This is a genomic window from Grimontia kaedaensis, from assembly GCF_023746615.1.
In the GTDB taxonomy this organism is placed as follows: Bacteria; Pseudomonadota; Gammaproteobacteria; order Enterobacterales; family Vibrionaceae; genus Enterovibrio; species Enterovibrio kaedaensis.
Genome location: NZ_CP082276.1, coordinates 1,441,788 through 1,555,431 on the forward strand (window position 1 = coordinate 1,441,788; position 113,644 = coordinate 1,555,431).

Annotated in this window: 113 protein-coding genes and 5 pseudogenes (1 of these 118 running past the window's edge); 62 read left to right on the top strand and 56 right to left on the bottom strand. The window is 47.2% G+C overall.

The window, feature by feature from the left end; translation table 11 throughout:
- Nucleotides 1-801, top strand: partial view of a LysR family transcriptional regulator gene (locus tag K6Q96_RS23345; RefSeq protein ID WP_251880596.1) — the 3' portion only. It extends 84 nt beyond the left edge of the window; 801 of the gene's 885 nt are visible here — the last part of the coding sequence; the start codon falls outside the window, past its left edge; it ends in the stop codon at nt 799-801.
- Nucleotides 802-845: 44 nt separating this feature from the next.
- Here K6Q96_RS23345 and K6Q96_RS23350 read toward each other — a convergent pair whose 3' ends face one another.
- Entirely contained in the window at nt 846-2,468 is a 1,623-nt protein-coding gene (locus K6Q96_RS23350) for a methyl-accepting chemotaxis protein (RefSeq protein WP_251880598.1), read from the bottom strand.
- Nucleotides 2,469-2,700: 232 nt separating this feature from the next.
- On the opposite strand from K6Q96_RS23350, the gene K6Q96_RS23355 reads away from it, so the two are divergent.
- On the top strand, nt 2,701-3,561 hold the full coding sequence (locus K6Q96_RS23355; protein WP_251880600.1) for an AraC family transcriptional regulator: 861 nt from the start codon (nt 2,701-2,703) through the stop codon (nt 3,559-3,561).
- A 54-nt stretch (nt 3,562-3,615) separates the two neighbouring features.
- On the opposite strand, the gene gcvA is transcribed toward K6Q96_RS23355, so the two are convergent.
- Nucleotides 3,616-4,536, bottom strand: a complete 921-nt coding sequence (gene gcvA, locus K6Q96_RS23360; RefSeq protein ID WP_251880602.1) for a transcriptional regulator GcvA — start codon at nt 4,534-4,536, stop codon at nt 3,616-3,618.
- A gap of 123 nt (nt 4,537-4,659) precedes the next feature.
- Here gcvA and K6Q96_RS23365 point away from each other — a divergent pair, with 123 nt between their 5' ends.
- The gene (locus tag K6Q96_RS23365) at nt 4,660-4,953 is read left to right on the top strand and encodes a hypothetical protein (protein WP_251880603.1); all 294 of its coding nucleotides are present in this window, start codon (nt 4,660-4,662) and stop codon (nt 4,951-4,953) included.
- Nucleotides 4,954-4,984: 31 nt separating this feature from the next.
- Here K6Q96_RS23365 and K6Q96_RS23370 read toward each other — a convergent pair whose 3' ends face one another.
- On the bottom strand, nt 4,985-6,202 hold the full coding sequence (locus K6Q96_RS23370; RefSeq protein ID WP_251880605.1) for an EAL domain-containing response regulator: 1,218 nt from the start codon (nt 6,200-6,202) through the stop codon (nt 4,985-4,987).
- A gap of 1,280 nt (nt 6,203-7,482) precedes the next feature.
- Between K6Q96_RS23370 and K6Q96_RS23375 the strand changes: the two genes are divergently transcribed.
- Together K6Q96_RS23375 and K6Q96_RS23380 are read left to right on the top strand one after the other, a co-directional pair.
- Complete coding sequence (locus K6Q96_RS23375) at nt 7,483-7,713, top strand: hypothetical protein (protein WP_251880655.1); 231 nt, start codon at nt 7,483-7,485, stop codon at nt 7,711-7,713.
- A gap of 133 nt (nt 7,714-7,846) precedes the next feature.
- Nucleotides 7,847-8,305, top strand: coding sequence for an exoribonuclease R (locus K6Q96_RS23380; RefSeq protein ID WP_251880658.1), 459 nt, complete (start codon nt 7,847-7,849; stop codon nt 8,303-8,305).
- 16 nt (nt 8,306-8,321) lie between these two features.
- On the opposite strand, the gene K6Q96_RS23385 is transcribed toward K6Q96_RS23380, so the two are convergent.
- Nucleotides 8,322-8,615, bottom strand: coding sequence for a DUF6506 family protein (locus K6Q96_RS23385; protein ID WP_251880663.1), 294 nt, complete (start codon nt 8,613-8,615; stop codon nt 8,322-8,324).
- A gap of 147 nt (nt 8,616-8,762) precedes the next feature.
- Here K6Q96_RS23385 and K6Q96_RS23390 point away from each other — a divergent pair, with 147 nt between their 5' ends.
- The 10 genes from K6Q96_RS23390 (at nt 8,763) to K6Q96_RS23435 (ending at nt 17,153) form a co-directional block, all read left to right on the top strand.
- Nucleotides 8,763-9,650 carry a LysR family transcriptional regulator gene (locus K6Q96_RS23390; protein ID WP_251880667.1) on the top strand — a complete coding sequence of 296 codons (888 nt, stop codon included), beginning with the start codon at nt 8,763-8,765 and terminating at the stop codon, nt 9,648-9,650.
- A gap of 102 nt (nt 9,651-9,752) precedes the next feature.
- A complete protein-coding gene (locus K6Q96_RS23395; protein ID WP_251880671.1) occupies nt 9,753-10,586 on the top strand; it encodes a putative hydro-lyase in 834 nt (277 codons plus the stop codon).
- Between the two features lie 35 nt (nt 10,587-10,621).
- Nucleotides 10,622-11,599: a TRAP transporter substrate-binding protein gene (locus K6Q96_RS23400; protein ID WP_251880674.1), complete on the top strand. Its 978-nt coding sequence runs from the start codon at nt 10,622-10,624 to the stop codon at nt 11,597-11,599.
- Between the two features lie 93 nt (nt 11,600-11,692).
- On the top strand, nt 11,693-12,259 hold the full coding sequence (locus tag K6Q96_RS23405; RefSeq protein ID WP_251880677.1) for a TRAP transporter small permease: 567 nt from the start codon (nt 11,693-11,695) through the stop codon (nt 12,257-12,259).
- Complete coding sequence (locus K6Q96_RS23410) at nt 12,256-13,566, top strand: TRAP transporter large permease (protein WP_046303681.1); 1,311 nt, start codon at nt 12,256-12,258, stop codon at nt 13,564-13,566. Before K6Q96_RS23405 ends, K6Q96_RS23410 begins: the two co-directional genes overlap by 4 nt.
- Nucleotides 13,567-13,615: 49 nt before the next feature.
- Nucleotides 13,616-14,356 carry a 5-oxoprolinase subunit PxpA gene (locus K6Q96_RS23415; protein WP_251880680.1) on the top strand — a complete coding sequence of 247 codons (741 nt, stop codon included), beginning with the start codon at nt 13,616-13,618 and terminating at the stop codon, nt 14,354-14,356.
- A complete protein-coding gene (gene pxpB, locus K6Q96_RS23420; RefSeq protein ID WP_251880684.1) occupies nt 14,343-15,029 on the top strand; it encodes a 5-oxoprolinase subunit PxpB in 687 nt (228 codons plus the stop codon). Before K6Q96_RS23415 ends, pxpB begins: the two co-directional genes overlap by 14 nt.
- Nucleotides 15,026-15,946, top strand: a complete 921-nt coding sequence (locus K6Q96_RS23425; protein ID WP_251880687.1) for a 5-oxoprolinase subunit C family protein — start codon at nt 15,026-15,028, stop codon at nt 15,944-15,946. The genes pxpB and K6Q96_RS23425 overlap by 4 nt, the downstream gene beginning before the upstream one ends.
- The gene (locus tag K6Q96_RS23430) at nt 15,943-16,557 is read left to right on the top strand and encodes a hypothetical protein (protein WP_251880690.1); all 615 of its coding nucleotides are present in this window, start codon (nt 15,943-15,945) and stop codon (nt 16,555-16,557) included. Before K6Q96_RS23425 ends, K6Q96_RS23430 begins: the two co-directional genes overlap by 4 nt.
- A 95-nt stretch (nt 16,558-16,652) precedes the next feature.
- Nucleotides 16,653-17,153 carry a GNAT family N-acetyltransferase gene (locus K6Q96_RS23435; protein ID WP_251880692.1) on the top strand — a complete coding sequence of 167 codons (501 nt, stop codon included), beginning with the start codon at nt 16,653-16,655 and terminating at the stop codon, nt 17,151-17,153.
- Between the two features lie 83 nt (nt 17,154-17,236).
- Here the strand turns inward: K6Q96_RS23435 and K6Q96_RS23440 are convergent, their stop codons facing one another.
- Together K6Q96_RS23440 and K6Q96_RS23445 are read right to left on the bottom strand one after the other, a co-directional pair.
- Nucleotides 17,237-17,779, bottom strand: a complete 543-nt coding sequence (locus tag K6Q96_RS23440) for a hypothetical protein (protein ID WP_251880694.1) — start codon at nt 17,777-17,779, stop codon at nt 17,237-17,239.
- 5 nt (nt 17,780-17,784) lie between these two features.
- Nucleotides 17,785-19,986 carry an LruC domain-containing protein gene (locus tag K6Q96_RS23445; protein WP_251880697.1) on the bottom strand — a complete coding sequence of 734 codons (2,202 nt, stop codon included), beginning with the start codon at nt 19,984-19,986 and terminating at the stop codon, nt 17,785-17,787.
- Nucleotides 19,987-20,253: 267 nt separating this feature from the next.
- On the opposite strand from K6Q96_RS23445, the gene K6Q96_RS23450 reads away from it, so the two are divergent.
- Nucleotides 20,254-21,105: an SDR family oxidoreductase gene (locus K6Q96_RS23450; RefSeq protein WP_251880700.1), complete on the top strand. Its 852-nt coding sequence runs from the start codon at nt 20,254-20,256 to the stop codon at nt 21,103-21,105.
- Nucleotides 21,106-21,162: 57 nt separating this feature from the next.
- Here K6Q96_RS23450 and K6Q96_RS23455 read toward each other — a convergent pair whose 3' ends face one another.
- On the bottom strand, nt 21,163-21,729 hold the full coding sequence (locus tag K6Q96_RS23455; RefSeq protein WP_251880703.1) for a TetR/AcrR family transcriptional regulator: 567 nt from the start codon (nt 21,727-21,729) through the stop codon (nt 21,163-21,165).
- Between the two features lie 135 nt (nt 21,730-21,864).
- On the opposite strand from K6Q96_RS23455, the gene K6Q96_RS23460 reads away from it, so the two are divergent.
- Both K6Q96_RS23460 and K6Q96_RS23465 read left to right on the top strand, forming a co-directional pair.
- A complete protein-coding gene (locus K6Q96_RS23460) occupies nt 21,865-22,320 on the top strand; it encodes a cupin domain-containing protein (RefSeq protein ID WP_251880706.1) in 456 nt (151 codons plus the stop codon).
- Between the two features lie 217 nt (nt 22,321-22,537).
- A complete protein-coding gene (locus K6Q96_RS23465) occupies nt 22,538-22,696 on the top strand; it encodes a hypothetical protein (protein ID WP_251880709.1) in 159 nt (52 codons plus the stop codon).
- 160 nt (nt 22,697-22,856) lie between these two features.
- Here the strand turns inward: K6Q96_RS23465 and K6Q96_RS23470 are convergent, their stop codons facing one another.
- From K6Q96_RS23470 to K6Q96_RS23490, 4 genes and pseudogenes are all read right to left on the bottom strand, one after another.
- Entirely contained in the window at nt 22,857-23,078 is a 222-nt protein-coding gene (locus tag K6Q96_RS23470; RefSeq protein WP_251880712.1) for a serine protease, read from the bottom strand.
- Nucleotides 23,079-23,210: 132 nt separating this feature from the next.
- Nucleotides 23,211-23,453: an HP1242/YdcH family protein gene (locus K6Q96_RS23475; protein ID WP_251880713.1), complete on the bottom strand. Its 243-nt coding sequence runs from the start codon at nt 23,451-23,453 to the stop codon at nt 23,211-23,213.
- A gap of 136 nt (nt 23,454-23,589) precedes the next feature.
- Nucleotides 23,590-24,187, bottom strand: a pseudogene (locus K6Q96_RS23480) (enoyl-CoA hydratase/isomerase family protein).
- Nucleotides 24,188-24,845: 658 nt separating this feature from the next.
- Nucleotides 24,846-26,894 carry a prolyl oligopeptidase family serine peptidase gene (locus K6Q96_RS23490; RefSeq protein WP_251880718.1) on the bottom strand — a complete coding sequence of 683 codons (2,049 nt, stop codon included), beginning with the start codon at nt 26,892-26,894 and terminating at the stop codon, nt 24,846-24,848.
- A 299-nt stretch (nt 26,895-27,193) separates the two neighbouring features.
- Between K6Q96_RS23490 and K6Q96_RS23495 the strand changes: the two genes are divergently transcribed.
- From K6Q96_RS23495 to K6Q96_RS23505, 3 genes are read left to right on the top strand one after another with little or no spacing between them, the layout of a single operon-like run.
- Nucleotides 27,194-27,610, top strand: a complete 417-nt coding sequence (locus tag K6Q96_RS23495) for a DUF350 domain-containing protein (protein ID WP_251880721.1) — start codon at nt 27,194-27,196, stop codon at nt 27,608-27,610.
- 11 nt (nt 27,611-27,621) lie between these two features.
- A complete protein-coding gene (locus K6Q96_RS23500) occupies nt 27,622-28,194 on the top strand; it encodes a DUF1190 domain-containing protein (RefSeq protein ID WP_251880723.1) in 573 nt (190 codons plus the stop codon).
- A gap of 3 nt (nt 28,195-28,197) precedes the next feature.
- On the top strand, nt 28,198-29,361 hold the full coding sequence (locus K6Q96_RS23505; protein ID WP_251880726.1) for a glutathionylspermidine synthase family protein: 1,164 nt from the start codon (nt 28,198-28,200) through the stop codon (nt 29,359-29,361).
- Nucleotides 29,362-29,435: 74 nt separating this feature from the next.
- Here K6Q96_RS23505 and K6Q96_RS23510 read toward each other — a convergent pair whose 3' ends face one another.
- The gene (locus tag K6Q96_RS23510; protein ID WP_251880729.1) at nt 29,436-30,881 is read right to left on the bottom strand and encodes a glyceraldehyde-3-phosphate dehydrogenase; all 1,446 of its coding nucleotides are present in this window, start codon (nt 30,879-30,881) and stop codon (nt 29,436-29,438) included.
- A gap of 570 nt (nt 30,882-31,451) precedes the next feature.
- Here K6Q96_RS23510 and ectA point away from each other — a divergent pair.
- From ectA to K6Q96_RS23535, 5 genes are all read left to right on the top strand, one after another.
- The gene (ectA, locus tag K6Q96_RS23515; protein WP_251880733.1) at nt 31,452-31,988 is read left to right on the top strand and encodes a diaminobutyrate acetyltransferase; all 537 of its coding nucleotides are present in this window, start codon (nt 31,452-31,454) and stop codon (nt 31,986-31,988) included.
- A gap of 32 nt (nt 31,989-32,020) precedes the next feature.
- On the top strand, nt 32,021-33,286 hold the full coding sequence (gene ectB / locus K6Q96_RS23520) for a diaminobutyrate--2-oxoglutarate transaminase (RefSeq protein WP_251880736.1): 1,266 nt from the start codon (nt 32,021-32,023) through the stop codon (nt 33,284-33,286).
- A gap of 14 nt (nt 33,287-33,300) precedes the next feature.
- Complete coding sequence (locus K6Q96_RS23525; RefSeq protein WP_002538224.1) at nt 33,301-33,687, top strand: ectoine synthase; 387 nt, start codon at nt 33,301-33,303, stop codon at nt 33,685-33,687.
- A gap of 69 nt (nt 33,688-33,756) precedes the next feature.
- Complete coding sequence (locus K6Q96_RS23530; RefSeq protein WP_251880739.1) at nt 33,757-35,175, top strand: aspartate kinase; 1,419 nt, start codon at nt 33,757-33,759, stop codon at nt 35,173-35,175.
- Between the two features lie 641 nt (nt 35,176-35,816).
- Nucleotides 35,817-38,138 carry a PKD domain-containing protein gene (locus K6Q96_RS23535; RefSeq protein ID WP_251880742.1) on the top strand — a complete coding sequence of 774 codons (2,322 nt, stop codon included), beginning with the start codon at nt 35,817-35,819 and terminating at the stop codon, nt 38,136-38,138.
- Between the two features lie 65 nt (nt 38,139-38,203).
- On the opposite strand, the gene K6Q96_RS23540 is transcribed toward K6Q96_RS23535, so the two are convergent.
- Nucleotides 38,204-39,070 (bottom strand): NAD(P)-dependent oxidoreductase, encoded by an 867-nt coding sequence (locus K6Q96_RS23540; RefSeq protein ID WP_251880746.1) that lies wholly within the window; start codon nt 39,068-39,070, stop codon nt 38,204-38,206.
- A 186-nt stretch (nt 39,071-39,256) separates the two neighbouring features.
- Here K6Q96_RS23540 and K6Q96_RS25015 point away from each other — a divergent pair.
- From K6Q96_RS25015 to K6Q96_RS23550, 3 genes and pseudogenes are all read left to right on the top strand, one after another.
- A pseudogene (locus K6Q96_RS25015) lies at nt 39,257-39,682 on the top strand (GntR family transcriptional regulator); the annotation flags it as partial.
- 98 nt (nt 39,683-39,780) lie between these two features.
- A complete protein-coding gene (locus K6Q96_RS25020; RefSeq protein WP_434802177.1) occupies nt 39,781-39,972 on the top strand; it encodes a hypothetical protein in 192 nt (63 codons plus the stop codon).
- 72 nt (nt 39,973-40,044) lie between these two features.
- On the top strand, nt 40,045-40,398 hold the full coding sequence (locus K6Q96_RS23550; protein ID WP_002538220.1) for a DUF2750 domain-containing protein: 354 nt from the start codon (nt 40,045-40,047) through the stop codon (nt 40,396-40,398).
- A gap of 48 nt (nt 40,399-40,446) precedes the next feature.
- On the opposite strand, the gene K6Q96_RS23555 is transcribed toward K6Q96_RS23550, so the two are convergent.
- The 5 genes from K6Q96_RS23555 to K6Q96_RS23575 form a co-directional block, all read right to left on the bottom strand.
- Nucleotides 40,447-41,133 carry an MOSC domain-containing protein gene (locus K6Q96_RS23555; protein ID WP_251880748.1) on the bottom strand — a complete coding sequence of 229 codons (687 nt, stop codon included), beginning with the start codon at nt 41,131-41,133 and terminating at the stop codon, nt 40,447-40,449.
- A 12-nt stretch (nt 41,134-41,145) separates the two neighbouring features.
- The gene (locus K6Q96_RS23560; RefSeq protein WP_251880750.1) at nt 41,146-42,147 is read right to left on the bottom strand and encodes a cytochrome-c peroxidase; all 1,002 of its coding nucleotides are present in this window, start codon (nt 42,145-42,147) and stop codon (nt 41,146-41,148) included.
- Nucleotides 42,148-42,382: 235 nt separating this feature from the next.
- Entirely contained in the window at nt 42,383-43,054 is a 672-nt protein-coding gene (gene grxB, locus K6Q96_RS23565) for a glutaredoxin 2 (protein ID WP_251880752.1), read from the bottom strand.
- A gap of 178 nt (nt 43,055-43,232) precedes the next feature.
- The gene (locus K6Q96_RS23570) at nt 43,233-43,382 is read right to left on the bottom strand and encodes a hypothetical protein (protein ID WP_197475382.1); all 150 of its coding nucleotides are present in this window, start codon (nt 43,380-43,382) and stop codon (nt 43,233-43,235) included.
- Between the two features lie 144 nt (nt 43,383-43,526).
- Complete coding sequence (locus K6Q96_RS23575; protein ID WP_251880754.1) at nt 43,527-44,696, bottom strand: MFS transporter; 1,170 nt, start codon at nt 44,694-44,696, stop codon at nt 43,527-43,529.
- Between the two features lie 277 nt (nt 44,697-44,973).
- Between K6Q96_RS23575 and K6Q96_RS23580 the strand changes: the two genes are divergently transcribed.
- The 5 genes from K6Q96_RS23580 (at nt 44,974) to K6Q96_RS23600 (ending at nt 50,304) form a co-directional block, all read left to right on the top strand.
- On the top strand, nt 44,974-45,723 hold the full coding sequence (locus K6Q96_RS23580; RefSeq protein ID WP_251880757.1) for a calcium-binding protein: 750 nt from the start codon (nt 44,974-44,976) through the stop codon (nt 45,721-45,723).
- 452 nt (nt 45,724-46,175) lie between these two features.
- Nucleotides 46,176-47,255 (top strand): ROK family transcriptional regulator, encoded by a 1,080-nt coding sequence (locus K6Q96_RS23585; protein WP_251880759.1) that lies wholly within the window; start codon nt 46,176-46,178, stop codon nt 47,253-47,255.
- Between the two features lie 21 nt (nt 47,256-47,276).
- Nucleotides 47,277-49,058: a beta-N-acetylhexosaminidase gene (locus tag K6Q96_RS23590; RefSeq protein WP_251880762.1), complete on the top strand. Its 1,782-nt coding sequence runs from the start codon at nt 47,277-47,279 to the stop codon at nt 49,056-49,058.
- A gap of 10 nt (nt 49,059-49,068) precedes the next feature.
- The gene (locus tag K6Q96_RS23595; protein ID WP_251880764.1) at nt 49,069-49,872 is read left to right on the top strand and encodes an AAC(3) family N-acetyltransferase; all 804 of its coding nucleotides are present in this window, start codon (nt 49,069-49,071) and stop codon (nt 49,870-49,872) included.
- Between the two features lie 192 nt (nt 49,873-50,064).
- Nucleotides 50,065-50,304 (top strand): hypothetical protein, encoded by a 240-nt coding sequence (locus K6Q96_RS23600; protein ID WP_062665410.1) that lies wholly within the window; start codon nt 50,065-50,067, stop codon nt 50,302-50,304.
- 137 nt (nt 50,305-50,441) lie between these two features.
- Here K6Q96_RS23600 and K6Q96_RS23605 read toward each other — a convergent pair whose 3' ends face one another.
- From K6Q96_RS23605 to K6Q96_RS23645, 9 genes are all read right to left on the bottom strand, one after another.
- A complete protein-coding gene (locus tag K6Q96_RS23605; protein WP_251880766.1) occupies nt 50,442-50,753 on the bottom strand; it encodes a GFA family protein in 312 nt (103 codons plus the stop codon).
- Nucleotides 50,754-50,896: 143 nt separating this feature from the next.
- A complete protein-coding gene (locus K6Q96_RS23610) occupies nt 50,897-51,445 on the bottom strand; it encodes a hypothetical protein (protein WP_251880769.1) in 549 nt (182 codons plus the stop codon).
- Nucleotides 51,446-51,665: 220 nt separating this feature from the next.
- Nucleotides 51,666-52,850 (bottom strand): tetratricopeptide repeat protein, encoded by a 1,185-nt coding sequence (locus K6Q96_RS23615; RefSeq protein WP_251880770.1) that lies wholly within the window; start codon nt 52,848-52,850, stop codon nt 51,666-51,668.
- Complete coding sequence (locus tag K6Q96_RS23620) at nt 52,847-53,506, bottom strand: energy transducer TonB (RefSeq protein WP_251880772.1); 660 nt, start codon at nt 53,504-53,506, stop codon at nt 52,847-52,849. Before K6Q96_RS23620 ends, K6Q96_RS23615 begins: the two co-directional genes overlap by 4 nt.
- Nucleotides 53,506-53,910: an ExbD/TolR family protein gene (locus K6Q96_RS23625; RefSeq protein ID WP_062665418.1), complete on the bottom strand. Its 405-nt coding sequence runs from the start codon at nt 53,908-53,910 to the stop codon at nt 53,506-53,508. The genes K6Q96_RS23620 and K6Q96_RS23625 overlap by 1 nt, the downstream gene beginning before the upstream one ends.
- Nucleotides 53,907-54,458 carry a MotA/TolQ/ExbB proton channel family protein gene (locus K6Q96_RS23630; protein ID WP_251880774.1) on the bottom strand — a complete coding sequence of 184 codons (552 nt, stop codon included), beginning with the start codon at nt 54,456-54,458 and terminating at the stop codon, nt 53,907-53,909. Before K6Q96_RS23630 ends, K6Q96_RS23625 begins: the two co-directional genes overlap by 4 nt.
- Nucleotides 54,455-55,789 carry a MotA/TolQ/ExbB proton channel family protein gene (locus K6Q96_RS23635; RefSeq protein WP_251880776.1) on the bottom strand — a complete coding sequence of 445 codons (1,335 nt, stop codon included), beginning with the start codon at nt 55,787-55,789 and terminating at the stop codon, nt 54,455-54,457. The genes K6Q96_RS23630 and K6Q96_RS23635 overlap by 4 nt, the downstream gene beginning before the upstream one ends.
- On the bottom strand, nt 55,786-56,556 hold the full coding sequence (locus tag K6Q96_RS23640) for a DUF3450 domain-containing protein (protein ID WP_251880779.1): 771 nt from the start codon (nt 56,554-56,556) through the stop codon (nt 55,786-55,788). Before K6Q96_RS23640 ends, K6Q96_RS23635 begins: the two co-directional genes overlap by 4 nt.
- 106 nt (nt 56,557-56,662) lie before the next feature.
- Complete coding sequence (locus K6Q96_RS23645) at nt 56,663-57,061, bottom strand: PleD family two-component system response regulator (RefSeq protein WP_062665432.1); 399 nt, start codon at nt 57,059-57,061, stop codon at nt 56,663-56,665.
- A gap of 334 nt (nt 57,062-57,395) precedes the next feature.
- Between K6Q96_RS23645 and K6Q96_RS23650 the strand changes: the two genes are divergently transcribed.
- The 3 genes and pseudogenes from K6Q96_RS23650 (at nt 57,396) to K6Q96_RS23660 (ending at nt 59,101) form a co-directional block, all read left to right on the top strand.
- Complete coding sequence (locus tag K6Q96_RS23650; RefSeq protein ID WP_197475383.1) at nt 57,396-57,725, top strand: hypothetical protein; 330 nt, start codon at nt 57,396-57,398, stop codon at nt 57,723-57,725.
- 118 nt (nt 57,726-57,843) lie between these two features.
- Nucleotides 57,844-58,053, top strand: a pseudogene (locus tag K6Q96_RS23655) (VF530 family protein); the annotation flags it as partial.
- Between the two features lie 190 nt (nt 58,054-58,243).
- Nucleotides 58,244-59,101 (top strand): sterol desaturase family protein, encoded by an 858-nt coding sequence (locus K6Q96_RS23660; RefSeq protein WP_251880781.1) that lies wholly within the window; start codon nt 58,244-58,246, stop codon nt 59,099-59,101.
- Nucleotides 59,102-59,255: 154 nt separating this feature from the next.
- On the opposite strand, the gene K6Q96_RS23665 is transcribed toward K6Q96_RS23660, so the two are convergent.
- Both K6Q96_RS23665 and K6Q96_RS23670 read right to left on the bottom strand, forming a co-directional pair.
- Nucleotides 59,256-59,648, bottom strand: a complete 393-nt coding sequence (locus tag K6Q96_RS23665) for a RidA family protein (RefSeq protein WP_062665438.1) — start codon at nt 59,646-59,648, stop codon at nt 59,256-59,258.
- A complete protein-coding gene (locus K6Q96_RS23670; protein ID WP_251880783.1) occupies nt 59,645-61,090 on the bottom strand; it encodes an N-acyl-D-amino-acid deacylase family protein in 1,446 nt (481 codons plus the stop codon). Before K6Q96_RS23670 ends, K6Q96_RS23665 begins: the two co-directional genes overlap by 4 nt.
- Before the next feature lie 127 nt (nt 61,091-61,217).
- On the opposite strand from K6Q96_RS23670, the gene K6Q96_RS23675 reads away from it, so the two are divergent.
- The 4 genes from K6Q96_RS23675 (at nt 61,218) to K6Q96_RS23690 (ending at nt 65,063) form a co-directional block, all read left to right on the top strand.
- Complete coding sequence (locus K6Q96_RS23675) at nt 61,218-62,492, top strand: amino acid deaminase (protein ID WP_251880785.1); 1,275 nt, start codon at nt 61,218-61,220, stop codon at nt 62,490-62,492.
- A gap of 220 nt (nt 62,493-62,712) precedes the next feature.
- Complete coding sequence (locus K6Q96_RS23680; protein ID WP_251880787.1) at nt 62,713-64,026, top strand: molybdopterin-dependent oxidoreductase; 1,314 nt, start codon at nt 62,713-62,715, stop codon at nt 64,024-64,026.
- Nucleotides 64,027-64,030: 4 nt separating this feature from the next.
- Nucleotides 64,031-64,690 (top strand): c-type cytochrome, encoded by a 660-nt coding sequence (locus K6Q96_RS23685; protein ID WP_251880789.1) that lies wholly within the window; start codon nt 64,031-64,033, stop codon nt 64,688-64,690.
- A gap of 193 nt (nt 64,691-64,883) precedes the next feature.
- Entirely contained in the window at nt 64,884-65,063 is a 180-nt protein-coding gene (locus K6Q96_RS23690; RefSeq protein ID WP_251880791.1) for a hypothetical protein, read from the top strand.
- Between the two features lie 284 nt (nt 65,064-65,347).
- Here K6Q96_RS23690 and K6Q96_RS23695 read toward each other — a convergent pair whose 3' ends face one another.
- Nucleotides 65,348-66,880: a cytochrome-c peroxidase gene (locus tag K6Q96_RS23695; protein ID WP_251880793.1), complete on the bottom strand. Its 1,533-nt coding sequence runs from the start codon at nt 66,878-66,880 to the stop codon at nt 65,348-65,350.
- A 159-nt stretch (nt 66,881-67,039) separates the two neighbouring features.
- Between K6Q96_RS23695 and K6Q96_RS23700 the strand changes: the two genes are divergently transcribed.
- The 3 genes from K6Q96_RS23700 (at nt 67,040) to K6Q96_RS23710 (ending at nt 70,087) form a co-directional block, all read left to right on the top strand.
- On the top strand, nt 67,040-68,536 hold the full coding sequence (locus K6Q96_RS23700; protein WP_251880796.1) for an ATP-binding protein: 1,497 nt from the start codon (nt 67,040-67,042) through the stop codon (nt 68,534-68,536).
- Nucleotides 68,529-69,200, top strand: coding sequence for a response regulator (locus K6Q96_RS23705; protein WP_251880798.1), 672 nt, complete (start codon nt 68,529-68,531; stop codon nt 69,198-69,200). The genes K6Q96_RS23700 and K6Q96_RS23705 overlap by 8 nt, the downstream gene beginning before the upstream one ends.
- Before the next feature lie 419 nt (nt 69,201-69,619).
- The gene (locus K6Q96_RS23710) at nt 69,620-70,087 is read left to right on the top strand and encodes a DUF302 domain-containing protein (protein ID WP_251880800.1); all 468 of its coding nucleotides are present in this window, start codon (nt 69,620-69,622) and stop codon (nt 70,085-70,087) included.
- Between the two features lie 73 nt (nt 70,088-70,160).
- On the opposite strand, the gene fusA is transcribed toward K6Q96_RS23710, so the two are convergent.
- Nucleotides 70,161-72,248 carry an elongation factor G gene (gene fusA / locus K6Q96_RS23715; RefSeq protein ID WP_251880803.1) on the bottom strand — a complete coding sequence of 696 codons (2,088 nt, stop codon included), beginning with the start codon at nt 72,246-72,248 and terminating at the stop codon, nt 70,161-70,163.
- Between the two features lie 465 nt (nt 72,249-72,713).
- Between fusA and K6Q96_RS23720 the strand changes: the two genes are divergently transcribed.
- A complete protein-coding gene (locus K6Q96_RS23720; protein WP_251880806.1) occupies nt 72,714-73,784 on the top strand; it encodes an acyltransferase in 1,071 nt (356 codons plus the stop codon).
- A 27-nt stretch (nt 73,785-73,811) separates the two neighbouring features.
- On the opposite strand, the gene K6Q96_RS23725 is transcribed toward K6Q96_RS23720, so the two are convergent.
- From K6Q96_RS23725 to K6Q96_RS23750, 6 genes are all read right to left on the bottom strand, one after another.
- On the bottom strand, nt 73,812-74,087 hold the full coding sequence (locus tag K6Q96_RS23725; protein WP_062665459.1) for a DUF3081 domain-containing protein: 276 nt from the start codon (nt 74,085-74,087) through the stop codon (nt 73,812-73,814).
- Between the two features lie 155 nt (nt 74,088-74,242).
- Nucleotides 74,243-75,022, bottom strand: a complete 780-nt coding sequence (locus K6Q96_RS23730) for a FadR/GntR family transcriptional regulator (protein WP_251880807.1) — start codon at nt 75,020-75,022, stop codon at nt 74,243-74,245.
- Complete coding sequence (locus tag K6Q96_RS23735) at nt 74,994-75,947, bottom strand: ABC transporter ATP-binding protein (protein WP_251880808.1); 954 nt, start codon at nt 75,945-75,947, stop codon at nt 74,994-74,996. The genes K6Q96_RS23730 and K6Q96_RS23735 overlap by 29 nt, the downstream gene beginning before the upstream one ends.
- Nucleotides 75,944-77,821 (bottom strand): dipeptide/oligopeptide/nickel ABC transporter permease/ATP-binding protein, encoded by a 1,878-nt coding sequence (locus K6Q96_RS23740; RefSeq protein ID WP_251880809.1) that lies wholly within the window; start codon nt 77,819-77,821, stop codon nt 75,944-75,946. Before K6Q96_RS23740 ends, K6Q96_RS23735 begins: the two co-directional genes overlap by 4 nt.
- A complete protein-coding gene (locus tag K6Q96_RS23745) occupies nt 77,818-78,765 on the bottom strand; it encodes an ABC transporter permease (RefSeq protein ID WP_251880810.1) in 948 nt (315 codons plus the stop codon). Before K6Q96_RS23745 ends, K6Q96_RS23740 begins: the two co-directional genes overlap by 4 nt.
- Nucleotides 78,766-78,883: 118 nt before the next feature.
- Nucleotides 78,884-80,467: an ABC transporter substrate-binding protein gene (locus K6Q96_RS23750; protein ID WP_251880811.1), complete on the bottom strand. Its 1,584-nt coding sequence runs from the start codon at nt 80,465-80,467 to the stop codon at nt 78,884-78,886.
- A 160-nt stretch (nt 80,468-80,627) separates the two neighbouring features.
- Between K6Q96_RS23750 and K6Q96_RS23755 the strand changes: the two genes are divergently transcribed.
- From K6Q96_RS23755 to K6Q96_RS23765, 3 genes are all read left to right on the top strand, one after another.
- Nucleotides 80,628-81,281 (top strand): DUF1028 domain-containing protein, encoded by a 654-nt coding sequence (locus tag K6Q96_RS23755; RefSeq protein ID WP_251880813.1) that lies wholly within the window; start codon nt 80,628-80,630, stop codon nt 81,279-81,281.
- A gap of 3 nt (nt 81,282-81,284) precedes the next feature.
- Entirely contained in the window at nt 81,285-82,508 is a 1,224-nt protein-coding gene (locus tag K6Q96_RS23760) for an allantoate amidohydrolase (RefSeq protein WP_251880815.1), read from the top strand.
- Nucleotides 82,509-82,941: 433 nt separating this feature from the next.
- On the top strand, nt 82,942-83,481 hold the full coding sequence (locus K6Q96_RS23765; protein ID WP_251880817.1) for a hypothetical protein: 540 nt from the start codon (nt 82,942-82,944) through the stop codon (nt 83,479-83,481).
- A gap of 100 nt (nt 83,482-83,581) precedes the next feature.
- On the opposite strand, the gene K6Q96_RS23770 is transcribed toward K6Q96_RS23765, so the two are convergent.
- The 8 genes from K6Q96_RS23770 to K6Q96_RS23805 form a co-directional block, all read right to left on the bottom strand.
- Nucleotides 83,582-84,118 carry a DUF924 family protein gene (locus K6Q96_RS23770; protein WP_251880819.1) on the bottom strand — a complete coding sequence of 179 codons (537 nt, stop codon included), beginning with the start codon at nt 84,116-84,118 and terminating at the stop codon, nt 83,582-83,584.
- A gap of 466 nt (nt 84,119-84,584) precedes the next feature.
- The gene (locus K6Q96_RS23775; RefSeq protein ID WP_251880821.1) at nt 84,585-84,788 is read right to left on the bottom strand and encodes a hypothetical protein; all 204 of its coding nucleotides are present in this window, start codon (nt 84,786-84,788) and stop codon (nt 84,585-84,587) included.
- 364 nt (nt 84,789-85,152) lie between these two features.
- Nucleotides 85,153-86,007 (bottom strand): DMT family transporter, encoded by an 855-nt coding sequence (locus tag K6Q96_RS23780; RefSeq protein ID WP_251880823.1) that lies wholly within the window; start codon nt 86,005-86,007, stop codon nt 85,153-85,155.
- A gap of 238 nt (nt 86,008-86,245) precedes the next feature.
- A complete protein-coding gene (locus tag K6Q96_RS23785; protein WP_251880825.1) occupies nt 86,246-87,703 on the bottom strand; it encodes an OmpA family protein in 1,458 nt (485 codons plus the stop codon).
- A gap of 13 nt (nt 87,704-87,716) precedes the next feature.
- Complete coding sequence (locus tag K6Q96_RS23790; protein ID WP_251880827.1) at nt 87,717-89,030, bottom strand: hypothetical protein; 1,314 nt, start codon at nt 89,028-89,030, stop codon at nt 87,717-87,719.
- A gap of 38 nt (nt 89,031-89,068) precedes the next feature.
- On the bottom strand, nt 89,069-89,551 hold the full coding sequence (locus K6Q96_RS23795; RefSeq protein ID WP_251880829.1) for a hypothetical protein: 483 nt from the start codon (nt 89,549-89,551) through the stop codon (nt 89,069-89,071).
- Between the two features lie 4 nt (nt 89,552-89,555).
- Nucleotides 89,556-90,251 (bottom strand): hypothetical protein, encoded by a 696-nt coding sequence (locus K6Q96_RS23800; protein WP_251880830.1) that lies wholly within the window; start codon nt 90,249-90,251, stop codon nt 89,556-89,558.
- Between the two features lie 164 nt (nt 90,252-90,415).
- A complete protein-coding gene (locus K6Q96_RS23805) occupies nt 90,416-91,072 on the bottom strand; it encodes a LysE family translocator (protein WP_251880831.1) in 657 nt (218 codons plus the stop codon).
- A 179-nt stretch (nt 91,073-91,251) separates the two neighbouring features.
- On the opposite strand from K6Q96_RS23805, the gene K6Q96_RS23810 reads away from it, so the two are divergent.
- From K6Q96_RS23810 to K6Q96_RS23855, 10 genes and pseudogenes are all read left to right on the top strand, one after another.
- Nucleotides 91,252-92,157, top strand: coding sequence for a LysR family transcriptional regulator (locus tag K6Q96_RS23810; protein WP_251880832.1), 906 nt, complete (start codon nt 91,252-91,254; stop codon nt 92,155-92,157).
- A gap of 464 nt (nt 92,158-92,621) precedes the next feature.
- Nucleotides 92,622-93,158, top strand: a complete 537-nt coding sequence (locus K6Q96_RS23815; RefSeq protein ID WP_251880833.1) for a hypothetical protein — start codon at nt 92,622-92,624, stop codon at nt 93,156-93,158.
- Nucleotides 93,159-93,295: 137 nt separating this feature from the next.
- The gene (locus K6Q96_RS23820) at nt 93,296-93,673 is read left to right on the top strand and encodes a hypothetical protein (RefSeq protein WP_251880834.1); all 378 of its coding nucleotides are present in this window, start codon (nt 93,296-93,298) and stop codon (nt 93,671-93,673) included.
- A gap of 592 nt (nt 93,674-94,265) precedes the next feature.
- Nucleotides 94,266-94,985, top strand: coding sequence for a winged helix-turn-helix domain-containing protein (locus K6Q96_RS23825; RefSeq protein ID WP_251880835.1), 720 nt, complete (start codon nt 94,266-94,268; stop codon nt 94,983-94,985).
- Nucleotides 94,982-96,592 (top strand): ATP-binding protein, encoded by a 1,611-nt coding sequence (locus K6Q96_RS23830; protein ID WP_251880836.1) that lies wholly within the window; start codon nt 94,982-94,984, stop codon nt 96,590-96,592. The genes K6Q96_RS23825 and K6Q96_RS23830 overlap by 4 nt, the downstream gene beginning before the upstream one ends.
- A 101-nt stretch (nt 96,593-96,693) precedes the next feature.
- Nucleotides 96,694-97,695 (top strand): DUF2860 family protein, encoded by a 1,002-nt coding sequence (locus K6Q96_RS23835; RefSeq protein WP_251880837.1) that lies wholly within the window; start codon nt 96,694-96,696, stop codon nt 97,693-97,695.
- 17 nt (nt 97,696-97,712) lie between these two features.
- Nucleotides 97,713-98,807 carry a PKD domain-containing protein gene (locus K6Q96_RS23840; RefSeq protein ID WP_251880839.1) on the top strand — a complete coding sequence of 365 codons (1,095 nt, stop codon included), beginning with the start codon at nt 97,713-97,715 and terminating at the stop codon, nt 98,805-98,807.
- A 253-nt stretch (nt 98,808-99,060) separates the two neighbouring features.
- The gene (opgC, locus tag K6Q96_RS25025) at nt 99,061-99,630 is read left to right on the top strand and encodes an OpgC domain-containing protein (RefSeq protein WP_251880841.1); all 570 of its coding nucleotides are present in this window, start codon (nt 99,061-99,063) and stop codon (nt 99,628-99,630) included.
- Nucleotides 99,631-99,963: 333 nt separating this feature from the next.
- Nucleotides 99,964-100,533 carry a YadA C-terminal domain-containing protein gene (locus tag K6Q96_RS23850; RefSeq protein WP_251880843.1) on the top strand — a complete coding sequence of 190 codons (570 nt, stop codon included), beginning with the start codon at nt 99,964-99,966 and terminating at the stop codon, nt 100,531-100,533.
- A gap of 158 nt (nt 100,534-100,691) precedes the next feature.
- Nucleotides 100,692-100,919 (top strand): annotated as a pseudogene (locus K6Q96_RS23855) (MerR family transcriptional regulator); the annotation flags it as partial.
- An 11-nt stretch (nt 100,920-100,930) separates the two neighbouring features.
- Here K6Q96_RS23855 and K6Q96_RS23860 read toward each other — a convergent pair.
- The 7 genes from K6Q96_RS23860 to K6Q96_RS23890 form a co-directional block, all read right to left on the bottom strand.
- Nucleotides 100,931-101,170: a glutathione S-transferase N-terminal domain-containing protein gene (locus tag K6Q96_RS23860; protein ID WP_353621792.1), complete on the bottom strand. Its 240-nt coding sequence runs from the start codon at nt 101,168-101,170 to the stop codon at nt 100,931-100,933.
- Between the two features lie 111 nt (nt 101,171-101,281).
- Nucleotides 101,282-101,419, bottom strand: coding sequence for a hypothetical protein (locus K6Q96_RS23865; RefSeq protein ID WP_251880845.1), 138 nt, complete (start codon nt 101,417-101,419; stop codon nt 101,282-101,284).
- Between the two features lie 82 nt (nt 101,420-101,501).
- On the bottom strand, nt 101,502-102,431 hold the full coding sequence (locus tag K6Q96_RS23870; protein WP_251880849.1) for an alpha/beta fold hydrolase: 930 nt from the start codon (nt 102,429-102,431) through the stop codon (nt 101,502-101,504).
- Between the two features lie 110 nt (nt 102,432-102,541).
- Nucleotides 102,542-102,982 (bottom strand): peptide-methionine (R)-S-oxide reductase MsrB, encoded by a 441-nt coding sequence (gene msrB / locus K6Q96_RS23875; RefSeq protein WP_251880850.1) that lies wholly within the window; start codon nt 102,980-102,982, stop codon nt 102,542-102,544.
- A 416-nt stretch (nt 102,983-103,398) separates the two neighbouring features.
- Entirely contained in the window at nt 103,399-103,851 is a 453-nt protein-coding gene (locus K6Q96_RS23880; protein ID WP_251880852.1) for a pyridoxamine 5'-phosphate oxidase family protein, read from the bottom strand.
- Nucleotides 103,848-104,039, bottom strand: a complete 192-nt coding sequence (locus tag K6Q96_RS23885) for a hypothetical protein (protein ID WP_251880853.1) — start codon at nt 104,037-104,039, stop codon at nt 103,848-103,850. The genes K6Q96_RS23880 and K6Q96_RS23885 overlap by 4 nt, the downstream gene beginning before the upstream one ends.
- A gap of 136 nt (nt 104,040-104,175) precedes the next feature.
- Nucleotides 104,176-105,024, bottom strand: coding sequence for an AraC family transcriptional regulator (locus tag K6Q96_RS23890; RefSeq protein ID WP_353621793.1), 849 nt, complete (start codon nt 105,022-105,024; stop codon nt 104,176-104,178).
- Between the two features lie 109 nt (nt 105,025-105,133).
- Between K6Q96_RS23890 and grxC the strand changes: the two genes are divergently transcribed.
- Together grxC and K6Q96_RS23900 are read left to right on the top strand one after the other, a co-directional pair.
- Complete coding sequence (gene grxC / locus K6Q96_RS23895) at nt 105,134-105,403, top strand: glutaredoxin 3 (protein ID WP_251880857.1); 270 nt, start codon at nt 105,134-105,136, stop codon at nt 105,401-105,403.
- A gap of 42 nt (nt 105,404-105,445) precedes the next feature.
- Nucleotides 105,446-105,943, top strand: coding sequence for a YkgB family protein (locus K6Q96_RS23900; RefSeq protein ID WP_251880859.1), 498 nt, complete (start codon nt 105,446-105,448; stop codon nt 105,941-105,943).
- Nucleotides 105,944-105,990: 47 nt separating this feature from the next.
- Here the strand turns inward: K6Q96_RS23900 and K6Q96_RS23905 are convergent, their stop codons facing one another.
- Nucleotides 105,991-106,764, bottom strand: coding sequence for a hypothetical protein (locus tag K6Q96_RS23905; protein ID WP_251880862.1), 774 nt, complete (start codon nt 106,762-106,764; stop codon nt 105,991-105,993).
- A gap of 294 nt (nt 106,765-107,058) precedes the next feature.
- On the opposite strand from K6Q96_RS23905, the gene creD reads away from it, so the two are divergent.
- The gene (creD, locus tag K6Q96_RS23910) at nt 107,059-108,510 is read left to right on the top strand and encodes a cell envelope integrity protein CreD (protein WP_251880864.1); all 1,452 of its coding nucleotides are present in this window, start codon (nt 107,059-107,061) and stop codon (nt 108,508-108,510) included.
- Nucleotides 108,511-108,539: 29 nt separating this feature from the next.
- Here creD and K6Q96_RS23915 read toward each other — a convergent pair whose 3' ends face one another.
- Entirely contained in the window at nt 108,540-109,289 is a 750-nt protein-coding gene (locus tag K6Q96_RS23915; RefSeq protein ID WP_251880866.1) for a phosphoglycolate phosphatase, read from the bottom strand.
- 493 nt (nt 109,290-109,782) lie between these two features.
- Entirely contained in the window at nt 109,783-110,124 is a 342-nt protein-coding gene (locus K6Q96_RS23920; protein WP_251880868.1) for a hypothetical protein, read from the bottom strand.
- Between the two features lie 246 nt (nt 110,125-110,370).
- Here K6Q96_RS23920 and yegD point away from each other — a divergent pair, with 246 nt between their 5' ends.
- Nucleotides 110,371-111,723, top strand: coding sequence for a molecular chaperone (gene yegD / locus K6Q96_RS23925; RefSeq protein WP_251880870.1), 1,353 nt, complete (start codon nt 110,371-110,373; stop codon nt 111,721-111,723).
- 74 nt (nt 111,724-111,797) lie between these two features.
- On the opposite strand, the pseudogene K6Q96_RS23935 reads toward yegD, so the two are convergent.
- A pseudogene (locus K6Q96_RS23935) lies at nt 111,798-112,841 on the bottom strand (DUF3541 domain-containing protein).
- Nucleotides 112,842-113,644: the final 803 nt, after the last annotated feature.

Genomic DNA, 113,644 nt, shown 5'->3' on the forward strand with positions numbered 1-113,644 from the left:
ACGCAACCCGGCGTCAGTCAGCATGTGAAGAAGCTAGAAGACGAATTGAGGGAAACCCTGATATTCCGTGAAGGAAAGCAATTTGAACTGACACGTGAAGGTATCATGCTGAATGCCTTTATCGCCGAGCAAAAGCAGCAGCAGGCAGACTTTCTGGCAAGAATGAAAGATGATGATCCGCATCAAGGGGCGATCCGCATTGCCTGTTCTGGCGCAATGGCAATGAAGCTATATCCATCTTTGTTGAACCTGCAAGCCTCATACGCCGGCTTATCGGTGCAGCTTGAGGCCGCGCCCGCCGACAGAATTCGTCAGATGCTGATGGATAACCAAACCGACATTGGCATCACTACCCAAGAGTTCAATCACCCTGCCTTTGAAGAAACCTTACTCGGTGAAGAAGCACTTTTTTTGATCGCGCCGTCCGGCGCTGATATCCCCCAAGGCAATTTCCAAGCGCTTGCTTCGTTGGGCTATATTCATCACCCCGATGGAAAACACTATGCCGATTTGGTGCTTGGAAGTAACTTCCCCGAAGAATACCGTGGCGTCGAATCCTTGGATCATCGCGGTTACGTCAACCAACTGGCGCAGATCCTGTTGCCCGTATCAAAAGGCATTGGTTTCACCGTGTTACCGGAAAGTGTTATGAGTCGATTTGAGCAAAAAGAACAGCTTAGGTCACTTCCGCTTGAATCACCGGTTTCACAATCCCTCTTTCTTTCGAAGAAGAAACATCGCGATTTGCCCAAGCGATTCGAAGCGGTGATGGAAATCATTCACCAATCAACAAGCAAATAAAAAAGCCGCCCAAACAGGCGGCCAATGCCTTCAAGCGTGAAGACTTAACACACTTTAAATTTACCAATCAGTGCATCAAGCTCATCCACTTTTCTGTCGAGCGAGGCAATGCGGGATGCACTTTGCTGGGCACTCTCCAGAGACTTGGAAGAAATATCGCTGATGGCGGTAATATCTGAGGCGATTTCTCGGGTTACGGATGTTTGCTCATCCGCTGCTGTCGCTATAGAGCTGATCATGCTTTGCACCGATGCCGCGCCATTGAAGATATCATCCAGCGCTTTTACGGCGCTCTCGCTATGGTTCACACCAATCTCAACCAAGCCACAGTTCTCTTCGGTACTGGTGACGGCATTTTGTGTACCCGTCTGGATCGATTGGATGATGGTAGAGACTTCTTGCGTCGCCTGCGTAGTGCGCTCCGCCAGTGCACGAACTTCATCTGCAACAACGGCAAACCCCCGCCCAAATTCGCCCGCACGCGCCGCCTCGATTGCCGCATTTAGTGCGAGCAGGTTGGTTTGCTCTGCAATACCCTGAATCACTTTGATCACGTTACCAATTTCTTCACTGTGGCTGCCAAGCTCTCGCATAGAAATTGACATTTCCTGCATTTGCACAGATACCTGCTGGATGCTGTTCACCATCTCACCAATCACCTGACGACCTTCGTTTGCTGCCTCTTCTGACCGCTTAGCTTCATCAAAGGTGGCTGTACCCTGATTCGCCACTTCAGAAATCGTCAGGCTCAATTCTTCTGATGCAGTCGCAATCAAGGTCGCTTTTTCATCCTGCATCGATGCGCCTGAAACCACATCCTGACTGATGGTAGACAGTGCTTTAGCTGAAGAATGCACCTCTTCAGTTACGCCGCGGATAGAAGAAATCAGGCTTACCAGAGACGCTTGCATAGCATTCACAGACACCGCCAGACTTGCCAATTCATCGCCGGATTTATCTTCGATGGCATCGTCCGAGAGCTCTCCGTTAGCAATACGCTGCGCCGCTTCATTCAAAGTTTTCAATCGGCGAGTAATGGAGGTAGAAAGCAAATAAGCAATACCGCAGGAGAGAAAAATCGCCACCGCTGCCAGTGAAAGCAGGGTCATTCGCATCACTTCATAGGCATCTAGCAGACTGCCAAGTGCCTTGTCAGTTTCTGCCACTTCCTCAGAAGAAACCTGGTCGAGAATGTCTTCGATAGGTGCCAGATGCACGAGGTAAACGTCGTGAAGCTCTTCCACCAAATCAGACATTTCTCCACCCTTACCTACCCGCGGAAGAATACTGTTTTCAAAAGCAGCAAGGTAAGCTTTCATGTGATCTTCTATCTCTGCCAGTCTCTGAAAATCTTCCGACCCCGGGGTCTCCAACAGACGAACGTTAGCAATCAAATCCATATACTCTTTGGTGTTGCTCTCTAAATCATCCCTAGCACCAGTGACATCATTTATCACGCCCATTGAATCACGGTAAACGTCACCGGCTTCATCAATCAGTCCGAGATAACCAATCGCTTCCGGCACATCATCGGTTCTCACTTCAATACCGACTTCCTGAAGAAACGCCAACTTAATCCAGACAAACGCCACCATGCCAACTAACAGGCTAAGAATGCCCCCAAACCCAAAAAACAATTTTTGACTAACTGTCAGCTTCCTAAACATGCTGCTTCTCCTTCACGATGAAATAAATCATTTACCGTATGATGTATCGACCCGCACACCATTCGCTTTAGTGATAAATCGAACGCCAGCGTAACACCCGCGACATATTCAGCTCTCTATCCCGTTATCATGCGTTACTATTCAGAGGGTTAGTTTTCGAATAAAAAATGCGCAGGATTTGTTAAAAAGTCTGCTGATAACTTGGAAGGATGAAAACAAGGGAGAAACTGCAATGAAACGCCAATCAACGGCAGAGCACTACCAGAAAAGGCTTTCCGTGCTGTCGGATTACATCTACGACAACCTGGAAGATGATTTGGATATGGATAAGCTCGCTGAGGTTGCGTTGATCTCTCCTTATCACCTGCACCGCATTTATCGTGGGATCTACGGCAACAGTCTGACGGATTCCATCCGTTGGACACGCCTTCACTATGCGGCGGACAGGTTGATTAAGACGGACATGAGCATTGAAGCGATTGGCCGCATGGCGAAATACAACTCTGTGCAGAGTTTCACCCGTGTTTTCAGTGAAGTCTTTGGCATGCCACCCGCCCGATTCAGGCGTGAAGGTGACCATGTTCAATTTATGCAACCAACACGGAAAAACGAGGACTACCCCATGCAAGAGATCACATTAAGAGACGGTGAGGCGCTGACCCTTATCGGATTCGAACACCACGGTGATTACATGAAGGTTGGACAGCAATTCGAAAAGCTACAGGGCTGGCTGGCGACCCGCAACCTCATTGATCCAAGAACCCGTTTCTTCGGCGTGTATTTTGATGATCCGGATACTAAACCTATTGAAGAGTTGCGCTCTCTGGCTTGTATCACAGTCACTAACCCAGATAAGTTCCCTATGGAAGAGGGATTGAAGCGTTTTGATATTCAAGCGGGTAAGTGTGCGGTAATGCGCTACAAAGGCCCATACGCAAATATGGATGCGGCCTATCGCTGGTTATTTTCTGAATGGTTACCAAATTCCACTGAGCGTGTCCGCAACCAACCGGCCTATGAGGAGTACCTCAATGATGTTCATTCTGTACCACAAACTGAGCTGCTAACTGATATTTACATCCCGTTGGAGTAGTACCTCAAATGAATTCAACTAAGAGGTAAGCGGCAGTCCGACGTGCCGCTTTTTTCATTTTAGAGCGATTGCCCTCAGCTCTGAAGTTATCCAACAGTGAAATGCCTGCACCTTTTTAATCCTAAGGTGCGATTCCGGGCAGACAAAGTGGTACCCGAACGCGACTTTTTGGTTGTGTTCCCGTCCAAAGGGATACATCAAACGCCCCTCCTTCACATCTAGGTCTGCCAGTGCGGTGGAAGTAAGCGCCACACCTTGCCCTTCGATAGCCGCCTGCATCGCCAGCGCCTCGCTGGAAAACTGGTGGCCAGAGTTCGCATCTGGATGATCAACCCCTGCCGCACGCAGCCACATACCCCAGCAGGGTGCCTGCGCCTGAGTGGTTTGCCAATCAGAGCGCAACAGCATGTGATGCTTCAGATCCTTTGGCGAATGTAAGGGACGTTGGCCTTCCATCAAGGCAGGGCTGCAAACTGGCACAACCTCTTCCGGGATTAACACCTCGCAATGCAAGCCAGTGTAATCACCACCACCATAACGAAGCGCAATGTCTACGCCATCCTGCCGGAAGTTCACCAAAGACTCACTGGCGTCTACCCGCAAACGATACGCAGGATACTGCTGGTAAAAACTGCCTAATCTTGGCAGTAACCATTTTGCGGCAAAAGTCGGTGACACACTCACCACCAATTCATTGCTATGACGATGTCGATGCAGTTGCCGGACTCCTTCTTCGAGTTTGGCGAATCCTTCCTCCATGAACGGATAAAGCTGCTCACCCGCTTCGGTGAGTGAGATTGCACGTACCTTACGTTCAAACAACGCAATATCCAGATAGCTTTCCAGCGTTTTTATTTGCTGACTGACGGCGGCAGGCGTGACATGCAACTCCTCCGCTGCCTGTTTAATACTGAGGTGCCGCGCCGTACTTTCAAAAGCTCTCAGAGCATTCAATGGGGGAAACTGTACTTCCATGATTTAGTTTTTCTTATCCATAAAGTAGAAAACCTCGTTTGTGGTCCAGAAAAGAGTATCTCAAGATTGAGCTTAACTTAAGTATTTCTTGATTAAAAAAGAGACAAGCTGGAGGAGAGGCAAATGAGGATTTCAGAGAAGAAAAGCCACACCCTGTTGGTCGCGCCTTATGGGCAGAGTAGAGAAACGCATCTTGAAATCAGCCGAATGATCTGGAAATTGGTGAAAGGTGTAATGGCGTGGTATCAGGCTTTTAGGCTAAAGCATCAAAGAGAGAAACTTCGCGACTCGCTTTCGAGCTATCCGGACTACCTCCTTAAGGATTTTGGATTAAGTCCAGAAGAAATCAGTGTCATTAAAACCCGCAATATTCGATTGAAGTCAGAACAAATTGCGCACAGTGTGAGAAGAAACTAAACGTTCACCCTATTCGGGGTGAGCGCTCCAATCAGGATTTTACTTTCTCGCTACATTCACACTGTGCCGCCCACTTTAAATACCAGGCTTCCAACTCCTCTATGGGTTTGGGAGTACATATTAAAAATCCCTGCACCAACATGCTCGGATAATTGGACGTCAGGTATTCCAACTCTTCGGAAAGTTCAACACCCTCAGCGACGACTTTGCAGTCCGACTCTAAAGAAAAGTCCGCCAACGAGCGAACAATTGCCTGACCAAAATGATCGTTGTGGATCTTGCTGATAAGCGATCGATCCACCTTCACTTCAGTAAAGGGCAAATGCCGCAAGTGGCGGAAGTTGGCAAAACCGGTTCCAAAGTCATCCAGAGAGACACCAAAGCCCTGCATCCTTAATCGGTTTAAGGATTCAAGTTGCTCAGGCGAACTCAGTGCTGACTCCTCTGTAATTTCTAACGTAATTCGTTGTCGCAATACGTTCTTTGCTTTAAACAGCGCATCTAATCGGTTTGGGATACTTAAATCACCCAATTGTTGCGCAGACAAGTTGATGCTCACCGTCACATCCGGCCCAAATATGGCAGCAAGCGTTTCCATATCCGTTGCTGTTTTTTCCGCAATAGTTGTAGTGAGCAAATCCACCAACCCATGTTGAACCGCAGTGGCCAAGAAGCAATTTGGCATTAATACCATGCCTCTTTCGGGGTCGAAAATGCGCGCCAAGACTTCAACGCTTTCTACACGCTTTGTCAGAGGATTCACTTTCGGCTGATAATACGGCACCACATTTCCGCCAATGAGGTATTTAATCAACTCCTCACGTGACATGGCAGCATTCTGTAAAAATTGCATTTCATCAGGTCTTGGAAGCTTATTCAGCGTTTTTTCCAATGCGTCTAACGTAATAGGCTTAGCGATACTGCCCAACAGGTAAACCCACTGTAGTTTTGCTATTTCAGCAGCCAATTCCGTTACCCGATCCTCTAAGTCGGAAATAATACATACCGCGCCACGGAAGTTCATTTTTCCCAATTCACGGATAACGCACATCCCATCAATATCGGGCATACCTAAGTTGGTAAACACCACATCATAGTGAGTCTTTCCAAAGTTGATTTCATCTAATGCTGTTTGCGGACACGAGAAACAACTCACCTTTTCGTACCCTAGGCAGCTAAGCATTTTTTTAATCAACAATAAGACGGATTCAGAGTCGTCTATAACTGCAACATGTTTAGTACTTTTCACTCTCCCCACCAACCCATGTCCTATTAGTACTAAGAATAAATCCCAACGTGTTTGCCAATTTTAAACTTTGCGCATTGTCGTAATTAGAATTCAAACGCTGAAGTAGACTACCCTTCTCTCTCGAGTTTTTGTTGTAATCGAGAAGAGCTATGAACACCAACCTTCTATATGAAAGTTTATTAATCACTGTCAACAGCCATCAATAGAATATTCTTTAAGCTGTTTATTATTAATAGAAAACATATCAGCTTTGCGCCAAATGAATTGAAAATTTTTGTCTCATATTTAGGAATTTTTAGCTTTAGTTTTCTTATATACATGTTTTATAAGAATAAATAATTAAATATGCAACGAGACATTAATTTCAAACATTGTCATAAAGTTTCATATGCGTTTCATGGTCTTGTTTTTGAACCATACGTAGCAAAAATATGAATCAAAGCGCATATAATTTTCAAATAATAAGAGCATATTAAATTCAGTTAATGAACTTAAACTTTCCCATTCTGTATGCTTCTCTTAACGCCATATATTAGTAAAATACATTTAAACGGGCATTTAAAACATAAGAAAGCGCTTTCAGTCATAAATCCACTATAGCTCATAATGCATCTTATTTTTCCTGAACTACCAACAAGAAAATTTAATTTTCATGATTAAGGATTTTTAATATGAAGGAGAAAAATGAATAGAAGCATTAAAAGTAAGGAGACTGGTTTACCGCATCAAATACCATCAATCAATTTCCTTGTTGGAAGCAAGATCATCAAACTGAAGATATAAAATGAATAATGAGCAAAAAGGAGAGTTTTGTACTCTTATCAAAAAGATGAGGGCTATTACAAAATCATTTCAGTTATGACAGTAGCTGGGCCTAGGTCAAAATGTAGTAGCATCATTTAAAAAAATACGCAACCTTGTTCATGAAAAATGAGTTGCTATGAATCAGTGTAGCTTAGTTGTATAGATCTGATACGTGACGAATCGATAAGTCAGATTGATATTTGAAGTCAAATCTATATGGAATTATGACGATAACATGTAGATAACAAGAAAAAAGATCATCACTTACCGATAATTCGCCTCTCTGTGATTCTTTTCTTCAAACTGGATACCTAGTGTGATTTAAACTGAACGCAACTCTTCCGGACATGATAATATTCTTTAACATACTCTATTTATTGATAAATCGTGAAAAACATAGAGATAATTCGCGAGGTTTGGGAGCGTATCAGCCAAGCTGACTATCGAGGCTCCCATCACTTAATGAATACCTCATTGTGAATGAAGTTTTTCGTAAACGCTGGATATTCAAGGTTCTCTATTTAGAAGAGACATCTTCAGACAAAGTCATCAGCATTACTTTCGTATCACACCCTAACTGTTACGACAGTTTCTGTACCACCAGCATCTGTAAGTTAGAAGACGGTGTAATCAGTGAAATTGAGACACTCTGGGCGTTTCAAGATAAAAAAGTGAAATGGCGAGTAGGTTTTAGCCATACCTATTAGCTATAGCTGGAAAGATAAAACTGTTGTCCTTAAAAGGCATATAGTGGAGAGATACTCAAAGAAAAGAGTGGTAAATAGCCCCTCAATATCTAGAATGCGGGCATTAATTTTCGCAATGAATGAGAGTGTCTTTATGTCTCGCGACTATACCTTCGAATGCCTTGTCACCATGCCACGTCATGAACTGGAAGAATTCAGCGCCCGAATGATCGGCAGAATGGTGCCAGAGGATGTGATGACTGAAATATTCACGTTCGAACAAGAAGAGATAGATAGCGAAGAACGTTTGTTGTCAGCTCGCCTTGACGCCATGTTGCGCATGACAGCAATCGCACTGAACGAAACGCAGCAAGCGTTTGATGACTCTGAGCATGCAAAGCAAAACAGCGAGAGAATGACGAGACTACTGCTTTGGCATTTCTACGCTATCTCTTTTCACCTGGAACAGGCGATTACGCTGGAAACCCATTGTGAAGAAGTTGAGAAGCTACTGAAAAACACACCCAAGGATGTCTTCGGTTGGGTTAAGACACTTACAGAACTGCTACACACCTATGCAGAGATCAGTGCAGGACAGAACCCTGAAAGCTAACTAGGGTCTTTTGACTCTAGGCGTTCTCCCCCAGCTTTTTCAATTCTTGTTCGCTGAAGCTCACAAACCCGATCGGCACATCGCTGCCCAGCGCAGCGATGATATTCTCGGCACTTTCTGCCCCAAAGCCGCCGCACAGTTCAACGACCTGAGCACCGTTTCCAATCAGCACTCTGGCCGCTATCACTGCTTCTTCGTCGGAACTGACACCCAAAACTTCCGTTCTGAACAAAGACGACTCAATCACAGATCGGTGTTCATCTTGCTGGTAATCCGGCGCTTTGATGATAAAGCCGTAATGGGAGATCATATTGAATCCTTTTAGTTAAAGTGATTTGTACACTAGGGTCTGTTGACCCTAACATCTTATTCCCAACTTCCCAGAAATCATCCACGCAATTGAATCCTTTGGGTTTTGCTCTATCTTTTCAGGTACACGCAGTTTGTAGAGCCTCTCATGAACCTGAAACGCATTGAAACCTTTGTACTCGTTGCCACCCTTCGCAGTTTTCGCAAAGCCGCCGAGCAGCAATTCACCACACAGCCTGCTATCTCATCCCGCATCGCAAGTTTAGAAAAAGAACTGGGTGTTACTCTTTTTGACCGCGAAGCATCGCCTATCACGCTAACAGCCAAAGGGCGTGAGCTATTACCTTACGCAGAGAAAATGCTGCTGAGTGCGGAACAGTTTCAAAAGCGCGCAGAGAACAATGCGCTGTTTACGGGAACCTTGAGACTGGGGATTTCTGAAACCGTTGTGCACACCTGGCTGACGGAGTTTCTTCGAAGCTTTAACGATAAATTTCCGCGGCTGGATATCGATATTACGGTGGATGTTACGTCGAACCTGCGTCATGACTTGTTGGACAGAACGCTGGATTTAGCCTTCCTGATGGGACCAATTTCAGAGCCTTCAGTGCAAAACATGCCGCTGTGTCGCTATCCGCTGGTATGGGTGGGTAGCACGTCAATGCCAATCTCGAACACTTCCATGTCGTTAGCTGAATTGGCTGACTTTCCCATCATTACTTACGCCCGCAATACACAGCCATTCGGAGAAATCAAAGAACAGTTCGCACAGGCTGATGCAGCTAACGCCCGTTTCTTTACCTCAAGTTCTCTCTCTGCCTGTTTGCGGATGACCCGAGACGGATTGGGCTTGGCGACCCTACCGACTGTCATTGCCGCTCCTGAAATTGAAGCCGGAAGTTTGCAGCTTGTTGATTGCGGCTGGGTACCTTCCCCACTTGGCTTCACCGCTTCTTATCTACATGCACCAATGAACGGTGCAGCAGAGGAAGCGGCAAAACTGGCAGTGGAAGTAGCAGGGAAAACAGGACATTAATTTTATTTATCAGAAAAGGTAAAAAACTATAATTGGACGAAATGACACCAACCTGCAACATTTAGTTAACACAACATTCAACCAACGAGGCCAAGGAAAGCCATGAGTCAACTTGCAGGACAAGAAGCCCCTCTTTCATCCAATCACTACGAAGCAGCCCTGACACAGGCACGTGAATTAAGAAATCTGACACGTGACGGCAAGTTTATTGGTTCGACAAGTGGATTTGCCCCTGGCATCGCACAGGGAAACCTTGTCATTCTTCCCAAAGACTGGGCAGACGACTTTCTTGTATTTTGTCAGAAGAACCCCGTTCCCTGTCCTCTGTTATCAGTATCCAGCCCGGGTGAACCAATGATTGATTTGCTTGGCAAGGATATCGATATTCGCACCGATGTACCTGAGTACCATATCTTCAGAAACGGTGAATTGGCTGAGAAAACTCATGACATTAAAGATCTTTGGTGGCATGACATGGTGACTTTTGTCTTGGGTTGTTCTTTCTCGTTTGAAGATGCTTTGATTCGTGCTGGCCTGTCCCTTCGTAATATTGATTGCCAATCGAATGTATCAATGTTCCGCACCAACTTGGCGACGACACCAAGCCAATATTTCAGTGGGAACATGGTGGTTACTATGCGCCCGTTTAAACCAGCTGATGCGATTCGCGCCATTCAAATTACTTCCCGCTATCCGAAATCCCATGGTGCGCCAGTACATATAGGAAACCCCGCCGACATTGGCATCAAAGATCTCTCCAACCCGGATTTTGGTGATGCAGTACCTATTAAGGACGGTGAAATCCCCGTTTTCTGGGCATGTGGTGTAACGCCACAGTTGGCCATTATTAATGCTAAGCCGCCCATCGCCATTACCCATGCACCCGGCAAGATGCTGGTGACGGATATCAGTAACGAGCAACTCTCAGTTTTATAAGTATTAATAGGACACTAGTGAAAAGGAGACTTCCGATGAAGTTGTTGAAAAACCTGCTGCCAGCTATGGCAGTGTCTCTCGCTGCACTTTCTGTGCCTTCTGCACTCGCTGCGCAATGGCATATGCCGACACCTTACGGTGATGCTAACTTGCCGACCAAAATCGCCTATGACTTTGCTGAGCAAATCAAAACATCCACAGGTGGAGAGGTCGATATCAAAGTTCACTCGGGCGCATCTTTGATGAAGCACCCTGAAATCCCTCGCGCGGTGCGCACAGGACAAGTGCAGCTTGGCGAAGTCTTCATTGGCATCATGGGTAATACCCACCCTATTTTTAAGCACGACAACATTCCTTTCCTCGCCACTGACTACGAGCAAGCCCAGAAACTGTGGGAAGCCGCTAAACCAGAGATTGAAAAACAACTCAGTAAAGAAGGCATGATCCTGCTCTACACCGTGCCATGGCCTGCACAAAGCCTTTACACCAAAAAGCCGGTGAACTCGCTGGCTGACATTAAAGGCACCAAGATGCGCGCTTATAGCCCATCAACATCCCGTCTTGCTGACCTGATGGACACCACACCCACCACGGTTCAGGTGCCGGATATTCCACAGGCATTTAGCACTGGCATTATCGATGCGATGGTCACATCACCTTCGACTGGCGCAAACGGTCAAGCATGGGATTACCTGAGCCACTTCACCGAGATCAAAGCCTGGATTCCAAAGAACTTTGTCGTCGTGAACAAGCGCGCATTTAAGCGTTTGGACAAAGACGCTCAGAAAGCCATTTTGGATGCAGCAGCAGCAGCCGAAGCACGTGGCTGGGCAGAGGTTTTAGATCAAGAAGCCAAAGACACCAAAACACTCGCTGACAACGGCATTGTGGTTTCGAAACCTTCCGAGCAATTGCTAAATGAGCTTCAGGCGATTGGCGTGACCATGACTGAAGAGTGGGAAGCAGAAAACTCACAAGCGCTAGCGCCTGTTCTGAAAGCCTATAAAAACTAAGTAAGTAGTTACTTACTACGACGTACCCTCCCCTGGAAACGGACTTGGGGAGGGCTTCAATACCCTGAGCTACGCCTGTCTGGAAGCATTATTATGAAACGAGCTCTGTACCTGCTGTCGGGTGGTTTATCCGGCTTCTTTATTGTGTTGATCATGCTGATCATCCTCGCCCAAATTATTGGCCGTATGATGGGCTTTATTGTCCCGTCGGCAGAAGATTTCTCCGGTTACGCTTTGGCTGCCTCAACCTTCTTTGGCCTAGCCTATACCTTTCGTGAAGGTGGTCATATCCGCGTTAACCTTGCTATTCAAAGGTTGCCAGAATCGCTGCAACGCCCTCTGGAGACTCTGGTCCTAACCCTTGCGTTTTTACTGCTTTGTTTCTGTAGCTATTACTGCACTTACATGGTCTGGGAATCCTATGACTTTGAAGAAGTTACCCACGGTTACATTCCGATTCCTCTGTGGATTCCACAAGTGCCACTCGCGGTAGGCATGATTGCATTCAATCTCGCTGTACTGGATAGCCTGATTGACAACATTCGCGGTATTACCCCCCATTACAAGCAGTTGGAAGGTGAAGACGTTTCGCTCGAACTGATTGAAAACCCTGACGAAGCATCAGCTCCGCAGGTAAGCAGCAAGGAGCGCGCAAAATGACGGACATGACCTTAATCTCATTTATTCTTGCCATCTCCATGCTGCTGTTTTTAGCCGCTGGTTTATGGGTATCCCTTGCCTTAATTGGTGTCGGTGTCATGGGTCTGTACATGACGGGTAACGAACAAATCGGCCTGCTGTTTGGCTCTTCAAGCTGGGGAGCGAGCACCAGTTGGTCGCTGACAGCCCTACCAATGTTTATCTGGATGGGTGAGCTTTTATTCCGAACCCGACTCTCGGAAGATCTGTTTAAAGGTCTTTCGCCTTGGCTGAGCAGTTTTCCCGGCAAACTGCTGCATGTGAATGTGTTGAGCTGCGGCATATTCGCTGCCGTATCAGGCTCATCCGCCGCCACTGCGGCCACTATTGGACGCATGACCCTGCCCGAGCTGAAAGCGCAGGGCTACAGCGAGAAAATGGCCGTCGGCACGCTGGCAGGTTCCGGTACTCTGGGTCTTCTTATTCCGCCTTCCATCATTCTCATTGTGTATGGGGTGGCAGCAGAAGTGTCCATTGGACGCTTATTTATCGCCGGAGCCCTTCCCGGCATCATGTTGATGCTCCTGTTTGTAGGTTACACCACCATCTGGGCATTGATGAATAAAAATGAAGTGCCTCAGCACTCGAGCAACGATGTTAATTGGCAAGTTAGATTCAAAGCGCTGAAAAAGCTGCTCCCGATAGTCGCTCTTATTTCCTTTGTTTTGGGGTCGATCTACGGCGGTTTCACTACACCGACAGAAGCAGCAGCGCTTGGCGTGTTTGGCGCCATGGTTTTGGCCGCCCTTACCGGCTCGTTGAGTCGCCAGAGTTTTATCGACAGTTTACTGGGTGCCGTGAAAAGTGCCTGTATGATTGGCTTTATTCTCGTGGGCGCGCATTTTCTTACACTGGCAATGGGATTCCTCGGCATTCCCCGCGCGTTAGCGGAGTGGATTGCTGCGATGTCACTGTCGCCGTTTGAACTCCTGCTTTACCTCACCATTCTGTTTGTGGTGCTGGGCTGCTTTCTGGATGGTATTTCTGTGGTGGTTCTGACCGTTGCAGTGGTATTGCCTATGGTGCAGCAGGCAGGGATTGATTTGCTGTGGTTCGGTATCTTCATCGTTCTGGTGGTGGAGCTGTCGCAAATCACCCCGCCCGTCGGTTTCAACCTGTTTGTTATTCAGGCACTCACGGGCAAAAACATTCTGTATGTCGCACGCGCTGCGTTTCCGTTTTTTATGCTGATCCTTTTAGGGTTAGTGTTGATTACTGCCTTCCCGGAAATCGTGACCTATCTGCCGACCACCATGAGTCAGCGCTAGCAGGACAAACTGCTTCTAAAGAAAGCAGAGCAACAAGGAGTGAGTTGAGATGAAATTAAATTGCGACATGGGAGAAAGCTTCGGTGCCTGGACCATGGGGAAAGACGCCGAAGTGATGCCCTGCATTGATATGGCAAGCATCGCCTGTGGCTTTCATGCCTCGGATCCAGTCACGATGCAAAAGACCGTCGCTTTAGCCCTTGAACATGGTGTCACCATTGGCGCCCACCCTGGCTACCCGGATTTGATGGGCTTCGGCCGCCGCAAATTTGATTGCACAGAGGAAGAGCTTTTCGCCTGGCTTGGCTATCAAATCGGTGCGCTGAAAGGTATTTGCCGTCAACAAAAAGCCATTGTCGATTATGTGAAACCCCATGGTGCGCTCTACAACACCATGATGAAAGACATGACAGTGCTGAAGACTGTAATGCTTGCGGTGAAAGCTGCTGCGCCGGGTTGTCCCTTGGTGGTGATGGCGATTCCTGAGCGCCAACCTATTCTCGATTTAGCCGCAGACGTCGGCATTGACGTGATGTTTGAAGCTTTTTCTGACCGCGCTTATGACGATGAAGGGTTCCTCGTCGATCGCCGTATTGAAGGCGCGGTTCATGGTAGTGCTGATGCCATTATCAAGCAGGTACAGCAGATTGTTGAACAAGGTTCTGTCACAACTCTGAGTGGAAAAACACTCAAGGTGGATGCAGATACGCTCTGCATTCACGGAGATGGCCCCCACGCTTCGGCGGTAGCCCAAGCATTAAAGCAGTGGAGGGCAAATGGCGCGAATTGAGGCAGTCAATGAACAGACATTGATTGTGTATTTTGGGGACAGAATTGATGATGCTATCGCCGCTGACGTCAACCGCGCCATCTTTCAGGTTCGGGAAAGTCTGGGGGATTTAGTCACAGACATCATCCCCTCCTACAACTCAATGTTGATTGGCTTTGACTTAAACAGAACGGACCGTTTTGACATCATCAAACGCATCCGGTTGGCGCTTGAATCCAACACTGACGCCGTCACCAATAACAACGACAATCAGGTAGTTGAGATTCCTGTCTACTACGGTGAGGAAGTCGCGCTGGATATGTCGGATGTGTGTGACAAAACCGGCCTAGACAGCGAGTCTGTCATCAAACTACACAGCGAGCGCGAGTACCGTGTTTACGCCATTGGTTTTAGCCCCGGCTTTGCCTATCTTGGCAGTTTGGATGACGCGATAGTCATGCCGCGTAAATCCACACCACGCCTCAAAGTACCAACGGGCAGTGTAGGGCTGGCAGACAACCAAACAGCCATTTATCCCAGCAGCACACCGGGTGGCTGGCAAATTATCGGCCGTACACCATTGAATATGGTGGACTGGGACAGCGAATCACTGGCCAAAGTCAATGTCGGCAACAAGGTAAGGTTCTGCCCTATCGATAAGGACGAATTTTTGAAGCAAGGCGGCGTGTTATGAGCTTTGAAGTACTGAACCCCGGCATGCTTACCCTGCTGCAAGACAGTGGCCGCATCGGCTTCCAGCATTTGGGCATCACCACTGGAGGCCCAATGGATGAGCACGCTTTTTACTGGGCAAACCGTCTACTGGGAAATAAACCAGATGCAACGCAGCTCGAAATCACCTTCGGCCAACTGAAACTGCAGGTGAATGCCGCCACAACCCTTGCTATTACAGGCGCAGATCTTTCCGCCACCTTGAACGACAAAGTTATTCAGCCCTGGCTCACCTATGCAGTAAAGCCCGGTGATGTACTGGCGTTTGGTGCGCCGAAAAGTGGGCTACGCACCTATCTCGCCGTGGCTGGCGGCTTTGAATGTGAGCCCAAGCTGGGCAGCTGCTCCACAGTGAAAAGGGAGCAACTGGGCGGTTTAACCGGTCTTGGTGATGCCCTGAAAACGGGGGATATTCTGCCCTTCACCGCAACGACTGAGTTCACCGAACAGCGCACGCCTAAATGGGCGATTCCCGATTACGATGCGCCGCTCGAACTCGGGGTGATGCCGTCCTATCAGCATGCGTCATTCAGCCATGATGAACAGATGACGTTTTTCACCAGTGAGTATGAAGTCAGCCAGAACATCGACCGCATGGGTTATCGCTTGTCTGGTGCGCCAGTCAAAAGTAGCCTTGATGGCATCATCTCAGAAGGTATCGCCTTTGGTGCGATTCAAATTCCGAATGACGGCCAACCGATCGTACTGATGAAGGACAGGCAAACCATTGGCGGCTACCCAAAAATTGGCTGTTTGAGCAGTTTAGGTGCCGGCCAACTTTCGCAGCGCCAACCCGGGCAGATTGTTACCTTCTCCCCCATGGATGTTGCGGATGCCGAAGTGGAAAGAAGGCTCTTCAACCGGGTCATTTTCGGATGAGTCCATCTCAGGGGAAAATGGTGCACATCGACAAGGCCACGAATGCGAGGCCGGATGATGTGCGCCCTTTTCTCAACGCGATTAATCGGTATATCTCAGCCAAAGATAACAACAAGCCACACATGCTCACCAAAGTGTTTACTGAAGAATCACTGCTGGAAATGAAGGTCAACACCGACAGTATTTCGTTTCCCTCAGATGTGGTTGGCGTTGAAGCAATCAGCCATGTTCTGTCCTCCCAGTTCAACCAGCGTTTTGAGAATGTTTATACCTTCTGCTTGTCAGACTCCATTATCCGGGATGACAACCTTCTCACCTGCAAATGGCTCGTAGTCATGACAGAAAAGGACAATGGCATTCTGCGCATCGGTTGTGGCTATTACGACTGGCTGTTCAACGATGATTCTTCTATCTCGGCAAAAGACCCGAAAGTGGACAAGCTCACCATCACCATTGAGTACATGGCTACCATCAACTATTCCAATAAAGATCACTTGCTCGATGGGATAGGCGAACTGCCCTACCCTTGGTGTTTCAGCAGTTCCCTGAGTATTGAAATGCCGATGATAGAGGACTTAAAAACAGTGAGACGCTTTCTGGAACAGGATTAGAAATAGCCCTACATTTTATCTGGCGAAATGTGACGATTTTACGCTACGCTTCGCCTACACCCTTTGCTTGATTACTGTCAGAAAAACAAAGAAATATGAATCTAATAACAAGAACTGCGCTAGCTTCAGATGCCAAAAGCATCACCGACATCGTCAACCCCATTATCGAAAGTCGCCGATACGTGATTCTCGACTCCACGTTTTCGGTGTCAGACCAAAGTTTCTTCATTCAATACTTCCCGGTAAACGGCGTGTTTTTGGTTGCTGAAGACCATGACTCGAAAACCGTTCTTGGCTACCAAACCGTTGAGCCATACGCGAGTTATTCACGCGCACTCGATCATGTCGGCATTATCACCACCTATGTCGATAAAAAACATCATCGTCAAGGCGTTGCAACGTCGCTGTTTGCTTCCACGCTCGATATCGCGCGCTCACGTGGCTTTGAAAAGCTGGTAGCCCAAGTCCGAGCTGATAATGAAACCGCGCTGCACGTTTATTTGAAACATGGCTTTGAAGTGTCAGGACGCGCGAAAAGTCATGCGAAAATTGGCGGCAAGTACATCGATGAGATTACGTTGGAACTGTTTCTGTAAAGTTTAAATTTGCCTATTTAAAAACAGCCCAGACAAGTGTCTGGGCTGTTTTTTTGGTAGCCTCGCTTTCAAATTTACACTGCTTACCAGACCCAGCTCGTTTCTGTGTTCGGAATCCTTTTCTGGACAGGCGGCGTTCCATCAGTAAACCAAACCTCAGCAAGCACGTAATAGTGAGATTCTGAAGAAACAAAATCGACAATTGCTTCTCCTGATTCCAAGGAAGAGAAAGCCATTCGACTGTTGTAGGCCGCCTTGTAGGTTCCGTTGTCATTCGCAGAAAACTCGCTGTATATCGACACTACACCGGGTGATGTTGAATAGCCGCTGATGTCGACGACAAAACTCTGCTCCAAAACAGGGCTATATGAGAAACCATCAGGCACAACTGTCTCGTTAAAGCTTGATGCTGAACTGGTGACGGTCTCCGGAATGTTTGCTTCGCCACCAGAGGTATCAACCATCATTTCAAACTCTGACAGACTGGATACTTCAACATTGCTTTCCGGTGCAGACTCATCAACGGTAACGGTTGAAGACACGTTTGAACTACCGCTTCCATCACCACCGCCACCACATGCGCTCAGAAGGGCCATTAACGCTAACACACTGATATTCTTATTCATGGCACTTACTCCTCAGACAAGTAGTATTTGTTTTCAGTCGCTTTTTCTAATAAATACCACTGAAGATTATTTTCACCTACGGACTCCGCATAGCCTGCAAAATCTGGATATGCCTCAACAAGGTCGACATGCTCTCTGGGCCAAGACCACTCATCAGGGATAAGCAGCGCCCAAGGATGATTCGAAGAGGTTTTAAAGTAACGTGATGTTGCTGGGTCGCTGGAGTCGCTCCACCACCCCAGCCAGTAGGTGTCGAATTGCTCTGTCGGCGCCTGATCGGCGAGGTGGATTTCTAACCCTCGTCCAGGGTTATACCAGAGCCCGTCGCGGACATAAGCGCCCGGTGTGGCGAAAATAAATGGGTCATAAGGCATTGTCATCAAAGAGCTCGTATCAGTCCCCTCGTTGAAATACACATCTATTTCGAACTCGAAGACCAACGCTTCCTGGCAATGCTGCGCCGTTCGATAGTACATACAGCCTGCTGGGAGTTTCTGTTTAAGATCGTCTGAAACAATGAATATTGCCTCATTGGAGTCACTCTCTAAGCCGTTGCTCTCTTGTAACACTGCATTGTGTGTCAAAGTGCTCGCTGAGCTGATGTCAGACCGGTTTATTCCCCCAAGTCTGAATGCAAACCCATTGTGATAACCAGCACCGTAGGCTGAGAGATAACCTTGAATCAATACACGGGTAATCGCGCTGTTTTCATCCAGTGTTTCTGTAATTCGGAATTTAAAGACCACATCGTTGAGGTCGTAATCCCCCTCTTTGGGCCAGTTGTCCTCAAAAGCGACTGTGGCATATCCGCTTTCACTGGGGTAGTAACGCAGTGAAGAGCCATTCTCCATGATAGTCACAGGATGATCCTCAACTTCACCGGTTGTGGCACCACCAAAGTAATCGAGACCAGACGCTTCTGCAAAACGAAAGCGAGACCAAGTTGACCCAATCGTCGCGCCTGCTGGAACCGCAATGGAGAGTGAATTGATACCCGACGCTAGCAAACTGTCGCTCAAGACCTTCTCACCTACGTCTTCAAAATCGCCGTCTTGGTTCCAGTCTATCCATGCTGACAAATAACCAGCAGTAGATGCCTGAACGGAAACCAGAGACGTGTTACCCACTTCCAATGCGGTAACAAAGCCAACACCGTCTTCATCCGCTAAACCGGCTTTGTTGTCATCAAGGGGGGATGTGAAACCGTCACCTTCGCTGTCTGGTGCGATGGACCCTAAGTAGAAACCGCTATCCACTTCGTGACGCGGACCGTTTGAAGCAAGCAACGTTTTGTAGCTGTCTGGTGCGTCACCAAAATCAATCGTCGAATCTTCATCAATAATGGGGGCGTTTGCACAACGCGCACCGTCATTTTGTCCAGATATCGGCCCTGAGGCGAACAGCACTGCCTCTAGGTTTTTGTCATCGATATCGTCTTCGTTTGAAAGGTCGATTCTGAAGATCTTGCCATCATCATTTCGGGAGATGTAAAAGTTGCCATCAACGTCGAAATAGACCGCGCCAAAGCCACCAGATGGTGGGCCGATATCAGCCACCAAACTGTAAACCATGTCGGAATCGCCTGTTTCTAAGTCCACGCGATAAAGGTTGTACGAGTTGTTGTTGACTGCATAGAGATTGCCATCAATCGGGTTGATCGCAACGTCTGACGTTCTGAGGTTGTTGAGGTCTGTGTCTAATGTGGTCGCTGTTAATGTCGCCGAAGGGTCAGCTTCCAGCGGAGAAAGGTCAATTTTGATGATTCCCAGCTCTCTGCGGTGCAGATAGTAAACCTGGTCATGCACATCACCGCTAATAAACTTCGTGTTGTTAGGCAACCCATTCACTGTGAGTTGTTCACCAACATAGTTTTGGCCAATCCTTATCACCACCTCGTTGTCGTAATCAAAACCGTATATATAGCGATCTGATTGGTTAAACCCAACAGCGTTGATATGGGTGTTGAGGCCAGTGGTTTCTGCCAACGTTGAATAGCCACCAGTGACAAGATTCACCCCATAAACTTTGCTGGGTGAGCTTTGGAACAAGAAGGCTTTGCTGGGACATGTATCAAAAGGCTCAACGGAAGCTGGTGTCTCAGCGTGTACCGAGGAACCGAAAAGAGCTGATAAAAAAATGGGTAGAGATAGACGCACGGCATACGCTCCACTTGAGTCCAGACTTAAGAGCAAATAAACAACATCCATGCCATGTGACTATCTATTTGATTAAAAAGAATTTATCAATTTGCGTCGCAAGAATACTCTCACATCCAATTCAGTACTGAGAAAAGATGCCTGCACTTTGTCATTTTGAGAAAACAGGATGAAGTAACACTTAGTCATTGTTTGTATCTTCCATAAGCCAAAACTCAGAAAGCGCTTCCTGCACAATGTACCCGAGCTACATTTATTAGGAACATTGTGCAAGCCAATCATCACTCGCTTGCCCGTTTATCGATGAGGGAAAAGACCGTGAAAATTGCCGTTACCGCCGCCAGTGGGCAATTGGGCTCAGAAATCGTCAAAGCGCTGATTGACGTAATACCGAAAGAAAATGTCATTGCTTTAGCCCGCACTCCAGAGCGCGCCAAAGAACTTGGTGTTGAAATCCGTCCCGGTGATTACGAAGAGCCTGAAGAGCTTGAACAATCACTACAAGGCATTGATAGCTTGTTACTGGTTTCTGGAATGGATGCCCCTGACAAGCGCATTGGCCAGCACCGCAATGTGATTAATGCTGCCAAAAAAGCAGGGGTTAAAAAGATCGTTTACACCAGTGTTCAAGGCGCTGAGGAAGGCACTGCGTTTTCACCCATTATTCAAAGTAACAGACAAACCGAGCAAGATGTTCGTGAATCGGGGCTTAACTGGGTGATAGGCCGTAATGGCATCTACATTGAACCGGATATCGAATACATCGAGAATTACAAGAAAGCTGGGGTTATCAACAACTGTGCAGGTGAAGGCAAATGCGGTTATACCTCCCGTGGTGAACTTGGGTATGCGTATGCCCGCATGCTGACTGAAGACAAGCACAATGGGCAAACTTATAACCTGCATGGCGAAGCCCTCACTCAAACCCAGTTAACGGAATACCTCAACGCGACGTACCACACTCACCTGACTTACGTGCCGCTCTCTTTTGAGGATTATCAGGCTGAGCGCATTGCGGAGTTGGGCGAATTTCTTGGAACCGTCATTGCTGGAATATATCAGGGTATCAGTGAAGGTAAGGTCGACAACCCCAGCCATTTTCTGAACGCCGCCGGACGCGAACACCAAACCTGGGGCGATTACTTTGCGGATATAGAGACGGAAGGTTGAACAACCCGTTTTGTTCAGCTCTCTTAGAGGACATAAGCGCGCTTTACCGGCGCGTTTTTACTTCACGAGCTGCGAAGCTTTGGCAATACAAGCTTCAAGCAGCTCATCGACAACCTCATCATCATTCAGTGCTCGGGACACAACTACACCGCCTATCATCAGGGCAGCGAGCGACATCGCACTTTGTCTGTCCGGTATCTCTCCACCGCTGCGTGTTTGGAGTATATCCAATAAGCCTTCAAACACATGAGAATAAGCTTGCTTTGCGTGATCATTTTGATTCGACACATCAGTGGCGAATGCAGCAAGCGGACATGGAGAAATCTTCTGTTCCACGTGTTCTGAGCAAAGATACGTTTTTACGATCTTGTCAAAACTCAAATCTCCTTCTGACTCACGCATAATCCCAGCCAAAGGGCTGTCTTCGGTTGCCGCGTAAACGGACTGATTATAAAGCTCTTGTTTTGAACTGAAATGGGCATAGAAAGCGCCATGCGTTAGCTTTGCCTCTTCCATTACCTCGCCAAGCGATACATTGTGAAATCCCCGTTGTGCAAACAATCTCACCGCACTTTTCAGAATCTTCTTACGCGTTTCCTGCTTTCTTGTCGTTGGCCAAGGCATAACTCATCCAAAATATTATGTTGAACATATAGTCAATCATCTTAATCTCCTCTCTACAACCACGGAAGATTTAAGTCGGCAAATTTCTACCAAGAAAACATTTTTATTCAATGCGTTACTTAAGGAGAGAAGATCATGGGAATGCTTAACACATTATCTAAGGGCACCAATTACGACGCGATTTCTACTGGCGGGATAGATGCTATCGATAGCTTCACATTTCAGCATGAAGCTTTGCCAGTGAATGTTGAAGGAAAGGTCTTCGTTAGCGAGGCTCTGGGGATGTCCGGCGGTATCCTTTCTCTTAATTCACTGGCTCCACATACCTCTATGCCATTTCACCATATCCATATCAAGCATGAAGAAATCTACATTTTCATGGGAGGGCAAGGCGAATTTATGGTGGATGATAATCGATTCGAGGTCACCACTGGCTCTGTCGTCCGTGTGGCTCCCGAAGGCGTACGCTGTTGGAGAAATACCTCTGATTCACCGCTTTACTACGCCGTTCTTCAGGTAAAAGCAGGCAGTGAAACGGTGAAAAATACCATTGAAGATGGCCGTGGTGTAAATCGCCCTGTTATCTGGTAAAAGCACCTATCAAATCTTCAAATCAAGGCGGGTTGAGCTTCGTTATCACCCGCCTTTCTCTTGGCTAATTGTGCGATCCATGCCCACCGATAATGGCGGCTTTTCCGACCTGCTCAATGGTATTATTAACCGGTAGCACAGAGCGTCTAACTTATTGACTCACGGTAAAAACCTTCTATTTACCCCTGTTAAAATGAAGCCAATAAGGAGAACTACTATGCTCAGATTTCAGTTCTATAAATCGCAAGACGTTGTGACTCACGTGAAACTGGATACACCAACCACGAAACAAGAAATCAGGCAGCTGACTGAGCAAGGTTTTATGGCGTCAGGTGAGATTATTCCAGCACCGACAATGCTGAAAGCTATGGAATAATATCAGGCCAGCCAAGAAGAGAGCATTCATGCTTACGCAACCTTCGGTGTGGTCATGGGTCTATTTCCGGGAATCCGTTAAATCCCTTTGATTCAATGAAAACGCACCACTTGCATACGCAAGTAGTGCGTTTTTGTGCGCCGCTTTGCTGACACTGTTGTTACTCAGCGCAGAACGCTTCAAAGAGTTCGGGCGTATTATCAAACCCTTCAACTTCAGCAAGCTCCCAGGGGCGCTCACATCGGTTGGTATGGGCACACCACTGATAACCTGCAGAAGGGATGCAGCCATGGCTATCACGATCTGCGCCTACCATTGTGTCAGTATCTGCGCAGCCGGCCATTAATAGTGCCATCAGTGAAATTAGGGTGAGTTTTTTCATTAAACACCATCTTTTTGGGGTATTCAGGCCTTTATGTAAGCACACTTTTCCCAGTAAAGAGAGCGCGAATTTGGGAAAAACCAATTAAAAAGACGCGCCTTTGGCGCGTCTTTTATTAAAACTGATGACATGCTAACTCGCTTGCTGCAAACGGTGATAGAGCGAGTCCTTCAATACTGCACGGTCATGTTTAAGTTTGTGCATCTCTTCATCATCAATAGGGGAATCTCTTAGCTCCAGACTGCGGATTTCTTTATCAAGTGCATTGTATTTCTTGTTGTCTTCTGCGAATGCCGCATCTTGATTGGAGAGCTCTCCGATCAGGTCTTTGAACTCTGGGAACTCGTGAACGAGAGAGTGGACTTCACCTAACATATCAACTCCTTATCTATTTTCCTTGGTAGTTGGATTCAAGATCCCTTCTGTCGAGCCTTCACAATAGGAAATTCTCAACCATGTAGATATACCCATGGTTGAGAATAGTCGACTTCTCGCTTTAGCTAAAACTGGGTCAGTTAATGTTCTGCACATCCATGACCAATTTGTTCCAATTACGCTGGTTCTCGATATCGTGCTCAAGCCCTTGATCGTCAGCGATCTGGAAGCGTTCCACTGCTGGGGTTTTGCTGGTTCCCTAATACAGCCAGTAAGCCTCTGCTTCATCTGCGTCGAAGTCGCGCGCACTCAGGATTATTTCCAGTGCTCATCCAAGACCGACCTGACTTGCCATACGGGAAGCACCGCCGCCGAAAGGCAGGATGCCCATAGCGACTTCCATTTACATAAATTTGTATTTCCCTCGAGCCGCAAAGCGCATATAACATGCCAATGCAAACTCGTGGCCGCCACCTCGGGCAAAACCTTCCAGCTTGGCGATGGTCGCCTGAGGCACCTTACCGATTCGTTCAAGTACTGCCTGCATATCGAGCAGTTTCGCTTTCTCTCGGGAAACAGCCTCGGTCGAGTTCCAGACGCATCGCCAGTCCGTTCAAATCAGACAGCATTTCCTGTCCCTGAACGTTCACTGAGCCAAAATCAAAAGTCACAGTCAGGACACCTTCGTCCTGACTAGTGGTAAATGTGGTGTAGCCTTCATAGCGTCCTTTTATTTTTTGTTTCGGTCGACTTTTAACCTAACAATGGCACCGAACAGCAACAATGGACAAAAGGAAGGAAACAGTTTCCGCTAAAAGTTGAAAATGCTTATGGCTAGAACAAAATTTAACCACCAAAGGCCAATGAACCCTATAAAGGAAAAAAATCAATGTGATAGCGTTCAAGAAATAACGAATCCATGCCTAAAGCCTAACTATATAAACAACTAATTTTATAGTTCATTTATTCATATATTAATTTGTAAGTAGCACCACATAAAAATTAAATAATCATACCTAATTTCAGGTAATTTTAAATTATGAAACACTTTGGTGAACAGCCCATAAACCGATTAAAATTTAAAGGCTTAGGTGATGCATAATCGCAACTAGAATCTTCAACAGTATGCAGATATGTTAGACTGATAAAAGAACCAAAAAGGTATGAAGATGCTAAGGTTGGCCCTAAATTATATTCAAGATGAATCCGGTGTGACGGCGATAGAATATGCAATGCTCGGGATAATTATTTCAGCCATTATTCTCGCAACATTTTTTGAAACCTCGGCTTTGCCTAAAGCGCTTCGCGACGCGATGACTCTTATACAAACCAACATTAACGCCGCAAACAATTAAAAACGCGCCCTGACAGGCGCGTTTTATCATCTATTACTTATAAGCGTGGCTTTACACCCATCTGGTCCAAGCAGAAGGCATACACATCAGCGCCTAAATCCAACACTTTATGCATCGGCATGCCAGCACCATGCCCTGCATTCACATCGATTCGAATTAACACAGGGTTTTCGCCCGCATGTTTTGCCTGTAACTCAGCGATAAATTTGTATGAGTGGGCAGGCACAACGCGATCATCATGATCTGCCGTTGTGACCAAGGTTGAAGGATAGACAACGTCTTCCCTAACGTTGTGCACCGGAGAGTAACCCAACAAATACTTGAACATTGCTTCACTTTGCGAAGACGTGCCGTAGTCATACTTCCAGCCTTCACCCGACGTGAAAGTGTGGTAGCGCAGCATGTCCAACACACCGACGGCAGGCAACGCCACTTTATACAGGTCTGGTCGCTGCGTCATACACGCGCCCACCAGCAAGCCACCGTTAGAACCACCTCGAATCGCCAGTTTCTCAGGTGATGTATAGCTTTCAGTAATCAAAAACTCTGCGGCAGAAATAAAATCATCGAACACATTTTGTTTCTGAAGCTGAGTGCCTGCCTGATGCCATGCTTTACCGTATTCACCACCGCCACGCAGGTTTGCAACGGCATAAATGCCGCCCATTTCAATCCATGCTGCAATACTTGGATTGAAAGCAGGCTCTAAGCTGATATTGAAACCGCCATAACCATAAAGAATAGTTGGATGTGAGCCATCCAGCTCTATGCCTTTGCGATAGCAAATGGTCATCGGAACTTTGGTGCCATCTTTTGAGGTGTAAAACACCTGGCGTGATTCAAGCTTCTCACTGTCGATAGTGCAGGCGCTTTGACGATAGCGTTCGGTGACGCCTGTTTCTGGATCGAAGCGATAGGTGTCTGCTGCTGTCGTGTAATTGGTGAAAGTAAAATACAGTGTTTTGTCTTGTTCGCGACCTGAGAAGCCAGAAGCTGTGCCTACGTCAGGCAGAACCACATCACGTACCTTTTCACCACTCAGGCGATACTGTTTCACCTGAGTCTGCACATCAACCAGATAGCTGGCAAACAGGTAACCCGCGCCGGTCGAGATACTCAGTTCGTGCTCTGTTTCGGCAATCAAGTCTCTCCAATTAGCCTGATCAGGTTTTTGCGCATCCGTCACCACAATGCGTCCCATCGGTGCATCCAGGTTGGTGTAAATGATGAGTTTGCCATCTTGATGCTCAATCACATCACTATCTGCACTGTCATCGTCAGTCAGACACAAGCGCTCGCCATTACCTCTCAGATCCTGCACATAAAGCATGTTCCCCGATGTTGCATTGGCGCCAGTGATCACAAGGAAACTGTCGTCTTCAGTGGTGTAGCCACCGACATAGCGAAACTGCGGGTCATTCTCTCCACCAAATACCAACTCATCTTCCGCCTGCGACGTTCCTAATGTATGGAAGTAAAGTTTGTGATGTTCGGTCCTCGCTGATAATTCGCTGCCCTCAGGTTTGTCATACGTCGAGTAGTAAAAACCCTCACTTCCACGCCATTCAATGCCGGAGAATTTTACGTTATCGATTTTATCCGCCAACAACTCTCCCGTTTCCGAATCCATCACGTAGATGGTCCGCCAATCACTGCCACCCTCAGAGGTTGAATAGGCAATGAACTTGTCATCACGGGAAAAACGCAATTGGTCGAGTGATGTTGTGCCTTCTTCACTCCAGCTATTTGGGTCAAGAAACACCTTGGCATCAGACAAATCACCTTGGGTGCGATACACCACGGATTGATTCTGCAGTCCATCATTGCGGTAAAAATAGATATAGCCGCCGCGGTCAAACGGGGCCGACTCTTTGACGTAGTTGTTTGCGGTTTCGAGTTTTTCACGAATCGCATTGCGAAAAGGAATCTTATGCAAATAGTCAAAGGTCACTGCGTTCTGAGACTCTACCCATTGCGCAGTTTCATCACTTAAATCATCTTCCAGCCAACGATAAGGGTCGGCGACTTTCTCGGAGAAATATGTATCGACGATCGTATCTTTGCGTGTTTTGGGGTAATCAAACATGACTTCTCCATCCATGGTTTGGGTATAGATATAGTGCGAGAATTATAGAAAGCGGGGTTGAATGCGACCTTGCTTAAACAGTGTTTTTCGTAGACAACTCGCAAACTCACTCTAAGGAACGTTGTAAACCAATAATTCCAGCAATAACTGAGTGTCTTTAATTTTGAGACGGTTTGCCTCACAAAGTCGTGATAGTTTAAGGCCGTTTTTCGCTAACAAACATAAGCTTATACTTATCGACCCCAGTGAGCTTTTAGCTCAGGTGGGGATAATGATTCAAGGACTGACAGGATACCACTATGGATATGCTCGCCGGACTGCTTGCAGGTCTACCAAACTTCATCATCTACTTTGCTGCTTCGCTGGCGTTTGTACTGATTTTTAAATTCATCTATATCCGCATTACGCCATACGACGAATGGGCACTGATCAAAGATAAGCAAAGCGTAACAGCAGCAGTCGCTCTTGGCGGTGCATTCTTGGGTTACTGTATTGCCATTGCCGGTGCGGCGCAGAACTCCGTCAACATCGTCGACTTTATGGTGTGGGGCGTGATTGCCATGCTGGCACAATTTATTGCCTTTGCCATTGTCCGTTTCGTCATGCTGAAAGAGCTGACTACTCGCATTGAAAACGACGAATTGCCAGCCGGTATTATTCTGGCAGTCGTCTCTGTTTCCATCGGCGTACTGAACGCTGCGTGTCTGACCTACTAACGGAGGCAGTCATGAAACGGAGTCAAAACGTTATTCGTCCAACCATGGACAAAGCCGCCAAAGTGATCCCTTTTGCGTTTGTCGGAGGTATCTCAGGTTGTTTCTTCGAACCTGAAACTGAAGGTTTCGTGTTCCAGTCAGCGCAAGATTGTGCGCGCTCATTTCCGGATCAAATTGAAGAGTGTCGTATCGCCTATCAGGATGCCCTGGCGGATGCAGCGCAATCTGCACCCCGTTATAACAATGAATATGAGTGCGAAGCGGACTTTTTAGATGGCTGTGATCGTTACAACAACTGGTACATTCCAGCGATGGCAGGCTTTTTCTTCGCCAACATGCTGGATGACGACTACTTCAAGAAAAAGAAGAAACGTTATTATTCCAAGCCACTGTATGGATACCGCGGGAAGTACTACTCCGGCGATGGTAACTTCTTCAGCTCATCCAGCAACAAATCGGTGAAAGTCTCCACCAGCTCGATCACCAAGCCAAAATCCAGCGGTACTATCGGACAAGTGATGTCACGCGGCGGTTTCGGTAAATCCGTATCACGTGCGTCTTCTTCATCTCGTAGCGGCGGTTAAACGATGTTTAGGCGGGATATCCCTGAGCGCCCTCACTGGCGCGAACTCGCAAAGCAATACGGGTTTGGATTTCATACCATGTATGGCGAACCTTACTGGGATGAAACCGCCTACTATCAATTCAACCTCCAGCAAATCGAAGACGATCTTGAAAAGCCCACCGAAGAGATCCACCAGATGTGTCTTGATGTGGTAGAGCGCGTCACCCGAAGTGATGAACTGCTGACCAAGTTTGGTATTCCAGAAGCCATGTGGGATTTGGTCGCAGGTTCCTGGCGACGCCGGGACCCATCTCTCTATGCCCGTCTTGATTTCACCTATGACGGTGTCAATCCAGCCAAGCTTTATGAAAACAATGCAGACACACCAACTTCTCTCTTTGAGACCGGCTTCTGGCAATGGGTATGGCTTGAAGATGTGGTGAACAGCGGACGTATCCACCAGAGTGCTGACCAGTTCAATATCCTTCAGGATTACATCATGGAGCGCTTTGCCGTGCTCGCTAAACGTCAGCCTGGTCAGACGCTTTATTTCAGTTGTTGTAAGGATACAGAGGAAGACCGGGCGACCGTTCAGTACCTCGAAGATTGCGCCAAAGAGGCGGGATTACACACTGGCTTTATCTACGTTGAAGATATTGGTGTGAATGATGCCGGCGAATTTGTCGACATGAAAGGACGGGTTATCCGCTGGATGTTCAAGCTATATCCCTGGGAATTCATGTTCGATGAGGAGTATGCCCAATTCTTGGGTAGCGCCACCATTAACTGGCTGGAGCCTATGTGGAAGTCTGTGCTGTCCAACAAAGCTCTGCTTCCGATGCTTTGGAAACTCTATCCTAATCATCCTAATTTGTTGCCTGCCTACTTCGCGGATGATCCGAAAGCATCTTCCCTGTCTGACTACGTGCTTAAGCCGCTATTTTCGCGCGAGGGCGCCAACATCGAGATCGTCAGAAATGGCGCCTCGACCTTTAAAACTGATGGGCCGTATGATCTCTCTCAAGCTATCGTCCAGCAGTACCAACCACTACCAAAGTTCGGCGACAACTTCACCTTGATTGGCAGCTGGCTGGTTAATGATCGCGCTGCTGGCATTTCGATTCGAGAAGACGCATCACTCGTTACGCAGGATCTGGCAAGATACCTGCCTCACGTCATTCTTTAGGGTTTGCTGGTCTTAGAGATAAAAAAGCGACTCAGATGAGTCGCCTTGGCTTTGGGGATGTTTTCTTTAAATGATCAGTGCTGATTTACCGCAGGGATCACTGGATACTGGACGCCCGCCATCTGCTCGATGCAGTGAATAACCTGACAGCTGTATCCGAATTCATTGTCATACCAAATGTAAAGTACACAACGGTTACCATCGGCGATAGTCGCCTCACTATCTACAACACCTGCGTAGCGCGAACCGACGATGTCTGAAGAGACGATTTCAGTAGATTGGGTGTAATCGATCTGACCCGCCAATGGTGACATCAACGCTGTTTCACGAAGGTAAGCATTCAGCGAATCGCGATCGACTTCTTTGCCTAGATTCAAGTTTGCGATCGCCATGGAAACATTTGGCGTCGGTACGCGAATCGCGTTGCCAGTCAATTTACCTTTCAGCGCTGGTAGAGCTTTCGCCACGGCTTTCGCTGCACCTGTAGATGTAAGCACCATGTTCAATGACGCGGCACGTCCACGGCGATCGCCTTTGTGGAAATTATCAATCAGGTTCTGATCGTTGGTGAACGAGTGGACGGTTTCGATATGGCCAGACTCAACACCGTAGCGGTCATTCATCGCTTTCAGCACAGGTGTAATTGCGTTAGTGGTGCAACTTGCCGCTGACACTATTGTATCGCTGTCTTTGATGTCACCGTGGTTAACACCAAATACGATGTTCTTGATGTCACCCTTACCTGGTGCGGTCAGCAACACTTTACCCGCGCCTTTGGCGGTCAGGTGGTTACTGAGACCATCAACATCGCGCCACATGCCGGTGTTATCAACGACAACGGCATTTTTAATTCCGTGAGCTTCGTAGTCTACTTCTGAAGGGTGGTTCGCGTAGATGATCTGAATGTAGTTACCATTCACGATCAGAGCGTTACGGGCATGGTCCACCAAAATGGAACCGTTAAAAGGCCCGTGAACAGAATCACGACGCAGTAAGCTGGCGCGCTTTTCAAGGTCGCCATCTTTACCGCCACGTACAACAATCGCGCGTAGACGCAGTGGGTAGCCTGGTCCGCTTTTTTCTACCATTAGGCGCGTTACCAGACGCCCAATTCGGCCAAAGCCATACAACACGATATCTCTGGGCTCCTTAAGACTCGTGGACGGCGGCAGGTCTGCGATTGCTGTTTTGAGGAAATCATCTAGTTGGGCCAAATCTTCGTTGTCACGCCAGTAAACGTTGGCAAGACGACCAATATCGATTCGGCAAGGAGAAAGTGGCATTTGTGCCAATGCTTCGAGAATCGGGAGTGTATGAGCGGTAGTCACTTCCTGTCCGGTGTACCAGCGCGCTACACGGTGTGACTTCAGCAGGTCAATCGTACTGGCGTTAATCACAGCACGACCATATATTTGAATTTCGACGCCTTCCTCACGGTAAAGCTTGCTAATGAGAGGTGACATGGTTTCTGCGTCGGCCTGACTTTTTTGCCATTGGGTAAGATGTTGTTCTGGGCTCATCGTGACTTTCTTTGCCTTTTTGGGATTTAGGGTATAAAAGTGTAATCAGTAACTATTTTTATTATTTTGGCGACGAGTCTAACGGCCTGATTATTATTAACCTAGTAAAAAAAAGTGGTCATTCATATCATTAAATTTCAGCCATTTATCCCTCACATCGTTAAAATATTACAAGTATAAAACGCTTTCATTTCCTTTCTCTTAAAATCTGATTGAAAGTTTACTACGTAAAACTTTCAATCATTTCATCCAATTCAACTTAATACGCCTCACTAAAAAACCACACCACCAGGGTGTTATCACCTTTTTAGCCACGACATAACAACATTTAACACGGGATCTGTCGCTACATTCGGGTTTTACCCTTTATCGATACAGAATGATTCACTTAAAGCATATTGATTACACATCTAAATGTTTCAATTTTGCGTCATTTTTATTGGACACATATAAAACAGCAACTTATAGACATAAATATGCTTATTTGTGACTCAGACTTGATAAAAATTCCATCAGATGTATCATTTAAAGGGCTTAAATGCTTAGACCTCTAAAGGATTAATTGAAACAATGAGTACCGAGACGATACACCAGAGCGCGACATTGACGCGTTTGAGGACGGACGAAGACGCCTGGGTATTTCGCACTCCGCGAATCGAAGATGGCATCAGGATCCACGAGCTTATCGCCAGTTGTCCCCCACTCGATGAAAACTCCTCGTACTGCAACTTCCTCCAATCAACCCACTTCAATAAGACCTGCATCCTCGCAGAACACAAGGGTTCCGTAGCTGGATTCATATCTGGATACCAAAAGCCTGAAGCCCCTAATGAGCTGTTTGTCTGGCAAGTTGCGGTTTCTCCAGAAGCACGCGGCAAAGGTCTCGCCTTTCATATGCTACAAGAGCTGTTGATGCGCGATCACCTCTCAGACGTCAATGTTGTAGAAACCACTATCACTGGATCCAACAAAGGTTCCTGGAGCTTATTTCGTAAGCTCGATGCCGCACATGGTGAAAACGGTGAAGTCACAGTGTTTCTCGACGAAAAACAGCATTTCAAAGGAAAACATGACACGGAGTTTTTGTTCCGCATTCCTTTGAAATAAAACCATTCTTAAAAATATAAAACGGATTCCAAATGGAAATTTTTAACAAGCAAGAGTCAAACGTTAAGTCATATTGCAACAGCTTCCCTGTTGTATTTACCTCAGCAAAAGGGTGTTGGCTGACCACCGATTCGGGAGAACGCTACATTGATTTTCTGGCTGGTGCTGGTTCGCTGAACTACGGTCATAACAACCCAGTTCTGAAAAAAGCCTTGGTAGACTACATCTCGAACGATGGTATTACCCATGGTTTGGATATGTTCACCGAAGCAAAAGCTGCTTTCCTAACCGCACTCCGTAATCACATCTTCGCGCCACGAAATCTTGATTACAAAGTGCAGTTCACCGGACCAACCGGCACGAATGCAGTAGAAGCAGCGATGAAATTGGCGCGCAAGGTGACGGGCCGCACCAACATCGTGACTTTCACCAACGGCTTCCATGGGTGCACCATGGGTGCACTGACAGCGACCGGTAACCAACATCACCGTGGAGGCGCAGGTACGCCTTTGTTCGGTACGTCCCGCATTCCTTATGAAGGCTATGCCGATATTGATGGCCTTGCGCTGTTTGAAACCATGCTGAATGACAACTCAAGTGGCCTCGATAAGCCTGCTGCTGTGTTGCTGGAAACCCTACAAGGTGAAGGTGGTCTGAATGCCGCTTCAAACGAGTGGCTGCAGAAGCTGAGCAAAATCTGTAAAGCCCACGGCATTTTGCTGATCGTTGATGATATTCAGGCTGGCTGTGGCCGTACTGGCACCTTCTTCAGCTTCGAACCTTCCGGTATCAATCCAGATATCGTGACCCTGTCTAAGTCTATCGGCGGATACGGTTTGCCAATGGCACTGGTGCTGCTGAAGCCTGAGTTGGACAAGTGGCTTCCAGGTGAACACAACGGGACTTTCCGTGGTAACAATCACGCCTTCGTTACGGCAACAAAAGCAATTGAGCAATACTGGCAGAATGATGATTTCGAAGGCCATATTGCTGAGCGCAGCCAACAAGTTTCCAAGACTATCGACCGCTCGCTGAAGCAACTTTCTTCTCTGTTCGTTCGCGCAAAAGGCCGCGGCATGATGCAAGGTATTGAATGTAAAAGCGGTGATATCGCCAGCGCGATTTCACGTCGTTGCTTTGAAAAAGGCATGATCATTGAAACCGCCGGTCCTGAAGATGAAGTCGTGAAGTTCTTCTGTCCACTGACAATCAGTGAGTCAGAGCTTGAGCAAGGTCTGCACATCTTTGAAAAAGCAGCTCAGGAAGTTGCCAATGAACTTACCCGCAAAGCGTCTTAAGGGAAATAAGAAACATGATCGTAAGAACTCTGGAAGAGTGTAGAAACAGCGAGCGCCGCGTAGCATCAGAAACCTGGGAAAGCGTTCGTATGCTGCTGAAAGATGATCAGATGGGGTTTTCATTCCACATCACGACCATCTTTAAAGGCACTGAAACCCACATTCATTACAAAAACCACTTGGAGTCTGTGTACTGCATGTCTGGTGAAGGTGAAATTGAAGTGGTAGGTGGCGAAACTTACCCAATCAAACCGGGCACACTTTACATTCTGGACAAACACGATGAACACTTCCTTCGAGCTTATGAAGGTGCCGACATGGTAATGGCTTGCGTCTTTAACCCGCCAATTACCGGACAAGAAGTTCACGATGAAAACGGCGTTTATCCGCTGGTAGATTAATAAAAATATGTGTCTTTTGGGGGCCATTTTGCCCCCTTTTTCTATTTACGACAGACAAGGATTGCAATTATGACTTACACCGTTGAGAAAATCGGCGGCACGTCTATGTCGGCATTTGATGCCGTATTGGACAACATTTTTCTTCGCCCCAAGAACCCGTATAACCGTGTATTTGTGGTTTCTGCCTATGGCGGCATTACTGATGCCCTGCTTGAAAGCAAGCGTTCTGGCGAGCCAGGCATCTACCAACTGGTTGCCAAGCGTGATGAACAATGGACCGATGCCATCGATGCGCTCGAAGTGCGTTTGAAAATGATCAATGAAAATCTGTTTGCAGACCCTCTCAATCGTACCCGTGCAGACAACTTCATTGCTGAGCGTCTGAAAGATGCCAAAGACTGTATTTCAAACATTCTCGCGACTTGTAGTTATGGTCAGTTCACGCTGCGCCAATACCTGCCACAAATCCGAGAGTTTTTATCTTCAATCGGCGAAGCCCACAGCGCTTACAACACTGCTCTGAAGCTAAGAACTCTTGGTTTAAATGCCAAGTTTGTGGATCTCTCAGGATGGGACAATAAGCTTTCCGGCACGCTGGATGAAGTGATTGTTGAAGCGTTCAAAGAGGTTGATGTCACTACCGAGCTACCAATTGTGACTGGCTACGCCTACTGTGATGAAGGCCTGATGAAGACCTACGATCGCGGTTACAGCGAGATGACCTTCAGCCGCATTGCCTGTCAAACCTCGGCAGATCTGGCGATTATCCATAAGGAATATCACCTCAGCAGTGCAGATCCTCGTATTGCGGGTCCAGAAAACGTATTGCCAATTGGCCAAAGTAACTTTGATGTCGCTGACCAGCTAGCCAACCTCGGCATGGAAGCCATCCACCCGAACGCAGCTTCCGGTCTTCGTAAAAAAGAAATTCCGCTACAAATTAAAAATACCTTTGAGCCAGAGCACAAAGGCACTTTAATCTCTCAGGCTTACCAACCAGATTCCGAGAAGATCGAAATCATTGCGGGTCGCGACAAAGTTTTTGCCCTACACATTTTTGATCAGGCGATGGTGGGTAACGTTGATAACGTTGGCTATGAACTGATGGAGATGATCGCTGACGAAAGCGTCAATCTGGTCGGTAAAGAGATGAGCGCTAATTCCCTTACTTACTACCTCAGCGGCGTCGCCAAGAACCTCAACAAGTTACTTTATCGCGCAGAAAAACGCTTCCCTGATTCGACAATCACCAGTCACATGGTTGCTCTGATTTCTGCGATTGGTTCGCAAATAAACACCAACACTACCTTGAGCAAAGGTGTGCTGGCGCTGATGAACAGCGATATTTCACCGATAGCCGTTCACTCTTCGATGCGTAACGTCAACGTGCAGTTCGTGGTAAAAGACGAGATGTATGAAGGTGCTATCCGCGCATTACACGACGAGTTTTTCGTGCAAAAAGATAATAAGGATAAACAAGTCGCTTAGATTACCGCCCTTATCTTTGCATTAATGTCTAAGCCGGAGTTATCTCCGGCTTTTTATATTTAAATATTGGCAACGAATTTGTCGTCGTCACTTATACCAAAATAACTTACAGGCACTTGGATACAGGCATATTATCTTGAAAACTGCAAATATCAGCCGTTTTTTTCAACGCTAAAATTCTTATACATGAACTATTGAAAATGTAAGATTTTCTTTCCTGCTGCCTCGTTAGGCTAATATTCATTGACAAAAAAGTAGTGATTTTTATCCCATGCTCTTCAATACTTTAAGTTCACAAGTAAGCCAAACACTCGCCGTCAAACAACCCCACAAAACAATATGTGCAACAATTTCGTTACACAACAGATAAAAAGAACACCAACCATCAACCAAACTCACTATTTTTTACGAGCCATATCGTAATAATTATGCAACAAGGCAACGATCAAGCATTTAAATATAAACTTATTCATCATTTTACCTTCACTATTAAATTTAAATAAAAAATCACAAGCCTGATAGTTGCCAAATCTCCTCTAGACACTCATTGATAAAAGTCAGCTTTTTTAACGTAGCTGAAAACACGTAGGTATTTATCGTTGTTACCTCTAACCCATAAATACACATTGGTGAACAAATAAATGAAACCGAAATTTCATATGCTATCTCTTGGTGTCGCGATCGCAGTAACTTCGCTACCCTCTGTTGCTGCACAACGGATTAATCTTGAACTTCCAGGCTTTGCCAAAGCGGACAATCAAGTTGAAGCATTATTGGAAGGTCAGTCCTACATAGAGGGCTTTTCAGGAAGAGACCTTAGCGGTAACGAGGTGGTAAGAATCAGTCAAACCTATCAAGGCCTTCCCATTTATGGAGAGAGTTTTGTAGCAAACAAGGGTCAGCTAGGACGCTTCAGCGGCTTTGTTGGGAGCGCCATCACTGGTATCGAACAAGACCTCCCAACAACAACACCCTTAATTAGCGATGATGAAGCATTGTCAACCTTACTTGCACTAAAAGGACACGAGCTATACCAAATCCAACATCCCGAAAAGCAGCTCATGGTTTGGTTGGACGAAAATGATACCGCCCACCTAGCATGGAAGGTCTCCTATGTTGTTTACAGCGATAAGCCAACGCGCCCTATTAGCTTTATTGACGCGCTATCCGGTAAAGTGCTCGACAGCTGGGAAGGGCTAAATCATGCGCAAAGCACAGGACCGGGCGGAAATCCAAAAACCGGTCGCTACCATTTTGGTACTGACTATCCTGCATTTGACGTTACGCAGTCTGGGAGCACATGTTATTTAGACAGCGAAAACGTCGAAACTCTAGATATGAGGCATCAAAAAAGTGGAGGCACTGTCCATAGTTTTAACTGCTTCGAAAACAGTGAACGAGAAGTCAACGGCGCATACTCCCCGCTAAATGACGCTCATGCCTTCGGACAAATTGTTTTTAACATGTATAAGGAGTGGTACGGCATCGCTCCCATACGCCAGAAACTTCGTATGCGCGTTCACTACGACCGTAATTACGAAAATGCTTTCTGGGACGGCCAACAAATGACATTCGGAGACGGTCAATCCTACTTTTATCCTCTTGTTTCTCTGGATGTTGTTTCTCATGAAGTCAGCCATGGTGTCACTCAGCAAAACTCCGATCTGGAGTACAAAAATCAGTCGGGAGGCATTAACGAAGCGTTTTCTGATATTGCAGGTGCAGCGGCAATTTATTATCTGGAAGGAAGCTACAACTGGAAAATTGGCGATAGGATCAAGAAAGGCAGTGGTGCCATGCGCCATATGGATAATCCTCCTCTGGATGGAAAATCCATTGGCCATGCTAAAGACTACTATTCAGGGATAGATGTACACCACAGCTCTGGAGTATTTAATAAAGCCTTCTATCTATTGGCCACAAAGCCGGGTTGGGATATACGCAAAGGGTTTGATATTTTCCTTCGCGCAAACCAGCTATACTGGCAAGCGAGATCAACGTTTGATCATGCTTCGTCAGGCGTTTTCAATGCTGCCAGTGACTTGGGATACTGTGTTGATGACGTTATCGATGCATTCCAACAAGTGGGCGTTACAGCAGGCGATAAAACTGGTGAGCACTGCGAAGACCTTTATCCTGTTGTTGATGCTTCTTTCTCACATGAAACCAATGCACTAACCGCAGTATTCAGCAACCTGTCGACAGGCCCGATTGCTTCATATCAATGGGATTTCGGTGATGGCCGCTCTTCTTCTCAGCAGAGTCCGTCACACACTTATGCGACAAGTGGGACTTATTCCGTCTCGTTGACAGTCGCTGATAGCAAGGGGAACAGTGACGTTGCGGTTAATACGGTAACGGTGTCTGATTCAGACAGTTCATGTTCAGTTGCCGCTTGGGATCCCAACAAGAGCTATGCTTCCGGTGATGTTGTGAGTTTTCAAGGTAAAACATATAAAGCAACTTGGTGGTCTACTGGCGCACAACCAGATATCTACCCCCAAGTCTGGTCTGTAAACGGAGACTGCCAAACATTACCGGGAGATAACCTCCCTCCTGTTGCGGATTTCAACTTCTCCGCTTCAGGGCTCACCATTAGCTTCCAGAGCACATCGACCGATGATACAGGCATTGTTAGCCACACATGGCAGTTTGGGGACGGCACTGAGTCATCAGAAAAAAGCCCGACGCATACTTACCAACAGCAAGGTAGCTATGAAGTAAAGCTTATTGTGGCTGATACCAAGGGAGTGACCGACGAGAAAATCACCACGATTGTGGTTTCCAACGATAATCCGACAACAGAGTGCTATCCCGTTTGGCAGTCAGGTATGGTTTACAGCAGTGGAGAGCGCGTTTCCCATAAAGGCAGTGCGTATGAAGCAAAATGGTGGACGCAAAATGAAGAGCCTGGTACAACGGGCGAGTGGGGAGTTTGGGAGAACTTGGGGCCTTGTTCTTAACTCTGTAAATTAAAAAAGAGCAGCTTGGCTGCTCTTTTTTACTGGCTGTTCAAGGGCTTAATATATCACTGAGCCTTAATAAGAACGGAAGTATCCATTCGACCAAAACCTTGAACTTGGAGGCGGGCGTATTTTTCGTCTACTTCTTTGGTCAATGGCAGTTCGAGACCTTTGTCTGCCGCTTCATCCAAACAAATTCCCAAATCTTTGCGCATCCAGTCGATAGCAAATCCAAAATCGAATTTGTCCTGCGCCATAGTAACAGCACGGTTTTCCATCTGCCACGAACCCGCCGCTCCGTGCTTAAGCACATTGACCATTTGTTCGATATCCAAACCCGATGCTTGAGCCAGAATTAGCGCTTCACTCAATCCTTGCAAGATACCCGTGATGCAAATTTGATTGGCCATTTTACAGCGCTGACCCTGACCATTTTTACCCATCAAAACGGCTTGCTTGGCATAAGCATCAATCACTGGTTTCACCGCATCAAATACTATCTGGTCGCCGCCACACATCACAGTCAATACACCGTTTTCTGCACCTGCCTGACCGCCTGAGACTGGCGCGTCAATAAAGTGCACTTTTTTCTCCTGACACGCTTCGGCGAGTTCTTCAGCCAACGTTGCGGATGTAGTGGTGTGATCCACCAGCACACTCCCTGCTTTCATACTGGCCAGTACGCCATCATCACCAAAAATCACACTGCGGACATCATTATCATTGCCAACACACACAAATACCACATCACAGCCTTGTGCTGCCTCACGTGGCGTAACAGCGAAGTCAGCTTTGTATTCATCTGCCCAGGCTTGAGCTTTCGCAGTGGTACGATTGAAAACGGTTGTGTTAAACCCAGCATTTTTGAGATGGCCTGCCATCGGATAGCCCATAACGCCGAGACCGATAAATGCGACTTTTTCCTGAGCCATGATGACTTCTCCTTTTGGTATTCGTTGATGTCCATAATGGAGGTTGTTTAACTATTTCTTGAGCGACTATAATTGCATCAATTGCCATATGTCAATTTTAAATAATGACACAATTAAGCTATTTCAATCATTCGCACCTTTGATCATAATTTAGTCCATGCCACGAGCAGACACAGGAAGACCTTTTTGAGTGAAACCAAATTCAAATACATTGCCAATCAGATAACCTCTCGAATCGAGCAAGGTATTTATGCTGCAAGGGCCAGACTACCGCCTCACAGAGAATTGGCCAAAGAACTTGGCACCACGCCAGCCACCGTTTCAAAAGCCTATAAGCTACTGTCGGAATTTGGACGCGTTAAATCATTTGTTGGGCGTGGCACCTTCGTTCGGGACAAGTCTGCTCTTAGTCAGGTTATCCAACCTCAGCATCAGGAATTAGATTTTAACTTTTCTATTCTCCAGCCCTGATTGGGTTTGAACCTCAATGCACTTACCGAGGCATATTCTCAGACAGCTGAAACCCTAACAAAACCTGGGGACACCATTGCAGTCGAAGCGCTGACGTACCCCGGTATTCTGGCAATTGCCAATCTCGCTGGACGAGATATCGCCAAACAGTGGCAGCAGATATCATCAAAGACTTCTACGAAACAGCGTCAGGTTTTCATATCTGGTTGAAGTTGCCGGAACACTGACGAGCAGACAGATTGGTAGAAGAAGCGAAAAAGCAGGCGATTCTTGTCGGTCACGGCGGGTATTTTTCGGCCGGTGACACACCAAATTGTGTCCGACTGTCGCTGATGTCTATCAGCTCAAGAGATCGGTTTGAAGAAGGGCTAATTCAATTCGCAGAATTATTGGCCAGCAAACCTATGCCATTCAGTGATTTCCTGAATTAACGACAAGGGAATAAAGCACCTTTGGAATGAAAGTGTTACTCTAACGGCGAAATTTCCCATGAGAATTGAAAAATGAGCAAACTAACTGCAGACGTTCAGGCAAATCTGATGTTGTTCGTTGAAGAAACCAAGCGTACTAACGTGGTTTGGGGTCTGAAAAACGAAGAGGAAGGCTGGCTAGCTTGTGACTCGAGCGAGTTCGAAGAAAGCGAAGTGATGCCATTCTGGTCTTCAAAAGAAGACGCTGCGCAACACAACGTCGATGAGTGGGCTGATTTCGAAATCACTGAAATCCCACTAGATGTGTTTGTTGAAGACTGGCTTATCACGTTGGATGAAGACGGCGTGCTGGTCGGTACCAACTGGAATGCAGAGCTGGAAGGCAAAGAAGTCGAGCCTTCTGAGCTGGCGAAGATGTACCTGTAAGGGTCATTATTTCCAAAAAAGCCGCGACTATGTTCGCGGCTTTTTCGTTTAGGCGAAAATGCCTTTCAGCCTTGGCGTCCAGTCTTCTACTTGCTGCGTTTCCATACGTTTGTGGACGGTACGCGTCCAGCTAGCTGACAACCCTTCCTGTGCGGCAATTAATCTCAAGCCTTCCGGGTTTAATGGATCGCCAAAGTAGTAATCGCAGGTTTGTTTGATGGTCAAAGCGTTTTCAGCGCGCTCAATCAAAATCAGTGACTCCGCAGCACTGACAAACCCGGGCGTGATCACACGGTACAACCAGCCACATTTGGCCGTTTCCTGCATCACCTCTGAAAACGTCTCTACATCCCAACGCTTGTTGAGCTTGTAACAGGGTGACCGGGGCTGACTTACCTGAATCACGGCTTTACCCCACTGATATTTGTCGCCAATGCAGACATCATCTTCTGTCATGCGTTCAGTGCTAATGTTTTCACCCATCCCCGCGGGGTGCCAGTCGGCCTTGTCGCCAAACTTCGTACGCCAAAAGTCATAATGCTCAGAAGGATATTGATGCAATGCCCTTTCAACACCACCATGGTGTTTATCAGACGCGCACTCATCCCCTTGAAGCCCCAGAGCGGATAGGAATATCTCCCCTTCGACCGACTGCTTCCCCATGGCGGTCATCATGCCAAACTGACTTTTCACTTTTCCGGTAAAGACCTTCTTGATGGGATACATTTTTTGCATCGTCCTTCCCTGTTATTCGTGGTTCGAGAATTCGATTTTCTTTTTATTGTCGAGCGATCGCAGAAATGCTGTCATGTCTTCAACATCCTGCTCATTGAGTTTGACACCCAGTTGATGCCACGCCGTATCGCGCACGGCCTGTTCCAGCGAAAATACTGCGCCATCGTGGAAGTAAGGTGAAGTCTGACCGACATTTCGCATCGTGGGAACTTTGAAGATGAAATTATCTGCGCTGTTTCCAGTCACTGACCCTCTTCCCTTGTCGATTTCATTGGGATAGGGATTCACCAACCCCATTTTCATAAAGAGTTGGCCTCCCAACAAAGGGCCATTGTGGCAGGCATGACAACCCACCGTAATAAACCGCTTCATTCCCCGCTTTTCCTGCGCTGAGAGTGCCGCGTCGTCACCCATCAGCCATTCATCAAATCTGTCTTGCGTCACCAATGTACGCTGGAACGCCGCTAAAGCTTGCGTGATGTTGTTAAATACCAGGGGGTTTTCATCATGAGGGAAAGCAAGGTCGAACTTGGGCTGGTAGCCTTTCTCTTTCAGTCTTCGCACTGCTTCTTCCTCGGAAGGCAGCGCCATTTCAATCGGGTTCAGAATTGGGCTTCTTGCCTGTTCATGCAACGTTTTCGCTCTGCCGTCCCAAAATTGTACGAATTGGAAACCTGCGTTCCAGGTAGTGAGGCTATTGCGGCTACCCTGTTTCCCTAATGCCCCGACAGACACCGATAACGGCTCTGTACCCGAGCTGGATTTATCCAGATCATGGCAACTGTTACACGACTGACTGCCATTGCCTGAGAGCGCGGTTTCAAAGTAAAGGGCCTTTCCCAGAGCAATTTGTTCTGGCGTGTCGTTCTCACTGCCGGGCATAGAATGCGGCATCACACCGAACACACTTAAACCCAATTGCCGCAGATCTTCTGACGCCATGACATCCAACGAAAACAACCACCCAACTGCCAACGCAGTTTTGCTTAACCTTGCCAAACTGTTTCTTTGCATGTGCATTTTTCCTTTCGCTGAGGATAGAAAACACTTAACACATGGTTTCGAGTCAATACAATTAATTTATCCGATAGTCATCCTCGGAATTATCAATGAAGATGAACGCTATCAATCTTGAACTGACCTAGTTCATTGATACGCAAGGAAATATCGATGAGAAGTGCAGAATAGGCGGAAGAAAGGCAAAAAAAGAAGGGGCGCTATTCCGCCCCTCTTTTCTCAATTTTGTTAGTTAGGCTGTCGCAACTGGTGCCCCAACTGCCACACTGTCGAACAGCGCCACCCCCGTCAGTTTGGACACTTCATCCAAGTACTGACGAACATTGCCTGGGTAGCGCAGACCTTTCGTCACTGTGTAGTTTCGAAGGAATGGGAATATATTGATGTCGTCATAAGTCAGCACGTTATTTCGCTGTGAAGGTGGGACCAACCAATCGAGTTTCAGCAGTTCAACATTCAGCTTAGCAATGTACTCTTCACTGTTAGCAAACGCCTCATCGAAAGACATTTTGATCATGGATGATTTGTTTTTAGTAAACCAGGCTTTCGCTTCTTCACTCTGAAATTCCGGCAATTCAATCATCATCCAACGCGGATAAATCAGGCGTGAGCCGAACTGGCCAGCAACATTCATCCAAGCTGAAATGCGCTCACCCATTGTGCCCTCAGCAATCGCTGGGTTACCGTCGAGATTGTCGAGGTACGCAGCAATATCGAGGCTCTCTGCCATGTAGCTACCGTCTTCTTTTTGAAGGATCGGAACCAGGTTGGCACCGACTTTTTCGATTCGGGCGTCGACATCGTGGTTTTGAAGATAAACAAGTTCCAGGTCTACCTTCTTCAAGCCTGCAACCATCATCGCTTTCACGCAGAACGGGCAGTGGTCAAACACAAACAGTTTCATGAAACATCCTTTTTGAAACAGGTGCGCCTACACTTTTGTGGCACAAATATGACGCGCCGATTGTAGAGCGTTTTCTCTCAAAGGAAAATGATGATGTTTCAAGCAGGATCACACCGCGATTAATTCGCGAACAAAATCTTATCGCCACAAAAAAAGCCCCTTGTCGGGGCTTTTCAGGTTATTCGAGTGGTTCTGTGGGAATCCAGCAGTTTTCAGCTTCATCGTTGGCATCTGACAACACAACCAGAAGCCCCATATCAACCATCTCTTTTAATGTCAGGTCGTCGGCAAGATGCATGGTTTCTCCGCGCTCGTTTTCCAGTTCCATATCATTCACTCCTTTTTACCCAAACACCCTGAAGATGCTCGCATTCAGAGGTCGTTTGGGTATACAGTCATTCTCTAAAGATAGCAGTCAAAAGGAGCTTAAAGCGGGTTTTCTAAACCCGAAAAACAGAGCAAAAGAAAGAGGCTAAGCCTCGACCTTTTTTGGTTTTCTGGTAAACAACAGATAAATAAGAGGAACCGCACAAACAAAAGGAAGCATGACTAAATTCAGGGTCTGCCAGCCCAAGTTCACCTCAAGGTTACCCGCCATCAATGCTGTCAGGGTAACGCTGCCAAACACGGCAAATTCATTGATTGCCTGGGCACGTGGTTTGTCTTGTGGCAAGTAAGTTTGGGTCAGTTGACTGGTCGCGCCAATAAACATGAAATTCCACCCGACACCTAGCAATACCAATGCAATACGGAAATGCCATTCAGAGACGCCGTTAAGGTTCACCAGAATACACCCAACGAAAAACAGACTTCCAAGAAGGATCGTCATGCGTGCACCAATTTTTCCGATAATACTGCCAGTAAAGAAAGAGGGTACAAACATCCCCAACACGTGCCATTCAATGACTAAGGCGGCCTGCTCAAAATGGAAACCGTGTTTATGCATGGCAATCGGTGTCACTGTCATCAACAGATTCATGACCGCATAAGCCACAACGGCAGCGATAACAGCCACAAGGTAACCCGGCGCTTTAAGAATTTGCCCTACAGAGCTTTGGGCAGGTTGATCTTGTGCCGGCACAGCAGCAGGTAAAGCAATAAAATTCAGAACCAGTAAAGAGAGAATATAAAGGACGGTGATTCCGATAAAAGCGCCACTGAAGTGGGTACCAGGTAGCCAATGTTGGCTGGCAATAGCAAGGTTCGGCCCTAGGATAGCTGCCAGCACGCCACCTGCCATGGATAGCGAAATTGCCTTGTCGCGGCTTTCCGGGTCGCTCACTTCTATCGCTGCAAAGCGGTACAGGGTGCCAAAACCAATGCCGATACCTAATAACAAAGTACTAAAGCAAAACAGCCAAAATGCGCCTTGTTGCAGGGCATGCACACAAAGTAGCGCCCCGAAAATACCGATGATATTCCCGAGCCGGAAGCCATTCTTACGTCCAATTTTCGCCATGATAAGAGACGCAGGAATCGTCGCCATCATCAAACCGACAAACTGGGTTGAAACTGGCAATGTCACCCAAGTATCGCTGGGTGAGAGTTGTTGGCCTATCAATCCATTTACAGATATCAGCACAATGTTGCCGCTCATTAGCAGCGCCTGACAAAGTGCCAACAACCAGACATTTCTATTCATTCCATGAAATTCCTGAAAAGGCGGGACGAAGTTTCGAGTATCCCGCAGCATATGACATACAGCAACCTCTCGGCCTGACTTTATCGACACTGCAAATCAGAGCTTCCAACAATACAGTCATCCGGAATATCTGCGAATCCACCCAAACCCGCGTTCTAATTGTTGTAAGGAGTTCTAACACTCCTGTCTCGAAATTAGTTCATGCAAGTCCGACAATTTGTGTGAATCTGTATGTGGTAGGAATTCACTATCAAATCAACAAGGGAAGGTGCTGAACATGTCGGTGATTTCGAATGAGCCAGTTGAGATTTATGGCGAGTCTGATGTCGATTTCCTTTACGGGTCAACCCAGCGCGATTATTTCAACCTGGAACAAGATACTGATGATATCACTGTCATTGCTTACAGGGGCGATGATGATATCTTTGGAAGCTACGGCGACGACCTGCTCGTTGGCGGCGCGGGTAATGACTTCATTTATTCTCGCTATGGTAGCAACGTCATGCGCGGAGGCTCGGGCGACGATCAACTGCTGAGTAAAAACCACCCCAGCGATGATCGTGGTGAATACCGAGATGTGCTTTCAGGTGGCTCGGGTAACGATGTGCTGTCATCAGAAAGTTCACAAAACTGCACCATGAATGGTGGCTCAGGCGACGATATTTTCTCCTTCCGCGATTTAGGGGCGGCGCAGTCTGGCGTCAGCTTTTGTATTGGTGGAGATGGCGCGGACATATTCCGGTTCTATGAGTTCGAAACCCATGAAGATATTGATCCGACTAATTCAGTGGTTCGCATCAAAGACTTTGAAGTCGGTGTCGACAGCCTCAACTTTCACTATTACAGCGATGAATACCGCACAGATGAGGACACCTCCTTCATCATCAAACAAATGGGCTCAAACATGGTCATCGACTTTGAGGACAAAGTGACCATTATGCTGCACGGTGTTGATAGCAATTCAGTCACCATGAGCGATCTCTTCGCCAACAACCAACCCGAACCAATCGACCCGATTTTGTATTGAACAGATACAACCGGAAAAGCATCGCTCAGACGGTGCTTTTCTTTCGGCGACAGCGAAAAAAAAACCTCAGCTCAGAGAAGCTGAGGCCATGGTTGATGACCGTGGTGTTCAATGCCCTTCGCAGGGACATAACCAGAGAGTGAATGATGTATCGGAAAGCAGGAGTATCTTGATGCTATGATGTTTCAGTGGCATGAAGACACAGTCACTGTTTCATGACATTGGCATCCATGGAAGAGCCCAATTTTCCCATTTACATTTAGTTGCACACTTAGATGTCACCACTCGAAGGTATTTGATATTCAACTCGCTTATTTCAAAATCAATTCGACTCAGTTCAATCTATTGAATATATGTAGTGAAACGCGCCGTGAATTCTGGGCATTTCGTTGTTTTTTTACACACCACCAATAACATATTCGATAGTTAAGTTGTTTTTGGAAACTAAAGCTTTGTCGATCAAGTTAAGCCGCACGACAAATACGGCTGGCATTATCAATTCCCTTTGGCAATCTCCCGGCGTCTCACGCATTGATGTCGCAGCCAAGCTCGGGTTGGATAAATCCACCGTCACCAAAACCGTCAACCATCTGCTGGATATCGGGATGATCCTCGAGCAGCCGCAAATGGTCACGGGTAAAGGTGGTCGCCCAAAGGTTTCGCTCGTCTTTAATCCGGATTTTGGCGTGCTAGTTGGAGTCGATGTTAACTCTGATACCTTGAAAGTTTCCGTCGTCAACTTGCTCGGTCAGGTCGTTTATCACGACATGCTTCCCATCGACACACACGCTCCTATCGACAAAGCAATGTTGGCGGCGCTTGTTCCCAGTGTTAATGCTATTCAGAAGCTGTTTCCCCGAATCCTTGCGATCGGTATTGGTATGCCCGGTGTCATCGATCCTGATAAAAACCAACTTTTAGTTTCCCATGCACTGTCGGTGCGTTCGTCAATTAACTTCGCTACCCAGTTCAAACGACTTTTTCCTTACCCGGTTTTTCTGGATAACGATGCCAATTGCGGTGCCTGGGGTGAACTTATGCAGCAACGTAGTCTGCCCTACGACCATTTCCTCTACGTGTTGCTTTCTACCCACCATGCCCGAGAGCTTTATCATCGTCTTGGCGTTGGTGTTGGTGTTGTGCTTAACCGTCAACTTTTCTATGGCGAAAACTATATGGCAGGCCAATTTAACAGTCAGGAGCTCATGCGCGGCGCAGAGCCAACTCCAAGTGTCATCATTGAAGAGTTCTCTGCTCTTGCCGTCAATCTTTGTAGCCTGATGAGTATTCGCCGCATCGTCATCGGTGGGAATGGTCTTTCATTCGGATCTGAACTCGCAACATCTCTTCGCAAACACAGCGATTCTCTATCGGGTTCACTGATTCTCAAACCAAACATTGAATTTTCATTGTTGGGGCCTCAGGCCGCAGCGATGGGCGCGGCCTCAATGGCCTGGCAGAAATTACTCACGGCAGAACTGAAGCTGGCAGAGAGCCTAAGCCTGTCCGAGAACGGTAATCTTTCGATTTAGGGTGAATGACAAGGACGTCTGATGGTAACCATTTTTCCCGCACCAAAACGCTACTCGCCCGGATACGCCAGTAAACGTATTTGTGTTTCCAGCATCATAGCGACCTGTCCGGTCAATTTTGGCGCAAAACTACATCACGCTGCTCTCACGTATCGGCACGATCCGGATTTGCCCGAACAAGGATTCCGGATTAGCTTTCCCAGTGATGGGGTTACCATTGAATACCGCGACCTTCGTGGGGTTCGTTATGCACATCTCGCCATCAATCAGCTTATTGATACTCAGGCAGTCGTCAAGCAAGACGCTGTGATTGAAGATTGGCCAGACTTCCCCACGCGCTCAGTGTTGCTCGATATCAGCCGGGATCGCGTGCCCACTATGGATACACTAAAGCGACTGATTGATTACTTCAGTACTCTGCGCTTCAACCAGTTCCAGCTCTACACTGAGCACACCTTCGCCTACCGAAAACATGAAACGGTGTGGCGAGATTACTCACCAATGACGGCAGAAGAAATCCGTGAAATCGACGCATACTGCCAACAGGTCGGTATTGAATTGGTCGCCAATCAGGCAACATTCGGACATATGGAAAAGTGGCTCTGCCATCCCGAATACCAGCATCTTGCAGAACAAACCACGGGCTTTCTTGATCAACGAGGCGATTTCAGACCCGGCGCTTTTGGACTGAACCCCATCAGCGAACAAACCGCAGAGTTTATTGATCAACTGCTATCAGAAGTTACGCCCAATTTTTCCAGTGACATTCTGAACATCAACTTTGACGAAACCATGGACTTGGGTGTCAATGCCAGCAAATCGGCTTGCGAGATTTTCGGTAAAGGTAAAGTCTTCCTCAACTACCTCAACAAGGTGTTGGAAGTCGCAAACTCAAAAGGCAAGCAATGCCAGATTTTCAGTGACATGTTGTTCCGTTATCCGAATCTTATCGATCAGCTCCCCGAAAACCTTACCTTGCTGAACTGGGGTTACGAAGCTGATCATCCCTTCGATGCTGAACATAAGCAATTAGCTTTGTTTGGCTACCCATTCCATGTTGTGGTCTCTACCGATTGTTTTGCTTCTGTTGCAGGAAGGTGGAATTCCGCAACCACGCATATGCGCCGCGCCGCTAAATCAGCCAAACGCTTTGGTGCTGAAGGCTACATGGTGACCGAATGGGGTGACATGGGACATGGCCAACAACATGCCATGCCAATTCCTGGTTATGCCTTCGCAAGCGCCATGGCATGGGGTGAAGAACAGCAAACCGACAGTGACATGATCATTCCGCTCAGTTGGTATTATCCTGACGCGTCTGAGGTTGAGTTGAATGCGTTGATCGCACTGCAGGATATATATCATTCAACTGGTATTGAAACACCTAACTGCGCCTTTTTTGGTCCAGTATTATTTGACCAACAATCAGGCCGCCATATTAAGCGGATGAAGGGGCTCGCTACCCATAATCTTGAACACTCGCTCGCCGAACTAAAAAGCTGGAAGGTGCGGCTCGGCCCTCTCCCAGACAACGAGCTGAGAAACGACCTTCTTTGGACTATTGATGCGTTAGAGATAGCTTGCCTCATTGTGAAAGGGTATGCAGAGGAAGAACACCGCCTTACACAGGATTTCAGTGATGAACGCAAACAGACCTTGAAAGCGAGGTTGCAACCATTAATTCAGCGTTATCGCGAACTTTGGCAAGAACATTACCGACCGGGAGGCATGATGCAAAGTAGCAGTCGTCTTGAGTATTTGTCTTCGCTTCTGACCGTCAATGAGATAAATCATACACACTAGGAGGCGCTCTGTGGGCACCACAGCACAAAACATCAAGACTGCGATAGAAGTATTGAATCTAGATAACAAGGTTATATTTGCCCACTGTGCTATGCGTTCATTTGGTGGATTTGAAGGCGGCGCTGACAGTCTGCTGGACGCGTTTCTTTCTGCCGGCTGCACTGTGGTCGCGCCGACGTTTACCTATTTTCCAATGTGCCATTCGCCAGATGGTATCGAATATGCACAAAATGGTTATCGTGGGGAGCTTGAAATAGACCCATCTCCTTACGACGCCTATGCCAATGACATTGAGCCTTCAATGGGCGCCTTTGCCAAAGCTGTACTTAACCACCCCAAACGGATCAGAACAGAGCATCCGATGAACAGCTATGCCGCAGTGGGTCCGCTCGCTGAAGCTGTCCTTGCACCCCAAGATGACTTTAATGTGTATGGCGTTTACCAATCGCCTCAAGCCAGAAATGCAGTTGTGCTTTCAATAGGAGTCACCCCAAACAGCATTACACCTATTCATTATGCAGAGCAATTGGCTGGAAAAGCGCTGTTCCGTCGCTGGGCGCAAACAGCCCAGCGGGGCGTCGTTGAGACATGTGTGGGATCTTGTTCCGAAGGATTTATCTATCTTCAGCCGTACCTGTCACCAATCCAGACTAAAAAGCTCGTCGGGGAAAGCACTTGGACGGCATATCCACTTGAAGCACTGCTCCATGCATGTACGCAGGCATTTCGTACGAACCCTTCTGTAACGCGTTGTTCTGATGATTGTCCGCGATGTGAAGATATGACACTTGGTGGCGTTAAAACCTTAAATTAGCTCGCTGGAATCAGAACCTGACCATCTTTATTTCTGCCCTTAGCCTAATAAGTGACGATGTCACTAATTGGGCTTTTTTATATCGCTTACTCAATAAAGTGCACATACCAGCACTTATACTGAAAGAACTTTGACGAGCCAAGCTTTTGTGTCTACTTTATTAAGCACGTGTAACAAAAATGGATATAAAATATGAAAGGAACCCACAATAATATCAGTTACATAGTTAAGGTGAACGAAAGAGAAGATTTGGGCGGATTTGCTGCCTCGTTTTCTTTCACCTCTTCCTCAGAACAAGGTGATGCCGTCTCAAAAGCTTATGAGTTAATGAACTCTGACAAGTCACTGTCAATTTTCAAAAGTCAGGAAGATGCGACCAAGGCTGCAGAGCGCTGCGTGAGAATGTGCATCGATGATGGCTTTGTTCGATAAGCCAACACCTATACCCAAAGCTAAAAAAGCACCTGTCGGTGCTTTTTTTGTTATCGGCCCGGTTGCCACTCATCATATTGTGGCATGTCATGTTCGTAACTCAGCCAGCTGACTTCGTCTGATTTCCATATGCGAAGCTATGGAACCTGCCCGGGATCTTCATCCAGAGAAGCAACCCGCAGTGCGTGGAACGCACCGCCTTCTTTCATCTTAACTAACGGGCTGCCGCACACAGAGCAAAAGTGGCGTTTAGTGCCCGGTGAGGATTCAAACTGGGAGACTATATCTTCACCTTTCAGCCATTGAAAGTCTTCTGGAAGAACTGCAGCCGCCGTGTTAAACGCAGCCCCGTTAGATTTTCGGCAAGCGCTACACGAGCAGTGTGTAATAGGTGAACTTAACTTTTTAACTTCATATTGAACAGCACCACAAAGACAGCTTCCTTTCATCACTTCTCCTTATTGAGTGATCACCTTTCTACTGCTCCGGTAATCCTGTTTATTATTCAGGCAACAATCTCATCGTTTTATCTATAAATCAACAATATAAAAAAGGCACCTCTATGAGATGCCTTTTATACACTTCTATCAATTTATGCCGCTTCGGCCGTTTCCAGCTTCTGCGATTTATCAAACATCAGCTTGTAACTCATGATGCCGATAACCAGAGCCTTGATGATCATCATCTGCGGATTGCCATAGTAGGCAGCCATACCAATGAAGCCTGACAGCAGCATCAACTTGCGATAATTGGTCAGTGTGGTCATGAAGAGCGCAAGCAAGATAATACCCAAATCAGCGAACTGCAGCGCCACTGGCAGCGTTGGGTCCGCAATGAAAGCGGTAACCGCAACATAGGCGATGTAAACAATACCCGCCGCCATTACAGCCCCCAGCGTCAGAATCACTGACCTTGAAGCATTGGTAAAGTCTTTCGCATAGCGATAAGTGTTCAGAGACGCAACCGAAAGGTTAAGGATAACTTTCGGCCACCAGCCCATAAGAAATGCCCAAAGCGTGTCATTTGCCGCCGAGCCAAATGCAGCAAAACGGGTAAATTTCATGCTGTTGAAAATCGTAATGCCAATGTAAAAAGCAACAGAGGTCCATCCTAGGATTTCTGTGATGAGATCTAACGTCATTCAGGGTACTTCTCTTACAGGTGAGCGTGATTAGCTCGGAGATGTGTTTTCCATCACCGGCAGGTATGTTATGCCGAATTTATAACCACTCATTAACGTGCTTGCAGACGGTTATCGGGGCTGAGACCGATAATAAAGTGATATTGATGTACTAATCAACGAGTATTTTGGGGATTGAGGATGTGAGAATTAGAGGGCTTGATGCTTCTCTACATCAAGCCTACTGGATCTTCTGGCTAAGGTATTGAATCCACGACTCACTTTGGTTTGAAGGCTTCAGTTCGTTCGCCCTTTTGGCGTGGAGAAGCGCCTTATCAAACTCATTGAGTTTGTCATATGCCAACGCACGGGCAAGTTCAACATCAGGGGCTTTTTCTGGGCTGTTGACCTTCTCTAGCAATGACAACGCTTTTTTGTATTGACCATGTTGAAGCGACAACTGTGAAGCAACCCAATAGTATTTTGGTGCTTCAGCAGCGGCGCGCTCCCAGGCAATAATGGCCTTATTCCATTCCTTGGCCTGTTGCCAGTAAGACGCTTCCATCACCAAGCGCGTCATCTCTGCGTCACCTTGATTGACTTCGCTCATTAGTGCAGCCGCCTTTTCAGGTACACCCTGCTGTTGGTATAACTGCGCCATCATCATCTTTTCAGACTCTGATAGAGCAATACCTTCACGTTTTGCCAACACTAGCGTGTTAAGCATCTGTTTTTGATCGTTGAGACGTTGATAGCTGCCTACCAACTGAATCCACCAGGTTTTCTTTTCTGGCTCAATAGCGATTAGTTGCTTTAGCGTTCGGGTCGAACCTTTCCAATGCTTGAGTTTGAGTTGCGATCCTAACTTCAGCGATAACGAAGAAGATTTCGCAGAAACCAGCTTCAAATGGGCATTAATACCTTTAAGTGAATCGCTGTACTGCTCATTCTGATAGTGCGCCTGAGCAATTCGCAGCCAAATTTCTCCACGATCTTTCTGACGTAGCGTTTTGGATGTTGACAGTGGATAATAGAGTTTTAATGCATCCTGATAGCGTGATTGCGTCATCAGCAAATCTGCCAGCATACGCTCGGATGCCATTTGCGCCTCTTCTTCAAGCACTTTGCTATTCACCGACGCATACAAAGCATTGATGGCTTTCTGTGCATCTCCCTTCTGCCAATAAACCACCCCGAGCATACGGTTCACAAATGCTTTATCGTACTCAGTCGGCGTACCGGCACTCTCAAGCACCGTGGCAGCATCTTTCCACTGTTCATCGGCTTGAAGCTCCAACGCTTTCTGAACTTGCCTTGCAGTTGACGCTGTCAGCTCAGCGGCTTGCACAGGAGATAAAAAGAATGCGCCCACCAGCAAAAGAAGCATTGAACGACGACTGATTATTTGTTGGATGAAACGCTTCATTTTGTGAGTGCAAACTCCAGTTTTACTGTCTGACCAGGTTGCGATACTGGTTTACCGTCGATAAGCAGTGGTGTGTATTTCCACTTTTTCAAAGCGCGTAATGCTTCGCGGTCAAAAATACGCTTTGGTGACGCTTCGATCACTTTCATGCCTGTCGGCCGGCCTTCTTCATTGATCGTAAAGCTCACGACGACATACCCTTCAATACCACGCCTTAGCGCTTTAGCCGGGTAGCTTGGCTGAACACGAACCAGAGGCATTGCTGCCTGATTACCCTGCCCAAATGAAGGCGTCAATTCACCCACTGCCGGTGAGGGCGCCGCTTTTATCGCTGGCATATTGATGCTCATACCATCCACCTGTAGATCCATCGCGATGTCCGGCATCACAGGCTGAATTGATGGCGTGGTCGCTGCTGCAGTTGGCGCGCTCATTTGCATACTCGGCGGCGGTGGCGGCACGTCAGGTTTTGGTGGCGCGACACGATCACGACGTTCAATTTCACTTTCCGGTTCAGTCATAAAAACGTCGAAAGCAAACGGTAAGTCTTCGTCTTTCGAGGAGCCAGATGGTGCAGCAACCATGGTAGCCATGAGCGCGAAAAGACCAAAAGCACTCAGTAACCCCATCGGCAATGCCAATAGCATTCGCAGCATTATGGCTTCTCCGCTGCCAACGCAATTTTGACGATGCCCGCGCCTTTCGCTGCATCTATCACTTTCACAACTGTGCCACTGTAAGCGTGCTCGTCCGCCTGGATAACCAGTGAGGCTTCAGGCTGTTCACTGACCAGACGGGTCAGCGTCGCTTCGACACGTTCTTCATCAACACGGGTTTTGTCGATAAAAATATCATTGTTTGCGGTGACCGCGACATAAATCCCAACACTCTTTTGTGCTGTGGCATTACTCGCCGTTGGACGGTTCACATCCACACCAGATTCACGAACAAAGGTGCTGGTGACGATAAAGAAGATCAGCATAATGAAGACGATATCGAGCATCGAAGTCAGATCGATTTGTGCATCTTCACGCTGTTTTTGGTGACGTTGAAATCTCATGCCTGACTCCTTAGTGCCTGAGTCAATGATGCCTCCCGGCGCTCACAGGTTTTCTGAAGCCTTGCATGGGCAAACAGCCCTGCCAGCGCAATGACCATACCTGCCATGGTTGGCAGGGTCGCCAGTGAAATACCCGCCGCCATTGAGCGGGGCTCGCCCGTCCCTTCCAACGCCATTAAGTCAAACACAGAAATCATCCCTGTCACTGTGCCAAGCAGACCAAGCATTGGGCAAATCGCCACCAACGCTTTCAGGAAGTTGAGATTACGATAGAGTTGGGTACGCGCTTCAAACAACCAGCTTTCGCGCATAGACTGCGACACCCAAGAGGCTTTGTCTTCCCTTAATTGCCATTTCGCAATAGTTTGCTTTTTCAGGCTTGGAAAGGTGGTGATAAGAAACAGTAAACGTTCAAACACCAGCAACCAACTCAGTGCCGCAACCAAGGCCAAACCCCAAAGTACTGGGCCGCCTTGGGTCATAAAGTCATTAAGGGAGAGCCACCAGTCTTGAACACTTGGCAACTCCAGAAGGGTTATTTCTGTCATGCCAGCTTCACTATTGGTCGAACGTTATTTGAGGTTTCAGACTGTTCAGCCACCAAGCTAACACCCACTTTTTCCAGCGTGCCACGTAACGTATCGGCTTGGGTGCTGAGAATGTTATGAGTAAGCAGAAGCGGAATAGCGGCGACAAGACCAAGAACTGTGGTCACTAGCGCCATTGAGATGCCTCCCGCCATAATAGTGGGGTCACCGTTGCCATATTGGGTGATGACCTGGAAGGTTTCAATCATCCCCGTTACAGTTCCCAGAAGACCCAACATTGGAGCGAGCGCTGCCAGCAATTTCAGCATCGACAGACCTTTTTCGAAATGCTGTTGCTCATCCATGATGGCTTCCATCAAACGCAGTTCCAGCGTGTCGAGTGATCGGTCCGGCTCATTGCGATAGACATTAAGAATGCGACCCAATGGGTTATCACCCGGCTGCATAGGTGTTTTGATTTGTTTAGCAATGGCAATACGCGCCCGGAACATGCTAAAGCCGCGAACCAAGGCGATGATCAGTCCAACTACTAACAGCGCAGCGATAATTTTCCCAACTATCCCACCTTGATCAAAGCGGTCAGCCAGTGTCGGCGTGTTTGCCAGTTGCTTAATCACAGTGCCACGTGTCGGATCCACCAATGCCAACTCACCACTCGACAACGAAAATAGCAACGTACTGTTCAAGCCCCCTTCAACCACAGGAAGCAGGTTGGCCTGTTGGCGGGCACTGTCCCACTCAAGATATCCGTCATTGTTAACAAGACCAATGTTCCCGAGACGCAGTACCTCTTGAGGAGTCACTACACCGCTGTTGTCACGCACACTGACCGTTTCTGAACCGATCTCGCCACTATTTTTCAGCTCTTCCTTCATGCCTTTCCAGAACGCCGACAGTGTTGGAAGAGAAGGTAAGGATTTCGCGTCTGATATCGCATCCAATGCGCTATCCATATCAGCCTGATTGATGGTGGCTGGCGCATTGTAGCGCTCAGCGTTCACCTCACGACCCGCCTGACGAACAACACCAAACACTTCACCCAGACTGCCGGTTTCGAGTCTCAGTGTTTCTTCCAGCGCGGCGAGAGTTTCCTCATTTGCGCTGAACGCGTCGCTGAGCTGCTCGGTTTCGGCTTCCAAAGCTACTTGTTGGGCTTTGAGCGCCTCAAGTTTGGCTTTTAGTTCTCGTTCTGTCGCATTAAATCCAGCTTCACGGGTCGCATTATGTTGTTGCGATTCAGCTTGGGCAGTTTTGGTTTCACTCACCAAATTCGCCGATGCGGGTGCAACGAGCAACATGGCACTCAGCGCAAATGCAAAGATGTTTTTCATTGCGCTGCTCCTTTTGCCATGGAAATAGAAAGTGGCAGCGACATCAATGTTGGAGGCTGTTTCTTATTCGCCACATCAAACGCTTGCTGTATCGCTTCATGAGCACGCTTATCAACTGGCAGCCATTTCGCCGCAGACTTGTCATAAAACCAGAAGGCATCACCATTCAGGCTTTTTGCTACCAGAGAAAGGCGACCGAGGTGCAGCACATCGACTTCTCGATCGACATTTTCAAGTGTCAGGGTTTCCTGATAAACGCCAAGCTTGGCACCGTAATCAAGCTCGATTTGATAGGCTTCCAGAATCCGGCGGAATTTTTCCGCATCTGCCACATCAGCGCGTGTCATCAAAGTCTTCAAACCATCAACACGGCTCTGACGCTGTTCAGGTTTAATGGGGAGATCTTGGTTTACCCAGATATCGAGATCATCAATCATCCGGTACATCAAAGGCACGATTCCCTGGCGTGTTTGATCAATGTCCGTCAATTGCTGGTTCAGGCTAGCCTGCTCCTGCTCTTGATTCTCTACCAGAGATTTAAGGTGATTGCGGTAAAGCGTGAGGTTTTCGATTTCGCGTTGCAGCCTTTCGATTTCCGCTTTGGTGGATTGGGCTTGCTCGTCGCTAACATTAATACGTTGTTGCGATACCGCTGCCGCTTTCACCGTTTGGGTCTCGATAGCAGCCGCTTTATCAATGTCCGTCGCGTGCGCGAATAAAGGCAGGCTTAATAGGGTTGCAGCGCCGAAGCGCTTTACAGCATTCATGAAGTTGTGTCTCTCTGGGCGTAAAGCATAGTGTATAACAGCACACACTTTTCAGGATAAGCGCGGCAGGTTGCGATTTTAATCCACCCAGCACGCGGTGTCAGAACTATGTGTGTCGAGCCAAACCTTGTCTAACGACAGGCTCGGGAATAGCATTGTCATAAGCTGTTTTCGCGACTTCCCACAACTCGTTGCGGGGCATCGAAGCACTTACCAATCCGTCTACACCAACATAGTAAAGGTGAGACTCATCGTCAGAATTGGTTTGTGGAAGCATGACAACAACAGGTAAAGACGTAGACTGGCGAAGCCGTTTCACATCGGTCACGCACGGCAGTGTACCTTCCCCTGCCAACAGGATCATATCGAAGCGTGTCTGGCTTAGAGCCCGCTCGGCTTGTTTGACATGCAGCACCCTTGTGACCTTACAACCATGCTCTGCGAGCACGCTCTTTATCCAGCCACAAGGCGACAATACATTTTCTATAAGCAGTAGTTCACGCATTGCATTCAAAACCGCTAATGATATTCATTCTCATTACTATCTCACATCCACTGCACTAAATACAACTCACTTTCATTAGGGGAAATACCCCCCAATACCCAAACGACCTGAAGATGCTCGCATTCACAACGCCAGTTAAACTCACTGTGTCCTGCATCTTCAGGTTGTTTGGGTATATATCTCTGAGTAAGAGCAACTTACTGTTTTTAGAGCGTGGTCTCAGTTTTCTCTTATTTATAAATTTGAAACTATTGCGAACATAATGCCCAGAAGCGTAGACTTTCACCTTCAAAATAAGATATTTAAATTCACTTCAGTTGGTACGAATTGCGCTATGTCTAACAACAAACCTATATTTATCGCCACCGCCGTTTTATTGATTGCAATGATTGGCCTGACACTTTTTTCCATCACCTATTCCAGCAAAATCTACGCAATCCAAATTCAAAAACAGCACGAGAAACTACTAAAAGATCCTGAAGATGCAAAGATTGCCGATCTGATCGGTCTTGCCGATATCTGTGAAGATGTTCGCTTCAGCGGCACCCTGTCTTTGCACATGAGTGATGAAGATACCTTCAGCATCCAGCGTGCTTGTGAAGACATCAAAACCCGTCTTCGCATGAACCAATTCAGTGACCAAAGCCTTTCAATGCGTCGTTAAGTTTTGTCCCGCTGACACATAAAAACTTAGACAGAGGCTTTCGAGCCTCTGTTTTTCGTTGAACAGCCCCACTCATTGTGGCACATTCGCCGCTGTCATCACCAATTCAAGCAGTCTTATGAACAATCAACCCAACAATCCGCTTCACGGCGTTAAACTCGAACAGATCATCAATAAGCTGGTAGAGCATTATGGTTGGCAGACACTTGGTAATGAAATCGCCATCAACTGTTTCCGGAGCGATCCTTCTGTTAAATCCAGCCTAAAGTTCCTGCGCAAAACACCTTGGGCACGAGAGAAAGTCGAACAGCTGTATATCGACACTTTCTTCGGCCAAGACCAAGCTGAAAAAGCCGACCCTTGGGCAGCGGTGCTCAAAAAGCTCGATAATGAGTGAGTTGGCTTAACGCCCCAAAAACATCCTGAGCATTTTGTCACCAACATTTACCTGATGTATGGTTTAGGTAACTGGCCAGACCATTGGTTTGGCTAATCGACCCAATTGCAAAGGAAAAGACATGGATACTGGTTGGGAGTCACTCACACTGCTATTCCTTTCCCCGATTTTTCTGCTGTGCATGATTTTCGAATTCCGGATCTTGAAAAAGCAGGGAGAGAAGGATTACTCGCTAAAAGAACTGTTCTGTAACTTCAGCCTTGCCGGTCTTCACCAAGGGGCAGATATTATTGCAACATTGCTCTTGATGCCTTTCTTCCTTTGGCTATTTCAGTTCCGTCTTTTTGATATCACGCTGACCCCCTTCACCCTGTTTGCTGTTTTCATCCTGCAGGATTTCTTTTACTACTGGTTTCACCGCGCTTCTCACCACGTTCACTGGCTCTGGGCATCACATATCGCCCATCACAGCTCAGAACGCATGAACTTTACCACTGCCTTCCGCCAAAGCCTGACCTATCCAATTTCCGGCATGTGGCTGTTCTGGACCCCACTGGTTTTAATAGGTTTCCCACCTAAGCTGGTGATTCTGGTTGTCGCGCTTAACCTCGGATTTCAGTTTTTTGTTCATACCCGGGTGGTTGGCAAACTTGGCTGGATTGAAAAAGTGTTCAACACGCCATCTCACCACCGCGTGCATCATGCGAGAAATCCAGAGTACATCGACCATAACTTTGCGGGCGTTTTGATTATCTGGGACAAGATGTTTGGCACTTTTGTGGAAGAAAGGCAGGACATAAACATTGATTACGGCATCCCAAAACCGATCAATAGTTGGAACCCGTTCGTCGCTACGTTTCATCAGTGGAAGACGATGCTCACATTGGCGTTGTCACCGGGTGTGCCTTTCAAAAGGCGAATAGCCTATCTTTTCGGAGCGCCAAAAATAGCGGATAACGCTGAATTTGAGGGGAAGTAAAGCCCACAAGAAAACCGTCCTTCAAGGGGCTATTGTCCTTTGGTGATGATTTTTGCAGCAGTTTGCGGGGGCTTTATACAAGACAGAGGCGTCAATGTGCAGCTGGCCTAAGTGAGAAGCCGATAACGCAGTAGAAAGTCCCCCACAAATACTGTTATCGACGGTCGTCGCGGTAACAGGTCACGTCCACTTCCACTTTCACATCCACCACCAGATCCGCGACCAAACAAATCCGTGCTGGTGGATTGGCACCAAAGAATTCTTTGAACACTTTGTTGAATGACTGGAAATAACGGGAATCCGTCAGCACCACTTTGACGTGTACCACATCCTCAAGGCCATAGCCTGCTTCTTCCATGATATCGACACAGTTCTGAATCGCCAGACGGCTTTGGTCAACGATCCCGCCCTCAACAACTTCGCCATCAGTCATTGGCGTCTGCCCGGACACATACAAAAATCCGCCCGCTTCTACCGCGCGTGCAAAGGGTAAATGTTGTCCACCAGTGCCAGTGCCACCTTCTACGCCATAGCGTTTAATCGTCATTTCCGTTCTCCGTTTCTTCGTAAAAAGCGACCTGCCCGTTGACGTGTCGCCCCTTGTTCTGTCCATGTTTCGGTGCCATTCACCCAAACGCGAATAATGCCCTGTGCCGCTTGCGTCGGCATTTCAAACGTAGCGCTGTCTCTAATGGTTTCAGGGTTAAACAACACCAAGTCCGCCAATGCGCCTTCGCGGATAACACCGCGGTCTTTTAGGTTGAATCTTGAAGCCGAAAGCCCTGTCATTTTGTGCACTGCGACTTCAAGGCTGAGCAGTTTTTGCTCTCTTGAATAATGCCCAAGCACACGAGGAAAGGCCCCCCAAAGTCTGGGGTGAGGATGGGGATCATTCGGTAAACCATCGGAACCAATCATGGTAAGGCGGTACTGCAATACCCGTTCTACGTCCTCATCTGCCATGCAGTGATAAACAGCGCCTGCGGGTTGCAGCTTTTTGGCCGCATCCATCAACGGCAGGCTCCAGTCTTCTGCAATCGTTTTTAGCGTTTTACCCGCCTGTTCTGGATGCGGCTCCGACCACGTAATAAAGATCTCAATGTCATCGGTCACCTGCTTCAAGTCCAGCGTGGAAGAGCTTGCTGTGTAGGGATAACAATCGCAGCCTATATCCTGTTTAGCCGCTGTCGTATCCATCAGAGCGATCACGTCTTTTGTACGTCCCCAATTGCCCGCACCTGCGCATTTCAGATGCGAAATAACAACCGGAACCTTGGCATGGGAAGCAGTATCAAACGCTTCTTCCATCGCTTCCAAAATAGGTTCGAATTCGCTGCGAAGATGGGTGGTGTAAATCCCATTAAATGCCCTCAATTCTGCCGTCAGCGTTTTCAGTTCTTCCGTCGGTGCACTGTTTGCAGAGGCATAGGCTAATCCTGAACTTAATCCCAAAGCGCCTTGTTCCAATGCATCACGCAAGGTGCGTTGCATCTTCTGAACTTCAAGCTCAGTTGCAGCGCGGTGCAAGTCGTCCATCACATTGTTGCGAAGGGTAGTGTGACCCACCAGCGCTGCAACATTGACCGAAGGCTGCGCTTTTTCCACCGCATGCACATATTCCGCAAAGCTTGGGTAATCAAAATCGCTGCGCTTACCCAACAGGTTCATCGGATCTGGCGGATCGCTTTTAAGCAAAGCAGGGGATGCGCTGATCCCGCAGTTACCGACCAGTACTGTCGTAACCCCTTGGCTGATCTTTGGCAGGCATTCGGGGTGGCGTATTACATTGGTGTCATCGTGAGTGTGAACATCAATAAAACCGGGAGCCAGCACCAGACCCTTCCCGTTTATTTCTTTCTCAGCGCAGAGGGAACCCGGGTTGCCAATGGCTACTATCCGATCGCCCTTCACTGCCACATCAGCCTCAAAGGCTGGCTTACCCGAACCGTCTATTAGATTTACGCGACTTACCACAAAATCGAAGTCCATCGATCTGTCCTTGTTGCTTGTCGAATTGGGAGAGATTTGCTGTAGCCAGCGCCGGATGGAAGACTTAGTATTTTGAATACTTATCAGCCAGCGCAATGGCACACAGTGGATGTTAGGAGAATAAGGAATGAGTCACTATGCGCAACAACCTATTGATAACTATCAAGTGTCACTCCAAAAAAACTTCCCGCCGGGTACCAAAGGGGTTTGGGCTGAGCAGAAAGATAACGGGCGCTACAGCCTGATCGAAGAGGAAATCAGTTTACCCGCTGCAGTGATACTGCAAAGTGCCGTAGAAAGTAATATCCGGTGGATGCAAGCGTTCGCAAATCAACATCAAGTGAAGTTGTGCCCCCACGGCAAAACATCTATGACACCTTACCTTTTCAAACGACAACTTGAACAAGGTGCCTGGGGTATGACAATAGCAACCCCTGCTCATGCCGAGATTGCTGCCATGGCAGGCGCTCAGAACATCATTATGGCAAACCAGCTGGTAGGTAAAACCAACATGGCAGAAGTCGCCAGACTGCAGTCCTGTTTCGATGTGAATTTCTACTGTAGCGTCGATTCCACATTGAATGTGGAGCAGTTATCGAACTTCTTCGCAGAACGTGGCCAGCAAGTGAAGGTATTCATTGAGCTTGGTGTGGCTGGCGGACGGTGTGGGGTGCGGGGAATTGAAGCGGCGACTGAACTTGCTAAACGCATTCACCAATTACCAGGTACTGCCCTTGCAGGTGTCGAAGTCTACGAAGGCGTCATTTCCGGTGACGATGCCGAAGCGCGTGTCCGTGCCTTCATTGCCGAAACGGCTGAATTTGCAAAATCCCTCAAAGACCAGGGGCTGATTGACACCAAAGATGCCATCGTCACTGGTGCAGGTTCGGCTTGGTATGATGTGGTGGCAGAGACCTTCTCCCAATATAATGACTTACTCCCTGTTATCCGCCCCGGCTGTTATCTCACCCATGACACCGGTATTTACGATGTTGCGCAGAAGAAAGTGATGGACCGTGCAGAGAAAAATAAGGGGGTCGCTTGCCGCTTGGGTGGCGATTTGAAGAACGCGCTGGAGGTATGGGCTTGCGTGGTTTCTACACCAGAGCCGGGCAAGGCAGTGATTGGCATGGGCAAACGTGATGCCTCCTATGATGCAGGATTACCTGTTGCAGAACGCGGCTTCAGAAACGGCTCGGCAATCGATATCGACGGGTTGATCGCCACAGCCGTGATGGATCAGCACACCTTTGTCGATGTCCCAGCAAACTGCGATTTACAGGTAGGTGATGTCATCGCCTTTTCAACATCACACCCTTGCCTGACTTTCGATAAGTGGCGCTATATTGCGCTAGCTGATGACAACTTTACTGTAGAGCACTGGTTACCCACCCAATTTTAACTTCCTAAAATGCTCACTTCAGTGAGCATTTTTTTGTCTCTCTATCGCATCTAACGACTTTCTTTCACCGTCCCTTTGTTTGTACCTCACTGTTTTATCGGTTCCGAGAGATCCGTCTCTCAAGGTGCTGACTACGCTTTTTGCAGCACATTTAAAACGGGCTTGTAGATGAGTAACTGACACTAGTTACCAGGATGTTGGCTAAAAGAAGGAACGCAGTATGAAAGAAGAAGACAAAAACGCACCAAAAGGTATCTACGAGTACTACGAAAAAAATCCAGAAACAGCGGATGACAAAGTGTTCGGAAGGGTTAGTTACCCAGACAGACGAGGCTTTTTGAAAGGCGCAGGGTTAGCCACTATGGCAGCCGTGTTGGGAGGAGCTATTCCCTTTCACCGAAATATGCCTGCTGGCATGATTCCCGCCGCTTTTGCAGAAGGCCTTGAAGATGTGGTGATTGAGGGAAAAGACGGTTTGACCGTTTTAAACGACAGACCCATGAATGCAGAAACGCCACCTCACCTTTTGAACGATGACATCACACCCACCACCCGACACTTTATCCGTAACAACGGTATTCCCCCTACAAGTGTCGATGCAGATAGCTGGACACTAACTATTGACGGTCTGGTTGATAAACCGATGACGTTGACCATTGCGGATCTGAAGAAAAACTTCGATGTGGTTGAACAGCAACTCGTTGTGGAGTGCGGCGGTAATGGCCGCGCTTTCTTTGAGCCCAAAGCCAAAGGCAACCAGTGGACTTACGGTGCCGTGGCATGCTCAAACTGGACAGGCGTTAGGCTCGCAGATGTACTTAAGGCAGCGGGTATTCAGGATGGCGCCGTATACACCGCACACTTCAGCGCTGACAAACACCTTTCAGGAAAAGCAGATAAGCTCCCAATATCCCGGGGATTACCCATTGCTAAAGCGATGGGCGGAGAAAATCTGATAGCCTTTGAACAAAATGGCGAACCTCTTCACCCAATGAACGGCGCGCCACTTCGTTTGGTGGTCCCAGGATGGCCAGGTTCCTGTTCACAGAAATGGCTAACTCGCATTCAGGTAAGGGATCAGGTTCATGACGGTCCGAAAATGACGGGCAAGGCCTACCGAGTTCCCAACCGTCCTGTCGCACCGGGCGAGAAAGTGGCGAAAGAAGATTTCGTCATCATTGAGCGCATGCCAGTGAAGTCGCTTATCACATCGCCACAAACCAATACTGAAATCAGTGGTAACGAGTTAATGGTGAAAGGCCACGCCTGGTCAGGAGACCGTAAAGTAGACAGCGTACAGCTCTCCACAGACTTCGGAGCAACATGGATGGATGCGGATCTATCAGATCCAGTAAACGAAGGCGCTTGGCAAACCTTCAATGCTAAGGTGCAATTCCCCCAACCCGGCTACTACGAAGTCTGGGCAAAGGCCACTGATGATCAGGGTGTGAGCCAACCCTTCGCCATTGCATGGAACCCCAAAGGCTATCTCAACAACAGCTTTCACCGTGTTGCGGTTGTCGTGAAGGGGTAAGTGGATGCATGGATTCAACTTCATTGAGCGGTTTACTCCGCTATCTTTATCTTTGCTTTTTTTCTTCAGTAATGCGCTTTCCGCCAATGAAGAATTGATAGCGTTAGGAGAACAGCAAGCTCTGGTTTGCAAAGCCTGTCATCAGGTAGAGCCTGATGGTGTTGCGATTGTCGGCCCGCCCCTTTGGGGGTTGGCGGAACGGAATATCGCCTCTTTTGAAGGGTTCAACTACAGCGGCGGGCTCAAACAACATCAAGGGCAATGGGACGCAGAAAAGCTTGATGCCTTTTTGCAGTCTCCAGCAACATTCGCTCCAGGCACCAATATGGTGTTTCCCGGTATTGAAGACCCTGGTGCAAGGGCTGCCATTATTGCCTGGCTTGCCAGTAAAAATCTGAATCCTCCACTCTGGACGATCGCTTCCGCTGGTGCTCCTGTGAAGTCTGTGGGAGACGGTATTCTCAAGCCCGGAGAAAACATGGCGCTGGTTGCTGCTGTTTGCTCAGCCTGCCACTCGCTTCATCTTGTCGTCCAGCAGGGTTTGAGCAAAGACAGTTGGGATGAAACCCTTGAATGGATGGTGGATGAGCAAGGCATGGACGAATTAGATCCTGATGACCACGAAGCGGTACTGGTTTATCTCTCTACTTACTACGGTTTATAAATCCCACAGTCGGAGACGCTTGTCGTTATTGCTAGGCGTTTCCATTTTCCAATTCAAATCCCATCCCCTTTGACCTTAAATGCTTCGGCTTGCACCGCAACGTTATTTTCCTCCAAAAAACCGACAGCTTGCTAGATGCTGGTCATCTTTGTGTATATACATTGTATATCAATTGGCGATACGGACTATGTGCATGGCCAGTAAAAAGAAAAGTGACACCAACAAAAAAGACAGCCAACTCATCATCCGAATCAATGGCCAACAAAGGGATGAATTTGTGTCGCTCTGTGAAGAACTGGACAGTTCGGCGGCACGGGAAATTCGCAAGTTTATTAAACATTTCCTAAAGGAAAATGGGTCAAACGACCTTTAACAGGAGTTCTTCGGAGTAAGTTGTACCTAAGAGCTTCATTTGAGAATTAAATGGAGATTGCATCATGGCAAAGTCAAAGAAAGAACTGAAAAAATCATTGAAGAAAGCAAAAGCGAAAGTGAAGAAAATCAAAAAAGCGCTTAAGAAAGCCTAAGCTTTTTCTCGCTCAAGAAAAAATGCCCCATTCGGGGCATTTTTTGTTTCTGCGGTCACCCTTGGCGTTGATGGTCAATGTTCCTTTTTCCAGAACAACAATCTGGCCAATTCGGGGCAGTATCTAAACACTATAGTGGTGAGCCGAACTGGTCAGTCGCAATCAATACATTATCATCGGGGTTATCAGCCACTTCATCAGCAATCCATGGGCTCATACAGTCCCTGTCCCTGATGCAGGGATCGGTCAGCGCATTCAGAAATGCTTCGAGTTGGTTTCTCTCATTGCCGTTAATATTGATATTGCCAAAAAGCGACGTGCCTTCGTCCTGCTCATCATCCAACTTGTTCAGTGCACGGAACGAATTCTGACGCGCATCGGGGTAGAGACTGGTGCACCCCGATACATTTTCAAACTGCGGTAAGTCGCACAAGTCATTGTCATCAAAAAAGTCGTCGACGGTATTTCTGGGGTTATTGTAGTGACGAAGCACATCATTCAAATCAGCATACGCGCCAGCATGACCATAAGGCGCGGTCACTGCGACGTTTAACAATGAGGGGGTACGGTAGCGATACCTGTCGTCACGATCTCCAGTGATGGACTCACGACCAAAATCGTCATTATTCCCCACTCCTGTGCCCGGGCCAATTTGTGGAAAGCCAATAGTATGCTGTTGACCATCACTCAACAGCGATCCACTGTGGCAGTTTACACAGCCTCCGCCATCGTCGTCTGTTGAGGTATAAAACAGAATGGCTCCTTCAATGGCATCATCACTTAACGCGCCGGTATCTCCATCTAGGTAGTTCTGCCAGGGCGAATTCACAAATACCATGGAGCGTTGATACTCAGACAGAGCCAACGCAATGTTGTCGAAAGTAATCAGTGTTGCTACGTCATCACTGCTGTTGAATGCTGTCTGGAAAGCGGTCAACCATTCATTAGTGGCAAGTTCGCCAGAACCTTCGCCATAATCGCCGATCCGTGCGGCAAGATGGTCGCGAATTGAATTATTGGTTTCCCCAGACTCAAAGGTGGTGTCTTTCATCTCTTCCACGGATGTCACCGGAAATCTAGCCTGTGCCATAACAAGGTTGTTACCCGCATTAGTATCTGCAACACCAAAACCGGAATCCGGCGTACTGATGCCAGAGACTGAACCATTTTGCCCAGCCTCTTTACCCAGGCTTTCAACACGAGAGTCCCAAAACAAACTGGTATCCCAAAGCGCGACATTGAAAATGCTTGGGCTATTTCTAGAAACATCTGGAAGGTTATCCCCATCTACCCGGCCCGGTCCCATGACTCCCGGTTGTATTGCATTAACACCAACAGGAAGACTCAGTCCATCAGCACCACCCAACATGGGATGGTGACAGCTGGCACATGCTACGTCCTGATCGCCGCTCAAGCTTTTACTAAAGAACAGCTTTTTCCCGAGCTGAGGAAGCGGATCATTGATATTAGGAAACTCCCTATCCGACAGTGGGCTTACAGCTAACCCCAGACTCTCGATTATCCCCGCCAGTTCAGTTTGTTCTGCGGTCTGCATCGTTTGGGCACTGACTTCATCACCGCCCCCGCCGCCACATCCTATCAACGCACTACTACATAACATCAGTGCAGCCCAATGACTGTTATTATTTGCTGCAATTTCCATTGTCTTTCCCCTAAACACAACCTGTGCTTTCTTAGGTTACAAAGGAAAAGTGCAGGCCTTGTGCAAGAAATGTGGATCAATTGTGCAAGTTGGCCACGATGTATTCGCAGCGACGCCACTCTACTTATACTCTTGTTAAGACAAAGAATTGGAGTTTTCATGTCACTGTTTGTCCGCTTATGGCTTAGTTTTCTTATTACGTTGGGCGGGATTCTCATGCTGCTCTACATTGCTATTCAATGGAGCTTCGACCAAGGTTTAATCCGCTATATTAATCAACGTGAAGCCGTCGTTTTCCAAACATTAGCGGACAACATCAAGCGCTTCCATGAGTTAAATGGCAACCTATCCCTCATTGAGGAAGAAACCTATTACTGGCGACAACTTTTGGAGAGTTCAAAGCAAGGTGAAACCCTCACCGATGAGTTGATGGCCAGCTGGGTGATGATCATGCTTTTTGAGCCAGATAAAGCGCACCAGCCGCCACCAAGGAAAAGAGAGTTTGGCAGCAAACCACCTCCATCTCACGAGAGGAAGCGGGGTCGCCCTCCTCACCCACAAGATCATCTCCGCGTTTCTCTACTCAACGAAGATCGTGTACCCGTTAAAGGACCTTATAAAAAAGATTTCTCAACATTACCCATCACTATCGATGGAACCCTTATCGCTTACCTTGCCTGGCCGCCATCCAAGGTACCGGAAGCTTCTTATGACGTAGCCTTCGCAGAAAGCCAGAAACATGCATTTCTTTTGTTAGCTTTGGTTGCGCTTTTGTTGGGTGCCATTGCTGCTCTGTTCTTATCGAGAGCTTTCATCCGGCCTGTCACCCAAATCGCCTCAACCACAGGGGAGATAGTAAAAGGTAACTATTCGGCCCGCACGAAGGTTTACGGAAAAGACGAAGTGGCCAAGTTAGCGGCTGACATTAATACGCTCGCAGCCACACTAGAGTCTGCAGAAAGTGCCCGCAAAGAATGGCTAGCCAGCACAGCCCATGAACTCAGGACACCTCTTTCCATCATCAAAGGAGAGTTCGAAGCAATCATTGACGGAATTCGACCTGCTAACCAAAAAACGTTAGCCTCCATTGAAGAAGAGATCGTTCATCTACAGAAATTGATCGAGGATTTGTATGAGCTGACAAACGCGGATATAGGCGCGTATCGCTATAAAATGTCTGACTTGGATATCAGCGAGCTGGTGGAAGAAATCTGTCAGCGACGCGCGCTTCAAATGCAAAAGCTTGGGCTAAATCTGGAATGGGAAGTAGGCTATGACGCTATCTGGATTGACGGTGACGACACTCGAATACAACAGCTTATTGAGAACCTGCTGAGAAACAGCGAGAAATATACCGATTCTCCGGGCACTGTTCGATTATCTCTGGCGAGAAAAAGTAACCTAGTTAATCTGATCGTCGAAGACTCTGCACCCGGCGTACCAGATGAATCGTTACCCCGTTTGTTCGAAAAGCTCTATCGGGTAGAAAGCTCAAGAAATCGGGAAAAAGGCGGTTCAGGTCTGGGTCTCGCTATCGTGCAGAAAATTGCCGAAGCACATGCCGGAAGTATTCAGGCCAGCCACTCACCATTAGGTGGGCTAAGGATTATCGTGAACTTACCCAATGCCTTTAACACAGGAAAAGAGCATGGCTAAGATACTTGTTGTTGAAGACGAACCTAAAATTTCTCAACTGATCACAGACTATCTCGTTCAAGCAGGGCATGACGTTACCCAACAGTTTACTGGTGCTGAAGCAGTAGGTTGGGAACAAATCCATCGACCCGACATGATTTTGTTAGATCTGATGTTACCGGAGAAAGACGGACTGACAGTATGCCGTGAAATCCGACAGCAAAGTGATGTTCCCATTATCATGATTACCGCGAAAGTCGAAGAGATTGATCGATTACTCGGATTGGAGTTGGGGGCCGATGACTATATCTGTAAACCTTTCTCCCCCCGAGAGGTGGTTGCCAGAGTAAAAACCGTGCTTCGTCGCCTTGGAAATCAGACCAACCAACAAGAAACCCAAAATAATCTCGAGCTGGACGAGTCGCGTTACATAGTGACGTTCAAACAACAGGAAGTGGCATTAACTGCCATCGAGTTTAACCTGTTGAATCTTCTATACAGCGACCCTGGACGGGTATTTTCGCGACAACAACTTATCGATAATATTTATCAAGATCATAGAGTTGTCAGCGAAAGAACCGTCGATAGTCATATCAAAAAGCTGCGAAAAAAGCTCAATGCGATTAGCCCTAAAGACGAGGTTGTTCAATCCGTCTACAGCGTCGGTTACAAGCTGGTACTTTAAACACCTTGCTTAGGAGCTGTTGACCTTTGGTGGTTGAATTTTGTTCTAGCCCTAAGCGTTTGTGGGGACTTTCTCCTGCGTTATCGGCTTCTCATGTAGGCCAGCTACTTTCGAAGCCTCTGCCTTGCATAAAGTCCCCACAAACTGCTGAAAAAACATCACCAAAGAACAACGGCCCCTAGAATCCCACACTTGATTCTCAGTCATTTAAGTGACTTCTAAAACAATTTGCTAGTCTTTATGTGTCGGTATGCAGTTCTACTTCATCCATTAAAGTGTGATGAATGGTGTCTTCTGCATACCCAATCACTCAGGTGAAACTGGGTTTTTGGACCAGTTAAAGCCAATCAATCCCGCTAGCTTAATTGGTCGGGTATTGACGATTTTTTGATTTAGTATTCGCAAAAAAGGATTCAACTATGAGATTGAACATCCAACTTTTCGCGTTCATTGCTGCCTTCTTTAGCCTGCCTTCAACGGCGCTGGAAGGAATGGTTCAGGTACAGAGTCAATACGATGTCCGAACTACCACAGACCGTCTTATTGCGGCAGTGAGAGCGCGAGGATTGAATGTTATTAGCCGCATTGACCATGAGGATGGAGCGCGAGAAACAGGCAAAGACTTGCGCCCAAGTGAATTGGTGACTTTCGGAAACCCTAACATGGGTACGCCGTTAATGGAATGCAGCCAAACAGCCGGGATAGACCAGCCACAAAAAGCCCTGATTTGGGAAGATGATAACGGTAAAGTTTGGCTCGGCTACAACAATCCGAACTATGTGGTAAAACGCCACCGATTGGATAAATGTGATTTAGCCTTAAAGAAAGTTGAGAAGGCTTTGGTCACACTGGCAAAGCTGGCGACACAACCAACGCCTCAGCAATAAAAAGTACAGGTTTCCAAGAAAACAAAAACCCCGCAGCAAGCTGCGGGGTTTTCTTTTAGAAAGTCGTTAAGAATTACTTCTTAGCGTTACGCTCTTTAACTTCAGCGATAACTTTCTCAGCAACGTTTGCTGGACATGGTGCGTAGTGTGCGAACTCCATAGAGAACTGACCACGACCAGAAGTCATAGTACGCAGGGTACCGATGTAACCGAACATTTCTGACAGTGGTACATCACCCTTAATGCGAACGCCAGTTGCGCCAGCTTGTTGGTCTTTGATCATACCACGACGACGGTTCAGGTCACCGATTACGTCACCAACGTGATCTTCTGGAGTGAACACGTCAACCTTCATGATTGGCTCAAGAAGCTGTGGACCAGCTTTTGGCATAGATTGACGGAATGCACCTTTCGCTGCGATTTCGAACGCGATTGCTGATGAGTCAACTGCGTGGAAGCCACCGTCGAACAGCTCAACTTCAACGTCCAGAGTTGGGAAGCCAGCCAATACGCCGTTTTCCATCATGCCCGCGAAGCCTTTCTCGATTGCTGGCCAGAATTCCTTAGGAACGTTACCACCAACAACAGTAGAAGAGAAAGTGAAGCCTGAGTTTGGCTCACCTGGCTTGATGCGGTAGTCGATCTTACCGAACTGACCAGAACCACCAGACTGCTTCTTGTGAGTGAAGCTGTCTTCAACTGGTTGAGTGATAGTTTCACGGTAAGCAACCTGTGGTTGACCAACGATCAGGTCTACACCGTAAGTACGCTTCAGGATGTCAACTTTGATATCCAGGTGAAGTTCACCCATACCTTTCAGGATGGTTTCGCCAGAATCTTCGTCAGTCTCAACTTGGAATGATGGATCTTCTGCAACCATCTTACCGATCGCGATACCCATTTTCTCAGAACCGCCTTTGTCCTTAGGAGACACAGCGATAGAGATTACTGGAGTTGGGAAGATCATTGGTTCCAGAGTACATTCGTGCTTAACATCACACAGAGTGTGACCAGTTTGAACGTTCTTCATACCAACAACAGCGATGATGTCACCCGCTTGCGCGGTAGTAAGCTCGTTACGCTCGTCTGCTTGCATCTCAACCATACGGCCGATACGCTCAGTTTTACCAGTCGCTGAGTTAAGGATGGTGTCACCCTTCTTCATTACGCCTGAGTAAATACGGATAAAGGTCAGGGCACCGAAACGGTCGTCCATGATCTTGAACGCCAGCGCGCGCAGTGGCTCGTCAGGAGAAACGGTTGCAACTTCACCAGTTGGCTCACCAGTTTCTTTGTCAGTCAGCGGCTGTGGGTCAACTTCTGTTGGAGACGGCAGGTAATCTACAACTGCGTCCAGTACCAACTGCATACCTTTGTTCTTGAATGCAGAACCACAGAAAGTTGGGAAGAATGAACAGTCGCGAGTACCTTTACGTAGGCAGCGCTTGATGTCTTCGATAGAAGGCTCTTCGCCGTCCATGTAAGCCATCATCAGATCATCGTCTTGCTCAACAGCAGTTTCGATCATCATCTCACGGTATTCTTCCATTTGCTCCAGCATATCTTCTGGAACGTCTTTGATTTCGTAGTTTTCTGGCAGACCAGTGTCATCCCAAACGTACGCTTGACGGTTCAGAACATCTACAACACCTACGAACTCATCTTCACGGCCAATTGGCAGAGTCATAACTACTGGGTTTGCGCCCAGAACGTTTTTAACCTGCTCAACTACGTTGAAGAAGTCTGCACCCATACGGTCCAGCTTGTTTACAAAGATGATACGTGCAACTTCTGATTCGTTAGCATAACGCCAGTTGGTTTCTGACTGAGGCTCAACACCGCCAGAACCACAGAAAACACCGATACCGCCATCAAGTACTTTCAGAGAACGGTAAACTTCAACGGTGAAGTCAACGTGTCCCGGAGTATCGATAACGTTGAAGCGGTGGTCTTTCCAGAAACAGCTTACAGCTGCAGACTGGATAGTAATACCACGCTCAGCTTCCTGTTCCATGAAGTCAGTAGTCGATTCACCATCATGAACCTCACCAGTCTTGTGGATCTGACCGGTTAGCTTCAGGATACGCTCGGTAGTAGTGGTCTTACCCGCATCAACGTGCGCGAAAATACCAATGTTTCTGTATTTACTTAGATCTGTCATTGTTCGTCTCTATAAACAATTACTGGCTTATATCAGGGCGGGGAGTATAGCAGGCGTCGTCGCGTAAAGAAACATGTAGAAGACAGTGATATCAGATAAGTTTTCACTGATAGCCGATTCGATACATTTCTGCGCATCTTGGTGCCACTTTCCTCGCTTCTAGCGCTCACCTTCAACGTTTCGGCAAGCTCAGAATCTCCAAACACCCTTCATGAGAAATCGCTTCCCACGGAAATAGGGTCGTTCGACTATACAGGTTAGACCCGATTGTTTGATTAGGTTTGGCTTTTCTATGTGGCGATTTACTGATGCTTTTTCAACCAACCACTTACAATTTGCAACGCTTTTAATTTCCGCCTTCGCATATTCGAGATTTGCACCTCAGACTCAGGACAAAAATTACATATAGTTCGCGTTCACTCAGCTTTTTCTACCTGTGCACGCTGTGCAAATTGAGGAGACAACATGTCCAACGCCCGTATCCCTTCATTAGAGGTGGGTCGTTTATTGGCTATTCTGGCCGTTATTATCATCCATGCAGGCCCACTGCGTGGTGAGGCATACAGTGAAGGCATCAATACATTTTCCGATGTGATTAACCAAATCTGCCGCTTTGCCGTGCCTTTCTTTTTCGTTTTGACGGGCTATTTTGTCCAACCAAAACTGGTTGAGAACCCAACAAAGACCTTCAAGCATTACGCAAAGCCTTTGATAACGATTTGGCTTGCCTGGGGCGTTATTTATCTGGCCATGCCTTTCCGACTGGATGTTGCCATGACTGACGGATATCTGGCAGAACGTTCCGGGTATTGGAACTACCTTCTGGAAACACCTTTCAATACTCTGTTTGAAGGTGGCCTGGTGCATCTTTGGTATATCCCAGGGCTGCTGTGCGCGCTCGGCATACTCGCTTTGTTGATCGAGAAAAACCAGCAAGGTCTTATTATGCCGCTAGCACTCGGTTTATACGTTTGGGGGCTGGGTGCCGGCAGTTATCAGCCCATTATGGAAGGTGAGGCACCCATCTTTACCCGCAACGGTCCGTTTTTCAGTTTATTGATGGTCACAGCAGGGTTTGAAGTGAGGCGCCGCAAAATGAGTTTCTCCAATAAGGCGGCTTGGTCGATGATGCTTGGCGGTATGGCGCTTTGCTTGGCTGAAGGCTTTAACCTCTCTCGTTATGATGTTTGGATGGCAAACCATGATTTTCTGCTTGGCACGCCTTTCATGGCATTGGGCCTGTTCGCCTTGCTTTTGAATCACCCTGACCTTGGCAATAGACCGATAATATTTGCATTGAGCAAACGTGTTCTGGGTATTTATGTCGCACATTTCGTGCCGCTTATTCTGCTCTTTAATCTGTTCGGCTTTTACGGCATTGAAGGTCCAGTCAAGGACATGCTTATCGTTCCTTTGACCATTTTGATGACATTTGGCTTGGTGTGGTTTTTAGAGAAAACGCCATTAACGAACAATCTGGTACAAATGACGCATAACAAAACGGAGCCTTTGGCAGAAGCAGAAACCACAAAATAGACATGAGCTCGGATTCTCCGGGCTTTTTTAATGATGGTCGTCGACGACCCTGTCCGTCACCAAAGCATCCACCTTTTTCAGAAAACTGTCTCTGAGATGGGCTTGGTCGTATTTCAAATCGTAAGTGTTGTGAAAGCCGATGTGCAACTCTACACCATTTCCTCTCAGGTAAACGTTGTAACCATCGTAATCGGTTGACGCTTCGACACCCTCGTAAATTTTACCGAACTCGGTATCTTCACCTTTCTCCATCACTACTTCGAAAGCAGCCAACAATTTTGCAGGATTAAGTTCATTTTTCATCGCTATTCCCTCACCATTGCCATGTCCTGACAAGAAGAACAGAGAGATCTCTCCGTATTAAAAATATGATTTTTAATACAGAATCATGCCAATTGCGGATCACCAAAGGTTGATCCATAACGAAATGACATGCCGCAACTGCAAGGTTCTGAGGACTAAGGTGCGTGTAACATAAAGCGCCGTTCCATTTCCGCTTCCTGTCCTTCCATCAGCTTTTTCGCCACTTCCATATGCTCACGCATAATGGCACGGGCATCTTCAGATCGGCCTTCGCGCAAGGCGACAATCAAATCTTTCTGGTGCTTTAACCCCTGCTCCCAAAGTTCGTGATTGGGTGGCTCATACAAGCGGCGGTAAACCGTAAGGTCAGTCAGCATTCGCACCATAAAACGGATAATGAAACCCAGCAGTTCATTTCCCGCCAGCTCTGCCAGAATGATGTGAAATTGCAGGGAATCTATGTGTTGCCGACGTTCATCTTCCTGATCCAGAGACGGTTGGGCATATTTTTGAATATTGTCTTCCAGCTTGGCCAGATCGTCTTCAGTCATATTGCCAGCCAACGTGGCTACTAGCTCCGGCTCCAACAAGCAGCGGAGCTGATAGATGTCTTTGACAGAAAGCTTGTTGAAGAAGAAATAATTGCTGAGCAAGCTGCTGGCCATTGGCTCAGAAACGGCATTAATGAACGCCCCACCCTTTGGACCAGTACGGGTCAAGATAAGGCCCTGGGCTTCTAAAACCCGCATAGTTTCACGAATGGTGCCCTTGGACATGCCAAATAGTTCCATCAAGGTCTGTTCGTGAGGCAGTTTATCTCCCGGCTGTAATCCCTGTTCCACAATCCAGCTTTTTATTGCTTCCGCCACTTTATAGGGACGGCGCATTTTTGCGGACGAAGCAGTGTCATTCGAGCGGGAAGTAGCAGGCGACAAATTCGTTCTCCTTTATTTTTGTTAGCGGTGGTGGAGCGCCGAGGCAGTCAGATTGCGCTCTGGGGCAGCGACCCGCAAATGCACAACCTTGTGGTGGGTTAAGCGGATCCGGCAATTCTGCATGCTGTGTGGGTACCTGTAGGGGCCTTCCCACAACGGGAGCACTGTTCGCTAGTAACCGAGTGTACGGATGTTTTGGGGAATTGAAAATCATTTCAGCAGGCGCAAGTTCCACCAACGAGCCAAAGTACATCACAGCGACTCTATCACTCACTGCTTCTACAACAGCAAGGTCGTGACTGATAAACAGATAGGTCAGCGACAGTGATTGTTTTAGCTCAGCCAATAGATTAAGAACCTGAGCTTGAACAGAAACATCTAACGCGGAAACCGGTTCATCCAATACCAGTATTCTGGCGTTGGCAGCAAGCGCCCGGGCAATACCTATACGCTGAGCCTGACCGCCAGAAAATTCATGGGGGTATCGTTCAAGAAACTCCTCTCGAAGCCCCACCTGAGTGAAAATCTCACGAATACGTGTATCACGTGCAGTTTTATCCATGCCGTGAAGGTAAATCAACGGCACTTCCATCAACTGGCGAATAGTTTTCCTCGGGTTGAGGCTACTGATCGGATCTTGGAAAACATACTGAATGCGTTTTCCATTCTCTTCGGGACTGTCAGGCGATAATGCTTCTCCCTCAACCAGTACTTGCCCTTCGGTGGGCGCCGTTAAACCCACCAGCATTCTCGCCAGCGTAGACTTACCGCAACCTGACTCGCCGACGATACCCAGTGTTTCGCCCTGAGCCACATCCAGACTAATAGTTTGCACTGCTTTCACGCCGGGAAGCGCTGAGGCAAACATTGGCTTTTTAAAAAAGTAGGTTTTCTTCAATCCCTGAATTTGCAACGCAGCCGTCATACCAACTTCTCCTCGGGATAATGACACAGCACCATCCGCCCAGATGCCTCATTTCTTGATACTTCGCCCTGCTGACAAGTATTAGCGGCTTTGCTGCACCTTGCTGCAAACGCACATCCTAGAGGCAATTTATCTACCACAGGCGGTAACCCTGGAATGGCTTCCAATGTGCCTTTCCCACGCCCAAGTTCAGGCACACACGCAATAAGCTTTTTGGTGTATGGGTGTGCTGGAGAATCCAGCACAGCTTCGGTTGGTCCCGTTTCAACAATCTTTCCGGCATACATGACGGCAACACGATCACAAAGCTGAGCCACAACGCCAAAGTCATGAGTAATAAACAGCACCGACACATTTCTGGTTCGGCGAAGCTCATCCAACAGGGCAAGTATCTGTCCTTGAACCGTCACATCCAGTGCTGTGGTGGGTTCATCCGCAATAATCAGCGAGGGATTGTTCACCAGCGCCATTGCAATCGCCACACGCTGGCGCATACCGCCGGAGAGCTCATGGGGGAATGCCTTCATGCGCTCTTCTGCGTTGGGAATGTGTACCGCATCCAGCAACGAAATAGCCCGCTCTCTTGCTTCATTTGCTGGCACTTTCTCATGCACCAGTATCGCTTCCATCATCTGCTCTCCCACGCGATAGAGCGGATGCAAGGTAGCGAGCGGGTCCTGGAAAATGTAAGCCACATCCTTGCCACGCAATTCACGCAGCTTTTCATAGCTTGCACCTATCAGGGATTCATCCTTGAAGCGGATATCACCACCACAAATGACCCCTGGGGGAGACGCGACCAGCCCCATGACTGATAGCGCTGTCACCGATTTACCGGAACCACTTTCCCCAATCAAACCCAGACATTCGCCAGGCGCAATCTCAAATGACACCTGATTCACCGCTTTGTAAACACGGTCGTTGATATGAAATTGCGTCTCTAATTTATCGACTTTCAGGACGGCTTCATTGGTTTCATCGGAATCAACAGTATTGAACGCATCGCTGACTTTGGTGGCCGGCTGAGGACGGGTTAGCGCACCGGACTTCAATCTTGGATCGAGCGCGTCACGTATGCCGTCACCTAAAAGGTTAATGCTCATTACGATAAGGAAAATCATGATGCCCGGCACCACACTGGCATGAGGATCAGTGATCAATGAGTTTCGCGCCTCACCCAACATTGAACCCAAATCGGCTTGTGGTGGCTGAGAGCCCAAACCAAGGAAGGAAAGCCCTGCGGTTTCCAGGATCATCCAGCCAATCGTGGTAGACATGGCAATCACAATCACAGGGATAACATTAGGCACAATTTCGGACCAGATAATGCGCAAGTCAGACATGCCACAAAGCTTGGCTGCTTCAACAAACTCACGCTGTGCCAAAGAGACAGTCACGCCACGAATATTTCTTGCAAAGAAAGGAATATTGACCGCCGCGACAGCAATCAGTGCATTCAATAATCCAGGACCCAATGCCGCAACAATCGCTAATGCCAACAAGATATAAGGGAACGCCATTAATACATCGATACAACGCATAAAAACATTATCGACACGGCCACCGTAATAACCGGCAACAATACCAATCGCTGAGCCAATCAAAGCAGCAGTCAAAGCTGCAGCAAAACCAACCGCGAGGCTCAGTTGAGTTCCCCAAAGCAAGCGGGAAAGTAAATCCCGCCCCAAATGATCAGTGCCTAAAAGATGCCCATCGCTGAACGGACGCAAAAAGCGATTTGCCGTGTCTGTAACGGCAGGATCCTGCAGGCCCAACAAAGGTGTCACCAAAACCAGAAAGACGATAGTGGATATCACTATGCCGCCAAAAGCCGCCAGTCGGTTCCGGGCCAGAAGTTTTAAAAATGCCGTCATGCTTTGATCCTCGGGTCGAGCCAACTTTGCAGCATGTCTACAGCAATATTGAAAAGCACATAGCAAGACGCAACAAACACTACCCCGCCCTGCACAAGTAAAATGTCACGTTTGAGGATCGCTTCTACCAGCATTTTTCCGACACCCGGCCACTGGAAGACCATCTCGATATACACTGCGCCGGAAAGCACAAACCCGGCCTGAATACCCAGCACGGGAATAATGCTGACCATGGCAGCTTTCAATGCGTGCTTCCAAACAACCTGACGCTCATGCACACCTTTGGCTCGCGCTGTACGGATATAGTCCTGCCTCAGTACTTCCAACATGGCTGAGCGAGAGAGCCGGGCAATGACACCTGTTGCCACCGATGCTAAAGCGACAGCTGGCATGACTAAATGCTTCAGCAAATCAGGTAAATCACCACCGCCATAAATTGCGTACATACCTGAAACGGGTAGCCAACGGAGATTAATTGCGAACAGCAGAATCATCATCATGCCGAGGAAAAAAGAAGGAATGGAAATACCCAGAAGCACCACTAAAGTGATGCCTTTATCAGCCATAGAGAATTGACGTGCCGCTGAGACCACGCCGGCGATAATTCCCAACAGAGCGCAGAGCACAAATGAAACGCCCGCCAAAATCAAAGTGGCATTGAAACGCTCGAGAATTTCATCAATCACGGGTCGGTTTAGCGAGTAAGAGCGGCCAAAGTCTCCCTGAAGCATGTTCGACAGCCAGATGAAATACTGGCTCACTAAAGGCTGGTCGAGACCGAGATCTCTATTGATTTTGGCGACATTATCTGGCGTTGCATAGGCGCCAAGAATGGCGGTTGCCGGATCGCCGGGAATCATCGACATGATGAGAAAGACGATAACCGTTATCCCGAGAAGCACCGGGATCGCGGACAGCAATCGTCGAAGAAAATAGTTACCCACGCGCAGTGCTCCCTTCTGCAAAAAAGATGGGCGGGTTTCCCCGCCCTAAGTTGCTAACTGACGTTGCTCATCCAAATGACCTGAATAAAAGCATCTTCAGGTCATTTGGCCGTTAAGTTTATTTTTGTACATCCTTGAGAATAAGGAAGAAAGAAGGCTGTAATTTGAAGTCTTGCACTTGATTATTGGTCACGGCGTTCTGCTTCCAGTTCGCAACGAAAACCCACGGCGCATCTTCCTGCACAATCTCCTGCATTTTGCGGTAGAGCTTGGCGCGCTCGTTTTGGTCCGTCGCTTCACGTGCAGCTTCCAGCAGCTTGTCGACTTCCGGATTTGAATAGTAACCCGAGTTGAAACCGCCTTTGCCAGGCCATGCATCAGTGCGAAGCGCCAGGTATGGCAGAGTATCTGGGTCGTTGGTCATCCATGCCATTTCTGCCATGTCGGCTTTGCCTTCCAGACCAGGGTTTACTTTGCCAAGGAAGGTATTCCACTCGTAGGTTTCAATCGAAGTATCCAGACCAACCGCTTTCAGATCTGCCTGAATCGCAGTCCCCATAGGGACCGGGTCTAACATACCCGAACCGCCTTCAGTGACGTAAAAGGTCAGCTTCGCACCTTCCTGACCTGCTTCTTTGATCAGCGCTTTGGCTTTTTCAGGGTCATAAGGATATGGCTGCAGACTGTCGTTATACGCCCAAGCAAAAGCTGGAGGCGTTGGCCCAGCAGCGACTTCAGCCGTTCCTTCCAATACGCCTTCTACCAAGGCTTTTTTGTTGATGGCATAGTTCACAGCCTGACGCATTCGCTTATCCGCGAAGGGGCCTTCCTTGGCATTCAGGATAAGAAACCATACGTGTGGGCCAGCCTGCTCCACCACTTGATAACGATTATTCTCGAACTCAGACAGCGCGTTAGGCGGCACTTCCACCATCATGTCAATGCTGCCCGCGAGCATTTCAGCAACACGGGTGTTGGCATCTGTAATGGGGCGGAATACCACCGCTTCCAGCTTGGCTTTCTCGCCCCAGTAATCGTCGTTGCGAACAACAACCACTTTGGTATTTGAACCCCATTCAGCGAAACGGAAAGGTCCCGTTCCCGAAGGCTGGCGGCCAAAGTCTTTACCGTGTTTTTTTACTGCCTCAGGGGAGACAATCAGGCCCGTAGGGTACGCAAGATTGGAAAGGAAAGGCGCATACGGAGCGTTAAGGGTGAATTTCACAGTTTGAGGATCAACCGCTTCTACGTTTTCTATTGACGAGAAAAAGAAAGAGAGCGGGAAGGGTCCGGTATTGTGGTAAGGGTGTTTCTCGTCAAGCATACGGTCAAAGTTGAACTTCACGGCTTCCGACGTTAACGCTGTTCCATCATGGAACTTTACGCCTCCACGGAGTTTAAACGTATAGGTTTTGCCATCTTCACTGACCGTCCAGCTTTCTGCCAGCGCAGGTTCAACTTCCAGAGTGCCATCTTTGTAGCGCACCAGACCCTCATAAAGGTTCATCAGGATCCGGAAATCATTCACGGCCGTCACAGCATGTGGGTCGAGTGACTTAGGTTCAGCGACCTGACCCACGATGAGCACATTAGGTGGTGTTTGCGCTGAAGCGGACAAAGGCACTATCGCACACACCGCTATCAATGCGGTCTTGGCTACACTCAGCAGCCTTTTCATGAAATCACTTTTCATTTGTTTCATGGGGAAACTCCTTCCCAGTTTGTGGATGTGAAGTTAATCGTTGGTTAACTTTTATTCACATTTATCACTATAAATTACTTGCCGCAAGTATTTATCATGATAAATTGACACTAATGAGTGTCGAAGTCACACTTAGATCACTGGCTCAGGAGCGAGACCTATGACTTATTCAATATTGGCACGAGATCCAGAAACTGGCTCGATAGGTGCAGCAGCAGCCACAGGCGCACTATGCGTAGGTGGTTGGGTGATCAGAGGTGATCTACGCGCGGGGATGTCTGCTTCTCAGGGGGCAAAACCCAGTACACTTTGGGGCGAAGATGTGCTGTCTCAGATGGCAGCTGGTTCGACAGCTTCATCTGCGGTGAATGCAGTCACCAGTGCGGATTCAGGTGCCGCATACCGACAACTTGCCGCGTTAGATCTTAATGGAAGCGGTGCTGTTTATACTGGCAGTAAGAATGGATTGGCCCATGGCAGTTTGATAGAAAACAACGTCGTCGTGTGTGGTAATTTACTGTCAGACACCAAAGTGCTCGACGCCATGATGCTGGCTTTCAAAAACAGTCAGCTTGGTTTTGAAGAGAGATTGCTTGCTGCTCTTTTTGCTGCAGACCGATCAGGAGGCGATTATCGTGGTCTAATGTCTGCTGCTCTTCTCATCTACAAACCAGATTCACCACCCACCACTCTGCGTATTGATTACCACGATTCACCGTTACTCGCTCTGCGAACCTTGTATGAAAAACATTGTGATCCCGACTATCAGGCATGGAGGGAAACCTTGCCATCATCAGAACATCCGGAGCGTTAAACGATGAACCACCTTTTAGGCCAAAGAGCCCAGGAATATTTGAAACAACTTGCCGATTGTTCTGCATCAGAAATCGGCGTAACCCGTTTTCCATTTACATCGGAACATAAACGCGCTAACGCCTTGCTGAAAGATTGGATGCAAGAAGCTGGCCTCAGTGTTCACATGGATGACGCTGGCACATTGATCGGCCGTTATGATGCAGGAAATGACGCACCCACCCTGTTAATGGGTAGCCATCAGGATAGTGTCAAGCAAGGCGGTGCCTATGATGGAATCATGGGAATAGTGCTACCTATCGTTGCCTTAGATTACTTGAATCGTCAGGGAAGAAAACTGCCCTATTCTGTTGAAGTCCTTGCTTTTGCAGATGAAGAAGGTGTGCGTTTCCCTACCGCGCTTGTTGGTCCACGCGCATTAGCTGGAACTCTGGACGAAAGCGTCATTGACAGAAAAGATAAAGAAGGTACCTCCCTTCGAACAGCATTGTCGGGTTTCGGGCTTGAACCAGACAAGATTAGTCAGCTTAAACGCAACTCCGAAAACATCCTCGGATTTATCGAAACCCATATAGAACAAGGGCCCGTGCTTGAACACGAAGGACTTCCTTTAGGTGTCGTTTCAGCCATCTGCGGCATCGAGAGGCACCATTTGACCTTCACCGGTCAGGCAGCGCACGCCGGGACTGTGCCCATGCATCTTCGTAAAGATGCACTAACCGCAGCCGCTGCAATCACTATCGAGGCAGAGAAGCTTGCCATAAAACTACCTGATTTACTCGCCACAGTCGGCCAACTGGACGTGACACCAAATGTGCCAAACGCAGTGCCAGGGCGTGTTTCTATGGTCATTGAGCTTCGGTCACCGGTAGATGAAGTTAGGGAAAAAGCCGGGGAAATGCTTCAGGCATTTGCCAAGGAAACTGCCCAGTTGAGGGGACTTGGTTGCGAAATCACCCGCACTTACAGCCAGCAGGCTACTGAGTGTGACCATTCGTTGCAACTGGCGTTAGCGCATGCCATCGCTTCCACCAATAACCAGGTTTACCACTTACCCTCAGGTGCAACGCATGATGCTTCGGCGATGGCCGATCTCACCCGCGTCGCGATGTTATTCGTTCGCTGTAAGAAAGGTATTAGCCACAATCCGGCCGAATATGCCAGTGACCAAGACATGGGTTTGGCGATCGAAGCCTTAATTGAGTTAATGAGCGATTTACAGTGTTAACTCTTTAATTCAGAGAGCTTATCCATCGCGCAATTGATAACTATACCCAAACAACCTGAAGATGCAGGATTCAGCGAGTTTGACTGGCGTTGTGATCGCGGCGTTCCTTTGTAGATGTAGTCACCTCCATCAAAAAGGAACAACAAAGAGCACGACGTCAGTCAACTCGCCCGAAGGGAGGCCTTCAATGCGACCACTTCATCGTTAAATTCCACGGAAATAGAACGACTATTCCTCGCGAAGTTCCACTTCAACTCCCCATTAAGGTGATCCCTTTAAATATCATTCTTACCTATCTACTAAGAAGTTTAGGAGTGACAGAGGCAATAAATTGATCCTATGGGTATCAAAATACGCGACTTATCAATACTCAATTGAGCCTTGTTTCACAGTCATTAGAATGGCGCACTCTTTTAACCAAGGGTGAACAGCGATGAAACTTAGAACCATTCTGCTGATCGGTACGTTAGCGATTGGCCTTTCTGGGTGCGTAATTCCAACGGACAGAACTTACTACAAACCAGAGGAAAGTTATGGCGAAGCGGTTGCTTCGCAAAGTTGCGGATACCTGCGCACAAATCAAGATTCGCTAAAGCAGTCTTTTAATGACTACAGTGTAAAAGTCAATGCCAGTCAGGATGGCAGAAATGGTGTCACCATAAGCGTTTCAGCAATTGTTGATAGACCGCAACTCGACATCAATGACATCTTATTTGATACCAATAAAGTGCATCTTATCCAGCCAGAAAATCGTGAAAAGCTGAAGACTAAAAACGCCTTCAAACATCAGTCTTATGGCACCATATGGATCTCGCGAACCTTTTTGCTGCCGGATGCTCCTTTCGAACAAGTGATAGAACTTGAGTTAGCCCCAGGTGCAATAACGATAAAGGGCAGACCTTCAGAACGTATGGTGTTCAAATTCTCCTTAACAACGACCTTTGACGTCTTATATTTTTCGATAAACTGCTAGAGAAGTATTAAACGGCTGTGAGCACAGCCGCTCCTTTATAAGCAAAAAAACTATAAGCAAACAACCTGACGATAAAAGATTCAGGTTGTTTGGGGGTATATCAGAAACTCGAACCTGGTTGCTTCAGGAACGCAACTTCCTCTGGTGTACTCTCGCGCCCCAAAATCTCATTTCGGTGCGGATAACGCCCAAAACGATCGATGATTTCTTTGTGGCGGATTTCGAACTGATAGTTGTCTTCAAGACCCGGTTGATTGAACAAGCGCAGCGCCTCCTCGTGCACAATCTTAGATTCACTGTGCATGTAAGGCATATAAAGAAAGCTACGCTGATTCGGCGGCAATTCACGGTCAATACCTAAAGAAACCGCTTCCTGCGCAAGCGCTAAAGCAAGAGGGTCTTGCGCAAAAGCACTCGGTGTATCCCGGAAAATGTTACGGGAAAACTGATCTAGCACGATAATTTCTGCCAGACGCCCTTCTGGCTCCTCACGCCAGTTGAAACACTCGGATACAGATGCCTGTTCCAGCACCTCACCAAAGCGCGACTTGATAGTTCGGTCCAACTGCTCGTCTTTGGCAAAACATTGTTCTAGCGTGAGCTCCTCAAACCAGAATGTCAGCACCTTTCTGTACATCTTTTCCCTCCCTCTGTTTATAACTTCCATTGTTGCTAGCTTGTAAGGGTATAGCGCACTTCGTTGAATATAACTGTCTCGTCACTCAGATAATTGGATGTTTAGTCCAAACACTCACTTTAAATGCAAGTGTCGGGAATGAAAACGATTCTTCCAAGCCTCTTAACGAGCCTCATGAAAGTAGTGGAAAGCGTAAGCTTATCTATCCGGTCTATCAAATCGTGAGCAAAGAAGTACCCACCAAGTATAGGATTTTTATCTCTGATGATTTTATAAGGATACAAAATGGAAGTTGTTACCAGCAGAAGTGAAGTCTGGGTACCAAGCTAAGTTATAGTGAAGCGTATGGAGGGTGTCGCAGGAGATTGAGGGCCCAGATACCGCGGAAATGACGTAGAAAGAAGGCTTAAGCCCGAATCCTGCCGGGCTTACCACTGATTCCAGCTATCAGTTGCTCAATGTCAGCTTACTGATGCTGCTTGAAGAAGCGTTCTGCGTTAGCAAACAGTTTTTCACACAGCTTCTTTTGCTTGTCATATTCTTCAGAACCCGCGGTCATTGCTTCAAGCACCGCTTTTTCTTTGTGGTATTCACTTACCATCTGTTCAAATCTGGCTTCATGGCCATTTTTCCAAGCCTGTTTCTGAATGTTTGCTCTTTTCTTTCTCATTGCTAGGTCCTTTTTTGAAACCCCTGAAACTTGCAGGTCTCAGTGTGGGATATTCACTTTGAACGACGGAAATTAGGCTCGCAGAGAGAAGCTACTAAATGGGCGATTAAGAAGAAGAATTCACTGAAGACGAAATGAATCGAATGGAGACTGAGAAAATACTTGGACTAAATGTTTCATTTATAGCTCTGACTCCAGAGCTCGCCAAACTATACAGGTTGCTGAGGGAATAGATAGGAATTTCTATGCCTAATTTATTTATATCATGAATATCAAAAGGTTACCAACCACATACAACAGTAAGGTTGACCCAGCCACCAAATTTACCCAGTACGACTTTCAGACTAGTGATTGACGATGACTATCAAGATGGTGCATCGCCTCCTGACATCTTCTGCGGGTTTCGTTGAGGTTTAAGTATGATAAGCAAATTGCCGATCAGCATAATTAACGCGCCCACAAACAAAGAGACTTCAACACTTTCTCCATAGACCAGCGCACCCACCATACCAATCGCTGGCAATCTCAGGAAATCCAGAATGACCACCGTACTTACCTCAGCGTATTGCATCGCTTTTGTCATACAGAAATGCGCGCTCAGGGCAGTTAGGCCGACGACCGCCAACCAAAACCACTGCATCCCAACAGGTGCAGTCCAGTTGTTCAGCGCAAACAGAAACCCTATCGGTAGCTGAATAAGACACATATAAAACAGGATCGTCAGCGGGCTTTCAGTGTTTGAAAGTGACTTAGTAGAAGCATGTGAGATGGCATAACAAAAAGCCGCTGCCAGCACGATCAGTGAATACCAATTAAAGACCTCAACCCCGGGTTTCAATATGACTAGCACGCCAGCCAGCCCCAATCCAATGGCGGCGAATTTTCGAGCAGTAATGGATTCACCTAAAAATAACCACGCAATCATGGCTGTCCAAAGTGGAACGGTAAACTCCAGAGCAAAAACTTCCGCGAGGGGCAGGACAGTAATTCCCAGTAACCATCCGTATTGCCCGGCAAAGTGAAACGTATTTCGTAGGCAATGCAAGCCGATCCGCTTGGTGAGAAAACCGCGGTTGTTTTGGGTGAACAATAGAATGGAACAAACAACCAGCAGGCCAAGCACACTCCTGAACAGCATGACTTGTGAAGTATGAATTTCTCCGCTGAGTTCTCTTGCTCCAACCGCCATTAAACAAAAAGATAAGAGCGTCCCAGACATCCATAAAATTGCTTTAACGATAGCGGCAAACTCCACGTGCTGACTGATGGGTTAGATAGGAGGCCTTATTACGGCTTGTGGTTTAGAAAACGGCTGTCTCAATGGCATTCAACTATAACAATATGTTTTATTGAGATTTAGCGAATGCCTGAGTTTTGTGAGCGACCATTCCATTCGCAAAGAAACCGTTCGAATTAGCGGGTGTTTGCATCCCGCCAACTCGAACATTGAGGGCGAGCTATTTCGTGTCGGACCTTAATACCAGTTCAACCCGGCGGTTTTGCTTCTGACCATCTTCATTGAGGTTATTGGCAACGGGCGCATACTCACCTACCCCTTTTGCTACCAACTGTCTTTTGGGGATTTGATATTCGCTGGTCAGCACTTTCACAACAGACTTTGCCCGCTCATCCGCAAGCTTTTGGTTGTAGGATTCGCTGCCCTTGTCATCGGTGTGGCCCACCACATAAAATTTCCAGTCTGGATGTGCTTTCAGATAGGTCGCCAGAGTATTAATCACCGCTTTCGATTCTGGTAACATCTGATCGCTGTCGAACTCAAACAGCAAGCCATCCAACGCCACATGCCCCGTCTGTGCAATCTTGTCTGTTAATCCTTCGAGGTCGATAACTAAACGGTCATCTTTAAGCTCAGTTTCTTCGATAACGCGCAACTCTCCCCAAAGGCCACCGGAAAAACCGATCACGTAGACCATTGCATAAACATTGCCTTCTGGACGGTCAAGCTTGTATAAGCCGTAAAATTGGTCTTTTTCATTGCCGATATGAATAAGCGTGTTCAATCCCTCATGAAGTTTGTCTTCATCACCACACTCCTTTCCCTCACAACGAAATTGAGGAATAAAACCCAGTTTGCTTAACGCTGATTGGTAGTTGGCAAACGCTTCGTATTCTGAATATTGCCTTGGCAGTTTGTATCCAATATCTGTGATTTTTCCATCTAAGGCCACAATCTGGTGCTCTCGCTTTTCTGTGACTGCCGTTAGCACTTTACTTCTCCCAAATCCAAGCTGGGTATACTCGACGATCCAGGCACCCGGAAGTCTCTGCACCATTGGATGATCTTTGCTGCCTTGTCTGTCTTTACCGGATTTATCCTCAAAGGTCAGCACTTCCGCAGGCGCACTCAGATAGGCCTTATCCACCGAAATCAAATCGAGCGGCTCTTCAATCACTTCAAGCACATCAACTTGCAAACTGGTATGCTGCTTTCGCGTTGCACTGAGCACAGAGAGATATATCGGTTTGGTGTCATCGCTCAGCTTTGCCACCAGAAAAGCGGGGGCTGTCTTGGAAATGGTGTCGTTTGGCTCTAACAACTGATACAGATTTTTCACCCTGCCACAGGCTTTTTCTTCACACTCAAACAGGATTTCTCCGCCCAAAGCTTCAATTTGTGCTTTATAGTTATTTTTCAGGTGGAAAGGCTCATGCTCGGGCTGAAGCTTGTAGCCCAGCCGGGTTAACCGTCCACCTTGCTGCTGCACTATTAGCTTTCCCTTTTCAAGCGCGATAACCAGAGGAAACTTGGTGTAATGTTGAACTGTTCTTTCTTTAAGTTCACTTTCCGGCGGCGCACTAAATAGCTCTCCAGCCGATGCAGTGGTTACCAGCAATGTCGGAAGCGCAAAACCTAATGCCAATTTTATTTTTACTTTCCCTAGCCACAACTTCATTGCTTATCCCTCTTCAAAACACGCTGTCTTTACGACAGTCGGTAACCACGACTTTGGACGATTTCACCTCTTCATAAGTCAAATTAGGTGCATCATCCCCAGCAAACTTGGCGATAACTGCTCCTGACCCCAGAAGGGGGGCTAATTGGGCGCAATCGCCAGGCTGTTCAATAACGATATAGTCCATGCCTGATTGAGTGAGTGAACCCCAGTCTTCAGATTTCACATTTGAAAACACGGCAGTCGCCGAAACATTGGAAAGATCGCCGAAGCTATGGACAGTGCTATGGTCGATAAGAATTTGAGAAAGAGACTCCGCACTGTTAAGCGGCGAAAGGGATTCAATCTCTCCGCCACTGAGCATGACTTCGCTAATAGTTGGGAACTGCGCCAAATCATTCAGACGGATCTTGGCAGATGTTGGTAGTTCACATATAACAGTAGACAGATCATTGACGCGCTCTGCCTGATCCATATCCGCGGCCTGTTTTAGACACTTTTCAATTTCAGGATCGGCGAAAGCCAACTCACTGATCAGCGGCGATACCGTTTCCTCGTACTCATGTTGGAAATGATCGTCTTCTACAAAACCAGCATCCGGGTAGCTGTCAGCATTCGCCAAATATTCATCCGCAAACTCATCACCAAGCATTTCAGGCGGTAAATCAAAATCTGGGTCTTCTGCCAGAATAGCCTGCCCAACCACAGCCTTAACAATGGCTCCATCCACTTCATTAAACTGCTGCAGGATAGGTTCAGCATCCCCGACCACACAAAGGTTATGGACCAGGAAGGTTGAGGGAACCGTGGCCATTAACATGGCATTCATGTTCAACGCCATCATCACATCTGACGCTGCCATATCAGTATTCGCCGCAGCTTTTAAGGAGGGAATCGCATCGGCAAAGTCATTAAGCTCCGCGATGCTTTGTCGATATTCCGTCACCAAATCCGGTCTGTAGCAGGTTGAGCTCTGATCGACTTTATCAAGGAAAGCCTTGTACTCAGTGACATAACCATTCCCCAGAGAAGCGTTGCTCCGTGTCAGTGAAGCCAAACGACCAAGGTCACCACTACGAACTGCTGTTAAAGGGCTTTCCGTCTTTTCAAGCACATCTGTCATGGCTGCGATAATTTCTTGGTAAGCCTCGCCGTTCTGCTGACTTTCTTCCATCAAGGATGCTGTCTTTCTTTGCAGATCTTCCACCAACTGAATGTTGTGCTCAATCTGCCCATATACAACAAAGGGCAAAGACAGCATGGCGGCAAACAACAGGGTTGCCAATCTGCTTGTCTTACTGACTGTATGGCGCTTGGAATTCAACATACTCATTTCCTTTCTAACCGCTTGAACGATGCAAGCGTTCACTGTCCATCGACCACAAGAGGCTTGTCGCACATTTCGGCAATCTTCTTACCTTGGTCAATCAATTTGGTTTGGCCGCCAGACATCAGTTTCACTCTTTCTCCGGTATCAAAAAGCATAACTAGCTCATGCAGTTTTCCGCCGTGACTGTCACGAGAGCGAAGACTTCTTGCCACAGAAAATCCGCTGATAGTGTGGAGGTTTGCGCGTAGTCGATAGACGGGATAAAGACTGGTAATTTGCCGGGTTAAGGTCCCTTTACGAAGGTCTATTTTTATATGGTGGTCGAGAAACATCATGTGCCAGGCAAAGCCTGACCACATTGCCCATGTAAGTATCGATTGCAGCGAATCCACAGTGCGATACCAAATCAAAAGCCCTGCCATCACGAAGAACAGAATGCCGAAAAACCTCAGCAAGCCTCCTCCGCCTAAATGCAGTTTTCGAACGTTGCTTGTTGTGTCATAAGTTTCATTCACCATGGCATCACCCTTGAACCCAATTAAACACAAACAGCATCGTCCCAAGGGTTAACGTAAAAGGGAATATCCAAAGCAAACGCCATATCGACCCCTGAACCTCAAACTCTGCACCTTCAATGCGTGACGGTTTTACGTAGCGGGGTTTGCTTGCTGCAGTCATTTCCAGAGGACGGGTTTCAGGCCAATCAGTGACGTTATCAAGTGCGGTAATCCCGACTTCTTTGCTGAGAAATAAAGCCATTTCCGCAGTTTGATCAAACTGACCAATGCTGTTTCTGGTCATAGACTTCCCGTCCGCATTCAACTGCAACCAACAACCAGACTTATGTGCAACAATCGGTATTACCGTGACATTGCAATCACGAACGGACCATGAGGCTTTTTCAGGCGGTGTTTTTCCCCAACCCCGAAGATGAGAAACGCGACCACCGCTGAAAACAAAACGTTCAGTACGACGCATCAGAATGAGAGAAATAAGCAAAAGAACGGCTGCCACGATCAGAAAGAAGTACATCTGATTATCGCTTTCCATCAAGGAGACAAATGCCATGACGATTGATGCGCTCATCGGCACAAGCGCAATGAAACCAAATACCTTCCAGATTTTCTGATGCATCCCAATCAGATAGTAGTTTCCATTGGGATCTTGTTTGAGGTGATAGCGGGCGCCCCAGTAAAGTTCGCTATATTGCGTTTCCATCCAAGCTCCCGCGGCGGGTGAGTCAAGATGAAACGATAATCTCCCTGACAAGGTACGTCGATATACCCAGTGTTTTATTCATTAGACTTGTCACTCATTAAGAAAGGCAAAGCTTTCAGGCTTTTTGATAAAGATGTTGGTAGGACCGGCACTTTTAGAATGATCTAGCTGGGTGCCGACAACAAAAGCAGTTCTTTAAAATTATAAGACGTACCACCAATGGCGATAGCTAATAATACCCCTGAACATAATCCTTGGAGCCAGAGTGAGTTAAATACTTTTGAGCACCATTTAACGCACAAGATGTAAAGAGAGAGAATACTGACATCAAGCAGCACCCAGACAGTAGAAAGCGTTATAACGCTGCCAGTAAAACTGTGTGTCACTGCAATAAACTGCGGAAAGAAAGCGACAAAAAATAATATGTCTTTCGGATTAGCTACTCCAGTAATAAAGCCTCTAACAAACCCACTATTTTTGGTGGTTTCGCTGTGATCCGAAGTTGATGCATTATCTCGACAAGTATTTGATACGCGCCATAGCGTGCGTAGGTCTATCACAGCGCCAATGCCAATATAAAATGAACCGAGGATACCCAGTAAATATAGGTATAGGGGAGCTAGATGGACTACACCTGCCAGAGTCAATACGGCAATCGTCAGTAACAACAGGGAAGCTCCATTAGTGCCGAGCAAGGTCATAAATGCCTCACGTTGTCCTTCACGGATTGCTGTGGAGGTGAGCAGAGCAACAACTGGGCCGGGAGTAACAATTAACAGTATTACGACGACACTGTAGCTGAAGAGTAATGAGAGATTCATGTTGTGTTTTTCCTTGTTGAGATACTTGATTGTCTGTAGATGGCTTAAAACCATTCTTTCGAAGATCATGAGAGCGAATTTGCATAAAGAGCTAATACGATTATGTAAGAGCCAATCAGTGCGGAAAAACGGAAAAAACTATGTATTATTGTGAGTAATACTCACAATGGAACATGGACATGACATTACCTCCACTCTATGCGTTACGGGCATTTGAGGCGGCTGCACGTTTAGGATCTTTTTCTCAAGCCGCTGAAGTGCTCAACGTTACGCCTAGTGCGATCAGTCGCCATGTGCGAACGCTGGAAGAGTGGTTTGAATGCAAATTGTTTGAACGACATGGTCCTAAAGTCATCATTACCCCCGCTGGTAACTCCCTGGCCAGTCAACTCACTGAAAGTTTCCAGAGTCTGGAAAATGCCTGTTCTCATTTTGGTCGTAACAATCGTCAATTGCGTTTAAAAGCACCATCCACTCTGGCAATCAGTTGGTTATTGGATGTATTGAGTCATTTTCGAGATGAGTTCAGCGTGCCAGCCATTGAAATGGTCAGTGTATGGATGGATATCGACAACGTTGACTTTGTCCGAGAGCCCTACGATTGCGCGATTCTACTGGGACAAGGCAATTTTGGTGCTGATACCGAATGCCTTCCGTTGTTCGAAGAGCTACTGATTCCAGTCTGTTCACCAGCGTTACTGAGTGAGGCTCAACATGATTTAAGTGCTTGTGAGTTAATTCACCCCACTTCGGACCGCCGTGACTGGCGGCGTTGGATAGATCGCACTGGTGACTATAAGTCTTTGAACATCAATAAGGGTAAAGTGTTCGATACTCTTGAACAGGGCAATCAAGCGGCCATCAGCCGCCATGGTATCTCCGTTGGAGATTTGTTACTCAGTCTAAAAGCTATTGAGAGTGAGTTACTGGTGCTGCCATTTAAGCAAGCGGTGGTAACCGGTGATAGTTATTATCTAGTCTGGCCTAAAGGTTGTGCTAAAGAAGAGTACATCGATTTACTCTATCAGTGGCTCAAGTCCTCAGTACCAGGTCCATTACCAGACGATGTGACCCGTCTAAATTAGTCAACAAGGGACTAAGGAAGCGAATAAAGCGAGTTGACGATGTTAACTCGGACTTTAACCATATCGTGTAATGGAGTACCACCCATATATCTTTTGTATTCGCGAGTTCTCAAGTAGGACGAAGAGCCAAGCTCACTTTTGTCCACTTTGAGTTAGTCACCGATATTTAGCTCAAAATTGCCCATCTCGTGCTGGCGAAAGCTAACGGAACCCATCTCATCCAGAGAGCTTTGCACATAATTTCCAATGCCAATCGTGAGGTGCGTAGAAACACACCATTTTGTAATAACTTCTCATTCTCTATTTTTACGCACCTCATGATATCCTCTTAAAAACATGCGCTTACTATACAGTTCAGCATTTATTAGATGCATGAAAAATCCCCAAATAGGGTATTTAAATGCCGCAATTTGGAATCTGATAAATTGTCATGCTTTAAACAATTTCTTGGTATGGAGATCTGGATGGATAGTATAAAAAAGGCTGTTTCTTACATTGAATTTCTGCCAATTATTGTGTTTGGATTCTTGTTTAAAGCAGATAAGTTACCAATTGAACAACAGTTCTATGCTGTTGGTTTGGCGAGCATGGTTTTGTTACTTTGTTTCTACTCCCTTTCGTTACGCATGGGCTCTATGGCACTTGCGACAAATCTTCACCTTATATCAGGTGCTTTCGCCTATTTGGTTTACTGGGAGTATCTAAACTGGGTTTACTACTACTTGCAGGAGTCTTCTCTCCTTGCTTGGATGTTTATCGTAGCGCTAGTTAGGACTATCTACTCGCAACAGACAGCATTGGACACTTTTCCAAGTGAAGACAATTCAGTGAAGAAGTTATCTTTCCTATTTTCATTTTTCTGTCTAGTGAGCATCCCGCTATCTGTGTACCTTAGAGGGGATTTGTTGTACTCAGTATTCATTCCGTTTGCCGCATTAGCATACCTACAAGGACTTTTGAAAAAGCTCGCGGTCAAAAGAGACGTGATTCAGCAAATTTAAGCATACAAGCGAATGAACGAGAGATGTTTACTCATGGCACATTTTTTCAATGAAAGATAGTGATTCAGGCGTTTCAATCAATTTTAGCTAGTAAACGCCCGTTCTTCGAACGTTATAACTCAAGGAAAGAGGCTTTTATGAAACAAGTTTTGATTGCATTTGCTGCGCTATTTTTATTAGCTTGCACTTCTCAAAATTCACCAAACCCGAATATCACAATATTTAACAATGCTATAGAAGATCATGTCTACTTGTTGTTAGTTGTATATGACGGGAAAGCAGGTCAGCCAGCACCATCCGTATTAGAGTCAAAATTCAAAGAGAAAGCGAGTCTACTTTGCAAAGAAGAATTCAGCTTTGATAAACCAGATGATGCAGTTTTAAAAGAACTTAATCGAAAGTCACTTGAGAAATGGATAGCTGCTCAACACTTCAACTATGTAGCAAAAAGTTGTGAGTCTGGTTTTAGTACTCAAAGCTCTTCTAGCGCAACAAAAATAACGTATTGTACTTAGGTTGTTATCGGCATAACACAGATGAGCTCTTCCCCCTTCAATCGGCAATAGCACTTTGTTGGCTGCGTCAGCAGCCAATGCTCTCGATCAAGAAATCTGGCTTCTATGTTTTCCCAATCTCAGCTTATCCGAATTATACCGCTTAGATAGCAACCCCTAACTCGAAATTGTCCAAAACCAATTTAGCTCAAAGGCGCGGGGACAAGGCTCTTCCAATTCTGGTTCAACATTATCGAGCCAAAAGTTCAGAAGTCATTGTCACGCTGACATGCAAAAGAGCCTCAATTGAGGCTCTTTTTTTGGTCGAAATTCTCAACCTAATTGGCGGTGTGTTCAGGCTGGATTGTGTCCCATTTCGCGCTACAGAAAGCAAACTTCAACAGCATCACTTCAATTGTCTTCAAGATATTTCATCGTGGGAATTTGTTAGATGCATCGAATAGATTTAAACAAGTTAATCAGGTGGAATTCTTCAGAGTTAGTATGAAGTTGTAAAACTGACCAGTAGCTCCATTTTCGTCACAAATAGTCACATCCTTTCATATTGATGTCAGTTATTCTTCCCCAACCACTTATCGCTACTTGTACATCTATGAATTTATCTGCCTCATACAGCATTGTTCTCGTTGAAGATGATTTGGAACTTGCTGAGCTCATCCGGGATTATCTACAAAGTTTCGAATTCAACATTGAAATCGTCAATGACGGTCTAACAGCAGTCAGTACAATTCTATCCACTCAGCCCGACTTAGTCGTTCTAGATGTCATGCTGCCGGGGCAAAGTGGGATGGATGTATGCCGTGCGATTCGTCAAAACTACAATGGTATGATTTTGATGCAAACTGCGTTGGATGATGATATCGACCAAATGATGGGGCTAGAACTCGGAGCCGATGACTACATCGTCAAAAAGGTCAAACCACGATTATTGTTGTCTCGTATTCGCGCGCTTTTGCGCCGCCAAGAACGTACTTCCTCAGAAAACGATCAAGACGTACTGCAATTAGGACAACTAAAAATCAATTTGCAGCATCGCACAGTAACCCTTAATCAAGCCAGTATTAAGCTCACTACGTCCGAGTTTGAACTTTTGCATCTACTTGCAAGCAATGTTGGCCAAGTCGTATCACGAGATGACATTGCTCAGCAAATTCGTGGCTTCGAGTATGACGGTTTGGACCGCTCCATCGACCGAAGAATCTCCCGTCTGCGTCGTTCGCTCCAGGACAACCCAATCGAACCTGAATTGATTAAAACTATCCGAGGTGTCGGCTATCAACTGTGCCTGGCACAAGGAGTCGAAACAGCATGATTAGAGCTTTTTCAATTTTATGGTTCGCCGTTTTTGTTCCCATCATCTTATTAATCCTCCCCACGGGTATTAACCCAATTCAACTCCTAAACGAGTGGTTCTCTGCAGACTTTCACAAGCAAACTTATAGGGTGAAATTTGAATTAGTGACTAACCAGCTATTGGAGCTGCCTCAAGACCAGTGGCAAAACAAGATCAACAGCTATGCGCCTCACTTTGGCTACCCCATTGAGTTGCAAAAGCTTGATGACTATCAATACGATCCTGAGTTGCACCAAGCGCTTAACAACGGGGATATCGAGTTCTTGTTTGGTGATCCTATGGCGTTGGTTCAGCGTGTGGGAAACAGCAATCAAGTGCTTTACTTTGCGCTCAACGAGTCTTCTGAACTCGCAGTACTCAACCAAGCCAAAGGCAGCTTGTTTTTGGCGATTGAAGATTTGCATCGCTTCCCGCAAGAAGAGTGGCAGCAAAGGCTCGAAACACAGGTCACCCATGTCCCCTTTCGCGTCAAATTAAAGTCCTATCAGGCACTTTCAAGCGAAGCACAAGCGGCGATAGGTGATAAATCCAATGAGATGGTCGCATTCTTTGGCACGAGTGGACTCATTGAGTTACTCGCTCCTGTTTCGGAAGATATATGGCTACATGTAGAGGATAATCTCTCGAGCACGACGCAAATGAAGCATATATCTGCGATTATTGTGGCCTTTTTCCTTATCGTTTCTTTTGCATTGTTCATGTGGGTATACCCCCTTTGGCGCGACTTAAAACGCTTGGTCGCGACATCAAACGAATTCGGCAACGGGGTATTGTCGAAACGGGCCTCCACCTCCAAACTGTCAGTGATTTCTCAGCTTAGTGAATCATTCAATCACATGGCCGACAACATAGAGAAGCTGATTGCAGGGCAAAAAGATCTGACCAATTCCATCGCCCATGATTTGCGTACGCCGCTTTATCGACTCAGGTTTGCCCTGGAAATGATGGAAGATGAAGAAACGCCTGATGCGCAGAAGCAAAAGTACCGGAATACTGCTTATTCTAGTATTGAAGACTTGGATCATCTGATAAACCAAACACTGCTCTTATCCCGCTACAATCGAGTCGCTGATATCAATCATTTCTCGCATAGCTGTTTCGCCCAAGAACTTCTGACAGAAGTCGACTACTTCAAGCTTGAGCACACAGACTTAGACACGCACTTCTACTGTTCACCTGATCTGAAAGATCAACAGCTATTTTTAGACAACAAAGGTTTGATGCGGGCCGTCAAAAACCTTCTGGCTAATGCAAGTCGATTTGCCGAAACGACCATCACCATTTCATTTCTGATTGAAGACGAGCATTACAAGATTTGGGTCGAAGACGATGGGAAAGGGATTCCCAGTAAACATGCAGAGAAGATCTTTGAGCCTTTTCAGCAGTTAGACAATGATGAGCGTAATAGCGACAAAGGTCATGGTTTGGGGCTTGCCATCGTCAAACAAATCATGGTGTTGCACAAAGGACAAGTAAGCGTCAGAGAGTCAGACTCTAATGGGGCTTTGTTTGAATTATCTTGGCCTGTCCACGCGCTGAGCCCATCGAACCACGAGGAAATGTGACCAACTTGGACACAAACCGTCCATAAAACGCCAACGACTTATCGATGAGGCGAATGTAATTTTGAGTGGCATTACAAAATAGTCACTGATAAGGAAATTACATGAACCTCCCAATTGGCTTTAAAGCCAAATTACTACTCGCCCTGAGCCCTCTTTTTTCGTCTGCAACTTTTGCTGAAGAAGATATGTTCACTCCTGGATTCAGTGGCGCTTTGAGCGTTAATGTGGGTGCAAGCAGCAGCCAATCTCAGGGCAATACTGACGATGACAATGCGGTTACCAATGACCTCGAGAGCAGTGGCAAAGCGATTAGCCAAACAGCCCCTTTCATTTTGGGTAGATTACAATATAGCTTTGGCGATACCGTGATTTTTGTCGGTAACAGCGAAGAGCAAATCGCCGAAGCTCAATTTCAGGGCGAGCTTGGCATTGTCCATCGGTTCAACAACGGCTTATCTCTCACTACCGCTCTGTTTGGTAATGTCCCAAGTGCAGACGAAGTCTGGCAAGACCCATATCTTACCAACAGCGAAAGAATAACGACTGAGCAAACCGTCGCTGGCGTTCGATTTGCTATGGGCCTACACACACCCTTACCCATCACATTGAAATACGCTTACGCCTACAGTGAAGTCGATAGTGAAAACATTGGCGTTTCTCAAGCACTGTCAGATCAGGATTCTAAACTGTTGGCAAGAGACAGTGATTATCACCGTTTCGGGGCTGAAGCAGCACTCCCACTGAATCCGTCCATTCTTATTGCCCCCAGCCTCTACTACACCCTCAGAGACGCGAAAGGGGACGCAAAGAGTTTTGACAAGATCAGCGCCCAGCTTTCCCTCGTTCTAAACCATCAACAACACCATTTGGTAACCACTGTACGAGTCAGCAAAGCCTATTTCAGCACTGCAAACCCCGTCTTCAAACTAAAGCAAGATGATGACTCGAAGGGCATATTTTCCGTGTATAGCTTCAGCGAACCCTTGGGTTGGCGCAATACCCAAATCCACATAATGGGAGGGTATCAATCGACTGACTCCGACATCACTTTCTACGACAGTGAGAACACCTTTATCTCCACTGGTTTTAGCTACCGATTCTAATTTGAGAGGAACAAGTAATGACTTTTTTAAACACGCTACCCAAAATCTTATTGCCTCTCTCACTACTTATGCTGATTGGCTGCGGGAGTGATTTTGAAGAAATGGAGAAATGGGAAAAACCCGAAGTGAATGCGGGCTCAGATCAGCTTCATACTCTGCCAAAGGCATCGATCACATTGAATGGATCCGTGAAGATTTTTCCGAAGAACGCTTATACCATCAAGGGGATTCAATGGACTCAAGTATCAGGTCCAGCACAGCTAACGATTCTCAATGACAGTGAAGCGGTTGCCACGATTGCTAATCCGACAACGGCAGGAACCTATGAATTCCAGCTTTACGCCAAAGACAGTGGTGATCGAACCAACACTGATCGAGTGAAAATCGTCTTACAGGAAGCAGTAGCCACCTCGCTGGCACGAAAAACGGCGGGATATAGCGATGACTTTCAAGCGACTTGGGAGCTCGTCGCCGATCATTACTCTGGCTACGCTGATATCGAACAGCAATGGCATGAGCTTTACCAGCCTTACTTAGTCAAAGCTGAAAACACAATGTCAGATGAGAATTGGCAAAGCTTACTTGAAAACATGCTTGAAGAATTGGATGACCCAAAACTTGTCATTCAAGCACCAACTCAATACCAAATGGCGAGTGCTTATTCCACTAAATTGCCTGCCACTAGAGAATCAGCATCCGCAAGTGCGCTTCACTGGAAAAATGATAACGGTGTTGGAGTCATCACATTCAACGATCTTTCCGCCATCTCCATGGACCAACTCAGCAGTGAACTCTCCTCAGCCGTTCAAGGTCTCACCGATGTGGAAGAGCTGCAACTAGCGTTTTCTCAACCAGATAGCATTAACGAGCAAACGTTGTTAAAGCTCATGGCTTTCTTTACGCGTCAGCCAACTGGTTTAGTCATTTACCCTAGCGACAATCATTTAGTGACTCTTTCTGCCAGCCCGTTCGCTATTCACTCTACCGTGACAGTTTTGGGTGAGCATCATAACGCCGCGATTGCTGAGTTTAATCAGTATTTGCAAGGCCAACAGTATGGAGAGCCAAGTTACTCGTATTTTCCAAGCTTTGTTGTTCCAGCCGTTTATTAACTGGCTTTAACGAAAAACCTTGTACTGAAAGCCATATAAAAAAGCGCTGCCTACTGAGCAAGCTCGACAGCTCCGAATTCTGGTTCAATATCATCGAACAAAGAGTTCAGAAATAACCGTCACACACTGACATGCAAAAGAGCCTCAATCGAGGCTCTCTTTTTGCTTGCGACACAATCAGTTGCAAGGTACCCAAACGATCTGAATCTGCCGGACTCAGGTCGTTTGGGTATAAATCACAGGGGGACGAGTTATGAAAAGAATACCTGCGCTCGATAGCCTGCGCGGTTTGCTGCTGGTTTTAATGGCGATTAATCATCTGATATGGCTCAGTGGCTGCAGAAGCCTGCTCCAATATTTCACCCTTCAACCGCTTGGTCAGTTTGGTGCAGCGGAAGGTTTTGTGATGATTTCCTGCCTGCTGGCAGGCGCGGTTTATAGCCGCGCTGAGCTGTTAGAAAGGGAGGCAACAAATAAAGTCCTGCGGCGCGCTTTTACCATCTACAAATACCATATGGTCAGCCTGCTTCTGGTGATGGTGTGGTTCTCTTATTGCGCATTCGCGTTGCCCACTGTCGCGCAATCCCTCGGCAACAGCTTTAACAATCTCGGGGAAGCACTGCCATCTGGCTTTTACGGCATCATGGCGTATCAGGATGTAGATGGTAACAACACGCTGTCGTTCGGTGCGAATGGGATCCCTTCTGAAGGATTTGGTTTTTCAAACAACCCTGCGCAGCAAGGGCCACCCTCTATGGCACTGATTAGGCTCACCCACCATGAAGCACAAGACCAAATCATTCACTTATTAAACCTTTATTGATTTTTTAACAGGCATTTCAACTGAAGACTTGGTGAATTGGATAATAGGGTAAAAAACCTTTCCTACAAACAATCAGCAAAGCCGTCAGATCATTTATCTAGCGGCTTTTTTTTTCATAAGCCAAGAAGATGAAGTGCAGGTCTTGATTAAGAAGAAAAGTTAAAAATTTAATATCGTCTAATAAGTTTTGCTTATCACCGACATCACCACACCTACTTAGAAAGCGTGCTCTCCCCTCCGTAGACTAGCAGTCAAAGATAAGGAATCACAACGAGTTATGCACTCGATGCAAGGACGCTCTCGCTGATTGAAACTCACTAAGAGAGCAAATTTATGAAAAAGACTGTAATCGCACTTTCGCTTGCTGGCCTGTTTTCTGCTGGCGCAATGGCTAACCCTATTGATCCTGATTTTGGTGTTAACCCAAATCAGCCTGAACAACCAATCGTTGTAGACCCAGATTTCGGCGTGATACCTGACCACAACGTTCCAGAGCAACCAATCGTTACTGACCCAGACTTCGGCGTGACACCTGATAGCAACGTTCCAGACCGCCCTGAGCCAGTAGATCCTGAGTTTGGTGTTACACCGACCTCAGAGCGTGAGCTAATTGCTGACCTTCAGCAACAAATGAATGAGCGCTTTGCTGAGATGGACGAGCAAATGGATGGTGTACGTGCAGGTATGCACGCTATTACTAACGCACGTCCATTTGTGACCGAAGGTGAATTTGCAATCGGTGCCGGTGTCGGCTTCTCAGGTAGCAAAGAAGCCCTGGCTATCGGTGGTGCTTACGGCTTTAACGAGAAGATCAGTGTTTCAGGCACCTTCCACTACGAGACATCTGGCAAGGTATCCAGCTCAGAAGTCGCAGGCGGTGTCGGTATCCAATACAAGTTTTAAGTTCTCTCAGCGAACTTAGGCCCCGGAAACGGGGCCCTCTTTTTCCCCAATTTTCACCCCACTGGTCCTTCTTTTGATTTAACCGCCACAATGCTAGCTTGACCCGACTATAAGATCAGGGTTCACGGTGCCTATTCTTTCAGCTAAACGGTGTGCTTATGTTAACGGTGACTCAACTTGCACGGGAGTTTAATATCTCCCGCTCCACCATTCTTTATTACGAAAGAGAAGGCCTCATGACGCCTGCCTGTCGAAGTGATAATGGCTATCGCTGGTACGGAAAAAAGGAGGTTGAACGGTTAAGGAATATCGCTGCTTATCGTGCCTATGGGTTACCGGTTTCCAGCATTCGGACATTGCTTGAGCAGAAAGATAAGGATCAGGCTCTGGGTGCTTTTCACAAAAGGTGTAGCCCTATGGCTGCGCTTTCATGAATGACCAATTCTCCATCAACAAGCACAGGGATACGTCTAGTGGGATTGAGTTTCAGATAGCTTTCGGATTTCTGGGCGTTTGACTTCCTGTCTACCAAAATCAGCTCGTGTCGCAGCCCCATTTCCACCATCATCATATGAGGTGCCCAACTCGCATTGCGTGGGTAGTCAAAGAGCTCTACAAAGCTATGTCTATGAATCATAACATCAAAGTATAAAGCGTTGATTTATTGGGAAAGGAATATTCAGCACAACTCGCAAATAGAAAAGGCAGGTACGTACTCCTGCCTTTTCATCAATCGTGCTTTTCAATCTCAGTGATGGCTACCGTGATCGCAACCAAACAAGGATATTTCTGGCATTTCCAATCCATGGGTCAAATGCGTATCGAAAGCAAAAGCGGTCCCCATCAAACCAAACAATACTAGGGCAGCAATCACTAATTTTTTCATTGAGTTATTCCTTCTTATTCATGGTCAACAATACGCGCAAATATCGTGATTTTTTTAGGAAAAAAAGGCACTTTACCTTGCTTTACGCTTGGTCAAATTGAAGGAATTGCTTCGCCGTTTGGGAGGGTGCTTCAACCATCGGAAGATGCCCCATATCCTTTATCACTTGAACTTCCGCCTGAGGGACTAATTTACCGAGGATATCAGCACCGGCAACATGCAGGATGCGGTCGTTGTCTCCCCAGGTAATCAGCATTGGCTTATCGAACCCCTCAAGCACAGTATCTAACGGCACTGTGAAATGAACCTGCCCATCGGTGATGTGATGGATCTGCTGGAAGATTTGGCTGTTTAACGGAAAGCTAACCTGAGCTCTTTTGGCGAGCTCTTTGATCATAAAACCGGGAATAAATGGCGGCTTGTGGAATGCGAAGGCCAAAAGCTCTTTGTGTTGATTAGCATCACCCACCAGCACTGTAGGACGCTCTTTCTGGCGTAACATGGCAAACATCTCACTGTCTGGTGAGGTAGCGACGCCTAACGGGTTTAGAAGCCACACACTTAATACTTGATCGGGGTGCGCCACTGCAAAATTTCCCGCAATGTAACCTCCCATTGAACTGCCACCAATGTGAAATTCTGGAAGGCCAATAGCTTCCACAAATGCTTTCAGACGCTCAACCTGAGCGGGTACGTCATAATCTAAATCAAGTTGCTTGAGACTCTCCCCAAACCCGGGAAGATCTGGTGCTATCACACGATAATTACCAGTGAGATGTTTTGCCATGCGTACCCAGTTGTCTTTGTCGGCACCAAACCCGTGAAGCAGCAAGAGAGGTGTACCCGAGCCACCTTCCAAATAGCGAACTTCCCCTTCGGAAATAGTGGCTGTTTTAAGCACGAGGCCAGCGATTTTCCTCTCAGTGGCAACACCCCATTCAAAACGTTTTTCAGCAGGCATCATCACATAGGCAATAACAAGCAGTAATATAAATACGAGGATATAAAACACGTTGTTCGTCCCTGTTATTGAAGTTTTTATTGCTCTTCATCGTCCGGATTTTGAGCATGAACTTCAGCATAGCCGATTAACAGGGACGTTAACGTTGAAAGAAGTCAGGTTTATTCTACTTGGTCCAAGTAATCCCCATAACCTGCTGCTTCCATTTCCGCCTTGGGAACAAAGCGTAGAGATGCGGAGTTAATGCAGTAGCGTAAACCGCCTTGATCTTTAGGGCCGTCGGTAAACACATGCCCCAAGTGGCTGTCACCATGCTTGGAACGCACTTCAACGCGTCGCATGCCGTGACTGGTATCGAAGTGCTCTGTGACATGATCTTTGATGATGGGTTTTGAAAACGATGGCCATCCACAACCTGAGCTGAACTTTGTAGAGGAAGAAAACAACGGCTCGCCAGAGACGATATCGACATAAATGCCTGATTCAAAATGGCGGTTGTACTCCCCTGAAAACGGACGCTCCGTACCGTTTTCCTGTGTCACGCGATACTGCTCTTTGGTGAGCTTATCAATCGCTTCCTGATCTTTAGAGTAAATCGTCATTTCAGTATCCAATGGTTTAGTAATATCTCAAAAACTTAGATACCAGAATCAGTATATTTTTGGCACCTTGCTAACCTAAAAATGAGAGAGGTTGATTCGCTGGGTGATTCCTGTGATTGTCTGGGTTCATTTACCGCAAATAAAAAGTGCTTTTCCGTGGAAAGAACCTTGAGTCACACCTTCCATTAATCCTCACTGATAACAATGATTTATCTCACCGAGCATTACTATTCAAACAAAGAAAACACACCTAGCGAGATCAGAGGTTTGAGGAGCAGAGTATTGGTAAAACCTTCGATGGGATAGAGTCTTTCAGGATTCATTCAGTGCCTCAGAAAATACGAAACAGAGGGGTGTTTGGTGCAAAAAAAGCACTTAATTTACGGGCTAGCAAGCAATACTTAATGAGTTTTGAATCACCCGTCCCTTCGTACTTTATAAGTCGTCAGTGCTGACTCTACCTGACTTTCAGCCGTCGTTTCTGGAAACAAGAAATAGCTGGGAGCAATAATCCTTGCACTGGATTCTATCTTTACTTCAAAGATATTTTGAATCGGATATCTTTCATCAGCCAGCTTTCGAAGTTCAGCCAAATATCCCTTCCATTCAGCACTTTCAGCATCAATCACTCTCGCTGTGCCTTTCACCTTGAATCCGCGCTGTTCGAAAACGTCGATAAAGGAAATGCATACCTTGTTGTTGACCAGAATGTTCCTTTCACTGACGGGTGACGCGACATTGGCGATGAGTAGGGTTTCATTATCAAGCGCTGCAAAAAGCTCCTTCGGCGATACATTGGGCATCAAACCTTCATCGACTGTCGCCAGCCAGCAAAGCACGCTTTTGTCTGCGTACTCTTTAATCGTCATTTGAGCCACCTTTTCATCGGTTTTCGACGTGTTATCGCTGCAATACGAACACCAGATACACCACCAGCACCCAGAACAACATACCCGGTTAAATAACAAATAACGTTGAGAAGAATGTCGACAAAGATATAGCCAACAGCCCTTCCGATAATGGGAAGAACGGCCTCTGCTAAAGCTTCCAATGCCATAGAAAAATTGCTCCCTTCGTTGCCGATGACAGCGCCATTATGTTCTAAATATCCTTGAGAATAATGCCCCACCTCTCTGAATTAAATAAAAAAATTGTCATGATGACAATTGGATAGGGCACTATTGATCGCGCTGCTATTGGGCCCGAAACCGCTTAGGCGTGGTTCCCGAATGCTTTTTAAAGGTGAGAGTAAAAGCGCGCTCCGATTCGTAACCCACCTGCTCGGCAACCTCGTAGATCGGCAACAGAGATTCGCGTAATAACTCCTGTGCTTTTTGCATACGAAGGTTGGTGAGATAACCAAACATGGGCTGACCGACCAAGGATGAAAATCGGTTGGCAAACGCCGCCCGTGACATGCCTATTTGACTGGCGATTGATTCCAGCGTCCAACTTTTTTCTGGGTTGTCATGAAGAAGCTGTAGCGCGCGGGAAATTCGTTTGTCGTTCAGCGCATCCAGAAATGGGCTCGATTGTTCACGTCCAAAGTTAATGCGGATAAGTTCAACCAGAATGATCTCAGTGAGTTTGTTGACGATAAGCTCAGAGCCCGGCCCTTGCGACATATATTCGGCGCTTAGCTGATCAAAAGTGCTGCGCAGCCAAGGGTGATTGGCAAAGTCTTTATCTCGCACAATCGTCATGCGGGGAAACACATCCATCAGAGGCGTTGTCGCCGCACGCGAAAAGCTGAACGAACCACAGAGCAGCAGTGTCGTGTCATTCAGATCCGGCTTTCCCTTTTCCGGAGACTGGCTGGAAAGCTCATGGTTTTGCCCAGGGCCTAGGAAGATCAAATCCCCCGCTTCCAGCTTTTCAATCTGTCCATCGATGTTTGCCCAGCAGGCACCACGACGAATCATGTGGAAGCTGGCGTAATCCAGATCTTGAAAGGTTTTCGTCCACGGCGCTTCTACCTGACTGCAGAAATACACACTGCCTACCACCCGAATGGCACGGAGAATATCGCTCATTACTTCCATTGATAGCCCTACTGTACGATCGATGTGTTTATTCAAGATTATTGTGCATAGATAGTCCTGATTACAACACCTAAAGTAGAGCCATTCACAAACACAACGGAGCACGACCATGCCGAAGATTGAAATCTACACCAAGAGCTACTGCCCTCATTGCCGAGCAGCAAAACAGACACTGGGGCGCATGGGAATCGCTTATCGCGAAATTGAAGTCAGTGACGACGCAACCTTGTTTAACGAAATGAAAACAAGGAGCCAACGCCGGACAGTGCCACAGGTTTTTGTCGGAGATGTGCATATCGGCGGTAATGACGACTTGCAACGAGTCATCAGAAACGGGCAATTCGAAAAAATTCTGGAAAGCCAAACCAACACGGTTTAATCCAAGCAGATAAGACGACACAAAAGTTAAAGGAGAAGCATCATGACGACGATTAACAATGTACACGGCCGAATCAACAACCAACGCGCCAACTGGGTTTACACACTCGATAATATTGCGGACAACGCAGTGCGGTTTTCTATCATTATCGTGCTGGCTTGGATTGGCGCCATGAAGTTTACCAGCTATGAGGCTGGGGCGATTCAAGGTCTTGTAGAATCAAGCCCACTCACAAGCTGGTTGTACAGTGTATTTAGCCTGCAAGGTGCTTCTAATCTGATTGGTACGGTTGAAATCGCTACAGCTATTGCTCTGCTGCTGGCACCGGTAAATCGCACGATTGCCATTGTGGGTGCAGTGAGTGCGACCGTGACATTCGCGGTAACCACCAGCTTCCTGTTTACTGCGCCGATTGCTGAAGCGAGCCTAGGTGGCTTCCCTGCAATCTCAGTCGTGCCGGGACAATTCCTGCTGAAAGATATTGTTCTGTTGTCGGCAGCGGTTTCCCTGCTTGCAAAAGCGCTGTTGAAGGACGAGTAATTCCTCAGAGGATGGGAGAGACAACTTGCCTCTCCTTTACGATTGCACTAGTCCAGATTAAAACGGACATTCCGCCGCTGGGAAACATCAACCAGTACATTTTCAGCGGCATTATTAAAGTTTATCTTAGAACCAAGCACCTCGGCCTCGATGTAGCATCCACTTTTCCCTGCAACTAACTGGCTCTGATTTTGATCGAAAATCTCGGTCAGGCTCTTGTTATAGTTGCCATTTAAGTCTCCCTCAGACGGATGACCACCTTTAACCTCTGCCGTATTTCCGCTATAACAGAAAAAAGTTGGACCCAGCAAAGTATACGAGTGGTCAGCCTCTGGAGACCAGCTCAAGTCGATAACTTCATTAGAGAGCGTTCCCTGTAAAACAAAGGGCGTCGGAATATCATTTTGACTAAAAGTGAAAGCACTTGAATAAGAGCCCTGCTCACGGACAAAAGTGAGTGTGTATTCCGGATAATTATCCCCAGACACTAAAGAATAATATTCTCCACCAAACGACCCAGAGCCTTCGATAATTTCATCTTTTGTTAGTTTCAGACTTTGCGTTTCACCGTTTGCTGTCAGTAAAACACTGTCGCCCGCGCCGAGCAGAATATAGTATTCTCCCGTCGATGTATGGACGTAAGCTTTCACGTTTGCTGTACCGTCGCCCAGCACATCAAAACTGACGTTGACCCTTATTTGCTCGGCGGGAAAATCCGAAGAATCTTTCACCTGGTTCGGTGTGGGATTATCTCCTCCACCTCCGCCGCCACCGCATCCTGCCAGTAACATTGTGAAGACTAAGAATGAGTATTTTTTCATACGTCCGTGTCCCTGCCGCTTCGCCAAGACTTACTTCCATCCACACATCTGCAGATCAAGCATCTTATTGCACCTTACGATAAGTAATCGTCTCAAGCGCGCCCCAATATTGAGACAAAAAATGAGTTTATATTTAACACCTCTAGCAGAAAGTCATGCGTTGAACTTCCCCTCCAAACATCGCCCCTTTTCAGCCACAATTGATCATCAGTCTGCCCTCCTGTGAGTGACGTCCTTTGGTTTAATGACATTCACTAAACCAATGGATATTTCACTTACTACCAAGGAAGCATCATGATTGAATTCTTTGCAGGGATAGTCATCCTCATCATCGTTGCCGTGTTCGGCTTTGGCGCATTTGCGCTTATCAAGGGTGGATTGGCCCGCTTCGGCGGCAATATAGAAAGCCCCATGCTCAAAGCAAAAAGCTCCCTGTTTTTAAAAGGCGTGTTGGCCGCTGTGCTCTGTGTGCTGATTATCGCACCGCTGGCAATGGTGCAAGACATGGCCTGGGAACGTGAGAGCCTGTATCGCGATGTCGTCCATGAAATTGGCGAATCTTGGGGCAGCGAACAGTTGCTGGCTGGCCCGGTACTGGCAATACCCTATAACTACGTGGTCATCACCGAGGAAACTAACGACGACGGTGAAAGAAAAGAGCGCCGAACCGTGATGCACGATGAGTTGATCATTTTGCCAAAAGACCTCGATATCAAGGCACAACTGAACCACGATTTCCGCGACCGCGGCATTTACCACTCCCTTGTTTACCAAAGCACTATTGAAGGTAAAGCCCAGTTTGATTTCGAGGTGCCAACTATCAACAACGTTGAACACATCTATTTTGATGCTGCACGCTTGGTGTTCGGGCTTTCAGCCAACAAAGCCATTGACGGCGTTGATGTGTTTACTGTGACAGGTGAGGGGCTCGAACCTCAAGCCAACCTAATGTCTGGTACTGGCGTCACCACCGAAGCACTGAGAAGAGGCTTTCACCGTCCAATAGCACTATCAGAAAATCCGGTCCCTTTTTCATTGAATTTCAAAATCCGCCTTCGCGGTTCGCAAGGCATTGGGTTCCTTCCTCTTGGGGAAACATCGACCTTTGAACTGACCACAGACTGGCCGCACCCAAGCTTCAGCGGTATGTTGCCAACAGAGAGAAATATCTCAGATACTGGCTTTTCGGCATTGTGGGAAATCAGTCATCTGAGCCGCAACTATCCTCAGATCTTCGTGGAAAGCCGCGGTGCTAACCTGGTCGAAGCGCAAGCACACACCCAGCTCTTCGAGCCTGTGACCCACTACGGAAAGGTCGAGCGTTCTCTGAAGTACGGTCTTTTGTTCGTCGCACTGACCTTTATTGTTTTGCTGATGTTCGAGCTCAGTCAGGGGCACAGCCTTTCAGTGCTGCAATATGTGATGGTCGGTGCCGCGATGACACTGTTCTATCTTGTGCTGCTTGCGTTGTCCGAGCATCTGAGCTTCACCATGGCATACATAGCAGCCGCCGTAATGCCAATAGTCAGTATCCCGGCATACGTGGGAAGCGCGACGGGGAATCGCAATGCTGGGCTGATCATGCTCTCAATGCTGCTGGGTTTGTACACCCTGCTCTATTCCATTCTCCGTCTTGAAGATTATGCGCTCCTGATGGGAAGTGGCTTATTGGTTGCTGTGCTCCTGACACTGATGTATCTCACCAGAAGGCAGGCCAACAAAGCAGAACAAGTGGCCGAGGAGTAATGATCCTACTGGGAAAAGAAAGGCGCTTTTCAGCGCCTTTCTTTTGCGGATGTTGCTGTGCTCTTACCCCGCCTTGATCTTGCCTTTGTGGCTCTTGGTTTATCGTCCTGCAGGTAAATGGGGAAGTCAGCCAGAGAATCCAAAACCGCATCAGGGGCAGCGTAGCGAATGTCCACACCGTAGTTGTATCCATAGCTGACACAAACTGCACCACAACCTGCTGCTCTAGCCGCATTTACATCATTCACACTTCCACCGACCATCACTAGTTGATCAGGGTTAACCTGCAACAGCAAAGCCGCTTCCAGCAAACCGTCAGGTGAAGGTTTGGGCTCTTGCAATGCATCTCGACCTAGCACCAGGGCAAAGTGATGTCGAATCCCGAGTTGGGTAAGTAAGTCATTAGCCAATGACGTTGCCTGATTGGTGACGACCACCATCGGCACTTTCTTTTTTGTAAGTTGACGCAAACAAACCTCTACGCCCGGGTAGAGCTCTGCGCTGGCATGATTGCGGCGTTGATACGCTTTAAGGAATAACGCGCTCCCTAACCGGAATAGCGGATCAGGCACCGAGCCATCTATTTTCCGCGAAAGAATACGGTGAATCAGTTTGTCTGAACCATCGCCCAGCCAGTCGCTGACATGTTCAATATTCAGACTGGGGAGCTTAAGATCGGCGAGCATTTCTTCCGCAGCATATCGCACGTCTGCTGCGGTGTTCACCAAAGTACCATCTAATTCAAAAACGACTGCTTTTACCTCTGTTGCTGGCAACATAGGTCACTCCATGTTTTTCTTATGATAAAGATCCGGCCTGCAGATCCTAGAGTTCGCCAGAGCCACTTCTGGCGCGCGTTTTTGGTGTCAGACCTTTCAGTTCTATAAAGGCGAGGAAGTATCGAAAGTGCACTGTCTTTGTCCGCTAACCCTGACGACATTTGACTGCAAACTTGAAGGCGGCAGTCCGAAAGAAATGACGTCGTCTTTCTAATTTAGCAGAGTCGTGGGAAAAGCAAACGGGACTGCTTTTCCGTACGTTGTCTATGTCTTTGATCTTTGACGTTACAGCATAAAAAACCAGTCTATCTTTCTGTTTTAATGAAAGATTAAATTTTAAAAAAATCTTCACTTTATCTCATTTCAGCGCACGACCAAGAGAGTCGTCGTATAGGTTCCTGTATTGCTAGGGTTGAGCAAAAAAGAGGCCTGAAATACAGGCCCAAGATAGAAGACAAAAAGAGAAACAATGGCAGTGAACTAAGAGAGCAATCTATTTTCGAAGTGGCGTCACCCTCGTGTTGTCTCTATCAAGAGGGAGGGCCTCAACGTCGTTAAGCTGACTCGAAGACTTGTTGGCTTGCTCTTCATAGATATCACCAACATCTTTCCAATAGGTATCGCTGAGAGAAACCATGTAGTAGCGATTGTTTTTAATGTCGGCGATAAGGGCGCGTCCAAAGTTCATCAACTCACAGTGAACATCATGAATGAATTCACTCCTTACTGACTGACGACTAGTGAGCTCAGTAATATCATTTCGCGTGAGCCAGACATCAGAATGCGTGTCGAAGCGTTCCATCAACCAAGCTGCAAACTCCTTGGCACTTTTCATGGTGTCCTCCTTAAAATCAAGGAATTACACTTCCACTATTTGAAGTGGCATGTCTAAAGCCTAATTTGATCTTCATCACATCATGTATCGTTTATGCAACTTCACTTATAAAATTTCACGACATTCTCGTAATTGCTTGATTAGGAAGCGCTAACGCGTATCGGTCATTTTCATTAAGCCATTCTGGCTTGATATCGTTAGCCGTTCACGTAAACTACTTCGCCTTTTTGACGCTGGAGATCTCCGATGTTTATCGGCTTCGACTATGGAACAGCTAACTGTTCTGTCGCCATGATGGAAAACGGCACGCCGCGCCTGTTAACTCTTGAAGGTAATAGCCCCTTTATTCCTTCCACCCTCTGCGCGCCTACCCGTGAAGCAGTGAGTGAATACCTTTGGCGTCACTTCAACATCAAACCCACCGATCAAATCGGTGAGCAACTCCTGCGCCGTGCGGTCAGTTTTAACCGTGAAGAAGGCATTGATGTTGAGCCCGGCGATTTACGTTTTGGCCGAGCAGCTCTCGACACTTACCTCGAGGATCCTGAAGAGGTTTTCTACGTTAAATCTCCCAAATCCTTCCTTGGTGCCACCGGACTGCGCGATGTGCAAATCAGCTTCTTTGAAGATCTGGTCTGCGCCATGATGGCAAACATTAAGCAGCAAGCCGAAGCTGAAACTCAGCAGGACATCTTGCAGGCTGTTATCGGCCGACCGGTCAACTTCCAGGGGATTGGTGGCGATAAAGCCAACGAGCAAGCTGAATCTATTCTGACCCGTGCTGCAAAACGCGCAGGCTTTAAAGACATCATTTTTCAGTTTGAACCGGTCGCCGCTGGCCTTGAATACGAAAGTACGCTGGAAAAAGACAGTACTGTTCTGGTCGTGGATATCGGTGGTGGTACAACGGACTGTAGTTTGATTGAAATGGGGCCGAACTGGCGAAATAAAGAAGACCGTCGTGCTTCACTGTTAGCGCATTCTGGTTGTCGAGTAGGCGGTAACGATCTGGATATTCATCTTGCATTCGAACAGCTGATGCCGATGTTTGGTAAAGACTCGACCCTACAGCGTGGTATTGCGATGCCTGTGACCCAGTTCTGGAACCCGATTGCAATCAATAACGTTGTTGCTCAGTCTGATTTTTATGCGTCCGCTAATCGCGCCGTATTGGAGCAACTGATGCGTGACGCAAGCGAGCCGGAGAAAATTGCCCGCCTGCTGCGCGTTCACCGAGAAACACTGGGCTACCAGATTGTCCGCTGTGCTGAAGAGCTGAAAATCAGCCTCTCTGAGCGCGACAACGCACACATTGACCTACCGATTGTTCAGCAAGTTCTGAGCGCGAATGTGACATCACAACAGTTAGCCGACGCCATTGCCAATCCAGTGGCCAAAGTCAGTGAACTGGTTAACGAAGCGCTGGCACAATCCGCAACCAAACCGGACGCTATTTTTATGACTGGCGGCAGCGCACGTTCACCTATCTTGCGTGCTTTACTGGAAAACACATTGCCGGGCGTGCCTATCGTCGCCGGCGACTTCTTTGGCTCGGTCACATCTGGCCTGGCACGTTATGCCGAAAAGTCATTCCGTTGAGTTTTGACTGATAACAAAAAGGGTTGGCATAACCGACCCTTGTTTCACTGAGTTTTTCCCAAGGTGTCTTTCACCTATTCTTTAGCTTCCAGTCCCCAAGGGGCGTTGGATACGACATGACTGTCCTGCCCTGCCATTGGCACCGCATTCGGACCCTGCCAATCCAGCAACATAATAGCCAGAACATTACGGTGTTCCCCCTTGGCCAAGTCTGTACTGCCAGTAACGGACGGCACCATGCCTTCATCACGGTTAATCGCTTCCTGAATAATGTCCTGACTGCGAGCAACAATAGGATCGTCATCAAGCCCTGCCAGCAGGAAAGTTATGCCGATTTCTGCAATTACGTCTTCTTTTGAACGCGCTGCAATTTCATCGAAATTGTCGCGGAACTAGTCGTAAATCCACTGGAAGTCCGCTTCGTCGACGTGCTTTCTGTAGTACTCGGAAGTGGCCAGAATGATGTGTGTCATCCCATAAAGCTTGTTGTTGAATTGCTGAGTTGTAAGGTTCACGTCCTCACTGTCAGGATAAGTATCACGGAAAGCTTTATCGAATGCTGCCGTATGGTCCTGCTCGCCAAGTTGCTTCAACCAGTAAACCTGATTGGCAAGCTGCGCTGCCCATGCTCGGATCATCTGAGGATCTGTCGCGTACTCGCTGAAATCATACCAACTCAGGATTTCGTGCAGCTTTTCGTCGTCAATGTGTTCAAGACCATATTCATTGGCGCGAGCCATGCTGCTAATCAAGCCAGCACCCAGAACCAGATACTCTTCCCGACCTTGCGCTGCCGCATGACGTAACGAATCTCTTTCGGAGTCTCCAGAGTCATACGCTTTCAGTCGAACTTTACCCAGCTTGGCCACATCTTCTTTGCTGTGAATGGTCGCTGCATATTCATTGAGGCGATCGGCCACACGCGCCATGTCCGTCCAAACCGCAGCTTTGTATTTGTCATCCTGAGTCTGGCGGTACATACGCAAACCATAATGTCCCAACTGATATGCTGAAAGTTCTGCTAAGTTGGTGTCATACGTATTCTTGATGACTGCTGCATCTTGCTTTTCCGTTGAGGGTTGTGCACATGCATTTATAAAAAGGGCAGCGGTTAACATACCTACAGCGACCCCAGTCATTCGTCTTTTCAATTCGGCTTCTCTCGGTTTTGGTCATATGCATTCTTTAGTTTTGGACACATACACTTTGGCACAATGAACTTGTTTTACGCTCAAGCTATAGAAGCCTTGTCATTAAAAAAACAGGACAGTGCAAAGTTTTCTGACAAGGCACTATTTGAACACTGACAAACGGTTTGGAAGTATGCAGTAAACCAAGCGGCCGGAGGCGCTGAGCAAAATCGATTCGCTGCTACGGGCTGTTGAGATGAAATCGGAGATTTGGAAGCACGTAGCTTGAAGAAAAGGGTAGGGAAGAAGGAAGAAACCACCCACCTGAACCTATTTTCGTAGGGAGAAATGTTCAGGTGGGTGTTCGCCAAATATTGACGAAACCTCTCCTGTGCACCAAAGGACAACAACCAGTGACAAGAGAGTCATCAGCAAACAAAAGGCAGTGGATAGCTGATAGTTAAAAAGCACCTCAACGCATTCCGCTATTGAGATAGACATCATTTATGACACAAATTAAGTTGATTTGGAGCTCAGAGAACCCTTAGTGCGGCACACATCTACGTTGAGACAGTTTTCGCTTATTCCACTGCGACACCTTTCACATTATCTTTCTCAGATGATTAGTTGGTAATAGTTATCATTACCAAATTATATTCTGGTAATGCTCTCTAATCTCACAACTAGCCCAAACAAAACATTAGTTTGAGGCCTAACCCAGCATCAACACCAAGCGGATAATACAGCTTTCAATACACAAGAAAACGCTAGATCATGTTTATTTTTTAGAG

Excerpts from the sequence above, each read along its gene's own strand:
- K6Q96_RS23650 (WP_197475383.1), top strand. The coding sequence starts at position 57,396 with ATGTCTAACAACAAACCTATATTTATCGCCACCGCCGTTTTATTGATT.
- K6Q96_RS23800 (WP_251880830.1), bottom strand. The coding sequence starts at position 90,251 with ATGGAAACGCAATATAGCGAACTTTACTGGGGCGCCCGCTATCACCTC.
- K6Q96_RS23815 (WP_251880833.1), top strand. The coding sequence starts at position 92,622 with ATGGATAGTATAAAAAAGGCTGTTTCTTACATTGAATTTCTGCCAATT.
- K6Q96_RS23430 (WP_251880690.1), top strand. The coding sequence starts at position 15,943 with ATGAGTCCATCTCAGGGGAAAATGGTGCACATCGACAAGGCCACGAAT.
- K6Q96_RS23820 (WP_251880834.1), top strand. The coding sequence starts at position 93,296 with ATGAAACAAGTTTTGATTGCATTTGCTGCGCTATTTTTATTAGCTTGC.
- K6Q96_RS23505 (WP_251880726.1), top strand. The coding sequence starts at position 28,198 with ATGTTTAGGCGGGATATCCCTGAGCGCCCTCACTGGCGCGAACTCGCA.
- K6Q96_RS23790 (WP_251880827.1), bottom strand. The coding sequence starts at position 89,030 with ATGTTGAATTCCAAGCGCCATACAGTCAGTAAGACAAGCAGATTGGCA.
- K6Q96_RS23830 (WP_251880836.1), top strand. The coding sequence starts at position 94,982 with ATGATTAGAGCTTTTTCAATTTTATGGTTCGCCGTTTTTGTTCCCATC.
- K6Q96_RS23380 (WP_251880658.1), top strand. The coding sequence starts at position 7,847 with ATGTCTCGCGACTATACCTTCGAATGCCTTGTCACCATGCCACGTCAT.
- pxpB (WP_251880684.1), top strand. The coding sequence starts at position 14,343 with ATGGCGCGAATTGAGGCAGTCAATGAACAGACATTGATTGTGTATTTT.
- K6Q96_RS23675 (WP_251880785.1), top strand. The coding sequence starts at position 61,218 with ATGAGTCACTATGCGCAACAACCTATTGATAACTATCAAGTGTCACTC.
- K6Q96_RS23640 (WP_251880779.1), bottom strand. The coding sequence starts at position 56,556 with ATGAATGCTGTAAAGCGCTTCGGCGCTGCAACCCTATTAAGCCTGCCT.
- K6Q96_RS23680 (WP_251880787.1), top strand. The coding sequence starts at position 62,713 with ATGAAAGAAGAAGACAAAAACGCACCAAAAGGTATCTACGAGTACTAC.
- K6Q96_RS23560 (WP_251880750.1), bottom strand. The coding sequence starts at position 42,147 with ATGCAAAGAAACAGTTTGGCAAGGTTAAGCAAAACTGCGTTGGCAGTT.
- K6Q96_RS23825 (WP_251880835.1), top strand. The coding sequence starts at position 94,266 with ATGAATTTATCTGCCTCATACAGCATTGTTCTCGTTGAAGATGATTTG.
- K6Q96_RS23405 (WP_251880677.1), top strand. The coding sequence starts at position 11,693 with ATGAAACGAGCTCTGTACCTGCTGTCGGGTGGTTTATCCGGCTTCTTT.
- K6Q96_RS23880 (WP_251880852.1), bottom strand. The coding sequence starts at position 103,851 with ATGACGATTAAAGAGTACGCAGACAAAAGCGTGCTTTGCTGGCTGGCG.
- K6Q96_RS23535 (WP_251880742.1), top strand. The coding sequence starts at position 35,817 with ATGAAACCGAAATTTCATATGCTATCTCTTGGTGTCGCGATCGCAGTA.
- K6Q96_RS23425 (WP_251880687.1), top strand. The coding sequence starts at position 15,026 with ATGAGCTTTGAAGTACTGAACCCCGGCATGCTTACCCTGCTGCAAGAC.
- K6Q96_RS23610 (WP_251880769.1), bottom strand. The coding sequence starts at position 51,445 with ATGACGTTAGATCTCATCACAGAAATCCTAGGATGGACCTCTGTTGCT.
- K6Q96_RS23615 (WP_251880770.1), bottom strand. The coding sequence starts at position 52,850 with ATGAAGCGTTTCATCCAACAAATAATCAGTCGTCGTTCAATGCTTCTT.
- K6Q96_RS23440 (WP_251880694.1), bottom strand. The coding sequence starts at position 17,779 with ATGAATAAGAATATCAGTGTGTTAGCGTTAATGGCCCTTCTGAGCGCA.
- K6Q96_RS23385 (WP_251880663.1), bottom strand. The coding sequence starts at position 8,615 with ATGATCTCCCATTACGGCTTTATCATCAAAGCGCCGGATTACCAGCAA.
- opgC (WP_251880841.1), top strand. The coding sequence starts at position 99,061 with ATGAAAAGAATACCTGCGCTCGATAGCCTGCGCGGTTTGCTGCTGGTT.
- K6Q96_RS23720 (WP_251880806.1), top strand. The coding sequence starts at position 72,714 with ATGTCCAACGCCCGTATCCCTTCATTAGAGGTGGGTCGTTTATTGGCT.
- K6Q96_RS23735 (WP_251880808.1), bottom strand. The coding sequence starts at position 75,947 with ATGACGGCTGCGTTGCAAATTCAGGGATTGAAGAAAACCTACTTTTTT.
- ectA (WP_251880733.1), top strand. The coding sequence starts at position 31,452 with ATGAGTACCGAGACGATACACCAGAGCGCGACATTGACGCGTTTGAGG.
- K6Q96_RS23525 (WP_002538224.1), top strand. The coding sequence starts at position 33,301 with ATGATCGTAAGAACTCTGGAAGAGTGTAGAAACAGCGAGCGCCGCGTA.
- K6Q96_RS23725 (WP_062665459.1), bottom strand. The coding sequence starts at position 74,087 with ATGAAAAATGAACTTAATCCTGCAAAATTGTTGGCTGCTTTCGAAGTA.
- K6Q96_RS23555 (WP_251880748.1), bottom strand. The coding sequence starts at position 41,133 with ATGCAAAAAATGTATCCCATCAAGAAGGTCTTTACCGGAAAAGTGAAA.
- fusA (WP_251880803.1), bottom strand. The coding sequence starts at position 72,248 with ATGACAGATCTAAGTAAATACAGAAACATTGGTATTTTCGCGCACGTT.
- msrB (WP_251880850.1), bottom strand. The coding sequence starts at position 102,982 with ATGACGATTTACTCTAAAGATCAGGAAGCGATTGATAAGCTCACCAAA.
- K6Q96_RS23470 (WP_251880712.1), bottom strand. The coding sequence starts at position 23,078 with ATGAAAAAACTCACCCTAATTTCACTGATGGCACTATTAATGGCCGGC.
- K6Q96_RS23750 (WP_251880811.1), bottom strand. The coding sequence starts at position 80,467 with ATGAAACAAATGAAAAGTGATTTCATGAAAAGGCTGCTGAGTGTAGCC.
- K6Q96_RS23860 (WP_353621792.1), bottom strand. The coding sequence starts at position 101,170 with ATGATTCATAGACATAGCTTTGTAGAGCTCTTTGACTACCCACGCAAT.
- K6Q96_RS23865 (WP_251880845.1), bottom strand. The coding sequence starts at position 101,419 with ATGAAAAAATTAGTGATTGCTGCCCTAGTATTGTTTGGTTTGATGGGG.
- K6Q96_RS23410 (WP_046303681.1), top strand. The coding sequence starts at position 12,256 with ATGACGGACATGACCTTAATCTCATTTATTCTTGCCATCTCCATGCTG.
- K6Q96_RS23685 (WP_251880789.1), top strand. The coding sequence starts at position 64,031 with ATGCATGGATTCAACTTCATTGAGCGGTTTACTCCGCTATCTTTATCT.
- K6Q96_RS23915 (WP_251880866.1), bottom strand. The coding sequence starts at position 109,289 with ATGTTGCCAGCAACAGAGGTAAAAGCAGTCGTTTTTGAATTAGATGGT.
- K6Q96_RS23885 (WP_251880853.1), bottom strand. The coding sequence starts at position 104,039 with ATGGCATTGGAAGCTTTAGCAGAGGCCGTTCTTCCCATTATCGGAAGG.
- K6Q96_RS23455 (WP_251880703.1), bottom strand. The coding sequence starts at position 21,729 with ATGCCTTGGCCAACGACAAGAAAGCAGGAAACGCGTAAGAAGATTCTG.
- K6Q96_RS23665 (WP_062665438.1), bottom strand. The coding sequence starts at position 59,648 with ATGACGATTAAACGCTATGGCGTAGAAGGTGGCACTGGCACTGGTGGA.
- K6Q96_RS23600 (WP_062665410.1), top strand. The coding sequence starts at position 50,065 with ATGAAAGGAACCCACAATAATATCAGTTACATAGTTAAGGTGAACGAA.
- K6Q96_RS23740 (WP_251880809.1), bottom strand. The coding sequence starts at position 77,821 with ATGACGGCATTTTTAAAACTTCTGGCCCGGAACCGACTGGCGGCTTTT.
- K6Q96_RS23690 (WP_251880791.1), top strand. The coding sequence starts at position 64,884 with ATGGCCAGTAAAAAGAAAAGTGACACCAACAAAAAAGACAGCCAACTC.
- K6Q96_RS23850 (WP_251880843.1), top strand. The coding sequence starts at position 99,964 with ATGAAAAAGACTGTAATCGCACTTTCGCTTGCTGGCCTGTTTTCTGCT.
- K6Q96_RS23700 (WP_251880796.1), top strand. The coding sequence starts at position 67,040 with ATGTCACTGTTTGTCCGCTTATGGCTTAGTTTTCTTATTACGTTGGGC.
- K6Q96_RS23365 (WP_251880603.1), top strand. The coding sequence starts at position 4,660 with ATGAGGATTTCAGAGAAGAAAAGCCACACCCTGTTGGTCGCGCCTTAT.
- K6Q96_RS23400 (WP_251880674.1), top strand. The coding sequence starts at position 10,622 with ATGAAGTTGTTGAAAAACCTGCTGCCAGCTATGGCAGTGTCTCTCGCT.
- K6Q96_RS23785 (WP_251880825.1), bottom strand. The coding sequence starts at position 87,703 with ATGAAGTTGTGGCTAGGGAAAGTAAAAATAAAATTGGCATTAGGTTTT.
- K6Q96_RS23890 (WP_353621793.1), bottom strand. The coding sequence starts at position 105,024 with ATGGAAGTAATGAGCGATATTCTCCGTGCCATTCGGGTGGTAGGCAGT.
- K6Q96_RS23445 (WP_251880697.1), bottom strand. The coding sequence starts at position 19,986 with ATGGATGTTGTTTATTTGCTCTTAAGTCTGGACTCAAGTGGAGCGTAT.
- K6Q96_RS23795 (WP_251880829.1), bottom strand. The coding sequence starts at position 89,551 with ATGGTGAATGAAACTTATGACACAACAAGCAACGTTCGAAAACTGCAT.
- K6Q96_RS23920 (WP_251880868.1), bottom strand. The coding sequence starts at position 110,124 with ATGAAAAGTGCCAAGGAGTTTGCAGCTTGGTTGATGGAACGCTTCGAC.
- K6Q96_RS23805 (WP_251880831.1), bottom strand. The coding sequence starts at position 91,072 with ATGAATCTCTCATTACTCTTCAGCTACAGTGTCGTCGTAATACTGTTA.
- K6Q96_RS23660 (WP_251880781.1), top strand. The coding sequence starts at position 58,244 with ATGGATACTGGTTGGGAGTCACTCACACTGCTATTCCTTTCCCCGATT.
- K6Q96_RS23475 (WP_251880713.1), bottom strand. The coding sequence starts at position 23,453 with ATGTTAGGTGAAGTCCACTCTCTCGTTCACGAGTTCCCAGAGTTCAAA.
- K6Q96_RS23775 (WP_251880821.1), bottom strand. The coding sequence starts at position 84,788 with ATGAGAAAGAAAAGAGCAAACATTCAGAAACAGGCTTGGAAAAATGGC.
- K6Q96_RS23630 (WP_251880774.1), bottom strand. The coding sequence starts at position 54,458 with ATGACAGAAATAACCCTTCTGGAGTTGCCAAGTGTTCAAGACTGGTGG.
- K6Q96_RS23625 (WP_062665418.1), bottom strand. The coding sequence starts at position 53,910 with ATGAGATTTCAACGTCACCAAAAACAGCGTGAAGATGCACAAATCGAT.
- K6Q96_RS23620 (WP_251880772.1), bottom strand. The coding sequence starts at position 53,506 with ATGCTGCGAATGCTATTGGCATTGCCGATGGGGTTACTGAGTGCTTTT.
- K6Q96_RS23755 (WP_251880813.1), top strand. The coding sequence starts at position 80,628 with ATGACTTATTCAATATTGGCACGAGATCCAGAAACTGGCTCGATAGGT.
- K6Q96_RS23460 (WP_251880706.1), top strand. The coding sequence starts at position 21,865 with ATGGGAATGCTTAACACATTATCTAAGGGCACCAATTACGACGCGATT.
- K6Q96_RS23590 (WP_251880762.1), top strand. The coding sequence starts at position 47,277 with ATGGTAACCATTTTTCCCGCACCAAAACGCTACTCGCCCGGATACGCC.
- K6Q96_RS23810 (WP_251880832.1), top strand. The coding sequence starts at position 91,252 with ATGACATTACCTCCACTCTATGCGTTACGGGCATTTGAGGCGGCTGCA.
- K6Q96_RS23760 (WP_251880815.1), top strand. The coding sequence starts at position 81,285 with ATGAACCACCTTTTAGGCCAAAGAGCCCAGGAATATTTGAAACAACTT.
- K6Q96_RS23900 (WP_251880859.1), top strand. The coding sequence starts at position 105,446 with ATGACGACGATTAACAATGTACACGGCCGAATCAACAACCAACGCGCC.
- K6Q96_RS23670 (WP_251880783.1), bottom strand. The coding sequence starts at position 61,090 with ATGGACTTCGATTTTGTGGTAAGTCGCGTAAATCTAATAGACGGTTCG.
- K6Q96_RS23635 (WP_251880776.1), bottom strand. The coding sequence starts at position 55,789 with ATGAAAAACATCTTTGCATTTGCGCTGAGTGCCATGTTGCTCGTTGCA.
- creD (WP_251880864.1), top strand. The coding sequence starts at position 107,059 with ATGATTGAATTCTTTGCAGGGATAGTCATCCTCATCATCGTTGCCGTG.
- K6Q96_RS23770 (WP_251880819.1), bottom strand. The coding sequence starts at position 84,118 with ATGTACAGAAAGGTGCTGACATTCTGGTTTGAGGAGCTCACGCTAGAA.
- K6Q96_RS23840 (WP_251880839.1), top strand. The coding sequence starts at position 97,713 with ATGACTTTTTTAAACACGCTACCCAAAATCTTATTGCCTCTCTCACTA.
- K6Q96_RS23550 (WP_002538220.1), top strand. The coding sequence starts at position 40,045 with ATGAGCAAACTAACTGCAGACGTTCAGGCAAATCTGATGTTGTTCGTT.
- K6Q96_RS23780 (WP_251880823.1), bottom strand. The coding sequence starts at position 86,007 with ATGTCTGGGACGCTCTTATCTTTTTGTTTAATGGCGGTTGGAGCAAGA.
- K6Q96_RS23765 (WP_251880817.1), top strand. The coding sequence starts at position 82,942 with ATGAAACTTAGAACCATTCTGCTGATCGGTACGTTAGCGATTGGCCTT.
- K6Q96_RS23705 (WP_251880798.1), top strand. The coding sequence starts at position 68,529 with ATGGCTAAGATACTTGTTGTTGAAGACGAACCTAAAATTTCTCAACTG.
- K6Q96_RS23415 (WP_251880680.1), top strand. The coding sequence starts at position 13,616 with ATGAAATTAAATTGCGACATGGGAGAAAGCTTCGGTGCCTGGACCATG.
- K6Q96_RS23510 (WP_251880729.1), bottom strand. The coding sequence starts at position 30,881 with ATGAGCCCAGAACAACATCTTACCCAATGGCAAAAAAGTCAGGCCGAC.
- K6Q96_RS23540 (WP_251880746.1), bottom strand. The coding sequence starts at position 39,070 with ATGGCTCAGGAAAAAGTCGCATTTATCGGTCTCGGCGTTATGGGCTAT.
- yegD (WP_251880870.1), top strand. The coding sequence starts at position 110,371 with ATGTTTATCGGCTTCGACTATGGAACAGCTAACTGTTCTGTCGCCATG.
- K6Q96_RS23835 (WP_251880837.1), top strand. The coding sequence starts at position 96,694 with ATGAACCTCCCAATTGGCTTTAAAGCCAAATTACTACTCGCCCTGAGC.
- grxC (WP_251880857.1), top strand. The coding sequence starts at position 105,134 with ATGCCGAAGATTGAAATCTACACCAAGAGCTACTGCCCTCATTGCCGA.
- K6Q96_RS23645 (WP_062665432.1), bottom strand. The coding sequence starts at position 57,061 with ATGCGTGAACTACTGCTTATAGAAAATGTATTGTCGCCTTGTGGCTGG.
- K6Q96_RS23710 (WP_251880800.1), top strand. The coding sequence starts at position 69,620 with ATGAGATTGAACATCCAACTTTTCGCGTTCATTGCTGCCTTCTTTAGC.
- K6Q96_RS23605 (WP_251880766.1), bottom strand. The coding sequence starts at position 50,753 with ATGAAAGGAAGCTGTCTTTGTGGTGCTGTTCAATATGAAGTTAAAAAG.
- ectB (WP_251880736.1), top strand. The coding sequence starts at position 32,021 with ATGGAAATTTTTAACAAGCAAGAGTCAAACGTTAAGTCATATTGCAAC.
- K6Q96_RS23395 (WP_251880671.1), top strand. The coding sequence starts at position 9,753 with ATGAGTCAACTTGCAGGACAAGAAGCCCCTCTTTCATCCAATCACTAC.
- grxB (WP_251880752.1), bottom strand. The coding sequence starts at position 43,054 with ATGAAACTGTTTGTGTTTGACCACTGCCCGTTCTGCGTGAAAGCGATG.
- K6Q96_RS23570 (WP_197475382.1), bottom strand. The coding sequence starts at position 43,382 with ATGGAACTGGAAAACGAGCGCGGAGAAACCATGCATCTTGCCGACGAC.
- K6Q96_RS23435 (WP_251880692.1), top strand. The coding sequence starts at position 16,653 with ATGAATCTAATAACAAGAACTGCGCTAGCTTCAGATGCCAAAAGCATC.
- K6Q96_RS23575 (WP_251880754.1), bottom strand. The coding sequence starts at position 44,696 with ATGAATAGAAATGTCTGGTTGTTGGCACTTTGTCAGGCGCTGCTAATG.
- K6Q96_RS23390 (WP_251880667.1), top strand. The coding sequence starts at position 8,763 with ATGAACCTGAAACGCATTGAAACCTTTGTACTCGTTGCCACCCTTCGC.
- K6Q96_RS23495 (WP_251880721.1), top strand. The coding sequence starts at position 27,194 with ATGGATATGCTCGCCGGACTGCTTGCAGGTCTACCAAACTTCATCATC.
- K6Q96_RS23490 (WP_251880718.1), bottom strand. The coding sequence starts at position 26,894 with ATGTTTGATTACCCCAAAACACGCAAAGATACGATCGTCGATACATAT.
- K6Q96_RS23695 (WP_251880793.1), bottom strand. The coding sequence starts at position 66,880 with ATGGAAATTGCAGCAAATAATAACAGTCATTGGGCTGCACTGATGTTA.
- K6Q96_RS23580 (WP_251880757.1), top strand. The coding sequence starts at position 44,974 with ATGTCGGTGATTTCGAATGAGCCAGTTGAGATTTATGGCGAGTCTGAT.
- K6Q96_RS23465 (WP_251880709.1), top strand. The coding sequence starts at position 22,538 with ATGCTCAGATTTCAGTTCTATAAATCGCAAGACGTTGTGACTCACGTG.
- gcvA (WP_251880602.1), bottom strand. The coding sequence starts at position 4,536 with ATGGAAGTACAGTTTCCCCCATTGAATGCTCTGAGAGCTTTTGAAAGT.
- K6Q96_RS23530 (WP_251880739.1), top strand. The coding sequence starts at position 33,757 with ATGACTTACACCGTTGAGAAAATCGGCGGCACGTCTATGTCGGCATTT.
- K6Q96_RS23355 (WP_251880600.1), top strand. The coding sequence starts at position 2,701 with ATGAAACGCCAATCAACGGCAGAGCACTACCAGAAAAGGCTTTCCGTG.
- K6Q96_RS23350 (WP_251880598.1), bottom strand. The coding sequence starts at position 2,468 with ATGTTTAGGAAGCTGACAGTTAGTCAAAAATTGTTTTTTGGGTTTGGG.
- K6Q96_RS23905 (WP_251880862.1), bottom strand. The coding sequence starts at position 106,764 with ATGAAAAAATACTCATTCTTAGTCTTCACAATGTTACTGGCAGGATGC.
- K6Q96_RS23500 (WP_251880723.1), top strand. The coding sequence starts at position 27,622 with ATGAAACGGAGTCAAAACGTTATTCGTCCAACCATGGACAAAGCCGCC.